Below are 115343 nucleotides of genomic sequence, written 5' to 3'. Positions count from 1 at the left end.
CCTTTCCGTGTTCTGTATCTGCGGGAAAGGAGACCAGCGGGTGTCCTGGATCAACTGCTCGATATAGCCGCTCTCTAATATGGCGTCGATGTTGATGTTTTCAACCCTTCGGCAAATTTCCTGAACGATGGGCTGATGAGCGATCCCCTCGATATAAGTAACGTAAATATCCGTCTGTGTCCGTTGGCCTACTACAAAATGCTTGAGCCGCAGGTTGGGGTCTTTTAGCCGCGACCGGATTAGCGCTGAATTAACGCAAAGCGTCTCTGCAAAGCCGTCGCGCGGCCCACGTACGACAGACTCCGTTTTGGGCTCTTCCACCCCACGTCGATCCCATCCCCTGGTGTTGTTTAAAAACACCTTGTTCTGTCCATCCAGAACAAGCACGGCATTTCCAGAGAGGATGTTGCGAATCGCCTGCCGCAGTCGGTCTGTAGATTCCAGCTCATTGACAGCCGGTTTTTCGTAGGTGACACTCGTGGAAGCCATAAACCGTATGATATACTCACTGACCACACCTCGGTCCACCATGCCATCTATGAATAGCAGAGCGGCCTCTGTGCCGTTTTTCATAGTAAACCTCCGTACCACCAAGTCATCGCTTTTGCCGAGCTGTTTCTCCAGCAGGGCGAGGTTTTCTTCCAGACTGGAGGAGAGGATCGTATCAGGGACGCTTTCCATGCTTTTATTGGCATGTTGTGTAAGGGCAGCATTCCGCAAACTTGCTTTTCGCTTTTCCCACGCTTTCCAAAACTGGCTCAACGCTCTCCCCCCTGTACCGTCAGATGTGGTTAGTGTGCCCAAAAATGGATAGAACACTCTCCTTTTCATTCTGATGGAACAGGTAAAACGTCCGTTGAACAACAAAAAAAAACCGCCTTTACGACAAGGCGGACCATTTCAGGATATAGCGAATCGCTAGAAAAAGCAGATACATCTGAATGATGAAAAAAACCGGAACAGGGATCGTAAAAGAGAGGTGCTTGGTCTTGTGGCGGAAAAAGAGCATACCCGCCCAGGTCCCTGCTGCCCCTCCCAATGCAGCGACGAGCAGGAGCCCGGATTCGGGTATGCGAAGCCTTCCCTGCTTGGCGCAGCGCTTGTCGTTTGCCGTCACCATGAAGGCGTACACATTGACAAGAATGATGCCCGCAAGCAGCCAGAGCAGCTGCTGGCTCCACCAGCCGTACCCGATCATGAGCCAGGTACACGCCAGCAGAGCATTGCGAACCCTTTTATACGTTTCCAAATGATGCTGGTTGTTCATCTTTATTCTCCTTTTGCCCGAAAAGCGCGATTGGCAACAATGAACCGGCGAATGAGAAGACCTGCAGCAAACAGAACCGCCAGCACCAGAAGGCCATATAAACCGTAGGAGCGGATTAATGTGATGATCCCTTCTACATTGCGTCCAAAAATGTATCCAATCGCATAAAACGCAGCCGTCCATAATAAGCCGATCGGGTACGACAAAATCGCATAGCGTCGGAAGGTCATTCCGCTCATTGCGACGATATACGGAACCACGTGCCGAACCACAGGAAACAAATAGCTGAAGCAAAGAGCCAGCGTGCCGTACTTCTCCAGCAAAGCAGTAGAGCGCTGGACCGTATGCCTCATCTTTTCCGTTTTGGACAACCACTTCAGGATCGGTTTGCCAAAGAATTTTCCGAGCAGAAATCCGATCGTCAATCCCGAAGCTACTCCGATATAGCCTGCCAAAAAGGCGTAGACCGGGTCCAGCAGTTTAATTGAAGCCAGAAATCCCCCCGTGGCCACCACCAATTCGTCTGGAATGGGCAATCCGACGATCCCCAGCCAGAGCAAAAAGAAGATGGCAATATAGCCGTATTGCTCGATTATCGACATCAACAGGTTGATTTCCATGGCGCAAAAAATCCCCTATCCTCGCCGCTTGGCTCTGTTTCGTTTAGGCCGTCGGCGCTATTTCCAATTTCATATCCCTTTTACCTATACGGATGCACAGCCCCAAAAGTTACTTGTACTATTTTGCAATCTAAACAAGGCTTTTATCAATACAAATCATTTATTGAACAAGAAATGATCTACCGAATGGACAAAAGCTCGTCTTGCTTGACCACCGTATAGGAATTATCCTGACCTTCCTGATAGGGATAATACACAACCAATACATGCGAACCTTCTACAAGCTCACCAGATTCCTCCCATTTCCCAATGTCGAAGGAAACAAGAGCAGGCAGGGTGTGCTTGAAATACTCCTTCTCCGTTGCGGTATGTCGGGCGAAATCTTCGCGCAGCTGCTCGCGTTTTTCCGCGACGACCTGATAGAGCGCTTGCAGGTCCGATTTTTCCAGTACGTCATCCCACCAGAGTTTTCGCGGGCGATGCTTTTGATTCCGCAGGTAATCGTATTTCATCAGGCTGAGAATGTGCTGCATCTGCTCTGTCCCGCGAGTCTCCAGAAACAGGCGCAAACGGAGAAACAAATCCTCCAACTGATGACCGATCCGGCTCCACCCTTTTTCTTCCCAAAAATCTCCAAACTCCTGAAAGAAATCAAAAGGTGTGGCAAAGGTGCGGGTCACAAGCCATTCCAGCGTGTTGTCCATACGATGCGCATTCCAGTACTTCTCCAGAATATCCTCTGCCCGCTTGATCCGCTGCATGTCGCCAAAAGAGAGTACATTGTTCCCGAGAATTTCGTACGGAGCCTGGTCCATGTAAATATAGCCGTGATTGGCTGCCCGCGCTCTGACGCCAGTACCGCGCAGCATCTTCAGAAAACCGAGCTGAAGCTCTTCCGGCCGAAGCGCGAACACATCGTTGAACGTCTTGCGAAACGAATCGTAGTCCTCTTCGGGGAGTCCTGCAATCAAATCAAGATGCTGGTCAATTTTTTTGGAATTCTTGATTTTGGTAACGGTATTGGCCAGGCGATCAAAGCGTTGAATCCGCTGTACGAGGCGGTTCGTCTCGTCATTGGTCGACTGGACGCCGATTTCAAACCGGAAAATTCCCGGAGGCGCATTTTCAATCAGGAAGTCGAGAACGTCGGCACGCAGAATGTCGGCCGTGATCTCGAACTGAAACACGGTTCCATTGTGATTGTCAATCAGGAACTGAAAGATCTCCAATGCGTACTTCTTGTTGATGTTAAACGTCCGGTCGACGAATTTAATCGTTTTGACCCCGTGGGAAATAAGCCTCAATAAATCAGCCTTCACTCGCTCAAGGCCAAAATAGCGGACCCCGTCTTCAATGGAGGACAGGCAGTACTGGCACTTGAACGGACAGCCACGCGACGCCTCGAAATAAACGACCCGATTGTTCAGCTCGTCCAGATCCTCTTCAAATGGGGAAGGGATGGAATCCAAGTTCTCAATTTGTGCACGCGGAGCGCTAAACCTGACGTGCTCTCCGTCGCGATAGGCGATGCCCGCGACGTCCTTTAAGCGAGGAGGCTCTCCTGTACGAAACGATTCATCATAGGCTTGCATCAATTCAAGAAACGTCTGCTCGCCTTCCCCCAGCACGATCACATCGAATTCCGGGTGCTGCCTAAGCCAGTGGTCGGCATCATAGCTTACTTCCGGACCTCCGACGATGACGGGCAGGTCGGGACGGATTTTCTTCAAGTTGGCGATCACGTCGATCGTCTCGCGGATATTCCAGATGTAACAGGAAAAAGCGGCAATATCCGGCTGCCGCTTGTAGATGTCACCGACGACATTCAGGGTTACATCGTTTATCGTGTATTCGGCCAATTCAATATCGGGAAATGTCGGCTTTGTATAGCTGCGCAAATAACGCAAGGCCAGTGAAGAGTGTATGAACTTGGCGTTAAGTGTAGACAATAAAATTTTCATCTGTACGTGTACTCCTCTTGGACAAATCTCCCCCTGTCTTTCGCACAGGGGACAGGCACTTTTTGCCTTCTGTAACAGTATCACAAGCCATGCCCGGCAGCAAATGCAGATACTGGTCCTACCCTTTTTTGGTCAGCTCCCGGATGACATGTCCAAGCTCCGGCACGATCAAACGATTCATCGCCAAGCGGACTGCTCCTGTAGAACCTGGCGTAGAAAAAATGGCCTTTCCCTGTTTGACTCCTGCGACCGCTCTGCTGAGAATGGCTGCCGAGCCGATGTCCTCCGTGTAGCTCAACATGCGGAACAACTCGCCGAAGCCCGGAATCTCCTTTTCCAAAAGACCCGAAACGGCTTCAAATGTATTGTCCCGAGGAGAGATGCCTGTCCCGCCATTTAGCAAAATCGCTTGAACCGCCGGATCGGCCACTCCTTCTTCGATGGCTGCGATCACCTGTGCAGGCTCGTCCTTTACGATGCGATATTGCAAAGTAAGATGGCCAGCCTCCTGCAACAGCTCCATCATCAATTGGCCGCTCTTGTCCGTCTCTTCGGTCCTTGTATCTGAAACGGTAATCACCATGCAGCCCACTTGCTTCGGGGCATTTGCCTTATGCTCCTTCGTGCTCATATGATTTCATCCTCTCTGGAAACGGCATAGGAAAAACCGTCCCGCCCCCCGTCTTTTATCTGAAGCCATGATACCATTTTCATGGCAGGCCTATCCAGTCACGTGCAATACCGTTCGATTACATGTTTCACTCCCTGCTGGATCGGGATTGTTTTATAATGAGGCGATAGAAGGTTGACATTGCTTTCATCGAGGTGGGTACTCACATGCCAAATCGCCCTTTCTTTTCCTTTCACTTTCACAAGCATTCCAAGACACCGCTTAACGTTCAACTGTTCGAACAGTTGCAAACAGCCATCTTGCGCGGCGCCTTTCTCCAGGGAGACCAGCTGATTTCGCTTCGCGAGATGAAGGCGATCACCGGCTGTTCTTTGGAAACGGTGAAAAAAGCGTACGATTTGCTGGTCCAACATGAATGGGTAGAAGCCCTGCACGGAAAGGGGTATTTCCTCACCGCAAAAGCCAGGGAAATGCGACGCAGCGACCGGCTCCCTCTCGCTGATATTCCGTTCTTCTCATTGGCTGATTCTACACCCCCGCCAGGCGACGACTTGCTGCGCCGACTGCGCTCTTCCTTTGCGGATAGCGTAAACGTGCTGACTGAACAGGCAGGGCAAAAGAAACTCCGAAGAATACAGGCTGCAGACGCCTATTGCGTACATTTGAACAGCCGGGGAATACCTGCCGCACCTGAGCGTCTGCTATTGTTTAACCGCAGTACAAGTGCATTTACCTTCGTTGTTCAGCAGCTTATGCAGAAAACAGATATCGTCTTTGTGGAAGAATACCATTACCCTGTATTTTCCTCTTTGCTGAAACACTGCGGCATCACCGCAAAAGCGATCCCGCTAGACAGGGAAGGCATAGATATAGAAGCTTTGGAAGCCGCAACGAAAACAGCTCCTCCCGGGTGGCTTTTGATCAATCCGCATCACCATTTTCCTACCGGGATCAGCTATTCTCGCAAGCGGAAAGAATATTTGCTTGACTGGGCGGAAAGAAATCGCGTGACGCTTTTGGAAAACGACCATCACGGAGATTTGTGGTTTCGCAGACCAAGTCGCACGCTTTACCAGCTTGCAGTGGAAACAGGACGCTCAGTCCCCGTCTATACGCTTCATTCCTTTTCCAAAACGCTTGGGCGCGACCTTCAACTAGGGGCGCTCGTGCTTCCAAGCCAGCTTACGGAGGAGGAGCGTGAGCGTTTGCGGCAGCTCGTTTCCCTTACAGGTGCAGAGCCATCCTTGCTCATTTTGGAGGCGGCCGTTTCCCTCCTGAACGATCCGTGGTTTGCCGAAGTTTATCTGGCGGAAAGACGCTCTCTCTTTTTTGCCAGATGGCAATGCCTGCTTCAGGAACAGCCGCAAGCACTGCCGGCACATGCCCGCCTGCTGCCGATAAAAGGCGGACTCAATACGTGGATCGAGTGGGGGACGCCCAGTCCGCACGCTGCCGCACAGGAAGAACGGGTAATTGCTCACCTGCGCGAGGAGGGACTTGAACTTGCGGCAGGAAAGTCCTTTCGCCTTCCCGACGAACCAGAGGGACTCATCCGGCGGCCAGCCGTTCGCTTTCCGTTAGCTCCGCTGGACAAGCGCGAGCTGACGTATTGGCTGCAGCGCCTGGGAGCCATGCTCCTTCGTTAAAAATCCATCTTCACCTCTTGCACTTCGTCTATTATACTTACATTGGTTCCTGACATACTAAGCGAAAGCCTTTTGCCCAATCAAACGGAGAGAACCGAGGATGATCGCGAATGATACGGAAAATTGTAGAGAAGCTCCACCTTGATCCCCCGAAAACCCTTGTCCTTGGTTTTGCCCTTATCATTCTGCTTGGTGCCTTTCTGCTCACGCTGCCTGTCGCGACGATCGACGGGGCGGGACTTTCCTGGCTGGATGCCTTGTTTACCTCTACGTCCGCCACATGCGTAACAGGATTGGTCGTCGTGGATACAGGCACGACATTTACTTTGTTCGGGCAGCTCGTGATCTTGAGCTTGATCCAGGTCGGCGGGCTCGGCTTCATGACCATCGCCACTTTTTTTGCTCTGATCATGCGCAAGCGAATTTCTTTGCGCGAGCGCCTTCTCCTGCAGGAATCCTTAAACCAGGTTTCGATTGAAGGGATTGTGCGCCTGGCAAAGCTGATCATTATTTTTACAGCTATCACCGAGGTTATCGGCGGATTGCTGCTGGCCCTGCGCTTTTCTTTTGACATGCCGGTCGGCAGAGCCTTTTACTACGGCTTTTTTCATGCCATCTCCAATTTTAACAACGCCGGCTTCGACTTGATGGGCGACTTCTCCAGCCTGACACGCTATGTATCGGACCCTGTTGTGACGTTGGTCGTCTGCGCCATGATCATTCTGGGCGGGATCGGCTTCATCGTCGTCAGCGAAGTGTTTGAATACCGTCAGACAAAGCGATTGTCGCTCCATACAAAAGTTGTTTTGTACACGACTGCCTGTCTGATCCTGATCGGTACCGGACTGATTTTTATACTGGAATACAACAATCCGAAGACGCTTCAGCCGCTTTCGCCATTGGGGAAGGTGCTCGGCTCCCTGTATCAGTCCGTCACGGCACGTACGGCAGGCTCAAACACGTTGAGCATCGGAGATATGCGGCAGTCTTCCCTGTTTCTCATCATCCTGTTGATGTTTATCGGGGCCTCTCCAGGGTCTACGGGAGGCGGTATCAAGACGACGACCTTCGCTACCCTGATCGGAGCCGTCATCGCCCAGATCAAAGGGAAGGAAGATGTGATTTTTTTCCGCCAGAGATTGCTGCCCCATGTCATCTATAAATCGCTGACTGTAACCGTCATCGGGATGCTTGTCGTCATCGTCGTAACGATGATCCTCACCATTACCGAAGCGGGTGCCGAATTTTTGATGATCCTGTTCGAGGTGACCTCCGCATTTGCCACAACGGGGCTTTCGATGGGACTTACCCCGCTGCTGACCCCGATCGGCAAGATCCTGATCATCCTGACCATGTTTGCAGGCAGGCTAGGCCCCCTTACCATCGCCTTTGCACTAGCCCAGCGAAAGCAAAAGGAATACTACCGCTATCCAAAAGGAAAAATCATGATTGGATAGCGAATAAAACAGCCCCGTCACTTCAGCCCAGAGGCCGAATGGACGGGGTTGTCGTTTTTCGCGCCAATAAATAGCCGGCAAGCAACAGGGCAAGGCTCCACGCTCCACTCACATAGAGCGGATCGATACCGGTCACAGGCAGCAGCAGCCAGCTCCAGACCAGTGCGAAAATCGGCGCGCCCCAAATCGCGACTGCTCCATAGCGCTCATGTACCGGCGTCAACTGAAACAGGAAGAAAAGCACGGGGAAAAATACCGTGACCCCTCTGAGCGTCATCGCCAGGAAGGCCCAATGAAGAATGAGTGCATGCTCATCCAGACAGACAAATGCGTAAGCCATCAAAATTACAACGATGATCAACAATCGTGAGAGGGCCAGATTTTTTTTGTCTGAGCGAAAGCGGTCCGTATATTTCTGGATGACATCCCGATTGAGAATCGTTGCGATGCTGAGTGTCAATGCGGCGCCTGTCATCACCACAGAAAGCAGGATAACGGCATATGCCCCACCGGCCAGCCATGTCGGGGAATGGAGCAGAAAGAACTGGGGAACGGCCTCGCGCGGTGAAAGCTGCGGATGCGTGTCATGCATATACATCCCGATCCATGCACTCACCAGACCGATCAAAATGATGACAACTCCCGCTGTCACGGCGCCTGTCCGGGCATCTGCGGCACTGCGGCTCGCGAAAATGGGCTGAAGATACGCCTGCGTAGAAAAAATGCCGACGATCATTGCTGCACCCTGCGCCCAGCCTATGCCTGCTTCCGGCACAGTCAGAGTGAAACGCCCTTCGCCCCACCAACGGATGTAGCTGTCTCCGCTCACTTGCCACCACAGCCAAGCGCCAGTCCCGACCAGCAGCAGTACAAGCATGGCTGTTTTTAACGTCCCGACGATGCTCGCTCCCATGAAACCGCCAGCCAGCACGTAAGCAAAAATTAAAAAGGACGGGATCAACGCCATAACAACCAACGGCCCTTTCCAGAAAACAGTGACGAACGGAAGGGCAGCCAGCAATTGTGCGATCACCTGGATAAACATGCCCAAGGATAAAAACAAGCTGGCTCCCAGTTGCGAGCGGCGACCGTATTGCCCTCCGACCAGCTCTGGCAGCGTCTCCACCCTCATCCGAATAAAGCGATTGGCAAACAGCCCAAGCAGCATGACCGCAACCCCGCCGCCCAGCGTAAACCAGATCGAAGCCAAGCCGTACTGAAAGGCAAGCTCTCCCGTTCCGACGATAGAGGTGCCGCCGACGAATCCACCTACCAGGGCTCCGGCAACCATCCCGGCTGACAAGGAGCCCCCTGCATTGCTAAAATCGCTGCTGCGCCGTACAGCTCGCTTCGCCACAACACCGGCAACGACTGTACACATCAAGACCGCAAGAAAACTGAGCAGAAATCCGATCGAGGACACGCTGTTCTCCCCTCTAATGCTGCTTTGTTGGGCCGCCACGGCAACACGTGGCGACATCTGTCAAAAGATTGAGTTAATGACTTTAGTATATTACAAGAATGAGTTCATTCACAATAAGGGTTTACCCTTCCAGTGATATGAGCCATAAAAAAGACCCTGCTTGCTGTCGGCACAACGACCTTTGCAAACAGGATCCCGTGTATTCTCTTTACTTGGAAACGGCGGAGCCGGAGAGTGCTTCGCACACCAGTCGGCCCATTTCTTTTGTTCCAATCGCTTTGCTTCTGTCTGCGGCGATGTCTCCGGTACGGTGTCCCGCTTCCAGTACGGACCAGACAGCACGCTCTACATCATCTGCCGCTTTGTCCATCCCAAAGGAGAGCCGGAGCATCATCGCTGCGGACAGGATCGTCGCCAACGGATTGGCGATTCCTTGTCCGGCGATGTCAGGCGCCGAACCGTGAACCGGTTCGTACAGGCCAAAGCTTCCCTCAGCGAGGCTTGCCGATGCCAGCATACCGATCGAACCGGTCAGCATGGCCGCCTGATCGCTCAAAATGTCCCCAAACATATTTTCTGTCACGATGACATCAAACTGCTTCGGAGCCCGGACCAACTGCATGGCGCACGCGTCTACCAGCATATGGGAGAGCTCGACGTCCGGATAATCGGCCGCTACCCGCTCTGTTACCTTCCGCCAGAGACGGGAGCTTTCGAGAACATTCGCCTTGTCTACCGAGACGAGGCGTTTTTGGCGCTTGCGGGCCACATCAAACGCGACGCGGACGATACGCTCGACCTCCGCCTCGTGATAGATGCATTGGTCTTCTGCCACTTCGCCGTTCGGTCCGTCGTAGCGTTTTTTCTCTCCGAAATAGATGCCGCCTGTCAGCTCCCGGACGACGATCAGATCGACGCCAGATACGACCTCCGGCTTGAGCGAGGACGCCTCTACCATCGAGGAATGCATGGTCGCCGGCCGAATATTCGCAAACAAGCCCAGCTCTTTGCGAATGCCGAGAAGCCCCGCTTCCGGACGAAGATGGCCGGGATTTTGATCCCATTTGGGACCGCCCACGGCACCCAGCATAACCGCATCCGCTTCTTTTGAGATCGCGATGGTTTCTGCTGGCAGCGGTGTTCCATCTGTGTCGATGGCGATACCGCCGATGCGTCCGTATTTGTAGTCAAATGTTACTCCTTCACGTTCTGCCACCAAAGAGAGAACCTTGACCGCTTCCTCCATGATTTCCGGTCCGATTCCGTCTCCGGGCAGGACTGCGATGCGATAGTTTTTTTTCATCTTCATCCCGCTTTTCTTTCAGTATCGTCTCATGCAAGTATGGTTGATCTCTTCCACGTATCGTTTTTCTTCTATTTATATATGGTTTCATGCAGCCGATTCATATCCGGCATCATATACAACCGAATCGTTTTACCGGCTGCGTTCGGTTTCCTATCATTTTTACCGTCTGCCGTACGCTTTGGTCTCTTCCACTCTATCCTTTTTACCGTTCGTCACACGCTCAGCTCGTCGCTGCTACCAGGGCCTCTCCGCGACGCTCCAGAATCTTGTTGATGGCCCGCACATAAGCAATTGCGCTCGCTTCCAGAACGTCCGTGCTTACGCCACGGCCGGTTACCGTAAGATCGCCCTGCTGCAAGCGGACAAACACTTCTCCGAGGGCATCCTGGCCTTGTGTTACCGAGAGAATTTTGTAATCGGTCAGACTGACCTCTTCACCCGTCGCCCGATCAATTGCCTTGTAAATGGAATCAACAGAACCGTTTCCGCATGCAGCCTCCTCGCATGTCGAACCATCTGCCCGCACCAGTCTTACGCTCGCGGTCGGTACGGAGAGGTTGCCGTAGGAAAGCTGTACGGACTCGAGGCGGTACATTTCCGTCCCGCGGACCATTTTTCCGTCAACCAGAGCCAGAATGTCATCGTCGCTGATCTCTTTCTTCTTGTCGCACAATTCCTTGAAGGAAGCAAAAGCCGCGTCGATCTCTTCCTGCTCCAGATGGTAGCCAAGCTCCACCAGCTTTTCTTTGAAAGCATGGCGGCCGGAGTGTTTGCCCAGCACCAGCTTGTTGGATTTGAAGCCGACGGATTCCGGACGAATAATTTCGTAGGTGGTCGCCTCTTTGAGCACGCCGTCCTGGTGAATTCCCGATTCGTGGGCAAACGCATTCGCCCCCACGACCGCCTTGTTCCCAGGCACGATCATCCCGGTCAAACGGCTGACCAGCTGACTGGTCCGGGCGATTTCCTTCAGATTCAGCTTGGTCGTCGCCTCGTAGAAATCCTTGCGAGTCTCAAGGGCGAGAGCCACTTCCTCCAACGCTGCGTTGCCTGCGCGCTCTCCGATACCGTTGATGGTTCCTTCCACTTGGGTCGCGCCCGCTTCCACTGCGGCGAGGCTGTTTGCCACCGCCATGCCCAAATCGTCATGGCAGTGACAGCTCAGGCGGATTCCTTCCACTCCGGGAACGCGCTGGCGCAGCTCGCGGAAGATGTTTCCGTACTGGTACGGTGTCATGTAACCGACTGTATCCGGGATGTTGACTGTGGTCGCGCCTGCTTTGATCACAGCTTCTACCACTTCGGCCAGAAAATCGATCTCGGTGCGGGCAGCATCCTCGGCGGAGAACTGCACTTCCGTAAAGTATTTCTTGGCGTATGTGACTGCTTCCACCGCTTTTTCCAGCACCTGCTCCTTGGACATGCGCAGCTTGTGCTCGCGGTGAATCGGCGATGTCGCCAAAAAGACGTGGAGGCAGGCGTTTTGCGCATGGCGCAGCGCTTCGTATGCCTTATCCATATCGCCCTTGACCGCGCGGGCCAGGCTGACGATGGTGGAATTTTTCACGCGCTTTGCCACTTCGGCCACGGACTTTTGGTCGCCCGGGGAGGCAGCGGCAAAACCCGCTTCAATTCTCGTAACGCCCAGCTTCTCTAGTTGTAGGGCGATCTCCACCTTCTCGTTCGTGCTGATGTTGACGCCCGGAGACTGCTCCCCGTCGCGCAGTGTTGTATCAAAAATCTCAATGGTCCGCATGAACTTTCCACCTCCACAAAGTTGTTTTGTGTTCTTTCTTATTTATTCAACCAGGACATCATGCCGCGCAGCTTCGCACCCACTTGCTCGATGCCATGTTCTGCTTCCAGGCGGCGGCGAGCATTGAAGCCAGGGCGGTTCGCCTGGTTTTCCAAGATCCAGTTGCGAGCGAATGTGCCATCTTGAATTTCAGCGAGCACTTTTTTCATCTCTTTGCGAGTTTCGTCCGTGATGATGCGACGGCCCGTGCTGTAATCGCCGTATTCAGCCGTGTCACTGATCGAGTAGCGCATGCGGGCGAGTCCGCCTTCGTACATCAGGTCAACGATCAGCTTCAGCTCATGCAGACATTCGAAGTAGGCAATTTCCGGCTCGTATCCAGCCTCAACCAGCGTATCGAAGCCCGCTTTTACCAGCTCGCTCACGCCGCCGCACAATACAGCCTGCTCACCGAACAGATCTGTTTCAGTCTCTTCGCGGAAGGACGTTTCGATGACGCCCGCCCGGGTGCAGCCGATGCCGCTTGCGTACGCCAGTGCTGTTTCCTTCGCTTTGCCGGAAGCATCCTGGTATACCGCGATCAGACCTGGAACGCCGAAGCCCTCTTGATACACGCGGCGCACGAGATGGCCCGGGCTCTTTGGAGCAACCATGATCACGTCAACGTCTGCTGGAGGCACGATTTGCCCGAAGTGGATGTTGAAGCCGTGGGAGAAGCAAAGCGTCGCGCCCGCTTTCAGATTGCCTGCGATCTCGTCGCGGTATACTTGCGCCTGACGCTCATCCGGCATGAGGATTTGCACCACATCTGCACGGCTGGCCGCTTCCGCTACCGATACGACTTCAAAGCCGTCTTTTGCCGCTTGGTCCCAGGATTTCCCTTCACGAAGACCGACAATGACTTTATAACCGCTGTCGCGCAGGTTTTGTGCTTGCGCGTGGCCTTGGCTGCCGTATCCGATAATTGCTACCGTTTTTCCTCTCAGTGCCTCTTTGTTTACGTCTGCTTCATAGTACATAGTTACCATGTGTATAGCCTCCCTAAAAAAGTTTAGTTGTTATCATTATTCTGAATATGCTGGTTTATACGTTGGCCGGTACAGGCACAACACTGCGTGCCATTGCCATGGAACCGGTACGCGTCAGCTCAATGATACCGTAGGTTTGCAAAAGAACGAGCAAGGCGTCGATTTTTTCTGTATCCCCTGTTACCTGGACGATCAGCGAATTTGGACCTACATCGACGATTGCGGCCCGGAACGGCTCGACAATTCCGTTCAATTCGGCCAACTGGCTCGGGTTGGCACTTACTTTGATCAGTGCCAGCTCCCTGGATACAAAGCTGTTTGCGCTGAGGTTCGTAACATTGATCACATCAATCAATTTATAGAGCTGCTTCATTAATTGATCGATTTTTTGCTCGTCTCCCCCGGTGGTGATGATCATCCGGGACAGCCCCGCCTCTTCGCTTCCGCCGACAGTGATGCTGTCGATATTGAAGCCGCGCTGGCCAAACAGATTGGCGACACGCGTCAGCACGCCGGGTTGGTCATTGACGAGTACGGCAATCGTATGTCGCTGCATCTAGTCGTCCCCCAATACCATTTGATCTAATGTGTTGCCGGCAGCAACCATCGGATAGACGTTTTCTTCCTGGGCCACGCGGAAATCCACAACGACTGGACCGTCATGCCGGAGTGCTTCGGCCCAGACAGCTTCTGCCTCCTCTGGCGTCGATGCCCGCAAGCCCTTTACTCCGTAAGCCTCTGCCAATTTGACAAAGTCCGGGCTGCAGGTCAGATCGATCTGGCTGTAGCGGTTGTCGTAGAACAGCTCCTGCCACTGGCGAACCATTCCGAGACACTGGTTGTTGATGATGGCGACCTTGACCGGTACGCGATACTGGGCGAGAATTGCCAGCTCCTGGTTGGTCATCTGGAAGCCGCCATCCCCTACCACCGCGATAACTGTTCGCTCTGGATGTGCAATCTGCGCGCCGATCGCGGCCGGGAAGCCGAAGCCCATCGTGCCGAGACCGCCCGAGGAGATGAAGGAGCGGGTATGCTTGAACTTGTAGTACTGTGCCGTCCACATCTGATGCTGTCCGACGTCTGTCGTGACAATCGCTTCTCCATTCGTGGAGCGGTACAGCAGTTCAATCACCGCTTGCGGCTTCAAGACCTCGCCATCCTTTTTGTAGCTGTACGGCTTTTCTGCCTGCCACTTGTGCAGCTGCGCAATCCACTCCTCGGAGTCGCACCGGGAGATGAGCGGCAGCGCCTTTTGCAAGGTGCTCTTCACATCTCCGGTCACCTTTACGGCTGTGGAGACGTTTTTGCCAAGCTCCGCCGGATCGATGTCCACGTGGACGATGCGGGCTTTCGGAGCAAACTCCTTCGTCCGCCCCATCGTGATCCGGTCGTCGAAGCGGGCACCGAGCCCGATGACACAGTCAGCGTTGAGCAGCGCCTGATTGGCTGTGTAGGAGCCGTGCATTCCCGGCATTCCCAGAGACAGCTCGTGTACCCCTGGAAATCCGCCCAGCCCCATGAAGGTGTTGATGACCGGAATCCGCGCCGCTTCGGCGAAAGCGCGCAGCTCCTGATCGGCTCCGGCGGAAATGATCCCGCCGCCTGCCATGATTACGGGCCGCTTCGCCTTTGAAATCGCCTGAACGAAAGCCTCGACATCCTCGTCGCTCGGCACTACCTCGGCTTGATAGCCGCGAATTTCCACCTTTTCCGGATAGAAGAACGGCGCCTTGGCATTGCTGACGTCTTTCGGAATGTCGATCAGGACCGGTCCCGGGCGCCCTGTCGTTGCGATATGGAACGCTTCTTTGACGACTCGCGGAATGTCGCGGACGTCACGCACAAAGTAGCTGTGCTTCGTGATCGGGATCGTAATGCCCGTGATGTTGGCTTCCTGGAACGCATCCGTGCCGATCAGTTGCTGAGCCACGTTGCCTGTGATGCAAACGAGCGGAACGGAGTCCATCTGCGCCGTGGCAATCCCGGTTACGAGATTGGTAGCCCCCGGCCCGGATGTGGCGATGACCACGCCCGGCTTTCCTGTCGCCCGTGCATAGCCGTCGGCTGCGTGAATCGCGCCTTGCTCGTGCCGGGTCAGGATGTGCTTGAAGTAGCTGCCGTACAAAGAATCGTAAATCGGCAGGACCGCACCGCCCGGATAGCCAAAAATGTACTCCACTTGCTCCAGGATCAGGCTGCGCAGAAGCGTCTCCGCCCCTGTCACCTCCTCACCGAACTTGACCGGCGGCATGCCGTTCTTTCCTTGTAATTCGGCTGTTTGTACACTCATGTTTCTCTCCTCCTCCCACGGTCTCTTCATGTATTGAAAAAACCTATTGGCTAATAGAAAAACCCTTTCGCCCCGACACGGTTTTGTATGCCATGTCTGTTTGGGGCGAAAGGGTTCGCGGTACCACCCAACTTCATCGGCGCCTCACGGTCAGCCGATCTCAGCCAGTCGATTGAAGACTGCGACACGGTAACGGGTGTCAATCGGCCCTACCTACTAGCCGCTATGGCGGCAGCGACTTTCAGTAAGGCGGCTCGAAGGCGAGCAATGCTCTGCATTCTTTGCCCAGTTCTCATCATCCTGGGCTCTCTGTAAAAGAAGTGGCAGGCACCATCCTTGTCATAGCCGGTTTGAATCAATATTTTCAATATTTCATTGTTGTCTGAAAATAAAGTGTTATGTCTGATTATAGCCACGCGTCTAGGGGGTGTCAACGAGATAAAAAACATTTTGCCGGACTTTTGTCCGAACGAATGTTCAGTCAAAAACGGCTTCGCCGTGCGGTTTTTTCGTGTAAGCGGATTCACATTCTTTTCAAAAAATTTGCGCTGCCGCTGCATTTTCTCCGGCCCAGAGCCCCCTCCATCCTGCTTTCCGTCGAAAAACGAGTCAGGAGATTCCGATCCCTGCCCAGCAAAAAAGCCCGGGCTTTCCCGGACTTTCGGCATGGTCTCTCTTTACGCTTTCAGCCCATTTTTCTCCGCCATCCCTCTGATCAGCACCTTGGCTACCTCGGGTCGGGAAAATTCGGCTGGAGGCATCACTCCGTTGCGAAGCAGCTCCCTTACCTTTGTACCGGACAGCTTTACATGCTGCTTGCTGTCATGCGGGCAGGTCTTGCCTGTCGCCATTCCTTGGCATGCCTTGCAGTAGAAGCTGTGTTCAAAAAAGAGCAGTTGAATCCCCAGCTCCCCAGGCAAAAACTCGGAGAAAATGTGCTGTGCATCATAGGTTCCATAGTAATCTCCGACTCCGGCATGATCCCGCCCTACGATGAAATGGGTGCAGCCGTAATTTTTCCGCACCAAAGCATGAAACACCGCCTCTCTCGGCCCGGCATATCTCATCGCTGCCGGAAAAGAGGCCAAAAACACCCTGTCCCGCGGATAGTAATGCTCAAGCAGCACCTGATAGCTCTCCATCCGGACGACAGCCGGCACGTCGTCCGCCTTCGTTTCCCCCATCAGCGGATTCAGAAACAAGCCGTCGACGATTTCCAAAGCGGTCTTTTGGATGTACTCATGGGCCCGGTGGACCGGATTGCGTGTCTGAAACCCGACGACAGTCTTCCAGCCCTTTTCCTTGAATGCTTCCCTCGTCTCCGCCGGCGTGTAGTAGGTATCGGCAAACAGTGCGGGAATGGGTCTTTTCAGGACGTCGATCGGACCGCCAATGTACAGATCGGGCTTCTCAAACAGCTTTTTTACTCCGGGATGCTCCAGATCGTTTGTACGGAATACATGCAAGGCTTCTCGTCTTTTATCAGGCTTGTATTTGCTGTTAACCGTCAGCACTGCGTACACCGTACCATCTTCCCCCGCCAGCAGCACTTCGTCCCCGATCCCGACATCCCGCACAGTTCTCTCATCCACGGCGAGGGTGACCGGAATCGACCAGACCGTGCCATTTTGCAAACGCATCGATTCGACAACAGACTCGTAATCCGCTTCTTCGAGAAAGCCGGTAAGCGGCGAAAACGCTCCGATGGCAATACAATCGATGTCTGACAGCGTCCAGCGATCCACCGTTATGACCTTGCGGCTTCCTTTCTGCGGCAACCTTTTTTCCGGCGATACGAGTCGATTGATCAAAATGCCACCGTGGGGCAGGCTGCACTGTTTCATCATCCTCATCTCCCATTGCTTATTTATGCAGTCCGCATTCTGTTTTCGAAAAACCGCTCCACCTGCCAGCACGGGGGTCCTCTCCCGGCATTACAGGCCGGGTGCAAACACTGCATCCAATACTCGGATAGTGGCGATCATGCAGAGGGTTGTAGACGACATCGTGGGACCGGATGTACGTCCAGACGTCTTCCTGAGTCCAATCCGCCAACGGGTTCAGCTTGACCAACTGAAATTTTTCATCCCACTCCACCTTTTTCGCATTTGCCCGCGTAGGGGCCTGCTCCCGCCGAATTCCTGTAATCCATGCGCTATATGTGGAAAGAATTTCTCGCAGCGGCTCTACCTTCCGAAGCTTGCAGCAGAGATTCGGTTCCCTTTCCCAGAGCTTGTCGCCGTATCTCTCCGCCTGTTCTTCCAGAGTGAGCGCTGGCAGCTTTTGAATGAATGAGATGCCATAACGCTCTTGCAAGCGATCCCTCGTCGACAGCGTTTCCGGAAAGTGTTTGCCTGTGTCGAGATAAAAGATTGGCGTTTTCGGGGCCAGCTTGTGCAGCATGTCGATCAAGACGACGTCTTCCGCACCGAAGCTGGATGCCAGGACAATCTCTGTCCCAAACTGTTCGATTCCCCATGCGAGCACATCCTGGGGGTGCTTGGTTTCCAGGCGGTAAGCTGTCACATTCAGCTCCGCGTCCGAAAACCTGCGTTGATGGGTCATGCGTTTACTCTCCCTTCCTGCTAGGCTTACCTCACATCATATGAGGAAAGCAGGCGGGTGGATATTCGTCCCGGCAAACAATTGCCCACCGGCAGCCAGTGAATTCTCCCGGTCAGTGATCGACTTTCCCGGAGAGCAAAAAAGCGCCGCCGGATTTTTTCATCCAGACGGCGCTCTTGAATTTACTTGTCAGAGTTTTCGTTTTCGTAGGGAGCAAAGAAGCTGACCACCGGCATTGTGGCTGGTGTTGCCAGTGATGTTGTGGCTTGCGCTGCCGCTTGCCCCTCAGACTGGCTGCTGTCAGATACGGTGCTTTTTCCCAGGAACGAGGATGGCGGCACCACGTATGTTCCTTTATTTTCGCTCTCCTTGGCAAAGGCTCCTGTCGTCAGCATCGCCGAGCTCGCTACTGCCAGAAGGCCCAACATCATCCATTTGTTCTTTTTCATCTGTTCTAACACTCCTATCCAGGATTTTCTTTCACGCTCTCATCGTAACGCATCTGCATGGAGGCCAGAAACGGACGGGAGATGGGTTTTATTTCCTCCCGGAGACGGATGCATCGGCAGGTTTCAAGCCTGAGTTCCCCCGGTGAGGCATACCATCCTTTCCAAGACCATTGCACCAGTACCAAATTCTCATTTTTTCCCAATTCCATGTACAAAGAAGAAAAAAATGGTACGATGCTGTTGTTCTGATTTTTTTCCTAGGAGGATTATGCATGAAGAAAGTGATCGGCATATGGCTTACGGCCATTCTCTTGATTGCCGCTCTCACCGCTTGTTCGCAAAACGCCAAACCGGCTGATGAGAAGGCCCCCCAAAAAACCGAGGAGGCTTCATCGGATACGAAAACATCCGATACATCCTCATCTGAAGCAAATAAAGCTCCCGGAGAAGCCGTCCCCTTTGAAGTGGTTGGACAGTCCTCTGAAGACGCTCCGACCGATCAGGGTCAGACCGAGGTGCGTCTCGGGGGGAATGTTACCGTCGAAGAGAAGGAACTCGTCATCAAAGGGACCAGCAATCTGCTGCCTGGGGCCATCGTGGAGGCGGAGGTTACCTCAAAGGGCTACAACATGTGGGGATACAAGGCAAAGACAGAAGTTAACGGGGACGGCAGCTTTGAGATGACTGTAAAAAAGCCGGATGTCAAAAATACGATGGATGTGGAGCTTTCCTTTGATCCCTACGACCAAAGCGATCGCCTCAAGAAAGTCTATGGAGATAGCGGGGAGAAGCTGGCCGGACCATTCGTCTACCAGTCCAGCAATTTTGCCGAGATGGCATACTACGCTGCTGCTTACGCTCATGTGGCCCATGATGCCCCACTCAAAACGGCCGTCGCATTTGAGACTCCGAAGTGGGATAGACCTTCCGATTACGGGGACCCGACCGTCTGGTTCAAACCAACTGTGACCAAGGATGAAAAATACCTCTACGTCTCGGTAAAAAGCAACCTGTTGGAAGGGGCAACTGTCAAAGGGGATGTCGATATTCCCGGGCACATTCATTACGGATACACGGACTCTACGCGTGTCAAGCCCGATGGCTCGTTTACCTTGCAAATCGCCCATCCCAAAAAGGTCAAGGAGTATTATTTCCTGATTCGCTATGAGCCTGAAGAGGTGACGTGGCCAACCTTGAAGGAAGCCTACGGAACAAAAGGCGAAAAGCTGAAGGGTGAACTGGTCAAAGTGAAAGACAAAGATGACAAGACGATCAATATCGTAGAGATGAAAATCAAAATTACCGAGTAGAGCCTGACTTTCAGTCGAAAAATGCGTGTAAAAAAGAAACTGCCGGTTCGCTTCACTTTCGCAAGCAACTCGGCGGTTTCTTTTTGTCTTAGCGAGCGGCATATGAGCAGACAGTCATATTTTCGGCGTCCGAATCGCTGCTATTTGGCGTCTGTCTCGCTGCTTGTGACATCCATCTGTTATTTTTTAAGCGCGACTCGCTGCTTTTCGGAGACCATGAGTTCACTTGCAGCTTTTCAAAAGTCCCACCGCAGCTTTTTAAAAGTCCACTCGCAGCGCTTCCCTTTATTTCTTCTGAGCAGCCTCAGGCTTCTTCGGTGTTCCTTCCAGAAGCAAATCCTGCATCGCTTTGCGCTTCTCCTTCGTTAGCCCCAGCGCTTTCTCCAGGTATTCGTCATAGGAGCCGTAAGACTTCTTGATTTCGTCGAGAGCAGTCTGGAGGTACTCCTTGCGCACATCCAGCAAGCCTTGAGAAATCTCCATGCTGTATGGATCGAGCGCGTCCTTGAACATGTCGACCGCGATCTTGTTTGCCCCTTCGCGGTATGTATTGCTTTGCTGAGCAGGAGTCATCCATTACGGTCTCTTCCGGTACGTCCAGGGTTAACTTTGGCTGCAAAAAGCTTTTTGGAGATTTTTCCGTCTCAGGGCTCATCCATCTTTCACTACTCGGTTCTCGAGCAAACAGGCGAAGGCATTCTCGGCTACGACGATTTTGGGCCGTACTCGATGCGAGACGTTCGCGCCGAAGTATGGCGACTGCCCTCTGTTCTTACTGCCGTTCGCGAAAAGCAGACGACTGTCTCCTTGTCTGATTCGCTGCACCAGTATCCTTCTCGTTATGTACAGGGGTTGAACCCTTTGCTGATCGTGCCGATCTGCTCGTCGTCAACCGTCATTGGTTTTGCCGGATTATGCAGGCATGCAGGCGGTCCTTCTTCGATTTCCCAAAACCTGGTCCATTATGCATCAAATCCGCTGTCAGGAAGCTAAAGGCGCATAACCGCTCGCAGGCCGTGGCCAAAGCGATGGGCCGGGGGCTGATTTGCTAACTCGATAAAAATAAAAAAACCGGTCAACCCCGAAGGGACGACCGGTTTTATTGTCTTACGCGTTCAGTTTGCTTTTTGCAACTGTTGCCAGCTCGTTGAATGCCAGTTTGTCATTCACAGCCAGATCAGCAAGCATTTTGCGGTTTACTTCAACGCCAGCCACTTTCAGGCCATGCATCAGACGGCTGTAGGACAGACCGTTGAGGCGAGCTTGCGCGTTGATACGAGTGATCCACAGTTTGCGGAAATCACGTTTTTTCTGACGACGGTCGCGATACGCGTACATCAGGGATTTCATTACCTGTGCGTTCGCGGATTTAAACAGGCGATGCTTGGAACCGAAGTATCCTTTCGCCAGCTTCAGGATTTTCTTATGACGACGGCGTGATACAATGCCACCTTTTACTCTTGGCATACTAAATTCCTCCTGATATTCCAGCACGGCGGCCTGATTGACTAGCGGCCGGGGCGAAAGCCAGACTGAAAGCTGGCCGGCTTACCCAACCTCCACAAGGCGCTTAGGGAGCACATGCTGATCATAGTGTTTGTTGGTTCGAGAATACGGTTTACAGATACGTAACCAGCTGTTCGATGCGTTTTTGGTCGCCTTTGGACACCAGAGCGCCTTTGCGCAGGTGGCGCTTCGCTTTGGTGGATTTGTTGGCAAACAAGTGGCTGGTGTAAGCGTGGTCGCGCTTCAGTTGGCCGGAACCAGTCTTTTTGAAACGCTTCGCAGCGCCTTTATGAGTTTTCATTTTCGGCATGGTGGTAATCCTCCTGTCCTAAACTGCTGTTTCGAGGCGGTGTGGCCTCGGCTTTTACTTTTCCGCTTTCGGCGCCAAAATCATGATCATGCTGCGGCCTTCAATTTTAGGCTTGCGCTCTGGAGCTGCAAGATCTTCACAAAGGGTGGCAACACGTTCCAAGACTTGCTGTCCGATCTCGGAGTGAGTGATTTCACGTCCACGGAAACGAATCGAGCACTTCACCTTGTGCTGTTCTTCCAAAAACTTGCGGACGTTGCGAAGCTTCGTTTGAAAATCGTGTTCCTCGATGTTGGAAGAGAAACGCACTTCCTTCAACTCGATGATCTTCTGGTTGCGACGCGCTTCCTTTTCCTTCTTTGCCTGTTCGTACTTGAACTTGCCGTAGTCCATGATACGGCAAACCGGCGGCTTGGCTGTCGGAGCTACGTTCACCAGATCGAGATCAGCTTCCTGCGCGATACGCAGCGCTTCTCTGATGGGCACGACTCCCAACTGGCTCCCGTCCGATCCAATTAAACGGACTTCACGGGCGCGAATCGCTTCGTTCACTAACAGTTGATCCTTGCTAATACTTGCCACCTCCGTCTTTTTCGAGAAGGAACAAAAATGTGCGAACGCTAATGCGCCCGCACATATCTCACCTAGCAAATACAACAGATTCACAGATTGCTTTGCGAGTGACCTGTCAACAGTCAAAATGACGTCGAACCAGGTGAGAAGCTGGGCGCTCCTGCTTTTTCTCGAAGGTATAAGTGTTTATACTCATATAATCATACTGGGTGAAGCAAGTCTTGTCAAGGGGGACTTCACTTTCACTATCCACCGATATGGGACATCTCTACCTTGGATCGTTTGGCGATCCCCGGCGTATTCTTGAGACGCTCCTCGGAATAGCGGTCATCCCGGCGAAGCCAGATCGAGCTGATCAGCTCCCGGATTTCCCCGTCGCTCTTCCCTTCCCGCAGCGGCTCGCGCAAATCCTCGCCGGACGAGGCAAACAGACAGTTGTACATTTTGCCCTCCGCCGACAAGCGGGCACGCGTACAAGTGGAGCAAAACGCCTGGGTGACCGAAGAGATCAAGCCGATCTCCCCCTCCTCGCCGACATAGCGGTACCTCGATGCGACTTCTCCGTAATAATTGGGATCAGCGGCTTCCAAAGGCATCTCGCTGTGAATCATGCTGACGATCTCCCTGGATGGCACCACCTGATCCAGCCTCCAGCCGTTGCTGTTGCCGACATCCATGAACTCGATAAAACGCAGGATGTGCTTTTTCTCCCGGAAATACCGGGCCATCGGCAGGATATCCTGGTCGTTGACTCCGCGCTGCACGACCATATTGATTTTCACGCCAAGTCCCGCTTCAGACGCAGCCTCTATTCCTTCGAGTATCTGCTCCACGCGGTACCCTCGGCCGTTTATCTTGCTAAAGCGCTCGTCATCGAGAGAATCCAGACTCACTGTCACTCTGTCGAGTCCCGCCTGCTTCAGCTCCTTGGCGTGCTTGGCCAGCAGCGAGCCATTGGTGGTCATCGCAATATCCTTGACCCCCTCTACCCCGCGAATCATCCTGATCAAGTCCGCCAGATTCCTGCGCATCAATGGCTCTCCGCCTGTAATGCGGATTTTCTCGACACCGAGCGAAGTAAAAATGGCGGTCAACCGTGTAATTTCCTCAAACGTAAGCAGCTTGTGCTGCGGCAAGAACGGATAGTCCGGGCCAAATATTTCAGCAGGCATGCAGTATTGGCAGCGAAAATTACATTTGTCTGTCACAGATATGCGCAAATCGCGGAGAGGACGTTTTCGTGAATCAAACACTTGCTTTTCCATCGCTGACCACTCCCCATTCGCCATCATTACCCTGCTTGCTTACGTGGGTGACAGATGGGACGATATATATATGATACTGCCAGAATCGCGGCAATTGTAGCCCCCTAAACGCTCAACTTCTTGAACAAATTGCGGAGAACGGATGATTTCCAAAAGCTGTGCGCCCTCTTCGCTCCGGTAGAACGATCCGCTCATCAGCAGATCATAGCGCTCTTCGGCGACCGGAATAAAATCGAGTCCCATCGCTTTGGCCGCCGAATAAATGCCCAGTCCGACATCAGCAGTGCCACCGGCGACCGCGGCGGCGACACTTAAATGGGAGACTGCCTCACGGGAATAGCCGTAAATGTCCGCTTGATCAATCCGCTCTTGCTTGAGCAAATAATCTAGCAGCAGCCTCGTTCCCGCACCCCTTTGGCGGTTGATGTACGTGACGCCGGGTCTTACCAGGTCGCGAACCGTAGCAATCCCCAGCGGATTTCCCGGTTTGACGATCCAGCCTTGCTGACGGTAGACCAGCTGGATGAGCACCACGTCCTTGCCGGGCAAATATTTTTCCACAAACGGCTGATTGTAGGTGCCTGTCGCTTCATCGAACAAGTGGATACCTGCGATATGGGCTTCCCCTTTTTGAATGGCCAGAATCCCTCCCATACTGCCGAGATGGGAGGAGACGAGGAACCGATCCGGATGGGCCAGGCGAAGCAAGGTATGGAGCACGTCCATGGACAAATCATGGCTTCCGGTAGCTACGATCGTGTTATGAATCTGCTCGAGCGGCCGATACAGCTCGATTTCCGCCGTCTCTCCCTGCTCGTATCCGAGATGGCCGGGGGAGATTCGCAAGAGCCCGTCGGCCCGTACCATCGACATGGTGACTCCCGCCGCGCGGGTCAATGGATTGGCGATGTACCTGCCGTCGATACAGCCGACCGTCATGCGGATAAAGTCTTCCGCTCCCATGACGGAAACGATGCGTCGCCCGATTGTCGCTTTAATCTTCTGACGCTCGTTCTCCATCACTCCATAATACCGATGAATGAGCGAACGGGCAAACCATTCCAGATTCAAGTAGGCGGAAACGGGATATCCCGGCAGCCCGATCACGGGTTTTCCTTCCACAATCCCGACTACCACCGGCTTTCCCGGACGGGTCGCTACTCCATGTGTCAGCACTTCCCCCAGCTCTTCCACGACATGGACGGTAAAATCCTCCCGGCCCGCTGACGAACCGGCATTCAACAGCACCAGGTCCGCATCCTGCACGGCCGATTTGACCGCTTCCCTGATCAATCCGCAGTCGTCCGGAACGATGCTGTGAATGACCGGCTCCGCCCCCCACTCCTCCAAATAAGCGGCAAAAACGGCTCCGTTAAATTCGATGATCTCCCCTTCGGCTACCTGCTCGGAAGGAGGGATCAGCTCCGATCCGGTCGGAATGATGACAACTCTCGGCTTCTTGTAGACCGGAATCGTGACATTGCCGCCCGCGAGCAATGCTCCCAGATCGACTGGCCGCAGCTTGTGGTGGGCCGGCACAATGACCTCGCCGATCACAACGTCTTCGCCGATCGGACGGATATGCTGCCAGGGTGCGACCGACTCCAAAATCTCGATCGTCTCCTCGTCCACCTGATGCACATATTCGATCATGATGACGGCGTCGAATCCGTCGGGAATCGGGTCTCCGGTATCTACTTCTACGTAGTCCTCCCCGCGCTTCAGCCTGACGGGATGCTGCTCGTCTGCCCCAAATGTCTTCTCAGCCCTTACGGCGATGCCGTCCATCGCAGATGCATGGTAATTGGGCATGGAAACCTTGGCGTAAATCGGCTCGGCGGTAACCCGGCCAAGTGCTTTTGCCGTCGGAATGTACTCGATCTGCGGCGCGAAGCGGACTTTTTTCGCAATCTTCTCTTGTGCTTCCCGAAGCGGGGTGTCTTCCAGGTAGATTTTCCGCATACTTCTCCTCCTGCGAACGTTTCAGCGTTGGTTTGATCCCTGCGCTTTCGCCCTTCTATGACTTGCTTTTTTTGCTTCAGCTCTTGAAAAGATGTACTTTGACAGACTCGCCTTCTACGATTCCTTCTTTATTTGCCGCAATCTCCACGATCCCTTCGCTTTCGACCAGCGTGGAAATCAGGCCCGACTTTCCAAAGACGGGCACAGCCCACAAGCCGTCCTCTCGCTCCTCCAGCTTGACTCGAATGTAATCCGTCCGCCCAACCGCGGAAGGGACGTTTCTCGCTATTTTTGCCGACAGGCGCAGGTCCGTCTGAGCCGGGCGAAGCCCCTGGAGTCTCTCCAGTATGGGGACAGCGAAGAGTTGAAACATAATCATCGCCGATACCGGATGACCGGGCAAGCCCATCACCGGTTTTTCTCCCGCTTTTGACAGAATTGTCGGCTTGCCGGGCTTGGTCGCGACACCGTGAACCAGAACGCCGGGATCACCGAGAGACTGCATCACCTGTACGGTGTAGTCCCTCGTCCCGACGGAGCTGCCGCCCGACAAAATGAGAAAATCCACTTTATGAAACAATTCGCTTGCCCGTTTGGCAAAGGTATCGTAATCATCTTTGACGATTCCCCCGTACAGGACCGTTGCTCCGCATTGCCGGGCTGCCGCTCCGATGGTGACGCTGTTGATGTCCCTTACTTCTCCCGGGGCAAGCACCTTTTTTTCCGAAGGAACGATCTCGTCTCCGGTGGACAATATGCCGACGATTGGCCGAGGGTGTACACGCACCGATGTCCTTCCGATCGCAGACAGGACGCCAAGATCCTGTGGACGGAGCCGATGCCCGCAAGCCATGACCAGCTCTCCTCGCTCCACGTCGTCGCCGGCCCGGACGATATTTTCGCCTGGAGCAACTTGCCGGAAGACATTCAACATCTCCCCAACCTCTTCGACATGCTCGATCATGACGACGCTGTCAGCCCCGGCAGGGATCATCCCTCCTGTCGGAATTGCCTGAGCCTGTCCTTCATGCAGGGCAGTATCCGCTGCCATGCCCATCTCGATCCGGCCTGTTATGTCCAGGAACGCCGGCAATGAATCCGAGGCCCCAAACGTATCTTTGGCGCAAACAGCAAAACCGTCTACCGTCGAGCGGGAAAAGTGCGGCACCTGCTCATCAGAGATGACGTCTTCGGCAAGCACCATCCCGCACACTTCGATCAGGGGAAGCTCGACGGGAGGCCGGCAGGGCTGGAATTGCTCGTTGATGATGCGCAGCGTCTCGGACACGGTTTTTACATGGAAGAATTTCATGTCTGCCTCCCTTTGGAATAATCGTTTAGCTTGATCACAGGATCGACTATAATTACAAGAAAAAGGAGAAAATTCCGATATGATCGTAAAGGTATTCGCCAATTTCCGCGAAATTTGTCAGGCAAAAACGGTAGAAGTCCCTACAGACAACGGCAATCGGGTCATCGATATCCTCGAGACGCTGATCAGGATGTTTCCTGCGTTGGAAGAGGAGGTCTTCACACCGGAGCGAACACTCAAACCATTTGTCCACGTCTTTATCAACGGGCGCAATGTCATTCATGCAGACGGGCTGGAGACACGCGTGCAGGAGGATGACCAGTTTGCGCTGTTCCCTCCGGTAGCAGGAGGCTGAAATGGCTGAGCAAACCGTGGAGCTGCGCGGCATCCCTCTCTCTCACCTGATCACCTATCTCGCCGAGTGCGGCGGAGTGCCGCTCGGCGATACGCTGCCGATCACAGTCCGAGGCGAACGTTGGCAAGCTGAATTGTTGCGGGAGGAAACCATACCGATTACCTCCCGCTTTGAGGTGCAAGCCGTGTTTATCCGCTTTCAGGCTGACGATCAGGGAACGCTCGACCGACTGTGGGAACGCTTTCGGATCAAGGTTCTCCGGGTTGGCGGTTGACAGGCCGGAAACAGCCGGCGAGAAAGAAAGATAGCCAGAAAAAGGTGGATGCCAGGCTCCACCTTTTCTTGCTTGCTAGGAAATGCCCAGCTCTTTCAGTTTTGCTTCAGGCACAACGCCGTCCACCCAGCCGCGCACCTGGTAGTATTCGTCCAGCATGACGTCCATGCGGCTTACATGGCCGGCACTGTTCCCTGTTCCCGGCTCTTCCGTAAAGCGTTTGGGCAGGTGGTCGTCCTCCCGTTTATTGAATCCGGCCAGGTTGTTGTAATGGCGCTCCAGATTGTAGATGCGCTCGCCGATTTTCATGACGTCGTCCGCGCTTACTTGAACGCCGGTCATCGTCGCGTACTGCTCAGCGTAGTTCTCCGCATTTTCCGAGAACGAGGAGAATTTGCAAATGTTCATCGAGTCGGAGAAGGCCAATAGGTCCTGGAATACCTTCAGCAGCTCTCCCTTGCCTTCCGGCTTCAGGCGGTCTGTCGGCATCGGGATACCGGCAATTTCGCTGGCAACCGTGTACCCGCGCAGGTGACAAGCCCCCCTGTTGCTGGTCGCGTAGCCGAGTCCAATCCCCTGGATGCCGCGCGGATCATACGCCGGAATGGCCTGACCCTTGACGCACATCGCCAGGTTTTCGTCGCCGAAGTGCTTCGCCGCTCGGGCGGTTCCTTCTGCGAGCACATCGCCGATCCCTTTCCGGAAGACGAGCATTTCCGTCAGCTCGATCATCCGGTCTGCATCGCCCCAGTCGATTCTCTCTTCCGTCAGCCCCTTCTCGTACGCTTCCATCATACAGGACAGCGTATTCCCCAGCTCAATCGTGTCCATGCCGTGCTCGTTGCACAGATTGATCAAAAAGGAAATCGGCGCCGCGTCGCTTACTCCGCAGTTGGCGCCAAGCGCCCAGCCGGACTCGTACTCGAAGCTCTCGACGCGGGTTTTGTACTTGCCTTCCTTTACTTCGACTTCCTTTTTGCAGGCTACCGGACAGGCATGGCAGGTATTGTCCGCCACGAGCAGCGTAGCGTTGACCGTCTCGCCGCTGTGCCCCTCTGCTCCGTCCCAGTGCGAATATTTGGAATTCATCGTCGGAAGTGCGCCTACTTCATTGATGATACTGGTCAAAACGTTCGTGCCGTATACAGAGAGACCGCCCTTTTTCGGAGCCGTCAGACCGCCTTCCATGATCGCTTTGAGCGCCTTCTGGTTTGCTTTCTTGTACTCCTCATCCTGTGCAGGCTGCGGCATGTTTCCTTTTTGGGGCGCCTTGATGACGATCGCCTTCAAATTCTTGCTGCCGGCTACCGCCCCTGTGCCCCCACGCCCTGCCGCTCGGTCGTTTTCGTTCATGAACCCCGCAAAGCGAACCAGATTCTCTCCCGCTTGTCCGATGCAGATCACACTCAGGTCTTCCTTGCCGTAGCGCTCTTGCATCGCCTTTACTGTAGCGCGGGTCCCCTTTCCCCACAAGTCGCTTGCATCGCGCAGCTCTCCCTGTCCGTTCTCGATGTACAGGTAGACTGGTTTGTCGCTTTTGCCTTTGAAAATGACGTTGTCGATGCCCGCCCACTTCAGCCGCGCAGCCGACCATCCGCCCATGTGGGAATCCGTCACCGTACCTGTCAACGGAGACTTGGTCACCATACAGAGACGGCCGCTCATCGCCGAGCGCGATCCGGTCACCGGTCCGGTCATCACACAAAGGATGTTCTCGGCAGAAAACGGTTCCACCTGCGGACCGTTGTCATACACGTATTTCACTCCAAGCCCGCGTCCACCGATGTACTTCCTCGCCAGCTCCTCGTCGATCTGGCGATAATCCACGGCACCGGAAGAGAGGTCGACCAGGATCTCGCGGTTTTTGAAACCTCCCAGGTTCATCGCATGCTTCCCCCTTTTTTTCCATATGGTTGAATCTGAACGTTATCCTCTCTAAGTTCGACTATCGAGCAGGATTTCCTTCCTATAATACTGCGGCGGATCGGCAAAATTACCAATTTTTCGATTATTTTTTCGACTGATGTATTGCCAAGCGAACCATTCCTCAAGTATGTTTGTTTTAAACAAAACGGAACCAAACTGCTACCAACAAAACCAAACAAAACCAAATTAACGTGCTGGGAAGGGGGATTCTGGTGGATCGGGCGTATCTCACTCCGGAAGAGGTCGCTGCAGTATTAAAGCTGTCCAAGTACACCGTTTACGAGATGATCAAGCGCAAGGAATTGCCGGCTTCCAAAATCGGACGAGCCCTGCGCATTCTCCGAACTGATCTCGACCATTTCATGCGCGCTCACAAATCGTCAGAGGAGGAGCTTCCGGCTCTCCATGACCGCTCCGCCGTTTTGCGAAGAGGTCACCCGCTGCAGGAGATTTACTTTGCCGGCAGCCATGACTTGTCGCTCGACCTGCTCACCCGTATGATCGCCAGACGCGGGGTAACGCTGTTCCCTGTCTATTCCGGGAGTATGGACGGATTGATCGAGCTGTACAAAGGCCGCGTGGACATCGCCGGCTGTCACCTGCTGGACCAGACGACCGGCGAGTATAACCTCCCCTATATCCGCTCTCTGCTGCCAAACGAGGAGGTGGCCGTCGTCAATCTCGTCACCCGTTGGCAAGGGTTTATCGTGCCTCTGGGCAATCCGCGGATGATCACCAGCTGGGAGGAGTTTCTCTCGGGCCGTCACCGCATCGTCAACCGTCAGCGAGGCTCAGGCACTCGGGTGCTGCTCGACTTCAAGCTGCGCCAGCTCGGCCGCTCCGCCGATCGCGTACCCGGCTACTACCGGGAAATGAACACACACTACGAGCTTGCTTCCGCTGTCCTGCGGGGAGACGCGGACACTGCACTGGGAATCGAAAGTGCCGCCCGCGGGCTTGGACTAGACTTTTTCCCTGTGCAGGAAGAGCGGTACGATCTCGTATTGCCTACGAGACTGCTCGATCAGGAGCGATTCCGCATCATGCTCGAGGTGCTGCGCGACCCGGGCTTTAAACAAATGGTCGTCGCCATGGGAGGCTACGGGATGTCCTCAACCGGAAAAATAATTGACAGAATGTAAAAATGATTTCAACAATAGGGAGATGATTAGATTGAAGCGTCTTTATGTCTCTTTCTTCGCTGCCGTTCTTTCTTTGCTTCTCGCCGCCTGCTCGCAGGAGCCATCGGCAGCAACGCAAAGCTCGCAGCAGCCTCCGGCAGGAAATCAGCAGCAGGCCACCGCTGCGGAGCCGCGGCAACCGGCAGCTCCCGAATCGAAGCCGTCGGAATCGTCCGCCAAGGAGATCGTTTTGGCCACGACGACCAGCACGCAAGATTCCGGCCTGTTGGATGTGATGCTGCCCGCCTTTGAGCAAAAGAGCGGCATCAAGGTAAAGGTCGTCGCCGTCGGAACCGGACAGGCGATCAAGCTGGGCGAGGACGGCAATGCCGACGTGCTCCTCGTGCACTCCCGAAAGGCGGAGGACGAATTCGTATCCAAAGGATTCGGAACAGACGCCTATGACGTCATGTACAACCAGTTCTACATCGTAGGTCCCGCTGATGATCCGGCCGGCGCAAAAACAGCGAAAACCGCAGCAGAAGCGTTTGCCCTCATCGCGGAAAAGAAGGCTCCATTCATCTCTCGCGGTGATGATTCGGGAACGGACAAGAAGGAGAAAAGCATCTGGAAGGAAGCGAAGCTCACTCCCGAGGGCGACTGGTACCTCTCCTCTGGTCAAGGAATGGGGGCAACCCTGCAAATGGCGGATGAGAAAAATGCCTACACGCTCACAGATGAGGCCACCTATCTCTCCCGCAAGCTGAATTTGCAGGTCGTCATGCAGGGAGATCAGTCTTTGCTGAATCCATACGGCATTATCAAAGTAAAATCGACTTCCAAACCGGATGAAGCGATGCAATTTATCCAGTTTTTCACCGGCGAGGAGGGGCAAAAAATAATCGGCGAGTTCGGGAAAGACAAATACGGAAAAGGGCTGTTCGTCCCTTCTGCCAAGAAACGATAGGGGCTCTGCTTCATGCTCATGACCCCTGAAGTATGGGAGGTTGTCTGGCTCTCCCTCAAAGTGACAACGACTGCAATATTGCTCGGCTCTTTGATCGGCATTCCGCTCGGCGCCTGTCTCGGTCTTTATTCTTTCCCGGGAAAACGGCTGGTTATCGTATTGATTTACACTTGTATGGGTCTTCCCCCGGTGTTGGTCGGGGTCATCGTCTATTTATTGCTCTCCCGATACGGGCCGCTCGGTTCGCTCGGCCTTTTGTTCACTCCGGAGGCGATGATGCTTGCCCAGGTCGTCTTGGTCACTCCGATCCTGGCTGGATTAAGCCTGTCTGCCGTCCAGGCAAAGGAGAGGGCCTATTGGGAAACCGCGAAAAGTCTCGGTGCCAGCCCTCTGCAGCTCGTCTTTACCATCGTCAAGGAAGCGCGCAAAGGCATCTGGGCTGGCGTAGCAGCCGCATACGGCAGAGCGATTTCCGAAGTTGGCGCCGTCATGCTCGTGGGCGGTAATATCGAGCACCATACACGGGTTATGACCACAGCGATCATACTCGAAACGAGAATGGGCAACTTCACGGCAGGACTGCAAATGGGATTGGTCCTTTTGCTGATCAGCTTTTTGTTCAACAGCTTCTTGGTTATCGGCGTGCTGAACCAATTAAAAACCGGGCGGAGATGACAGGATGAACAAGCTCAAGCTCAGCGACCTGGAAGTCGCCTACAGAGGAAAGACCGTATTGCGTGTAGACAAAGCCGTATTTGAACATAGGAAAATCTACGGCATCGTCGGTCCCAGCGGTTCGGGCAAAAGCACCTTGCTGCGTGCGATGACGCTGTTGGAGCAGCCGGCTGCAGGCAGGATGGATGTGTTTGGCACGGTTGTTGACCTTTCTTCGCTCACCCACGCAAAAGGCTTGCCACTGCAGCGGCGGATCGGTTACGTCCCGCAAAAGCCAACCATGTTTGACTCCACCGTCTTTGACAATGTAGCACTGGGGCTGCGTTATCGCGGAACAGATCGGACGGCGATCCGTTCGCTCGTCACGGAAGCGCTGGAACTGGTCGAGCTGGGGCATACGGCCAAGCAGCGTGCGCATACCCTATCGGGCGGAGAGGCGCAGCGGATCGCCCTGGCAAGGGTGCTGGTATACCAGCCTGATCTGCTCTTTCTCGATGAACCGACTGCAAACCTCGACCCTTATCACATCGCCATTTTCGAGCGAGTGCTGAAAGCGATCCAACAGACGCGGGACATCACGATCCTGATCGTGACTCACAATTTGCAGCAGGCAAGGCGGTTGACCGACGAATGCTTGTTTATCCACAAGGGACGGATCGTTGAAAACGGAAGTACGGAGGCGTTTTTTACCCGGCCGAAAAGTCCCGAGCTGCAGGACTTCCTCTGCGGCCGGATGATTTACTAAAAAAGGGGGCCTGGATAATGAATCCGGATTGGATGCAGCGCTATTCCAGACAGATGCTGTTTGCCCCGATCGGCAGTGCGGGACAAAATATGCTGCAACAGAAAAAAGCGGCAGTCGTCGGGATGGGAGCACTGGGAACCGTTCTCGCCAATCACTTGGCGAGAGCCGGCGTCGGATACCTGCGGCTGATCGACAGGGATTTTGTGGAGGAAAGCAACCTCCAGCGGCAAATGCTCTACGATGAAGCGGATGCCAGGCAGCATCTGCCAAAAGCGGTCGCCGCAACTGCCAAGCTGAGGCGCATCAACGCTGACATTGCTGTCGAAGGAATCGTCGCAGACATCAGCCCGGTCAATGCGGAAGCCCTGCTAACCGATGTGGATGTCATTCTCGACGGGACAGATAACTTTCAGATTCGTTATCTGATCAACGACGTAGCCGTAAAGCATTCGATTCCCTGGGTTTACGGCGGCGTTGTAAGCGCGCGCGGAATGTTCTCTGTTATCCGCCCCGGCATCACTCCCTGCTTTCGCTGTCTATTTCCTACCGCTCCCGCAGGACGGGGAGAAACATGCGATACAGTCGGCGTGATCGGCCCTATTGTTCACATTGTCGCATCCTACCAGGCGACGGAAGCGCTCAAACTGCTCATCGGAGCGGATGACATGCTGAATCCCCATCTGGAACAGCTAGACATCTGGGAAAACGACTTCATGCAGATGAATGTCGCAAATGGCCGAAATCCTGCATGCCCCGCCTGTGTCGGGCGAAGCTTCAGCAGTCTCGAGTGGCAAGAAGGGGCTGAGGAGTTTGCCGCGCTGTGCGGCAGAGATACGGTCCAAATCAGCCCGCAGCGCCCCCTCTCTGTCAATCTCGACCGAATGGCCGAGCGCTTTCGCGTCCTCGGACGAGTCGAAGCCAATCCGTTTTTGCTCCGCTTTCATGTGGAAGGCTGCACGCTCGTCTTTTTCCAGGACGGACGCGTGCTCATCCAGGGTACAGATGACATCGCAGCTGCCCGGAGACTGTACGCCAAGTACGTAGGACATTAACGGACAGTCGGGAGCAAAAAAGCCCTGGTCTGCAGATCATTCCAAGAGGGGGTCCGGATCGCTCGTCGCCCGAGTTCGCTATCCCGAGTTTGCAGTCCCGGGTTCGCTTTATGAAAAGAGGTGCTGTCCCGGCTCTTGCGGACAGCACCTTTTTCATTTCCGATTTCAAACGGACAGCTTGTTTGTTTCTCCCCTGTACTGACCCAAGCGGTCTGTCAGGTTTACTTCATTTCGCTAATCTCGGCTTTAATCTTGTCGAGGAAGGCATCTACGCTCATGCCGCCCTCGTCGCCTACGCCGCGCTTGCGGACGGACAGCGTCCCTTGAGCGACTTCGTTTTCACCGATAACCAGCATGTAAGGCACTTTTTGCACCTGTGCCTCGCGGATTTTGTACCCGATTTTTTCATTGCGGGCATCAAGCTCCACGCGAATGCCGGCTTGCTCCATTTTTTCCTTGACCTTTTGCGCGTATTCCACATGCACTTCATTGATCGTCATCAGGCGAACCTGAACCGGAGCGAGCCAGACCGGGAATGCGCCAGCATAGTGCTCGATCAGGATACCGATAAAGCGCTCCATCGAACCGTACATGGCGCGGTGCAATACGACCGGACGATGCTTCTCGTTGTCTTGGCCGACATATGACAGGTCAAACTTCTCAGGCATTTGGAAGTCGAGCTGGATCGTACCGCACTGATGGCGGCGTTTCAGCGCGTCCGTAATCTGGAAGTCGATCTTCGGTCCGTAGAACGCACCGTCTCCTTCCTTGATTTCGTACGGCAATCCCGCTTCTTCCAACACGTTTCTCAAGGATGTTTCGGCAATCTCCCACAGCTCATCGGAACCCATCGAATCCTCAGGACGAGTGGAAAGAGCTACGCTGTACTCAAATCCGAACACTTTGTAGATCGAGTCGATCAAACGGATCATGCTCTTGATCTCTCCCTCGATCTGGTCCGGACGAACAAATACGTGGGCATCGTCCTGACAGAAGGTCCGTACCCGAAGCATCCCGTTCAGTGCGCCGGAATACTCGTGGCGGTGCACCTGACCGAATTCGGAGTAGCGAATCGGCAGATCGCGGTAGGAGTGCATTTTGTTTTTATAGATCAGCATGTGGCCGGGACAGTTCATCGGCTTCAATGCATAAGTGGTATTGTCTACCTCGGAGAAGTACATATTCTCGTGGTAATGATCCCAGTGGCCCGACTGCAGCCAGAGGCGCTGGTTCATAATAAACGGAGAGCGCACTTCCGTGTAGTGGGCCAGCTGCTGCATGCGGCGGGAGAATTGCTCCAGCTCGTTGCGGACAGTGAAGCCGTTCGGCAGATAAAACGGCATGCCTGGCGCTTCTTCGGAAAACATGAACAGCTCCAATTCCTTGCCCAGCTTGCGGTGGTCGCGTTTTTTCGCTTCTTCGATAAAGTGCAGATATTCATCCAGCTCCGCCTTCTTCGGCCAAGCCGTGCCGTATACGCGCTGGAGAACCTGGTTATCCGAATTTCCGCGCCAGTACGCCCCAGCCACACTCATCAGCTTGAATGCTTTGATGAAACCGGTGGACGGCAAGTGCGGTCCGCGGCACAGGTCGAAGAATTCACCCTGCTCGTAGATGGTGATAGTGGCATCTTCCGGAAGGTCGCGAATCAACTCCAGCTTCAGGTGATCGTTAATTTCCTTGAAGATCGCGACTGCTTCGTCACGGCTTACTTCTTTGCGGCGGATCGGCAAGTCTTCCTTGATGATCTTTTCCATTTCCGCCTCGATTTTTGGCAGATCATCCGGGGTGAGTGCCACCGGGATATCCATGTCGTAATAAAATCCGTCTTCGATCACCGGACCGATGCCCAGCTTTACCTCTTTCCCGTACAGGCGTTTAATCGCCTGAGCGAGCAAGTGGGCCGTGCTGTGACGATACACTTCCACACCATCCGCGGAATCAAGCGTAACGATCTCAACGGCCGCATCCTCCTCGATCGGTGTGTAAAGATCGACTACCTTGCCGTTTACTTTACCGGCAACCGCCTTTTTCTTCAGACTGGAGCTGATCGAACCGGCGATCTCTTCGACAGTGACGCCTGCGTCATACGGACGAACGGCGCCGTCAGGGAATGTAACGTTGATTTGTGCCACGATCCATACTTCCTTTCTCCATCGTATTTGCTTTGTTTAGGGAAAATAAAAAAGCACTCATCCCTGAAGGGACGAGTGCTTGTAACCCGCGGTACCACCCTACTGGCCTGTAGACATGCCCTGCCCATAAACGGGTCAAAAGCAGGTCGATTCCAGACCTCTCGAAAACGTAACGGTTTGAACCGGCTCGCCGATACTGTGAGCAAGAAGCTCTTTCCCGGCGGCTACTCGAAGGGGGTAGATCGATACGTGTACGCAGCGGGCTTCCAGCCTGTGTCCCGCCTCTCTGGAGCAACATGGGTATCGTCCATGTCCTTCTCATTGTATTTTCCGTGTTAGGTTGTTTTTCGTATTATAAAGGAGTTGGTTTGTTTACGTCAAGTACACGTCTGCCGGACAGACACAGGGAACACGAATGGCAGGTGATCAGCCGGTTTTCAAAAATGCTGCGAACGGTCTGTGTCAATGCGGGCCTGTCCTGCGCCATGTGAAAAACGATACGTTCCGGCGCAATCGCTACCAGAGCGCTCACCAGATAATCCTCTTCCCGGCATTTCTGTTCATCCGTAAACATGACGGCGTCCAGATGGTCCAGCCAGATTCGGTCTCCGTGTTTATCATAGAGATGGAAAGGTTTGTCCACACTAGGAACAACGTGAACGACTTCCTGCTTGGCTTCCTGATCGGCGATAAAAAAGCGCAGCAGGTCAACGAACTCCTGATACTGCCTGTCTTCGAGATAATCGTCAAGGCCGGTTTCGATCAGCTCAAACAACTCATTCCAATGCTCCTGCAGACGGAAGCGGACAAACCCGAGTACGTTCAATTCGCGCTCGTCCTCCAGGTAGTCCCGCACTTTCCGGTATATCCTTGCTTTCCGGGTAGTCGCTTGCAGAAGATCGGCTTCTTCTTCCCCTTCTGCAAAAAGCCGCTGGACGAACGGAATAACGTAAGGCCACTCATCTTCAAGCTGCTCGGACTCGATCAGGTCGCCGGCTATTTCCTCCATGACCTCCGGTTCCTTGACCCGAATGACCCACTCGGCTACAGCCAGCGAGATAAATGCACGTGCCCATTCTATCGTCTCCGCATCGTATTCTTCCATACACCAGCTTTGAAAGCGAAACATCCTGAAATCGCCCTGATCGCGTTCTTCATATGTAATGCGCACCGGATCGGTGTTGACCCGCTCCTTCATCTCATCGATGATCGAGCGAAAAGCATCACAATGCGCAGGGACATTTTCAAAATATAAGGCGTACGTTTGCATCGTCCATCTCCCCAATCCGCAATGTAGTTACAGTATATGTCCTGCTTGAGGCGATATACTTTTAAACGGATGGAAACAGAGGGAAGGTTGCACATCGAAGACAGCGGTCGCTTTTCAAAGCAAGAAAAAACAACCCTACCTCTTGGCAGGGTTGCGCTGCGAATAATTATTCAAAGCCGATCTCCTCATACACTTCAGGGTCCCAATAAATAACCGATTGCTCCAAGGGAACGTTCATCTCGCGTGCTCCGTTGGGCTTTCCGTTGAAGTAGATAATTTCCGTAATGGCCAAACGATCGCCTCGTATGTCGATTTCTCCCTTAAATTCAAGAGTGGTTCCATTTGGTGCAAAAAAGATGACTTTCCCCGATCCCAGTGTTTTCATTGGGTACCTCCCGTTGTATGGTCTGTACCCTTATAGTAGTCAACAATCTTTCCCAACGTCAACAATTCCTAGAGACTTTTTACCCAATTGTCGAATCTGAAGCTCCTTTTTTTCTGCTTCGCCCCTGTCTGTTGTCGGTCGACTGAGACAGACTGCTGTAGGCTTCCGCTGTCAAAGTTCCCTCGGCATCAGCCGCGACCTGCGTCTCCTCGCTCACTCCGTAATGCTCCTGTCTGTACGTGGGAGAGGAAAAAATTTGGCTTGCATTCGCTGGTCGCTGCAGTGTTGGGCTCGGGTAGGACACGCCTGAGATGGCGGAGGTCTGCTGCGAAGCAGGGCCCTCGGGCTCAACCGCGTTCGTAATCACCGTCCCGTTATGAGGCGAAGGCATAGCCGCGGGAGGCGGTGTCATTTGCTGCCCCGCACCCTGGCTCCCTTCGGACGCCGGTTGGTAGCCGCGCAGCAATTGCGCATTGGCGGTCGGCTGCATCGTCAGGAATGGATAGTATCCCTTTCGCTGCATATAGCCCCACATTTCGTAAGCCTGGTTGGCGCAGTTGACAGCACTCTGCAGCAGCATGTTTCGGAGCTGTGGATGGGCAGCCTCAAGCGCTGCCGCCATTTTGCATGTTGCCCCTGACTTGTGCAGGCCCAGCATTGCCGAAGAAACATCCCGATCGTCCATCTGATTGGGATGAACATTCGGCTGTTGTGTTTGCGGATACGTTTGCGGGTACATTTGCGGCATTTGACCGGACTGCATGGTGCCCATGACTGCATGTGCCGCCGCTATCGCTGAAGCAGGACGGTATGGCAGCGCCTCTCCCGCACCCAGCCCGTGGACGGTATGGACCATGCTGTTGTACTCATTTTGCATGAATTGCAGCTGATGGCCAAGCAGGTGACTCAGTTCAGGGTCGCGAACATAAGGAGCATACAGCTGGGCCGTATTGATCGCATTGACCGCCTCATTCAAAACTTCGTGCAGCTCCATCACTTCATGTGCTCCGTACGCGTGAGGTTGCATGTGACCAATTCCTCCTTTTCACAAATCCCTAACAGTATGTCCTTTTCTGTTGGCAAATAGAAGCAAGTTTCTTTCTGCATTTTCCATGTTTTTCTGTAACTCTTTTCGCCGACCAACGTAATACGAGACATATACCTTTGTACAAGACATATATAGAACTACAGAAACGATTTCGTTTCCTGTATAATGAAACGATAATCAAGGACTTGAGGAGACGCTCATGTTTGAACAAATTACACAAGTTTTCATGCAATATGGAGTCTGGGGGCTATTTGGACTTTCTTTTTTGGACTCGTTTATCGTACCCGTTCCTCCCTTTTTCTTGCAGATCGCGATGAGCCTGATCGATCCAGCCGCTGCCCTGCGCTATGCCACGGTCGCGTTTACCGGCTCTATCCTTGGCGCTCCGATCGGATACATACTGGGCAAGTGGCTCGGCAAACCGATCTTGAGAAAGATCCTGCCGGAAAAGTGGACAAAGCTGGCTACCGAACAGTTCGACAAAAACGGAGATGCCGCCGTATTGATTGGTTCCTTTACTCCCATCCCTTTCAAGGTGTTCACCATTTTAAGCGGCGTCTTTAACTATTCGCTGACGAAGCTTATGCTGTTTGCCATTCTCGGTCGGGGTATCAAATTTTATCTCATCGGAATATTGTTTCACCTCTATGGAAAACACGCCAAAGTATTGCTCGACGAATACCTGGAAATTGCCGTGCTGGGCATCGGTGCGGTTGTCGCTATCGCCTGGCTGGTATGGAATAAACGCAGAAAAAAAACCGCTTGATTGTCTGCTGAAAAGTGTTTGCCTTTGAACCAAAAACGCTCCGGAAAGTGCGCTGTCCCTCTTCCTGGACGCGTTTTTTTGTTTGCGGCCCCAAATACCTCGTCTCTTTCGCAATATTTCATGGACATTCACCTAATATGTACCTCCCCATATATTGTAATTGTGAGTTTTTTGGAGGAGGTGAAGCGATGGCCGTAATCAAGGTAAACTCCAGAGATGTCGACATGTTGGCTCGTCTGATCCGTGCCGAAGCCGAGGGAGAAGGGGAACTGGGCATGCTGATGGTCGGAAACGTCGGTGTGAACCGCATTCTTGCCAATTGTCTTGATTTTAGAAATATACGAACGATGCGGGACATGGTGTTTCAGTCACCCGGAGGTTATGAAGCTGTACAAAAACCTTACTTCTATCAGCGCGCCAGGGATAAGGAGCGCCGCCTGGCAAGACGAGTCGTAAATGGAGAGCGCACGCATCCCGCCTCAAACGCATTGTGGTTTTTTCGACCCAGCGGCAACTGTCCGGCGCAATGGTATAACCAGCGAAATTCGGGACGTTACAAGGCCCACTGCTTCTTCGTCCCTTCCCCCAGGGATTGCCCCCGTGTTTTCTGATTGTACTTGATGGTGCTTGCAAGTCCAGAAAAGGAGAGAGTTCATCATGAGTCAACAAATGCCTTACAATCCTTATGTCACCTACCCCTATACGGACATGTATCCTTCTTCATCCTTTCCGTACCAGATGGGCCAGCAGCCGGTTCAACCGGGACAACAGCAAGCTGTCCCCATGCAGCCAAGCGGAAGTCTGATTCCCGGAACGCCTCTGGCTCCCGGTCAGGTCGTTGAAGAATCCTACATTGAGAACATCCTTCGCCTGAACCGCGGAAAGGTGATTACGGTTTACCAAACCTTTGAGAACAATACCCAGTGGAATGCGAAAATTTTCCGCGGTGTTCTGGAAACGGCAGGGAGAGATCACATTATCCTCAGCGACCCGGAATCGGGAAAACGGTTTCTGCTGCTGATGGTAAACACTGACTATATCACCGCAGACGAGCATTTGAACTACATTCCTCCGGCACTGCCTTCAGGTATCCGCTAAAAACAAAAAACCTCATCGCTTGCAGATGGGGTTTTTGTCTGTTCAGATATACGGATTACACAACCTGCGGATCGCTTGAATCGGCTTTGGCAAAATACGCTTGCTTCTCATCCTGCCAAAACAAGCCGCTCGGCAAAGAGCTTTTTTGCCTCATGCGAATCGCCAGCAGATTGACCATGCGATTGATCTCGGCGTGGGCCCACTCGTCCATCGTAAATTTGACAGCGTATTCATAGATCGTTTCATTCCAATTGCTGTTGCGAACGACATGTCCGTACATTTTCAATTGCCGAGAAAATACCTCTGTTTCAAATTCAAGCACCAACTGATCATTTACCGGCAATTTCAAATCAGAGAGAAAGCGAAGGCCGCCACCTCCTATGTCTTCGATCAAAACATCTGCGCTCCCCACCTTCATCGTCTTTCCTTTTACCATGACGATTGTCATGCGCGAACAGAGCGGGGGAACCAGCTGCAGTCGAAAGTAGTCTCTTCGTTGCCAATTGATGACGCCATTCACCGTTTTCACCTCATGTTAAGGAATATGGTCCTGTTTCTTTGGGATCACCGTTTAGCGAGTGACTTTGGCGAAATAAACGCAAAAATGGAAAAAAACGCCGCGAACACGGCGCTTATGATATTTTCCGCAAAACCTTCCTTATTCTTTTTTCTGCTCCGGGTAGTTCATTTCCTTCTTGGTAATGGGAGAATTTTCCCATAAATGATTTTGATCAAACTTGATCGTGTCTTTGCGCATAAAGCGGAACAGGAGGTCTACCACCCACCAGACCAAGACCATGAAGATGAAAAATATGAGAACAGCTCCCCACACGGAATACCTACCCCCTCCCCTTTTACTGCCACTATATGAAGAGAAGGTAGAATTGATTCGACCTAAAAACCGGTCGTACAGCGTGGCTTGCAAGGGACGGCAAACAACCGGTCTATCACCTCTACGTATTCGGGCCGCGACAAATGGGCCAGCCCGTACTGGTATAAGCTGTGAAAGCGGACTGCCCCCATGACAAGCGAAGAAAAATCGGAGATATCGAGTGATACTTCCGCGTCGGCTTGTGCGGGCGTTTCCGGAAGTAGCCCGGGCAACCCGTCGCGAAAGCAGATGGTATAACCCTTTTCATTATCCGGCAGAAAGCTGTCGCGAATATGAAAGGTAAGCGTGCAGCTTTCCCTTCCCATACGGTGATCCGCCATTTGACGAAAATAACCCGCTACATCAATCATTCGATACATCAGCCCGACACCGGACGCATGGCTTTCATGATAGTAGAAGGGGATCAGACGGTCAGAGCCGTTTCCCGGATCGGCGAGCAGAAAGTGAAAATCTTCTTCCTGGGTATAAAAGATGCAGCGCCTGACCTGGTCGGCTTGGCTGCGCAAAAAGGCGAGAAGTCCACGCATGGCCTCCGGCGTTTCACAGATAAACTCCTTGACGTGCAAATCGTGGATGCTGGCATTTTCCTGGCTGACCTGTTTAAACTGCAGGACCAGATAGCCGCTTAGCTGTCCATCCTTTCGGCAGCCAAAGGCGATATGCTCCGGCCGATCCAGAAAGGCATCCAGCTCGCGTGCCGTCTTTTCGATCATCCCGTGGGTTTTCGCGGCATAGCGGTTGTAGCTCCCCAGGATATCAGCGCGGTCCTCCTTGGACAGAGCAATGACGTCCTGCTTGCTCCCGGCAGGCAGGTCCAGAGGAGAAACCCGGTATTCATTCATTTTGGTTCCGGCTCCGAAGCCCATCTGTTTGTAAAAATCGACTCGGAACGGATAAAGGGAGACGAGACTGACGCCACGATCACGGTATGCCCGCAAAAAATGGAGCAGCATCGATTTGGCTATTTTCTCCTTTTTGTGCAGCAGGTCAACAGCGACGGTACCGATCCCTCCGGTGAGCAGCCGTTTTCCATGAACATTCATGTGAAAATCGAACCATTTCATCACACCGACCATCCGGTTGTCGCGAAAACAGCCGACAAAGGAAACCCCCGGATCCTCCTGCATGCTTTCGCGAATCCGATTGATCCAGCGTTCCTTCATATCCGGCACTTGCATTTCCTGTCTCGGATATGCCATTCCGACTATTCTGACGAATCCCTCCGCTTCGGAAGGCTTCAATACGCGGATTTCTTCCACCGGCATCATCCCCCGCTTCCCTTTTTTCAGTTGCGATACATCTGATAAAAAATATTTTACTGAATGCTTCCATCTTCTGGCAAGAAAAAAGAGACAATCGGGCTTTGTATCGCCCGCTCTCGAACCGCTGCCACTCTCACAATGCTCGCTATTGGAGCAGCCGAATGGATAAAAGGGCATCCCGGTAGACAAACCGGGGCCCCTTCATGTTGCCGTGCAGCCTGTTTTTATGATGTGCCGGCCAGTTTTCTGATCGCCTTGAACACTGTCTGATAGTAGCTTTTCTCATGAGCGACCAGGTCTGCCATCCCCACCTCTTGGCTTACTCCAGAGACGCTTCCGTCTTCGTCGCAGACGAATCCGCTCGCTCGAACCGAAGAAATCTCGCCGTTCAACAATCTCATCAGCTCATCAAGCCGAATCCAGAGCAAGCCGGTCAGCTCCTCCTGCTGGATCTGGTACGCTTCCAAGGGCTGGTCGGATTCATATCCGTACACGTGGCAAATCTCCCTGTCGACAATGCCCGGCTCACCGGAAACATCCCGTATGACTCCAATATGCTGCAAGCTCTCATACGAGACAGCCAGTCCCAGCTCTTCCTCCAGCTCACGCACGCCGTCCCTCGGCCCTTCACCGGCAAGCAGATGGCCCGCCGAAGTGATATCCAGCTTGTTTGGCGAGGTGTCCTTCTGAGGATGGCGTTTTTGAAATAGCAGGTAGACCCGCTCTTTCTCCCGGCGGTATATCCAACAGTGAAACGTCTGATGCCACAGTCCGAGCCGATGCACTTCACTGCGCGCTTCCGTACCGATCCATTGCCCTTTGTCATCAAAAATATCCAGCGTTTCTTCCTTCACTTTGTTCACCTCAATCGAACAATTTGCTTCCTGCGTTGCAATCCCGGCAAGCTTCCCAAAACCGGCTGCAAATGCAAATCTGTGTCATCGCTCCGACGTTCTCAACTACTGCGCGGCCCGGGCTTCGATCCGTTCGGACTTGACATTTTCATCCTGCGTGATGTGCCTCTGGCTGACAATCTATCGGGCCGGAACACGCATATAGAGCGGTTTATTCTTTTCCATGCAAGGCCTCCAAGGCTTCCTGGACCACGAGTCCGGTATCAAAGCCGATCAGTCTCGCCTCTTTTCCATCCAGCGCATTCGCCAGCTCATCGAGCAGCAGGTGCATGCGATCCTGATCCGGCACCTGGACTTCTTCCAGCGGCTGGCCCATCCCCCCTGCCAGCAGCGTGCTCCAGTTTTTCACAGACAGCGTCCCTTTTGTACCGTAGACCGTATAAGCCAAATGCTCCTCATGAGCGATGCCTGCGAGGCCATTAATCGTGACGGGCGTTCCGTCCGGGAGACGAAGCAGCGCGGAAATACCCGTTTCACATAGCTCCTGGTTTTCCGGGTAGTCCACATCAGAGCGAACTACTTCGCAGCGGCCCAAGAGTGCATAGGTCAGGTGGAGAAAGTGCGGCAGCACTTCGCGGACAAAGCCGCCCTGCTCCCGGCCGGAAAGCCATGCTGTCTGCTGCCAAGGACGCGGCCACTGATGGAAATGAGTGACGATGTCCACCCTGCGCACGCTTCCGATCTCCGCCAGTCTCCGCTTCAGCTCGGGAAAAATCGGACGATAGAAGAGCGGAAAATTCATGGCGTGGATAACACCAGCCTCAGTTGCCGCCCGCAGCATCTCTTTTCCTTCCTGAACCGAGTTCGCCAAGGGCTTTTCGCACAGCAAATGCTTCCCTGCGGCAAGCACGTCCAAGCCAATCGGATGGTGAAATTTAGGTGGAACTGCTATGTAAACAAGATCGAGCTCCGCTTCACGGAGCAATAGCCGATGGTCTGTATGCCAAGCTGCGATGCCGAAGCGGTCTGCCACTTCTCGGGCACGCTGCGAAGCGGCATCACAAACTGCCGCCACCGTGAAGCGTTCATGGGTATTCATTGCGTGCATAAGACGCTCCCCCATCACTCCGGAACCAATGATTCCAACTGAGTAGCGTTCCTTCATAAAAAAATCCCTCTTTTCCGACTTTTTGTTCTCTGGCACAAGGCAGGCGGGACTTCCAACGTGCCAGTTATTTCCAATCCTCCCTATTGCATGTTTGCTGCACTCGGATTTCTCGCTTTTTTCGCATACACAAAAAATACAGATGCGTTTGCGCAGTCATGCGCTTTGACCGCCTTCCCTGCCGATGTGCTCCGGCAAATGTCTTTATCGTACCGTTAGCGGCCTTTGGAGCGCTTCGCGAAAATTGCTCTTCTCTCCGGTCAATTTCTGCGTAGTCCTCACTTCATGATACAACAAAAAAGGGCCCTTTCGCCTGATGATTCCGGCGAGGGGCCCTTTGACCGTTTTACGCCACCTTGGATGTGGCTTCACGGATGTATTCTTTTGCTTTTGCCTGGTCAAACTGCCCTTCCCAGCGGGAGATAACGACAGCGGCAAGAGAGTTGCCGACAACGTTGACCACTGTGCGAGCCATGTCCAGCAGACGGTCGATTCCCGCGATGAAGGCAAGACCTTCAAGGGGAATGCCGACAGAGCCAAGGGTCGCAAGCAGTACGACGAAGGATACTCCAGGCACGCCCGCAATCCCCTTCGAGGTGACCATCAATACCAGCATCAGTGTAATTTGCGCACTGATCGGCATGTGAATGCCATACATCTGCGCGATAAACAAAGCCGCCAGCGCCTGATAGAGCGTGGAGCCGTCCAGGTTGAACGAGTAGCCCGTCGGAATGACGAATGACGTGATGGCTTTCGGACAGCCAAGGCGCTCCATCTTTTCCATGATCTTCGGAAGCACCGACTCCGAACTGGCCGTAGAATAGGCCAGAAGAAGCTCGTCCTTCAAGATCTTGATAATGGAAAAGATCGAAATCCCGCTCATGCGTGCAATGACACCGAGAACGACCACAATGAAGAACAGCATCGTCAGGTGTACCAAAATGACCAGCTTCCCGAGCGGAACAAGGGACGACAGACCGAATTTGGAAACGGTTACGCCAATCAATGCGAAAACACCGAACGGCGCGAACTTCATGATTGTGTTGACGACCCAGAACATGGCGTCCGCCACACCCTGGAAGAATCGAAGAACAGGTTGACCCTTTTCTCCGGCAGCGGCAACCCCGAGTCCAAACAGGACGGAGAAGAAGATAATCGCCAGCATATCGCCTTTGACAATCGATTCGAATACGTTTTTCGGCACGATATTGACGAAGGTATCAACAAAGCTGTGGCTTTGCGTCGATTCAGCCGTCTCCACATATTGGTGGATATCGGTTTTGGCAAGATTCGTCATGTCAACCCCGACACCGGGATGGAACAGGTTCGCTGCAACAAGACCGACAATAATCGCAATCGTGGTAACGATTTCAAAATACAATATCGTTTTTCCGCCGATCTTCCCCAGCTTTTTGATGTCTCCCACACCAGCAACCCCGACGATCAACGTGGAGATGACGATCGGAACGACGATCATTTTAATCAGCCGGATAAAGATGTCGCCAATCGGCTGCAGGTAGCTCGCCACCGCAGGATTGCCGTAAAAGATAGCACCTACCAGAATACCAAGGAATAGACCGATTACAATTTGAATGGCTAACCCGAATCGTTTCATCCTGACACCTCGCTGTCCTTTCGTAATTGTGTATATATCAGTACAAAATCGACAAGGAATTGTCGAAATTTGTCGAAGTAACAATATTATAGTAGCAGACACGGGTTTTTTTTCTCAATGTAAAGAAATTCCTTTTTGCACTTTCGACACTGCTTTCTGGTATCTTTTGGATGGTACTGAAAATTACATGGTTGATCTATATATTTTTCGCTAGGTTATCATAGCATAACTTTGACAAAATCCGCGTTTTTTGTATTCTTATTTATTTTCTATAATTTCATTATGATTAAACTCTACTGAATATTTTTGAACTAACTTCTTCCTGGAAAACGCAAAAAACCGGAGCGGTCTCCCCTCCGGTTTGGTTCCTATCTATCGAAAACAATTGTATACAGCACATTCCTGTTACATTTTTCGGCAACGGTGACTGCTACATCTCTTATCCGTACAGGCGGATGGCGTCGCGAATTCTCCCATTGGTCTGTTCGAGCAGCTGCAGCGCCTCTTCCCTGTTCGATCCGGTCAGCTTCATCAAAATGGCGGCTTTCGCGTCTCCGTTGGCCAGCTCGGCCAGCCGTCCGGCTTCCTCGTATGTGACACCCGTGACCTCCATCACGATTCGCTTGACCCTCTCCCGCAGCTTTTGATTGGTCGCCTGGACGTTGACCATCAGGTTGCCGTATACTTTCCCGAGCCGAATCATCGTTGCTGTCGTCAGCATGTTCAGTACCAGCTTTTGCGCTGAGCCTGCCTTGAGCCGGGTAGACCCGGTTACGACCTCCGGCCCGACAACAACATTGATGGAGACATCGACTCCGCCATCGATCAGCGCTGTCTCATTGCAGGACAGCGAAATCGTCCTCGCTCCGATCGTCTGTGCTGCCCGGAGCGCTCCGATCACATAAGGCGTACGGCCGCTGGCGGCTATGCCCACAACAACATCTTTTCCTGTCACGTTGTATTTGTGAATGTCTTCCTCGCCGAGCTCCTCGGAGTCTTCCGCTCCTTCTACCGCCCTGATCATCGCCGAAGGTCCTCCGGCGATAACCCCCTGGATCAGCTCGGGGTCCGTACCGAATGTGGGCGGACACTCCGACGCGTCCAGGATGCCCAGACGGCCGCTCGTCCCGGCGCCAAAGTAAAACAGGCGTCCCCCGTTTTGCAGCGAATCGACGATGATCTCAACTGCGTCCGCCACTTGATCGAGGACGTCCTCAACCGCGTAGGGCACCTTTTTGTCCTCGTCGTTCATCACCTGCAAAATTTCGCGCACAGGCAGTTGATCCAGGTCCCTCGTCCTTTCGTTTTTTCCTTCTGTCACAAGTTCTTTCAAGTTCTCCAGCATCCCGTTCGCTCCTCCCCTGCTCTCCTATTTGCGTCTTTTACTCCAGATGGCATGAGACCCAATGCCCTTCTTCCTTTTGTCTGAGCAGCGGGATTTCGCTTCTGCACACATCCATGCAGGATCGGCAGCGCGGGTGAAACGTGCATCCGGCTGGCGGATTGGACGGACTGGGCAAGTCTCCCTCCAGGATGATGCGCTGCAGCTCCCTTTTCGGATCGGGAACCGGCACAGCGGACAGCAGTGCCTGGGTATACGGGTGAGTAGGATTCCGGTACAAGGACTCCTTGTCAGCCACTTCCACCACTCTGCCCAAATACATGACCGCCACACGGTCCGATATATGCCGAACAACGCTCAAATCGTGGGAAATAAACAAATAGGTCAACTGAAATTCCTTTTGCAAATCCTGCATCAGATTGAGGATTTGCGCCTGAATGGACACGTCGAGAGCGGATACCGGCTCGTCGGCGACAATCAGTTTTGGCCGCAGGATCAAAGCCCGGGCAATCCCGATCCGCTGCCTTTGCCCGCCGGAAAATTCATGCGGGAAGCGGCTGAGATGCTGCTTGGACAAGCCGACGATCTCGATGATTTCTTCTACCCGTTTTTGCCGCTCCTGGGCCGTTCCGATTCCGTGGACGATCAGCGGGTCTTCCAAAATCCGCCCGACTGTCTTGCGCGGGTTGAGCGAGGCAAACGGGTCCTGGAACACCAGCTGCATATCGCGGCGCACCCCTCTGAGGTCAGCCGGGCTCAGCTTGCAAATATCCCGTCCCTCGAAAAAAACCTCCCCCGCGGTCGGTTCGATCAGCCGGAGTATGCATCGTCCGGTCGTTGATTTGCCGCATCCCGACTCTCCGACAATACTGACCGTCTCGCCGGGATAGATCGTCAAGTCAACGCCGTCGACCGCGCGGACCACTTTTTCTTGTCCGAAAAAGCCTTTTTTGCTGACAAAATGCTTCGTCAGCGATTTGATTTCCAAGAGCGGCTTCGTCATCGCTCATCCCCCTCCTGATACAGCCAGCATCGGCACTTTTGACCGCCCTCGACAGGAAGAAGCTGCGGGTTTTGTTCCCGGCAAATGTCCATCACGTGGGAACAGCGCGGAGCGAAACGGCAGCCCGCCGGCATCTCGTGCAGCAGCGGCACCGAGCCCGGAATCGCCTCCAGCCGCTCCGCATCCACACTGACGCTCGGCATGGAATTCAACAGCCCTTTTGTATAGGGGTGCTTCGGCTCCTCGAACAGCTTCGTAACTTCCGCTTCCTCCACGATTTGTCCGGCGTACATGACGATGACCCGATGGCACATCTCGGCTACGACGCCCAGGTCGTGGGTAATCAACACAATCGAAGTATGGTTTTCCGCCCTCACCTTTTTCATCAGCTCAAGGATTTGCGCCTGGATGGTTACATCGAGCGCTGTCGTCGGTTCATCGGCGATCAACAGCTTGGGCGAGCAAGCCATCGCCATCGCAATCATCACCCGCTGCCGCATCCCTCCGGACAACTGGTGCGGGTACTCGCCGACGATCTCTTCCGCGCGGGGAATCCCGACTTCCCTGAGCAACTGGACCGCTCTCTCCTTTGCTGCTTGCTTGGAGAGTCCGAGATGGCGCCGGAGCGGCTCGCCGATCTGTTTTCCGATCGTCTGGAGCGGATTGAGCGACGTCATCGGCTCCTGGAAGATCATCGCGATCTCGTTGCCGCGGATCTTTTGCATTTCCTTTTCTGACAGCGTCAAAAGCTCCTTCCCTTCAAAGCGTATGCTTCCGGTCATTTCTGCATTTTTGCCCAAAAGGCGCATGATCGACAGACTGGTGACGCTTTTTCCGCAGCCGGATTCCCCGACGATTCCCACGGTTTCTCCGGCTTGGACAGTCAGACTGACACCGTCGATGATCGTCAGGCTCTTACCCGATTGGGCAAAGGATGTACGTAATTGATCGATGTGTAGCATGGCAGCCATTGTTCTTCCTCCTTTTGCTCAGGATGAGCCTGCCGTCCCGATTAGGGAAAACAGCTGATTGCAGACAGAGCGCCTCCACGGACCGATCAGGCTGCTGACAGTCGGATGGACCCGGTTTGTCAGGATGATCAGCGTCGCGCCTCTGGCCGGATCACGCCAGATCGATGTTCCGGTAAATCCCGTGTGGCCAAAGGCTTGGCTGGAGAGGACATCGCCGCCTGTGCAGCCTGCAGCCATCTGCTCCAGCGTGCCCCCCGTCGCGGATGCTTCCCACCCCAGCGCTCTCATCGGTGCAAGCTCACCCGTATGGGAGCGGACTGCCGTGGCTCGCAGGACGGGATCGATCCGCACGGGCGACTCGTTTGAAGTCCAGATGCGCATGTACCGTTCCGTATCCGCGCTGGTGGAAAACAGCCCGGCGTGGCCGCTGACGCCGTCGAGGCCGTGATATGCGTTGCAGTCATGCACCGATCCCCGGATGATTCCTCTCCGCCAGTCAAAGCAAGCCAGACGCTCCGACAGCTCACGGGCGGACGGCAGTCCGAGCGCTTCCTCCTGGATCAACTGCTGCCTTGCCATGTCCTGCTCATATGCATTGCCGTTCTCCGTCGGTGCGATTGCGCTCACATCCAGGCCGTCATGCTGCAAGGGCAGATAGCAGGTACGGGTCATCCCGCTCGGTTGAAAGATAAGCCGCTGGGCCAATTGATCTAGCGGCTCATCCCATGCCCGCTCCAGGATAAAGCCAAGCAGCATGAAGCCAAGATCGCTGTAGACGACCTGTTTGCCGGGCGTCCCCGTCATCGCCTCAGCCGCGATCAGCCGCAGGTACTCCTTGACGCCGCGGGCATAGAGGAAAAAGGGGCGCCAAGCGGGGAGGCCGGAAGTATGGGTCAATAGATGCAGCAGCGTGATCTTGCGTTTCGTTGTTGCATCCGTCCCCTCTTCCAGCTCCGGGAGATGGCGGGTGACGGAATCTGTCAGCGACAGCCTGCCTTCCTGTACGCTGAGAAGAACGAGCGGCAGCGCAACCATCACCTTCGTCAGCGAAGCCATGTCATACATGGTGTTGGCATCGACCTCGATGCCGTCTTTTTTCCCGTCTCCGTGCTTGGATGAATCTGCGGGGCTTGCAGAGCTTGTCATGTTCGGCTCTTCTACCGAGCCGAATGCCTGCTCCTGCTCGTCCTGTGCACCCTCTGTCTTCCCGACCGCTACGGTTATGGCAGGAAGACCGTCTCTGGCAAGAGTGGCTATTCCCCCCGGGAAAATCCCTTGGCTGATGCCCGACTCCAGATTTTGTTTCAAACGCTCTCGCAAGGCAGATTCGAGCTGATCGTGACTCATCTTCGTCCCTCCGTTACTTGCCGCGGTGGCGCGGGTCGAGAATATCGCGCACAGCGTCCCCAAACATATTGCAGGAAAGGATGGTGATCGTCATTGCCACGCACGGCCAGATGATCATTCCCGGCGCCAGCTCCATATAGCGGCGCGCTTCCGAGATCATTCCGCCCCACGAAGGGTCTGGCGGCTGAATGCCGAGACCGAGAAAGCTGAGCGCCGATTCTGTCAAAATCGCACCCGAGATAGCGAGGGATGCCTGGACCAGCAGCGGTGCCGTTACATTCGGGAAAATTTCCAGAAACAAAATGCGCGGCGTACTGGCGCCGATAGCCCTTGCGCTTTCCACGTACTCCTGATTTTTGATCGATAGGACTGCTCCCCGGACCGTTCGCGTAAAGATCGGAATATTGACAATTCCGATCGCCAAAATGGTATTGAAGGCCCCTGGCCCAAGCGCGGCCACGATCGCCAAAGCAAGCAAAATTTCCGGAAAAGCAAACAGCACGTCCATTACACGCATCACCAATCCGTCAATCCAGCGGCCAAAGTAACCGGCGATCAATCCAAACAGCGTGCCAAAAGCGACGCTGACCAGCACCGAGGAAATTCCCACCATCAGCGAGACTCTGGCTCCGTAGATGATCCGGCTCATAATGTCTCTGCCGAATTGATCCGTGCCGAGAATAAATTCGCCGGAGCTGCCCTCCATGCGATGATCCTGAAACATCTGCGTCGGATCGTATGGAGACAATACGGGAGCGAAGGCAGCGGCCAGAGCGAGCAGCAGCAGGACGATCAGACAGACGACTGCTGTTTTGTTCTCAAAAAAGCGTCTTCGAAATGTGCGCATGTCGCATTCCCCTTGTCAATACTTGATTCGCGGATCAATCCAGGTGTAAATCAGGTCGATGATCAGATTAACCAAGACGAACACCAAAGCGACGAACAGGACGCCTCCCTGTACGACAGGATAATCCCGCTGGTAAATGCCATCCAGGACATACTGCCCCAGTCCCGGTATGGAAAACAGCTGTTCGACAATGACCGACCCGCCCAATAGGTAGCCGATCTGCATACCGGCAATCGTAACGATAGGGATGGAGGAATTTCGCAGCGCATGCCCCATTACCACGGTCCATTGACTGTTTCCTTTGGCACGAGCGGTGCGGATGAAATCTTTGTCCATCGTTTCCATAAAGGCGGAACGGGTCATCCGCATCACGCCGGCAGCGACGACGATTCCCATCGTAACCGCCGGGAGGATAAACACTTTGAATGCCTCTGCCGGATCATCCCAAAAGTGGACCACATCGATCGGCGGAAACCAGTTGAAATACAGCGACAGGCCGAGCAGCAAAAGCGTACCGATGGCAAAGTTGGGAACCGAAATCCCGAGCAAGGTCAAAATGCGAATCACCTTGTCCGTTTTGGAGTGAGAGCGAATCGCCGACAGGATGCCGAACGGAATGGCCAGGGTCCAGCCGATCACAACCGCCATAATCGTCAATTGCAGCGTAATCAAGAACCGCTTGAGAATCTGCGGCAAAATTTCTTCGCCGGTGTGCACTGAAACACCGAAATCCCCTTGCAAAAGTCCGCCGGCCCAGTGCAGGTACTGGCTTATGAGCGGTTTATCCAGCCCCATCTCCGCTCGCAGGACGGCGACTGCCTCCGGGGTCGCTTCCGTCCCGAGCATGATCGACGCCGGATCGCCCGGAACGAGATGGAGGATCGTAAAAACGAGGATCGAAATGCCGACAAGGATGGGAATCAAGCTAATGATTCGTTTGATCAGGTAACTTCCCATAGATACCCCTCCACAAAAGAAGAAATCGGAGAGATCGTCTCCCCGACTCCCTCCCTATCTCACTTACTTCTTCACCGATGCTCTCACCAACGCGGTGGATTCGCCCGCTGCCGTCGGCGAAAAATCGACGTTGTCGCGGACCGCGTAAAAGTTTTTCGGAGAAGCCAGGAACAGGTTTGGTGCGTCTTCTACCAGCAGCTTTTGCGCTTCGTCATACAATTTCTTGCGTTCTTGCACATCGACCGTCTCCAGCGCCTTTTGAACGAGCTCATCGTATTTCGGGTTGGAGTAATTCCAGACGTTCGCCGATCCTGTAGTCGAGAAGAAGTAGCGCATCGAACGGTCGGAGTCCACGCCGGATGTATTGCGGCCGACCATCATGTTCATATCTTTGGATTTCCAGGTGTCGATGTAGTTGCCCCACTCCAGTTGGTTGATTTTCGCGTTGATGCCAATCGCTTTTAAGTGCTGCTGAATGATTTGCGCCGACTCAACCATGTCCGGGTAAGTAGAAGCTGTTTCAATGATCGTGTCAAAGCCGTTTGGATACCCCGCTTCTGCAAGCAGCCGCTTTGCCTTTTCCACATTCGGCGTGTAGCTTGGATAGCTGGACGGATCAAGCGCCCAGCTGGTCAGTGCCGGTGCGATCGGCCCGGTCACGGATGCCTCGCCCTTCCATACGGTTTGCACGATTTGATTGCGGTCTACGGCATAACTGATGGCCTGACGGACACGCGGATCGTCAAAAGGCTTTTTCTTCACGTTGATACCGAGATAGCTGTACTCCAGAGACTGGTAGCTCTTGATCTGGATGCCCGGCTTGCCCTCGAGAAGCTTCGCCGAATCCGCCGATACAGCGCTGATGTCGATTTTGCCGGCGCGAATGGCAGCCATGCGCTCTGCCTCATCCTTCATGATCTGAAACTTGATCGCGTCTACCTTTGGCAATTCCTTGTTAAAGTAGTCCGGGTTTTTCTTCAGCAGGACATACTGTCCAGGCTCGCTTTTTTCCAGGATGAACGGTCCGGTGCCATTGGCTTCCTTCGTCAGATCAGTCGATCCCTTCGGAACGATGGAAGCCGAGGACGCGGACGCATTGGTCAGGAAAGCCGCATCAGGGGTTTTCAGCTTGAAGACGACTGTTGCAGGGTCCGGCACCTCGATCGTATCGACACTGGCGAAGTACGATTTGGCGATCGAACCGGTGTCCGGATTCAAAATGCGCTCAAAGGTGTACTTTACGTCCTCCGCGGTCATCTCTTGTCCGTTGTGGAACTTGACACCCTTTCTCAGATGGAAGGTAATGCTCTTTCCGTCGGGAGCCGTTTCCCATGATTCCGCCAGCCCCGGGACGAGATCGAGATTGGCGTCCAGCTTGGTCAGGCTGTCATAAACCAATGAGTAAACGCGTGCACTGGAGGCCGCAGGCACCTTGTGCGGATCGTACCCGACCGGCTCCTGATCGACCGCGACGATCAATTCCGATTTTCCTTCAGTCTGGGATGCTCCCTCGGACCTCGGCTTGGAATCGCCTGCAGGTGCGCTCCCGCCTCCCGAACAGGCTGAAAGCATAAGGGACAGCGACAGGAAAAAACTTGCCAACACTCTCTTTTTCACGTTTTTTACCCCCTGAGTTTCGGTTAATACAAACAGATATTGCCTAATGGGACTGCCCGTTTCGCGCCGGTTACCGACGGTACATTGCTCGGGCGGCCCATCAAGGTTTCATGTCCCAATACAGCGAAGGCGATTGCTTCCTTGGCATCGTCCGGCACCCCGTACGCCTGCGCTGTCGTCAGCGCGATACCATCGGGCAGTTCGTCCCGGAGCATGCGAAGCAGCGTCTTGTTATGCGCTCCTCCTCCAGACACGATCACCTCGTGAACCCGGGCATGGGGAAACACAAAATGGCGGTACGCATCCGCGATAGAAGCTGCCGTCAGCGCCGTTGCGGTAGCTGCGATATCCTCTGCGGAGAGGCCGAGCGCCCTTGCATCACTGCACAACCGGGCAGCAAATGCTTTGCCGTACACTTCCCGCCCGGTGCTTTTGGGCGGTGCGAGCCGGTAATAGGGGTCAGACAACAAGCCCGAGAGCAGCTCGGAAGACACTGTTCCGCCTGCCGCCATCGCTCCGCTCTCGTCATAGCGAAGTTTTCCGTCCGTCAGGAGCTGGATGATCTCGTCGATCACCATGTTCCCCGGACCGATATCAAAAGCTGTCACTTCCTGAATAGCCGCTCCGGCAGGAAGTACCGTCACATTGGCAATCCCCCCGATATTTTGCAGCAAGCGGCCTTTTTCCGAATGGCGGAAGAGCACATAATCGGCATAGGGGACGAGCGGAGCGCCCACCCCTCCGGCTGCCAGATCCCTCGCCCGAAAATTCCCCACTACAGGGATTCCGGTACGCTCTGCCAAGGTCGACAGCTCGCCGATCTGCAGGGAAGCGCGGACATTTGTCATCCCCTCCGGCCCGGGAAAGGGCACAGGCCTGTCGATATGCCAGACGGTTTGCCCATGGACGCAGACTGCATCAATCGCCTCCGGGGAAAGATCCGCCTTTTTCAGAAGCTCGCGAACAGCATGGGCGTACCATTCCGCAAGTCCGTAGTGTACCGCCGTCAATTTGTCCAGACGGGCTGTATCAACGCTGCACAAGCTCTTTACCCATTCGCGAAGCTCGTCGGAATACGGCAAATAATGAAATTTCTGCAGACGCACACTCTCGATTTCTTCCCGGTCGTCCGTCAGAATCTCCACGAGCGCCGCATCGACTCCATCCAGCGAAGTCCCTGACATCAATCCGATCAACGCATGCTTCTTCCTGCTCCGATAGTCTTGCAGCCTGGGAGTTTGATTCATGATCTCACCTACTCTCACCCTGCTTATCTTTACGAAATTGCCTCTCTAACGAATGTTTGGAATAGTCAATCCTGTTATCGCTTTCATTATATGAAATAAAATTACCACGGTCAATTGAAATAGAGTAAATAATATTTCAAGAAAAAGAGTGGAGTTTCCGGTCTTGCTGTATATCCTATCAAGAGAACTGTCTATGAATGGAGGGCATACGCTTGATTCCTTCTTCAAAGTGGAGCCTGCACAAATTTTTTGACAGGCATCCGGTCATTCGAGGCTATCTGCCTGCTACGGCTTTGTACCAACCGGCGCTGCTTGATTCCTTTCTTCAGAAGTACGATACGGTCTACATCAAACCGAGTTCAACACATATGGGAAAAGGCATTATGAAGGTATGGAAAACCGACAGCGGATATGCATGGGTCAAGGAGCGCGGACAGACCGTCACCGCCTCGACACTGGGGGAACTGAAACCAATCGTCAATCAGAGCGTGGGCAATAGAAAGCACATTATTCAAAAGGGGATTCCGCTGGCCGAGGTAAATGGACGGCCGTTTGACATCCGGGTAATGATGCTGCGCAATGGGGCAGGGAAGTGGCAATACGCCGGCATGCTGGCAAAGGTCGCCGGCCCTGACAGTGTCATTACCAATGTCGCCCGGGGCGGCGGCTATGTCACCACGGTGCCCAAAGCACTGCGACAATCCCAGGCGGTAAAAAGCGAGCAGGTGAACACTGTCACACGCGAGCTTATCCGATTGAGTCACCATGTATGCTCCCACTTTAACAAATACAAGCATTCGTCTCAAATAGGGATTGATTGGGCAGTAGACAAAAAAGGCGGGCTCTCCATTATCGAAGTGAATTTCGATTTTCCTTCTCACGGCCTGTTTGCGAAGCTGCCTGACAAGACGTATTACCGTTTGATCAAGCGTTTGCGCTCTCAGTATTTGGCCAGACGTGCACGCCTGAAAAAAAGAAAGCCGGCCTCTCGATAAAAGAGAGACCAGCTCGGCAATGACGATAGCGCTATTGGCCCGTCTTGCTTTCTCATCGTTTTTCTACCGTTATCCTTGCGCCGCTTTTGCCTCGATTTCGGTCAAAGGCGATGTGCACTGCGGGCACCGGGTCGCCTTGATCGGAATGGAAGAGATGCAGAACGGGCATTCTTTCGTAGTCACAGGCGGTTTTTCCGGTTCGTTCTTTTTGCGGAAACGATTCACCTGCTTCACGACAATAAAGATGGAGAACGCGATAATCAGAAAGTCGATGACGGTATTGAGAAACAAGCCGTAATTGATCGTGGCAACCCCCGCATCTTTGGCTTCTTTCAGAGTCGCAAAGTCTCTGCTGTCCAAACTGATGAACAAGTTGGAAAAATCCACTTTGCCAAGCAGCAAACCTACTGCCGGCATGATGATGTCGTTAACCAAGGATGTTACGATCTTGCCAAAAGCAGCTCCGATCACAACCCCGACTGCCAGATCAACGACGTTCCCCTTTAAAGCAAACTCTTTAAACTCTTTCAGCATCGGCCTCACCTTTCCATGTGCATTCACACGCAGTGTACTTATCTTCTATCAGAAAACATTTTGCAAAAAGTGTTCGACGAACCGCTCATGGTCAACTTCCAGGCAAACGTCGACATTGGCGGCGGCAGCCGGATGCTTCCGCCTGTCGCCAATGGTTCGCGCATCCGACAGTCCGCCGGATGTATCCACTGAGACATGCATCGGAACGGCAGTCACAAAGGTCGGATCAATGACGACCCCGACAGCCAGCGGGTCGTGAAGCCCGCATCCCCGGACATTCCCTACCTGCGCGTAGGCATTCATGTAAAATTCGCACATGTCGGCAAACAAGCGGGAAACATCCGTCCCCTTTTCGCGCCACAAGGCCAGATGCTCCCTGGTCAAAAGCGTCTGCATCGTCACATCGAGGCCGACCATCGTCACCGGAATGCCGGACTGAAAGACCAGCTCTGCCGCCTCCGGGTCCGCACAAATATTTGCCTCCGCCACCGGCGTCCGATTACCCGGCACTGTCACGGCTCCGCCCATCACGACGACCCGCTCCACCAGCGCAGTCATTTCCGGCTCGTCCCTGATCGCCTTGGCGAGGTTTGTCATGCTGCCCACGGTAACGATCGTCAGCTTGCCAGGGTGTCTCCTCGCCTGTTCGATCATGAATGCCGATGCCTCTTGCTTCTGTACAGGCGTTTGCGGCGGCGGAAGCTCGATGTTACCCAAGCCGTTTTCTCCGTGAAACAGCTTGGCTTTTTCCTTCAGCTCGCGGAACAGCGGCCGCTTGGCTCCCGCATAGACCGGTATCTGGCTGTATCCCAAAAGCTCCAGAATTTGCACGGTATTTCGCGTCGCTTCCTCCACCGTAATGTTTCCAAAGGTCGTGGTGATTCCCAAAACCTCCAGCGCCGGTGAATGAACGGCGTAGGAAATGGCGAGAGCGTCGTCGATTCCTGTATCTACATCAAGTATTATTTTTTTCATTGCTTGTCCCCCGTCCCCATGACTTCCATAGCACGTTTGACGACTGGCTCCGTCTGAATATCGAGGCACACCTCCGTGTCAATCCCGACACGCGGAATCGCCCGGAGATCTGCTATCAGGGCGCCGCGGGAAAGCGTGCTCTGGCAGTCGACGGAGATCTTCAGTGTCTGCCTCTCTGCTATTTCCGGATGGATCGCTGCCATCATTGCCGCACATGCATCCAGACTGTTTCCCCCATCCATCCGCATATGTAGCGCATAGGTCGCATCGAGCGGAACGAGGAGGAGCGGCAGCTTGGAAGCAAGGACGAGCGCGGCAGCCTCCGGATCGGCATGCATGTTCGCTTCGGCAATCGGGGTGACATTTCCCGGTACGCGGATTGCGCCTCCCTTTACAATAACGGCCGCAAACTTTTTCGCCAGTTCCTTGTCCATTTGGAGGGCCTTGGCCAATTCTGTCAGGGGACCGAGTGTGACCAGGATCAGCTCTCCTCTATGCAGGTCTGCCTGCCGGACAATCAGCTCCGCCCCTTGGTCCGCTTGCGCCAGCAACAGGCCGCTCTGTCCTGCCGACTCCAGCACTTGTCTTGTCTGATTCATCGCCTCTGTTTGACTGGGCCCGCCAAAGACAATGCCCGTCAGCTCTATGTCAGGTGAACCTAAAGCGAGCCGCAGCGCCGGAATATGGTCTGTTCCCTCTCCCGTCACCAGCAGCATCTTTTTCTCTGTGTGCATGCTTTCACCTCGATTTCTACTCGCTCCTAATCCTAATCGAATCTGAAAAAACCGTCAATTGAATGCCATCACTCATTGCTGCCAGAAGTATGCACTAAGCCGAAGAAGCGCGAGGCATGCACGGAATCGAAGCGCTTGCAGGCCGACTGCTCTTCCACGCTTGCAACTTGACAATCAATCTTTTACACTAATCCATAGTTTCAAAAAAAGGAGTTTGCCCTCTACATGTCCCTGAAAATAGCCAGCCCACAACAAGAATTGCTCGTTTGCTTGCAGCAGCAGCTTGTCGAAATATTGCTCCGGCATAAAAAGAAGCCCTACCTGCCGGTCTGGGGCGAACTCTATTCAATTTTGAGAGAATTTGTCAAAATATCCAGAAAATCCAGCCAGAATCTTTTGCTCTATTCGATTTCGCCGACTGGCTCGCTCCATTTTATACATGAGACAGGCTTGTTCCGCGTAGATATTCCTGACCCCGGCCTGACAATTTCTCTCTCTACCGACGAATTGATTGAGGCATTGATCGCCGGACGCTTTTTTCCCGCGCTGCCTCCAATCGACACAGCCTCCCCGTTACCGGAGTAGCATCCGAGACAGTGGGAGATTTTTTTATCTCAACCTTGTATAAACGAAAAAATCCTGGCTTTCGCCAGGCAATTGAGGGTAGTACTGAATTATTCACGTGAATAACATAGCTTCATTATAGTTCTTTATTCCTGATTATGCTATGCGAATTTATAGGAAATATCACCTAGATCATCCAGTGAAAGCGTAAAAAAATAGAGCGGCTCTCCTGCACAGTTTCGAGCCGCTGCTGCAAAGTTACGAACTCCCCAAGTTCGCTTATACAGATTGTACTATGTAATTTGAATATCGAAAAGTGTCGTCTTTTGAATTTACGATAGAAAATGGCAAATGTGCGAAGTGTTAGGAAAAAAGTTCAGCAAACAAAGGAGCCATTCACCTTGCAGAATCACAGTATTCACGCATGCTGAACCAAATCCGCTTCCTCTGATTTTCTTAATCATTTGTAATCCATTACCTGCTTGAGATGCTATTTTTATAGCGGTGCTGCAAACAAAATTCGCCATTCACCATATTTTTTAAGCTAAGAAAGGCTTTCGGCATTCTCTCCGTGAGTCGCCGGCATTTCTGCCAGGCAGGGAGCTTCCATCGCATCTGGCTTTTGCCATGCTCCGCTTAATGTCTGTACGATGAAAATAGAGGGTGCCATGCGTCATGAAGTCCTTGTTAACGCTGGACAGCCCTCTCTTTTGAATGCTTGTTTGCTTACCGGTGAGTGCCAAATAAAATGCAGAGGTAGACGTACTGGCTGATACTCACCTCGGGAAAGAAGAAAGCCAGATTGCTTTTTCCGGGAGTCTGTCTGACCGAATACCGCAGCTTGCTGTTTCGCAGCGATTGGGCCATCCGGTACGCCTCGCTCCAGGTCGCATGGAAGGAAATATTTTTTGCCATTCCTGTCAAACACCTCATCTTGATAGTGCTCATCTCATGAACATAGCATGTCCAAAAATTGGCTGAAAGATTTATTTGAAATGACCCTTGGTTCGAGCTTTAGGGGAGAAGATGAACAAGGAGAAAAACGCAGGCGGTTCGGTGGGACACTTGCGGGTGAGTTGGACTGTCCGACTGCATTCCAAGATTCAATCGGTACTTTAACGTCTTGGCGATGCCGGACGGGACTACATAACGCTCAGGCGGCTGCTGGATACCCTTTCAGGGGGTGAAAGACAGCGCATAAAAGAGGCTGTTCCCCAAGCAATTGTTGACGCTTGGAGAACAGCCTCTGGCAAATGTTCATTTCGCGGACGGTTTTGGCCGCACCTTGCTCGTCGGCATCGCTTCCAGGGGATCGTCCGGCCAGTAATGCTTGGGGTAGCGCCCTTTTAAATCTTTTTTCACATCAAAATAGGCATTCTGCCAAAAGCTTGCCAAGTCTCTGGTCACCTGGACCGGCCGATGTGCCGGAGACAGGAGGTGCAGCGTCAGCGGAACACGCCCGTAGCAGATGCGAGGGGTTTGCATCAACCCGAACATTTCCTGCAGCCGGACAGAGAGGACCGGCGCATCCGGGTCGCTGTAATCAACCGGAATCCGTGAGCCGCTGGGCACGCCGATATGCGTAGGCGCTTCTTTGTCGAGCTCTCTTCTCTGCTCCCACGAGATCATTCCAAGCAGGATATCTGCGAGGGAGAGGCGCTGCAGATCCGCACCTTTTTTCATCCCGTGCAAATGGGGGCCCAGCCAGTCGGGAAGCGTTTCCCTTAGCGCCTCGTCCGATACATCCGGCCACTTTCCTTGCCCTTGACTTTGCCCCTGTTCCTGCCGGTGCATGAATTGCAGACGCTGCTGCAACTGCCGGGCTTGTTTCGTCCAGGGCAACAGCTCCAATCCTTCCGATGAGATACCGGAGAGAAGCGCATACAATATATCTTCCGGGTCGGTCTCTAGCAAAGGGGCTTCCTGAATCACAATGGCTCCCAGGCGCTTGCGGACTCGCGCCCTCACGCTTTGCTGGCCTGCCTCCCAATAGACGAGGGCCTCGTTTTCCATCTGGTCAGCAAAATACTTTTCCAGCTGCTCCGCGTCAATCGGCGCTGCCAAGTAAATCGTGCTTTCACTTCCCTGGTCATCCAATTCGGCTGCCACCAGATAAGGGGCGTTCGCGAGAGACTGTATTTTCGTAAAAACCGCACCTCTCCCGTTTTGCAGCAGAAAACGGCCATTTTCCCTGCGCTGGGCGATCCGGTCCGGAAAGGCATACGCAAGCAGCAGTCCGCACGCTGCCGTGTCTGAAGCCTCCTGCTGTATGCCAAACGAATGTTTCCAATGCTCCGCTTCGGCCCATACGCTTCGGCAGAGCGAGCGATTGAGAGATATTCCCGCATATTCCTCCACCTGATCTGACCCTGCATCCTGAACAAAACGCAGCGCTTCAACCCGTGTCCGGATATCGACATCCTCGCCTGCCCGCAAGCCACGAAGCACATCCCGCTCGCCGAGCAAAGCGGCCAGCTCGCAAGCCAGCCCGCCCAGACCAAGCGGGATTGCGACGAGGATCATATGGGCCAGTCTTGGAGGCAATCCCGTTTCCGCCATTCTTTTGCCGTGCGGGGTCACCGCCCCCGACTCATCGAGTGCCCCCAATCTGGCAAGAAGCTGGCGGGCCTGCCTGAATGCCGCAGCGGGAGGAATATCCAGCCACGAGAGCTCAGACGGATCGGCTACGCCCCAGACTGCCAATTCCAGCGCAAGCGCCGTCAGATCCGCCTCCTTGATTTCCGGCGTCCGTGCCGCTTCCAATTGCCGTTCCTCTTCCTTTGTCCACAAGCGGTAACAGGTGCCCGGTCCAAGCCTGCCCGCACGTCCCCGACGCTGATCCGCCGACGCCCTCGCCACCCGTACGGTCTCGAGTTTGGTCAGTCCGGTGCGCGGCGAAAAGCGCGGGACTCGCATCAGTCCGCTGTCGATGACCGTCCTGACACCTTCCACCGTCAGACTGGTCTCCGCAATCGACGTAGCCAGCACGATTTTCCGCTCACCAGGCGGGCACGGCGCAATCGCCCGATCCTGTGCCGCCGAGGGCATATTTCCGTACAACGGTTCTATTCGAATACGCTTGCCTGCGTTCTCCTGTCCGCCCAGCTCCAGCTCTTTCAGCCTGGCTTCCACTCTGCGAATCTCTCCTGCTCCCGGCAGGAACGTCAGGATATCCCCTTCTTCCTGCTTTAGCGCATGCTGGATGGTATGAACCACTTTTTGTTCGAGCGGCCCTTCCCAGCGGGTATCCAAATAATGGGTTTCCACAGGAAAAGAACGCCCCTCGCTCCTCAGGATCGGAGCACCGTCCAGCAAGGCGGACACAGGCTCTGCCTCCAGCGTTGCGGACATGACCAATATCCGCAGGTCATCCCGCAGCAACTCACGGGACTGAAGGCAAAGGGCTAGGCCCAGATCGGCCTGAAGACTTCGTTCATGATACTCGTCAAAAATGACCATCCCCACGTCTTCCAAGGCCGGATCAGACTGCAGCATGCGTGTCAGTATCCCTTCGGTAATGACTTCGATCCGCGTTTTCGGGCCTACGCGGCTATCCATCCTGACCCGATACCCCACTGTCTCCCCCACTCGTTCTCCCCGGGAAGCTGCCATGTACCGGGCAGCCATGCGGGCGGCAAGCCGGCGAGGCTCCAGCATCAAAATCCGGCGTCCTGCGAGCCAGGGCTCGTCGAGAAACGCCAGCGGCACACGCGTGGTTTTCCCTGCACCGGGTGAAGCGATCAGCACCGCGCTGGCATGAGAGCGAAATGTCTCCAGCAAGCTGGGCATGATCGAGTCGATCGGCAGTGTCTTCATCTCATCACCTCATCCGATTGCGAACAAACCTTCTCTCTTCTTTACACTTCAACATAAGCATCTACCGGAGCGTCCGCCAAAAACGGACTCTTTTCACCCAGACAATACAGATGCAGCTCGTGCATGGCGCGGGTGCAAGCCGTGTAAAAGAGCTTTCTCTCCCTTTCCCGGCCGTATTGCGCCCGGGAAGCATTGTAAATGATAACGCCGTCAAATTCTACCCCTTTGGCGAGGTAGGCCGGGATGATGTGAAAGCCTTCTTCAAAAGAGACGGTTTCTTTGTCAATCAGCCGAACCGGTACCTTTTCGCGCAGCGCTTCATACGCTTCCCGGCTCTCCTTAGCCGTTTTGCAGATGACGGCAATAGTGCGATGACCTGCTGCCGTCATTTCGCCAATCCGGGCTGCGACTTTTTCTGCCAAATCCTGCTGATCCGACACCCTCGTCAGTGTCGGCTTTTTCCCGTCGCGGTTAAACGGTTCGATCGCATGGTCGCCGCGAAGCATGGCACTGGTAAACTGGACGATGGGCCTCGTAGAGCGATAGCTCCGGGTCAGGATGATTTTCTCGGTATGTTCCTCGCCGTACAGTGTCGCAAGCCCGGCAAAATCCTGGCCGCTCGTCGAATGGGCATAGATCGCCTGATTCAAATCACCCAGCACAGTCAATTTGGCATGGGGAAACAGCCGTTTCATAAAGGCAAACTGGAACGGGGAGTAGTCCTGGGCTTCATCGACGAACACATGCCGAACTGCTGTATTCGTTTGAAAGCCTTCCACCCTTTCCTTCAAATATAAAAAGGGAGTGGCGTCTTCCCAGAACAGATTCCCGCCATCCAGGCACGCCATAGTCTGCGAGCAAATCTCCGGCCAGTGCCCGGGAAGCTCCAGAGAGCCTGTGAGCGATTGCACGAGCTGCGGATCTTCAAACAACTGCCGGTACAGCGCCGCAAGATCGATGAAGCGCAGCTGCTTGACTTCCCTGCGAAGCGGGGCAAAATGCTCCTGCACGACCTTCACTGCGAGCAGCTCCCGTTCCCGGTCAAAATCGTTGAACGTCTCTCCCGAAAACTGTTTCTTGCCTCTCAGCTCTTGGTACACCCGCTGATAATCATCGCGATCCAATAGCTCAATGGCTTCATCCACCCAGGCACGGTTTATTTCCTTTTTCCCGAGCCGTTTCAGCTCACTTAAGAGCCATTCCGCCAGCAGCCTCATCCGGTTAGGGATGCGCAGTGAAGAATCCATCTCGTAAAATCGCTCTTTGATCGCGTCCGCGGAAATCAGCGTACGCCCGCGGAATTTCACGTCCCGGAAGCACATTCCTACATTTCGGAGCGATTCGACGTATGCATCGATCACCCGGAGCCATTCACCGCCAGCCTTGTAGCGGATTCCCTCCGCACGGGCGTTGTATCCGGGTTCGTTCATTGCCGTGTAGATGTACTCCATCTGGGAGAACGGATCTTCTACCGTGAACCAATCGCCGAGTCTGTGTTCCACGTATTCCTGAAAGGTGGTCTGCTGCATGTTTTCCTCGCCCAGCTCGGGCAGAACGGTAGAAATGTAGCTGTTAAACATCGGGTTCGGGGAAAACAGGACGATCTGCTCGGACCGGAGCGTTCCCCGATAGCGGTAGAGCAGATATGCGACGCGCTGCAGCGCTGCAGACGTCTTCCCGCTTCCGGCTGCTCCCTGGACGATCAGGAGCCGTTTGCTTGTGTTGCGGATAATTTTGTTCTGCTCCTTCTGGATGGTGGCGACGATGCTTTTCATCTGACCGTCGGCCTGTTTGCCCAGCACCTCCTGCAACAGCTCGTCGCCAATCGTCACGCCGGTGTCGAACATCGAGCAAAGCACGCCGTCGCGGATGATATATTGCCGCTTCAGCTCCATGGTGCCGCTGATCAGACCGCTTGGCGTTTCGTATTGCGCCGGGCCTGGGGAATAGTCGTAGTACAGGCTGGAAACAGGGGCACGCCAATCGTACACGAGAAACTCCACTTCATTTTCATCGAGAAGCGAGCCGATCCCGAGGTAAATCCTTTCCGCAGTCTTCTCCCCGTCTTCGCGGAAATCAATGCGGCCAAAGTACGGAGATTTTTGCAAACGAACCAGCGTTTTCAACTGATTGCTCGCATGCAGGTGCAGCCGCTCCCGCTCGGAGAGAACCTCAGCCTGCTGCTTGATGCTGGCATACGTCTCGACTGCTTCGATAGCATCGTCGAAGTTGACGGTCACATCCTCCCAAAAGTTCTTGCGGATGTGGACAATATCTTCCTTTACATCGCTTACATGCTGTTCAAGAGATTCAATGCGCCGGGAGATCACGCCTACAACCTGCTCCACCCGCTTCTGTTCTTCCTGTCGGTCCTCTGCTTCTTTTCGATCCTCCTGCCCTTTGACCTGATCTTCCAGTCTTCCTTGATCTTCGTGTCTGCTCTGGTCCGACATGCTCATGCGCGTTCCCCTTTCCTGCTCCTTTTTTCTTTGCCAAGATGGGTTTGACAAAAGGGATTCCATGTGATAAGATATTATTGGGATAATATTTTGTTGTTCTGATATCGAGGTGCAATCACTCCTCATTGTAACACAGGAGTGCTATGATTTCAATTTCCCACTTTTACTTGAAACGACCAAAACGGAGACGCAACGTGCGGCTCCGTTTTTTTATGCCCATATAAGCTGCCCCCAAGCTGGGCTTATCCATACATGATTTTCAACACGTCTCGCTCTTTTGTCCCAAAAATGATTGCGGTCCCGGTCCATTTTCCCCGCCATCCGTTACCATGTAGTGCTCCTCTTTCATATCGAACGTTTTGGGATTGAAAAGTTGATCCCACTCCATCCACATCATGAACCCTCCTGCATGCTTTGGTCCTTTACAGAATGGACAGAAGCGGTTTTTTTACAGATACCTCCGACTGCCGATCGGGGAGGAGAGTCAATTTGATCTTTCCCCTGTACAGCTTGTTTTGTCCGCCTTCTATGTACCCTGCCAGCGTAATCCCTTTGTCTTCCCCGGCAGGAGTAGAGCTGTCGCCGCTCGGAGGCAATTGACTCTCGCCGGCATAGTGAAAAGAAATGCTGCTCTCACCAGTCTTGTCTCTGATGTCGATGACAGCTTGAAAGGATGTCCCCGGCTCCAGCTTGGGAACGCTGATCACCCCGTCAAAAAAGCGAAGCTCTGCTCCCTCCACCACGCCTCCACTCTTGTTTTGGATTGTCAGCTCGATGTGATTCTGGAAACCGAAAACCCATTGGTACAGTACGATTGCCAAAAACCCTGCCAAAACGATCCAGAGCGACATTCGGATGAGCCTCATGTGTGCTTCTCCTCTGTTCTGCTCGCATTTTCGCAAGTAACGCCCGCAGCCTCCAGCAGCACCTTCCCCATCCGTGCCGCTTCTATCAGGCAAAGCTCGAATTCAACCTCTCCCGATACATGTGAAACTAGCTGAATAATGTCGGGACAATCGTGGTTGCAGATTAAAAACTGCTCCCATTTTGCCTCGGAGCGCGGTACCTTTTGCGCGTGAAATCCGCTTTTGAAGCCGCCTAACGTCATCCTTATCTCCTCGCGATTCTGCTAATTTTGAATCAGGTCAATCGCATTTCGCCCCTCGTCTAACAGGTTTGAAAAAATGCCGCCATTCGCCACCGGAGTTCTCCTGCTGTTCCTAGCCGAAAAACAAGTCGAGAACATCCCGGGGAAGCGACGCATCCTTGCGGTAAAACTCGCTGTAGCCGCAGCCGTTGCAGCTCACCACATCGAAGCGCTGGTACTGCATATTCAGCACCCGTGACAGCGTCCCTCCCGTCGCGGACATTTCCGTGACCGTTGCGGATGTACCCCCGCATTTGGGGCAGCCGGATTGCCTGTCGTCCTTGTTGTAGTGGCTATTCCCCGTTTTCCGGGTACAACTGCATTGAAGATTATGGTCGAGCCATTCATTGCAAATGTGACATTGCTGCCGCATCGGACTTTCTCCTCCCGTCTTTCCTCTATGTGATTGACGTTTCAAAAAGCAAACCGTTTCTTCTGTCCAAAGACATTTCCGTCTGCACACCCCTCACCGGCAGGAATACATTGTCAAGGTAAACGCCTAATGGAGGAATGCGCATGTTTCCCATGTACCCCTATTACTCCTTCCGTACCGAATGCGAGACCAAGCCGATTGCATTTCCGCCTCAGCACCAGGAGCGTCAGCCTGGTCTGGAGTATTTGATGGTTCCCTTGCCGATAGCCGAAAACCCGGGCTACATCGGATCAGGCAAACTGCGGGACAAGGTAGCCGTCATTACCGGAGGAGACAGCGGTATCGGACGGGCCGTTGCCATCGCCTTTGCCAAAGAGGGTGCGGATGTTGTCATTGCCTATCTTTACGAGCACGAGGATGCGGCCGAAACAAAACGGCGTGTCGAGGAGCTTGGCAGACGTTGTCTGTCCATCGCGGGAGACCTGCGTCACCCGGGGACTTCCCGTGATGTCATCGGCCAGACCATCGAAACATTCAGCCGGCTTGACATCCTTGTCAATAACTGCGCTGTTCAGTATCCGCAAAATAGCATTCTCGACATCTCCGACGAGCAATTGGACAACACGTTCCGCACCAATCTTTTCTCTTTCTTTTACATGACGAAGGCAGCCCTGCCTTGCATGAAGCGTGGAAGTGCGATCATCAATACGACCTCGGTCACTGCCTATGAAGGTCAAAAGGAGCTGATCGATTACTCCTCGACCAAAGGTGCGATCGTGTCGTTTACCCGCTCCCTCTCGTTGTCATTGGTCAGTGAAGGCATCCGGGTAAACGCCGTTGCCCCCGGTCCGATCTGGACACCGCTGATTCCCTCCAGCTTTTCGGCAGAACAAGTCATGTCCTTTGGCCTGGACACTCCGATGAAACGGGCCGGCCAGCCGTTTGAACTGGCGCCGGCTTACGTCTATCTTGCTTCCGACGATTCCAGCTACGTCAGCGGCCAAGTCCTCCACGTAAACGGAGGGACGATCACTTCATCGTAAGAGAAAAAGTCTTTTGCTCCCACCGCTTTTTCGAACCTGCCCGAATCGAAGGATAAACGGGCAGGTTTTTATGTTTGACGATAGTGAATAAGCTGAAAAGAAAGAAAGTGACACGATACATTTCCAAGTTTGCCAAGCTATGCTATTTTAATTTAGTTGATTTTTATCTGTTATATATAAAATTCGTTCTCAAAAGGGGAAATCATGCATGTCAGACACCATGAAAAACCGCAGAGGATTTTCGGTCCGCTCAAAGCTGATTCTATCCTTCGCCCTCCTTCTCATCATACCAAGCCTGGCTATCGGCGGATTTTCCTTTCAAAGCGCCAAGCAAAACATGGAGCAGGAGGTTCTCCGCGGTGCCCAAAAGGACGTGGAGCTGCTCAGTCTCCTCATCCACGATACCATCTCCCCCAAAATAAGTGATGTGGATTATTTCTCTGCGCACATCAACAAGCAGGATTTTGCGGGAGACGACAGTCCTCTGGTCAGAAGCCGGTTGGATCAGTACCACAGCCTCCATCCTGAATTAGTGAGCGTCTATGTGGGAACGGACAGCGGCTCCATGATTCAGTCCCCCCGCAAAAAACTGCCGGACGGCTACGATCCGCGCACAAGACCTTGGTATCAGCAAGCAATGGCCCAAAAAGGAAAAGCGGTGATCACCGCTCCCTACATCGCTGCTACTACGGGCGATATGGTTGTGACGATTACACAAAGTCTGCGGGACGGCTCAGGTGTGGTGGCCGTTGATCTGGATCTCGACAATTTGAAAAAGCTCACCTCCGAGATTCGCATCGGAGATGAAGGCTATGCGACTCTAATCGATCAAACGGGGAAATACATCGTCCATCCGACGGAAAAAAGCGGTTCGGAAGCGGACAATTCCTGGGTCACAGCGCTGCAAAAGCAAGCGACAGGATTCTTCAGTACAACTATCGAAGGACAAGCTGCAGACATCTTGTTTGCAACCAATTCTCTTACAGGCTGGAAGATCGCAGGAATTATGTATACCCATGAGATCGAGCAAGCAGTTCAGCCGATCTGGTACCGTACCCTGCTCGTCATGGCCCTCTCGATCGCGCTGGGAGCCATCCTCGTCTATGCGATTATCCGATCGATCACGATTCCTTTGAACAAGATGATGCAGGTCGCCGAAAAAATCAGCCAGGGGGACCTGACGGAGAATGTACACATTCAGACTCGGGATGAATTCGGCCGGCTCGGACAGACGATCCAACATATGCAGGATACTCTGCGCGAGCTTTTGCAGGAGGTAGCGAGCAGCTCCGAACAAGTAGCCGCGGCGGCGGAGCAACTGACGGCAAGTGCCGGTCAGACGAGCGGTGCGACGGAGCAAATTTCCCTGACCATGCAGGATGTCGCATCCGGGGTAGACAAGCAGGCGCAAAGCGTTGAACAGGCGTCCGCCACCATTGCCCGTTTGTCAGAGCGCGTTCATCTGGTCTCAGAGAACACGGAGCGGGTCTCTTCGCTTACTGCAGAAGCTTCGGAGCAGGCTTGCAGCGGGGAAGCGGTTATCCAGGATGCGGAGCAGAAGATGAATGACATTCATTCTGCCGTTCGCAATTTGGCAGACGTCATCCAAGGGCTCGGCGATCGCTCCCAGGAGATCGGTAGCATTCTCGATGTCATCACCGGAATTGCCGAGCAGACCAACCTGCTGGCTCTCAACGCCGCCATTGAAGCCGCGAGGGCAGGAGAACAAGGACGAGGTTTTGCTGTCGTGGCAGATGAAGTACGGAAGCTGGCAGAGCAGTCGGCCCAATCAGCCACCCAAATCTCCCGCTTGATCGCCGCCGTCATGGATGAGACGAGTCAAGCTCTGCAGTCCATGGCCCAAACAACGTCAGGTGTAGAAGAAGGGCTAGCCGCTGTCAGCAAGGCGGGGCGTTCCTTTGCCCACATCGAACAATCCGTCCAGACCGTCGATCAAAGCATGCAGGAAGTAACCGGCGCCATGCAGCAAATAGCCGACGCGGCCGAGCAATTGGTGTCTGCCATGAAAACGATCACCAGCTCGGCGGAAATAGCCGCTTCCCGTACGCAAGAAGCCTCGGCTGCTTCCGAAGAGCAGCTCGCTTCGATCGAGGAGATTGCCTCCTCCGCTACGTCCTTGTCTCAGATGGCAGACCGTCTGCAGACTCTCGTCGGACGGTTCAAGCTGTAGCGAAACACAACAAGCTCATGCATACCAACAAAAGAAAGGGATATCTCCACTGGTGGGGATGTCCCTTTTTTCTCAAACGCTTACGGCTTAGCCGAAATCCACGGACTGATGAGCCAATTCAATTGCGTTAAGCTTACCTTTTTCGACAATCAATCGTTCCTGGCTCGATTACTCTTGCGGTTCCCCTTGAATCACATAGTCAGCTCCTGCTCCACGGAGCAGGGCGGAGACACCATCAGGATGGTAAGGCAGCAAACGATCCGCCTCAGCCAGATCCACCCATTTGACTTCCAAAATCTCAGAATCGTAAGGAATCGTCTCAGGGCGCTGAAGAATTTCGCCGCGAAACGTAATAAAGTGGACGTGCTCATCTCCGATATACGCTTCATTGACGGCAACGATTCTGGACACGTTCACCTCGTAACCGGTCTCTTCCCGCGCTTCACGGATGGCGGCTTCCCGCAAAGTCTCCCCTGCCTCTACTGCTCCTCCCGGCAGACTCCAGCTTCCTCGTTTATTGAAGACCAAGAGCACCTGATTTTTTTGTTCGTCAAATAACAGCGTATATGCGACATCTACTCTCTTCAATGATTAGCCCTCCGGTATATGATAGAAATGTTGGCTTTCGGTCTTTGGCATGGTCCTGGCGAGGCTTTTTTGATTAGCCGCTTCATGTGCTACTCCTGGAACTTGGCCGGCTTTTCCACATAGCTTTCCAGAATGTATCCGCAGCTCGTACAAATGATATGGATCACAGCAGAATTGGTAGAAAAGATTTTGTTCATGGGGGCTATGGAGGCATACCCGCTTTGCTTTCCCTTTCCCCATTCCGTTGCATAGCATTTGGGGCATGGTGTGGCCGTCGTTTCCATCTCAATCATCCTCCTTTTTATGTTGGGGCGACCTTCACTGGAAATGGTTTACACGAGATAAGCATAGCATAGATTGGGTCGGCCCTGCCCCTTTCTCGAACAATAATCGGATTTTCGCTAACTTTCCCCAAAAAGCACAGGCAATCTATTATAATAGAAGAAATGGAAAAAGGAGGGTATATTCTTTGAAAAAGGGAATCATCTTTCTTCTTTTACTAGTCTTGGCGTTCTCGATTCTTCCGGCTTCATTTGCCCATCCGGGCAGAACGGATGCGAATGGAGGCCACACCTGTCGAACCAACTGTGAAAAGTGGGGACTCCGATACGGAGAGTATCATTACCACAATAGCGGAGGGTCGAGCTCAAGCTCATCTGGCAAGAGCAGCCCACCATCTCCAAAGTCGACCCCGAAGCCTGCTCCGCAACAGTCATCAGCACCTGCCCCTGTCATCATACCAATCATCGCCGTCAAATCAGCAATGGTTTACATTCAACCTGTTCAGCATGATGATTATATGATCGGTCAGGTAGAGTACGGAACTATAGCCCAGGATCATGGGACGGTTGAAGGATGGATTACTTATCATTTTGCCGACGGACGCATCGGTTACATTCCGAAAACCGTCATCACCCAGTACGAATCGATTCAGCCGAAGAATGTTACCGTGCAAGTGGACAAGGCTTACGTCTTTGCCATTCCTTCTGCCTCTGGAAGCGCCAACGGGTCGCTGACGAAAAACACTACGGTGCAGGCGTTGGGGAAAAGCGGGGAATGGTATTATATTTCGACAACGGATAGTCAAGGAAACGCGATAAAAGGATTTCTCTCCGGTACCGTAGCTTGGTAACGCGCTAGAGCGTCCTGCTTGGGACACCTTGATAAGCCGCGGACACAAACCCGCGTTTTCCCCGGCTCAACAGGTGTCCCATCCCCCTTTGCATCCTCTGCTTTCCTTGCTCTCACAAAATTTGCTCTTTTCCCTTTTTCAATTGGCTCCTTGGGCCGTGATCAGCCGTCTTCCTTACATATTGCTGCAAATGTAAAAGGAGGGACAGCCCTACAGCTCCCCCTAAGTCCGATGCTTTACAACGCTTTACACTTACGAACACTCAATCCTTATACGGATCAAACTCATCCGCACCCGCCATGCAAACACCGATGGGCTTCAATACATGCAAAACCTCTACCGTCTCCTCATGGGCCCGCAGTACCTCGGACAGCTTTTTGTATACGAACGGACTCTCATCCGTTCCCGCTCCGCGAAGCTCCACGCCAAACTCGCTGATCGCCCGCTTCATCTGCTCCACGGTAATTTTGCCGCCGCTGCGCTTGCGCGTTTTCCAATTCATCCTGCCGGCCGCCTCGGTACGGCTCATGATTCTACCTGCTCCGTGCACTGTGCTGTAAAAGGCCTCCTTGTTTTCCTGTGTATCCTTTCCTTTCACGATGACGGACAAATCACCCATGCTGCCCCCGATAAAGCCAAGCTGACCCGGCGCTGATGGCGTCGCCCCTTTTCTGACGACCACGTACTCTTTGCCGTCATGCATTTCCTTCCAGGCGAAATTGTGATGGTTATGAACCTCGAAAGTTGTTTCCGCACCGAGAATGCCTAAAACCTGATCGATCACATAGTCACGGCCTGCATACGCGTATTTGCCCGCAAGCGTCATCGCCTTGAAATACATCTCGCCCAGCTCGCTGTCCAAATCGAGCAGCGTCGGCGGCTGATCCATGCTCTCGCCCGGTGCCTTGTCCGAAAACTTTCGCCCATTCGCCAGATTCAAAAATCCGCTGGCGGTCTTGTGTCCAAACCCGCGACTGCCGAAATGGTTGGCGATCCACACCATTCCCGTCGCTTCCTCCACGAACAGATCGACGAAATGGTTCCCGCTTCCCACGGTACCGAGCTGGCTTTTGGCCAAAGCCTTCAGGGAGTCGTGCTCGTGTTTGCCGATCTGCTTGTACACGTACCAATCTTCCTCTTCGAATAGATCGTGATCGACCTTCTCGTTGTTGACCCGCCCGATTCCAAAGGAAATGGTTTTGGCGATCTCATCCATGATTTGCGGGATTTTCGTCTTGATTTCCTCATAGCGGAGGTCGGTACGGACGGCCTTGTTTCCGCAGGCGATGTCGTACCCGACGCCGGAAGGAGAGATTTGTCCGTCGTAGACGACAACGCCTCCGACAGGCTGCGAGTACCCTTTGTGGTGGTCCGCCATGAGCAATACTTGGACGACATTGCCGTATTTGGAGCAGGTCACGGCCTGCGATACCGCATTTTCAAGTGGGGTCCCCCACACTCTTACATTGTCAATGGTTTGGTACATGATTTCGTTTTTCTCCTTTTTTCTTTACTTATCATTTATGAATTGTCTGTTTTGGGATAGTATCCAGTATTATACAACAGTTTCTTTTCTTTTTCTTGGTGGCAAAGTCTGGGCTTGTTCTCTTTACTGACAATCCCTGTCAGTGAAGCCCCGTTATAATCATAACTAAGACTGCTAGGAACAGACCGATAATCGAATCATCCAGATAAGGAGATATATGCTATGAACGATAGATTCCAACCGATTTTCGAACCTTTTGTTCTTCCTTGCGGCGTAGAGCTGAAGAACCGGATCAGCATGGCACCGATGACCATTTCCGCCGCCAACGCGGATGGCTCCGTTTCCGACGATGATTTGAGCTACTACAGCCGCCGTTCTCGCGGAGTCGGCATGGTGATCACTGCATCCACGACTGTCAGCGCTCAAGGCGGGTTCCCCGGTTCAGCAGCAGCCGATCGCGATGAAATGATTCCCGGACTAGCCCGGCTTGCTTCCACGATCAAGGAGCACGGCCCCAAAGCCATTCTGCAAATTGTCCACGGTGGCCGGCAGTGCCCTGCCTCCAATGGCGATGTCGTCAGCGCAAGCGCTGTCCCCATGGAAAAAGAAGGGGCCGTAGTCCCGCGCGAATTGCGCGAGGAAGAGATTGTCGAGATCATCCGCACCTTCGGAGAAGCGACGAGACGGGCGATCGAGGCAGGATTTGACGGAGTGGAAATCCACGGGGCGAACGGCTTTCTGATTCAACAGTTCTTTTCGCCGCATTCCAACAGGCGCAAGGACCGCTGGGGCGGAACGCTGGAAAAGCGAATGGCGTTTCCGCTGGCGGTCGTAGACGAAGTCCATCGGGTCGTCCGCCAGTACGCCAAAGAGCCTTTCATCATCGGATACCGGCTCTCCCCCGAGGAAGCGGAAACACCCGGTATTACAATGGCGGACACATTGCCCTTTGCCGAGGCTCTGGCTGCAAAGCCGCTCGATTACCTGCACATTTCTCTCAACGATTTCTGGTCAGTCCCCAGGCGCGGGATCGACGATGACCGTCCGCGCATCCAGATCATCCATGAGCGTGTCGGCCATCTGGTTCCCGTCATGGGTGTAGGTGCCATTCGCACCGCACAGGATGCCGTTCGTGCTTTGCAAACAGGAATACCGCTGATTGCCCTTGGCCGAGAACTGATCATGGAGCCGGACTGGATCGAAAAAATCGCCGATGGACGAGAAGACGAGATCAAGACGACGATTGCCAAGGATGATCAGGCCAGGTTGGCCATACCTGATTCCCTCTGGAGAATGATCGCCGGTGTACCCGGTTGGTTTCCGGTGGAATGAGCGGCGTTCGCATTTTTCCGCAATACCATTACAAGGGATCAGAGGCCAATCTCTGATCCCTCCGCTTTTTCAAACACATACAGGCGTCCATTGGCGATTGTCCGCAGCGCCGGACCTCTAAAGCCTCTGTTCACCAGCTCTTTTCGCATGAACAGCATGAAAGCTGCGTGACCGACGATCAGCACATCTTCCCCGCCCTTTAAGAGGGTATCGTCCAAAAGCGTTGAAATCCGCGCTTGCACAGCTTTTTTTCCCTCAAGCTGGGACGGATGATTCAACAGCCACGCCACGCGGAGTATGAAAGCCCAGCACCAGAAGGGCATTTTGGCTTCCCCGCGAAAAACCGGGTAGATCGGTATCTCTCTCAATGCTGCCGTCCGGATATTCTCCCCGTCGTAGATGGTCTCGGCCGTTTTGACTGCTCGCGGCAGATCGCTGGCGTAGCATCTCGTCCAGGAAATTCCCCCCAAGTCTACTTCCCCCGTCTTGACATCGGCCTCGTCGTATTCCGCAAACCATTGCATCACTTCCTTCTGGCTCAGCAACGCCATTCCCGGATTATCTTTTTTCACTTTAAAATGCCTTACCAATCCAATCTTCACTGCTCGTCTCCCCTCCAAAACCCAAAAACGGAGGGAGATGAGCCTCTGCCCCCGCATCTATCCAATTTTTGGTATACTCAACTATGTACAACTGTTACGACGCTTCGCGTTATATCCGATCAAAAACGCAACCCATGGAAGGGTGAATTCTGTGAGCAATAAAATCATTCTCGCTGGCGGCTCCGGCTTTTTGGGGAACGCGTTCGCTTCCTTTCTATCAGAAAAAGGCTATGAAGCTGTCATCCTCTCACGCAGTGCCTCCGGAAACAATCCGCATGCCAGGTACGTTGCCTGGGACGGGGCTGCAGTCGGCGAATGGGCGGCCGAGCTCGAGGGCAGCCGAGCTGTTGTCAATTTTGCCGGAAAAAGCGTCAATTGTATCTACACCAAGAAAAATAAAGCGGAAATTATCCAGTCCAGACTTTCCTCTGTCAAAGCACTGACAGATGCGATACTGGCATGCAAAAATCCGCCTCCCGTATTTGTCCAGGCGGGCTCCCTTGCGATTTTTGGAGATACCCGCCAGCTTTGCGACGAAGAAGCTCCACACGGGGAAGGCTTTTCCGTGGAGGTTTGCAAACGGTGGGAGGAGGCCTTCTTTGCGGTGGAGCTTCCAAAAACGAGAAAAGTTTTGCTGCGGATCGGCTTCGCCTTGGGGAAAAACGGGGGCGCCCTAGAGCCGCTCATGAACCTCGTAACATACAACCTCGGCGGCACCGTCGGCTCGGGCGACCAATACATTAGCTGGCTGCACGTCGATGATCTGAACGAGATGATTTTCGCCGCGATCCAAAACGAACAGCTGCAGGGAACCTACAACGCAACCGGCCCCACCCCTGTGACCAACCGCGAATTCATGCAGACATTGCGGAAGGTCATGAACAAGGGATGGGCTCCTCCTGCTCCGGCCCCATTGGTATGGCTCGGTGCCTACCTGGTCATGAGAACAGAGCCCAGCCTTGCCTTGACCGGGAGGAATTGCGTCCCCAAAAAGCTGCTCGATGCGGGATTTTCATTCAGGTTTACCGATTTGGAAGAGGCATTGCGGGATATTATCGAGACGAACGAACATGGCGCTTTCTCCTTTTTCCGCTGATCGTGCGGCACGAGACGCTATCGTTTGCCCCCTGTCCATGCAGCAGGCGAGTCAGTATTTTGAAGAGAGAGAGCTGCTATTTTTGCGGAAAACAAGCTGCTATTTTTTGATGCATTCAAATCACCATTTTTGCAGCTTCCGCCTGGTTGCATCGGATTTACGGTTCCTGCTGGACATGCAGCAAATTTCCGATGGAGAACCTGTCGTATGTCTTTGCGTTGTCCTTTGATGTCCAGCTTACAACCGCATATGACGTTTCAAACATGCGCCGAATCGCCTCCTCATCCAATCCTCTCGCATCGAAGATGACGGATTGTTCCGAGATCGCAAAAGGCTCCGAGCCAACATTGTTTTGTTCAAATGAACTCGTGGAAATCACCCGCGACTGGTCGAACTGTTTGATTACTGTCGACAGATACGGAAGCTCGATCTTTCTGTCCGTTGCACTTTTCGAGTCATCGATCCGTACGCTGACCTCAAGTTTTCTGAGGTCTTTTTTGTTGGCTTCCGGGACAGATGCCGCATCCTGCTCTTCTTTCGATAAATGGCTTACTGTTACTTTTATCGTTGCTTTCGGATTCTCTTTGCCCAGGCCGAAAACAAACATGACCATGACAGCAGCGACGCCGAGCAAGAAAATGACTGTTTTTCTGATACGCTTCACTTCCCTGTCAAAGATTCTTCTTCCGATAGTATTCTTCACAGGTTCTCCGGCTTCCCTGATCAAAAATTGAGAGAGCGGCTCGCATAAGTTAGAAGATATAAACATAGAATGATAGCAGCAAGTTTCCTTTAAGGATATAGCACCCGACATGCGTTCTTCTTGGCACACCCTGCTCCTGTTATTCACTGTTCCTGACAAACATCGCTTTTATAAATCTAGCTAGAACAGGATGCTTTGCTACCTTTTAAGCGGACAAACGATAGACACAAAAAGTATACATACGAAGCAGATGCTCCCAAAAGATAGAACTTGAAAGAAAATGGCACAAATCTTCCCGTCACTATCAGAAACAGAATCCCTGTAGCGGCTACACCTGCGATTACATAAAGCAGGCTTTCTATGAAAAAACGCTTGACAGGCTTCGTATTGCCGATAGGCTTCAACAACCAGTCAATCGCAATAGCCATGGGAATTCCCAGGAAAAGTACCCTTGGGAAAGTAAACATCGCCAGCGGCAACACCATGAACCGATCTTGAAAATAGAAAAGTGCGGCTCCAAAAACAAACAGAAAGCTGGCCGGAATGCTTGCGATAAAATGCTGCGCCATATGTGTGCCTCCGTGATCAAGAAATGGCTTTTTTTCCTTGCTCCTAGCATTTCACCAATCCTTCAAGCAGCATGTGGTCCGATCTCCCCATACAGCGCCGCAACGTGTGCCGGGAGAGGCACACGTCTGAAAATGGCAAAAAGCTTCAAAGGAACCTCAAAAGGGTGGTCAGGAGTTGAATTGATTATAACAAAAGGTGGAAATAGAGTTAACTTTCGCAAAGAAAAAACCTCACCGAGAAGTGAGGTCGAAAAACGGATTCTCTTCTTTAAAAACTCGCTTTGTTCAATGGAAAAAAACCTATTTCCAGACCCGGCCAAGCTTTAGACACTCCTGAAAATATCCGCAAACAGACACCGGGCTCATGATCATCTGGTAGCAAAGCACAAATGCAACAAAGCCCCAGCGGTTCCGTCTGATCTTCAGATCCAGAGTGCGAAAGACGTATTTCTGGTAGCGGTACAAAATCATATTTTGCAAAAGCGCCAACGGCAGGACGAGGAGGGTAATCGGTCCGACAATCCAGTAGTGCCCAAAGAAGGCCGCGACCAAGCCGGGAAGCCAGCAAAACGTGTACACGAAATCGAGATAGGGCATGAGCAGGTTGTAGCCGGTCAAGAACCGGGCAAACATAATCGGCTGCTGCCACGGCTTTATCACTTTCAACGCCTCGATCATTCCTCTGGCCCAACGGCTGCGCTGTCTGAAAAAGTGCTTGAAGGTGGTGGGAACATCGGTAAAAGCCACGGCCAGCGGTTCAAAGAAGACTCTTTGGTTGGTGCCAAGCAAACGCCAGGTCAACACAATATCTTCTCCGATCGCATCCGGCCACCCGCCGATATTTCGGATCGCATCCGTTTCGTAGAGGGAAAAGGCCCCCTGTGCTACAAGCGTCCCTTGGTATAAACCTTGTAATCTTTTGATGCTGGCAATACCCAAAAAGTAATCCCATTCCTGGATTTTTGAAAGGAAATTGTCGCGGCTGTTGCGAACGAGCACCGCTCCGGCCACAGCACTGACATCTGCGGGCGCAGACAGCATGCGGGCAACGATATAGCGGATCGCTTGGGGATGCAGAAGCGTATCGGCGTCTAGTGTCACGACATACCGGGTCGTCACCAAAGGAAGGGCCCGGTTCAGCGCGTGATGCTTTCCGGCTCTGGTCTCTTCAACAACCAGAATGTCCAAGCCGAGCTGCTTGCCGAGCTCTTTCGCTACTTCAGCCGTTCGGTCGATGGAGCCGTTGTCTACTACGATGACGTCTATCTTGCCCTCGTGGTCTTGTTTGGCGATCTGGTTGAGCGTTTCTCCGATCCCTTTTTCCTCGTTCCGGCAGGCGATCACAATCGTAATGTCTTCTTTCGGAGCGAGCGTCTTGAAGGTCGGTTGACGATCCACAAGCAGACTGGCAATCATAAATGCATTCATATATCCCGGTATGTAAGAGATGCCCGCAATCACGGCAATGGCGACGAACGAAGGTATGTACTGCTCCAGATCATGGACCCATGGCAAAGACAGGACAATTGAAAGGGTCATCCAGGAAACGGCAATCAATTGACTGATCCAAAATTTCATCTTTACCGAAATATATCTGGAGGAGGCCGCACGATTTAATGGTTGTTTGGGGCAATTCATGTTGGACTGCAAAGCTAGGACCCCCTGCCACGGAAACCCCACAGGCTCCCGTGATGTTTGACTAAGATTGTGAAAGGCAGCACACATAACCAGCATACCTCATGGCATTGCAAGGGCTACATGATAGCCTTTTGGAAATGCAACCAAAGAATAGCAACCACGTTGGCTGCTGTGGCCAAAGTGTCCGGAAGCAAAAAAGCCGCCTCAGGGCGGAGGCGAATGCTGGCGTCTTTCATAATCGATTGGATACCGATTCACAAAACTCAATGAAACATTCTATCACGATCTGTCGTACTATGAAAGAATATAACTTTTACAAGCAAATCCATTGATCATCAGAAGGAGGTTATCCATTGTGAGTTTGCCGTCACAATTGGTTGTCATCCGCGGATTTCCTTTTGACGGGGGATCAACCTTTCGGCTTCTGCAATCCAGCACCTTATTGGGAAGAAAAGATGGGTCATGGGAACCGGATATCGCATTTGACAACGTCTACGTCTCTCGAAAACAGGCATCGATTTCCTTTGAAAACGATCACTACTATATTATGGATTTGGACAGCAAGCATGGAACAGAAGTCAATGGGCAGCGGCTGATGCCCTTTGTGCCGACGATTCTCGCAGCCTCCGACAGCATTTCATTTGCAAGGGGGATGGTTGCTCTTGTTTTTTCTCCGGTAAATCTGGAAGAGACATTGGACTTTAAACCCTTGTTCCTGCAAGGCAGTACCCCTCTGGAGGAGGACCCTGTGAGACAGATCATTTGGATTCATGGCCGCAGCTTTCACTTTTCCGAAAAGGAATACAGATGTCTGGAGCTTTTGTTGCGCAAGGAACGGCAATTTGTCGGCAAAGACGAAATCATTCGCTATGTATGGCCGGAGCGGCCGGCAGACCCGTTGCTTCCCTCCGTCAGCTCGGAGGAAATCAATTCTCTTCTCTACCGAATCCGCAAAAAAACGAATCACGCCGTCACTATTGAAAATATCAGAGGCAAAGGTTACATATTGAAGCTGTTGCCGCCACAACAGACAGAATCGCAGGCGCCAGCCCATTCCCGTTGCTAAATAGCTGCTGCTTGACATCATCAAAGGACCGGTGCACTTCACCGGTCCTTGCTTGTTGACGTTCGAGTCTTTCCCTTGCCCGACAATTGTGCTTTACGACGCATTCTTCAACACCTGCTGAAAGATACGCTTGACCTTCTTCGTGACGACACTGCTCCCTCCGCGTCCTTTCACATCTTCGACCATCATGGACAACAGCAGCTCCGGAGCATCGGCATCAAATCCGACAAACCATCCGTTTTCTTGGCCGTCCGCGTCTTTGCTCTGTTTCAATTCTGCCGTCCCGGTCTTGCCGGCGATGGATTTCCCCGGAATATATGCGCCGTGTCCCACTCCATCGGGGCTGCTGACCGCTTGAATGAGGTCTTTTCTCAATAGCGCCGCTGTCTCGGGAGTCATGGCTTGCTCCTTCCAGATGCCCGGCTCTTTTGTCTTGCCATCTTCCAGCAGCAGGGGGCGAGGGATATTGCCTTCGTTCACGAGTGCCGAATAAACCAATGCGACGTGAAGCGTGGTCATCTTTACTTCCCCCTGCCCGTAGCCGGTATCCGCAAGCAGAATTTCGTTCTGGATGCCGCTGTTCGAAAGCTGCGACTTGCTAAACGGATAGGGAATGGGCAATGCTTCGCCTATTCCGAACTTGGCGCTCTCTTTTTCAAATGCTTCGGCACCGATCTGCAGTGCTGCCTGCGCGAAGTATATGTTGTCCGAATAAATGAGAGACTTCAGCAGATTGACGGATTTCGCCGCATGGACGCGCGTGACGAAATAGTTGCCCCACGAACCGTCTTTGGCCCACGTCAGCCCGGAGATTTGTTTCTCTTCGCCGGGATCAATGGCATTTATATCCAGACCGATCGCAGCCGTGACGACTTTAAATGAGGAGCCGGGCGAATACCCCTTTGAAAACCGGTTCAAAAAAGGATTCCGGGGATCGTTCTGCCACTGCTCGTATTGACGGCTGGACAATCCGCGTATGAACGCATTCGGATCGTATGACGGGCTGCTCGACAAAGCAAGAATTTCGCCCGTCTTCGGCTGAATAGCCGCGACAGATGCCGACTCCTGCTTTACCTCGTCGTAGATGGCCTGCTGCAGGCTTGCATCGATGGTCAGCATGATCGTTTCCCCCGGAACAGCCTTCGTTTCGGCAATCACCGCTTTTTGCTTGCCTTTTTCATCGGCAACGGCGATAACCGCTCCGTTTTTTCCTCTCAATCGGTCTTCGAATACTTGTTCCAAGCCGGCTTTTCCGATTTGATCGCCGATGCGATAGCCTCGATCCTTGTGCCGCTTCAGTTCCTCGGCACTCATCTCGCCTATATATCCGGTCAGGTGCGCTGCAGCCTCGCCATACGGATAGACACGCAGTTTTTTATCCTGGAAACTCACCCAAGGGACATTTCTGTATTCCGCTGCGGTTTCTTCCCCCACAAACGCGATGGGAACAAATAAATCAGGCTTGACCCAGGAAGCGCTCAGCTTTTTGTCGATCTCCTCCACGCTGATGCCCAGCTTCTCAGCCAGTTCCGCTTTATTCTTTTCCGCGGACTCCCCCAGCTTCCCCGGAATGATGCCAAGCTGCAGAGCTGCTCCGTTTAGCGCCAAGCCGTTTCCGTGTCTGTCCAGTATCTCGCCGCGCTCCGCTTTAATGGTCTGCACCCGCACCTTATCTCCCTTTTCCATTTGCGGGAAAATAAGCGAGGGCTCCCACTCGATCAGCCACTTTGTTTCCTTGTCGAGCTCGGTCTTTTTGAGCTTTAGTTGATGGTCGAAATCCAGCGGACCGGCAACCGTGTCCATTTTGACGTGATAAGGGACGGTCATTTCCGCTTTTTCCGCCTCGTCTTTGCCAGCGGGCTGCTGCTCCACGGAGATCTTCTCGATCGAAAGGTTCTTTGCTTCGATCCCGTCATAGATTTTCTCGTAGCGCTGCGCGAATTGTTCGGCAGTCATCCCGGCTTTTGCCTCGGGCGTCAATTGTTCGTACATCTCTGAAAAATGCTGCTGCCAGTCGGAAAGATACGCCTGCGCGACATCCTCGGGGTTTTCTTCCTGCTTGCTGCATCCAACCAGAGCCAAGATGAAGAAGAAGGCAGCCATCGTCCATACCTGTTTTTTCACTGTCCATTCACCCTGCTTTATTGAATGATGATAGCATTCCTTTCCTGATCGCTCAGAAGAGGGCCGACATTGGCCGGCCGGTCTACTGGCCGTACATGCGCTCCTCCTTCGTCGCGACAGCTACATCATAGGTCAGGGCGCATTCCCGATCAATAGATGAACAATGATAACAAAATGATAATGGGAAAACGAAAAAACGCTTGAGGCCACTTCAGAACCCCAAGCGTTTTGCGTCACGTTCATCAAACCATGATTTTGCAAATATCATTTGTAAATTCAACCGGATCTTCAACTGGCAGGCCTTCGATCAAAAGGGCTTGATTGTACAAGAGAGCCGTATACAGATTCAGCTTCTCCTTGTCTTTTTCATAGGCGTCTTTCAACGATTGGAACACGTCATGCTGAACGTTGATTTCCAGCACTTTGTCCGCCTTCACATTGGGGTTGTTCGGCATGGCGTTCAAGATTTTTTCCATTTCGATCGTCACTTCCCCTTCTGTCGACAAACAGACAGGGTGACTCTTCAATCTCTTGGATGCTTTTACTTTTTTCACTTTGCCCGCCAACAGGCTGGTCATATAGTCGAACAGTTCTTTGTTCTCGCTGTTCTCGGCTTCGTCGGCGCTTTGGCTATCATCCGCTTCGATGCCCAGGTCGCCGCTCGATACGGAACGGAATTCCTTGTCTTTATACTTTTGCAGCATCTTGATGGCGAACTCGTCGATGTCGTCGGTGAAATACAAAATTTCATAGCCTTTTTCGGCCACCAGCTCTGTTTGCGGGAGCTTTTCAAGCCGTTCATTCGATTCCCCGGAGGCGTAGTAGATGTATTTCTGTTCTTCCGGCATTCTCGCCACATATTCATCGAGCGTAACCAGCTTTTTCTCCTTGGACGAATAGAACATGAGCAAATCTTGCAGGACATCCTTATGGCTTCCAAAATCGCTGTAAACGCCGAATTTCAATTGTCTGCCGAACGATTTATAGAATTGCTCGTACTTTTCTCTTTCATTTTTCAGCAGACTTTGCAGCTGGCTTTTGATTTTGCTGGCGATGTTTTTCGCGATCAGCTTCAACTGCCGGTCATGCTGCAGCATCTCCCTGGAAATATTGAGAGACAAGCTTTCCGAATCTACCATTCCTTTGACAAAGCTGAAATGGTCCGGGAGCAGATCAGCGCATTTGTTCATGATCAATACGCCATTGGCATACAGTTCGAGGCCTTTTTCATATTCTCTGGTGTAATAGTCGAAAGGAATGCTCTCCGGGATAAACAGGATGGCCTGATAGGACACCGCGCCATCCGCGTTGATATGGACATGCGCGAGCGGCTTGTCGAAGCCGTAATGCTTTTCCGCGTAGAAGTTCTCGTAGTCTTCATCCGTCAGCTCGCTCTTGTTTTTTCTCCAGATCGGAACCATGCTGTTGATCCGCTGTTCTTCCTGGTACTCCTCGTACTCGTTGTCGCTGCCTTCCTTCAGTCTTCTTCCGGTCACATCCATCTTGATCGGATAACGGATAAAGTCGGAGTATTTTTTGATGATCGCCCGCAGGCGGTACTCCTCCAAAAACTCGTCGAAGCTCTCTTCCTCCGTGTTTTCTTTGATCTTCAGGATGACGTCTGTACCGACCGTTTCCTTTTCGCACGGCTCAATCGTATAGCCGTCCGCTCCGGAAGACTCCCACTTGTATGCGCCGTCGCCGTTCAGCGCTTTGCTGATCACCGTCACGACATCCGCCACCATAAATGCGGAATAAAAGCCGACGCCGAATTGGCCGATGATCGCATGGCCGTCTTTCGTTTCGTTCTCTTTTTTGAACGCCAAAGAGCCGCTCTTGGCGATGACGCCGAGGTGATTTTCCAGCTCTTCCTTCGTCATGCCGATACCGGTATCACGGATGGTCAAGGTTCTGTTTTTCTTGTCGGCAATGACCTTGATATAGTAGCTGTCTTTGTCAAAGACCAGGCTCTCGTCAGTCAGCGCTTTGTAGTAAATCTTGTCGATCGCGTCACTCGCGTTGGAAATCAGCTCGCGCAAAAAAATCTCTTTTTGCGTGTAAATGGAATTGATCATCATTTCCAAGAGCCGCTTGGATTCCGCCTGAAATTGCTTCTTTTCCATTGGACATTCTCCCTTCCCCGGAAACTTGGTTCATCGATGTAGCGATCGCGATAGCGAATCTTTTTTAGCACTCTTTGGCCTTGAGTGCTATCCACTATTTTTTATAGCAATACTCCCTTTTTGTGTCAACGAGGTTTAGTGACAGAACGCTCGTATCACGCCTATCAATCCAAATCCAGTCTTGGCGGCCGGTCCTGCAGCTTGCCTATCGAACAGCCGGATCCGCTATCGGCACATAGCCGGTCTTTTCCACCAGCCACTGTCCTTGGGGCGACAGGATCCACTCGATCAGCCTGGATACGTTCGGATTGTCTCTGCCCGCTGTCACAGCGTAGAACTCGGCAGTCAACGGATACTCCTTGCTGCTGATCGTGCTTTTCTCCGGCTTTACTCCGTCCACCTCAAGCAGGCGAATATTGCCGTTGCTTGCCATCTCGGTCGCGAAATAGAGGAATGAATAGCCGATGGCGTTCTTGTAGTTCCGGTAGTTCGCCGTCTGCTCGATAATTCTCCCCATCCCTTGGACCACATCCTCCTGGGGAGGGGTCATCAGCTCCTTGTCTCCCATGAACCTCTGCAGCATGCTTTGGCTTCCGCTGTTCTCCGGCCGCTGGAAGGCGCGAATCGCTTCATTGGGGCCGCCGACCTCCTTCCAGTTGGTGATCTTTCCCGAGTAAATATCCTGGATTTGCCCGGTCGTCAGCCCTTTCACGGGATTTTCCGCGTTGACGAAAAAGACGAAGGCTTCCCGACCAATCGGCGTGAGCTTCAGCTCTTTGCCTTTCCTTTTGGCTTCCTCCAATTGCGATTCGGAGGGAGCAAAGGCAAAGATGACATCTGCGTTGCCTACGATCAAATTTTCGTATGCCTGCGGAGTCTTGCTGACCATCACTTCGCCATCGTACAGATCGTACTGCTTCTCTGGATAAACCGCCTGCACAAAGGCGGCATATAAAGGATAAAACGCTGTCGCTCCGTCAATTCTGGGCAGCCCGGATTCCAGCTTGAGGGTCGAGGGCTCCTCCAGCTTTGCCGCTTTCGTATATGGCTGAAACGGGCGGTACTGCTCCAAATCTACATCCTGCTCGCCAACGGTTTCGATACTGTTATGGTAGGCGTAGTTGATCTCATAGACTGCCACGGCCAAGAGACACAGGCCAAAACAGACCGCCAGCGATCGATAAAGGATACGCGGCTTGATTGGAGTGAACATTCGCAAAATAACGAACAGAATGAGCACAGCCGTTACTACTGCCGAAAGCGGCGTATAAAATTTTACTCCGCCTTGCAGCGTTGTAAACAACATCGCCATGAAACCGAAAAACAGCAGGCCAGCGATGATCACGATGCAGCCAATGATTTTCCCGATAAGATTGTACATGTCTGCCCCCTTGCTCTTTTCTCTACTGCCCATTATAAGCGAATGTAAAAGAATGGCAAAAGGAACAAATCAAAAACCCCTGGTTTCCCAAGGGCTTTTGATTGTCCAGCTTACCCAACCGGATTCAAGCTCTCATTCGTCACATCAAGCAGGACGGCGTTGATGCCGTTGAGGAAAGCCATGGCACTCGCCTTGATGATATCCGTGTCCATGGCCCGTCCGGAGTACGTTTTGCCTTGATGATCGATGCGAATATTGACGCGCCCGATCGCTTCTTTCCCTCTGGACAAGCTGTTGATTTTGTAATCCTTCAATTCCACGTCCAGTCCCACCAACGATTTGATGACACTGTACAAAGCATCGATCGGTCCGTCGCCGACCGCGCTGTCTGTAAATTCCTCGTTGCCCTTTTTCAGCTTGACAGTGGCCGTCGGATACTGGTCATTGGTCATCACCTGGAAGGATACCAGCTCATACAGTTGACCGCAGCTTTGCTGCTGAAGTGCGCGGTGATTGGTGACCAGGTAGTAGACGTCGTGGTCGTACACTTCTTTTTTCGAATCGGCCAAGGCGAGGAATTTTTCAAACAGCGCCTCAAAGTCAGCCGCATCGCCTGTGTCAAAGCCCATTCTTTCCACCGCATTTTTAAACGCATGGCGGCCGGAGCGGGCCGTCAAAATCAGTTCCATGCTCTCCGCCCCTACGTCTTCCGGCGAAATGATTTCATACACCTGTTTATCCTTCAGCAAACCGTCCTGGTGGATGCCGGAGGAGTGAGCAAAGGCATTTTCCCCGGTAATCGCTTTGTTCACCTGTACATCCAGTCCAGTCAGGTACGTGAGCAGCTTGGATGTTCGCAGCAGCTCTGTCGTTTTGATATTGGTGGAGCAATTGTAGTAATTCTCCCGGACCCTGAGTCCCATCACGACTTCCTCAAGTGATGTATTCCCGGCTCGTTCACCCAAACCGTTAATGGTCACTTCGACCTTTTCCGCCCCGTTTTTCACGGCAGCAAGTGTATTCGCCGTAGCCATCCCCAGGTCGTTATGGCAATGGACGCTCAGGATGACGTCCTCATTGAGATTTTTCAACCGTTCGTTGATCTTGCGGATCAGCTCGCCGAATTCCTCCGGGACCGCATATCCAACCGTATCCGGCACGTTGATGATGGTAGCGCCTGCTTTGACGACGGCTTCAATCGTTTTCCACAAATATTCGAAATCCGACCGGGATGCGTCCTCTGTCGAGTACTGCACGCGCGGAAGCAGCGTTTTGGCGTATTTCACCGCGTCGACCCCCATCTGCAGAACGGCGTCCTTGGAGCGGTTAAATTTCTTGTCCACATGGATGTTCGAGGTACCCAGCACGATGTGGATGAACGGGTCCTGCGCAAGCTTGATGCTATGGTACACGGCGTCGATATCGCTTTTGACCGCGCGCGCCAGTGCCGTAATCGAGACGGCGTCCCCTACGCTTTTGGCAATTTCCTGAACCGCTTGAAAATCCCCTTGCGACGAGGCGGGAAAACCGGCTTCAATCATATCTACCTGCAGTCGTTTCAACTGCTGTGCGAACTCGACTTTTTGGTGGACATTCAGTTTGGCGCCCGGCACTTGTTCTCCGTCGCGCAAAGTGGTATCCAATACGATAATGTTTCTTGTCATCTGTGCTTCCTCCCCAGTACTCCTTGTTTTCTGTATATCAAGCGGGGGCGGCTAAACCCGGACTTTAACCAACAAAAAAACCCCGTCTCTACGTATAGAGACGAGGTTGACCCCGCGGTACCACTCTACTTCATTTCCTGTGAAATGAGCTCATTCGATGGCCATCACCATCTATCCTTGTAACGGTGGAACTCCGGCTTACCCTACATTGTCAGGCAGCAGTTCATAGACGAGTTCGAAATGAATGATACTGCCGCTTCGCACCGACCAACGGCTCTCTGAAAGATCTTTTCATTTCTACTACTTCTACTCATAACCATTTGCTTGTTAAATTATTGGAAATTGTATTACATTCGTAAAGTTGTGTCAACAGGCAAATCTTTTTTATGCTTGGGGTATCTTGCTCATATCCCTGTACAGCATATTCCACCGATGGCCGTCCAAACGGTGAAACCGATCCCGTACATCCATCCCAAATCCTTGTCGCGATGGAGGCGTCTCTTTTTAAGACGCCGCTACACTCTTAGTGCAATCTCTAGTTTCTCCTGATAAAAGGTTGTAAAAATTCCGTATTATGGCTTATCCTAAACCTAATCTGGAAGGAGAGGACGTGCAAACCGGTAATGGTGCGTACAGAACCAATCATTGCAGTGAATGATGTGAAGGCCAGTTCGCAGTGGTATCAATCGCTGCTCGCTTGCCAAAATAGCCACTCCAACAGCATATTTGATCAGCTTGTTGATACGGATGGAACCATCCTGCTTTGCCTGCATCATTGGGGTGATCATGGGCATCCGTCGTTACTGAGTCCGGATCATGGAAAGCCTGGAAACGGGCTGTTGCTCTTTTTCTCGTGGGTTGACGATTTCGACCGTGCATGAGAAAGAGCTCAATCGCTTGGAACAAAGATTGAGGAAGAGCCCCATCTTAATCCGTTTGCCGGACACACTGAATTCACCTTGCGCGATTTAGACGGATATCATATCACAATTTGCTCTGTACCGGTTTGAGGTACGGCAGCACTCCCGACTCTCTCCTTTCGTTGGAAGGCGGCCTTTCAACTGCAGTAGCAAATGATAAACGCCACTACGGCAAAAAGAGAACCGATCAGAAACACCTTCTGAAAGGCCGATGCCCAGCCCCTCTTTGGAACCAACGAAAACACCGGCAATTCAGCCGGTGTAAGGAAGCGTATTTATCCTTCTCAATCCTCCCTGTTTTGCAGGGGAATGAGTTTCCGTGCCCTTTCGTTTCTCAGCCAAATCGCTCCCCAAGCCAACACCGCGAGATAGACCGGAAACAGGACATGGCTGAAAAGAGGAGCATCCATGCGAATGTGTGTAGCGATGGCCCCCCCGAAATAGCCGGTCAGCAGGACCGCGCCCAAAAAAGCTGTACGAGGAATCGCGTAAAGAATCGTGGAGATGAGTCCGAGTGTACCAATCACAGCAAGATGATGCTGGGCGTATCCGAGCTGCAGTGTTCCTTCCACTACGGGAGCTGGTTGAATAAATTTGAAAATACTGTCGAAGAGCATAAACAAAATGACAAGTCCGCTCATGATTCGCGCCGTCCACAGCCGGCTTTTTGAAATGCTGTTCATCCTGTCATTTCTCCTTTCCTCATTTTCCACTTTCGGGCGTTTTTACGATCAAGCTTCATTTCCATTCGTAATACCTTCCTTACCGCTTTGCTCTGACTTCTCCCATCCTCCCTTTCCCAGCAACCAGGATCGTGCCTCTTGTATACGTAAATAGTAGCAAAACAAATCATTCCTGGTTTCTTATGGATTGCTGTCATACGCTAGATGCCAACTCCATTCAAAGAAAATACCACGTCCGCTGACGTGGCTTGAATGTGTTTGTAAGCTCCAGCATGTCGGCAGGATCAATCCTGTACTCCTACACTGACCATACACCGAATACAAGCGGCAAGTTAACCCTCAATCTCCCAGGCCGGATTCCAGACTACCTCCCACAAATGGCCGTCCGGGTCCAGGAAGTGCCCGGAGTATCCGCCCCAAAAGGCTTCATGCGCCGGGTCTGTTATCACGGCCCCGGCCTTTTCGGCGAGTTCCATGATCTTGTCCACTTCTTCTTTGCTGCCGACATTGTGACCGATCGTAAATTCGGTTGAGCTTGGCGATGCCAAAGGAACCTTCGCCTCATGGGCGATGTCCTTCCGCTGCCAGATAGCGAGCTTGAGCCCGGCTTGCAGGTCAAAAAAGGCAACGGCGCCGTGTTCAAATTCTGTACCGATGATCCCCTGTGTCTGCAAACCGAGTCCGTCGCGATAGAATGTCAGCGATCTTTCCAGATCGTCTACCCCCAATGTAAGAACGGAAATTCGCGGTTTCATCATCTTGAACAGTCCTCCCAGAGCTGATTTTTTTATTCACTTTTCACATATGATCGCCGATTGCCACCCTTTTTTATAGTAAAAAACGGACACGTTTCTTTGCTTTTTTCCTGTTTGAAAACCTGGTTGGGAGTCAATCCATAATAACGTTTAAACTGATTGATCAAGTGCGCCTGATCGTAATAACCGTATTTTACAGCTACGTCAGCGAAATGGGACTGTGATCCATTATTCAGCTCTCGCAGCAAGCTCTGAAAGCGGATGATGCCTGAAAGCTCTTTTGGGCAGACCCCCAGCTCTTTTTGAAAGGCTCGTCTTATATTCCGGTCACTGTATCCGAGCAAGTCAGCCAAAGAGCTCATCGAAACCATTCCGCGACTGGCGTTCATGTATTGCAGACTCGTTTGCAGCGGATCGTCGGAATCAGCTGCCTGTGCATGCAAACATTTCAGCAAATACGAATCGAGCAGTTCGCGCTGCACGGCAGGTGTTTGAAAAGGAAGATACATTCGCATGTGAATTCACTTCCTTTTGATCATGGATTCATCGACGCCGGGATTGTATGTGCGGCAATGCTCATAATTCAGCAGTATCGAGGGATACCGATTTTTGTCTTCTCTGAGCCCGGTACTGCCCCGGCGTCAATCCCGTCCATTTTTTAAATGCAGCTTGAAATGCGCTTGGCTCTGTATAATGCAGCAAGTAGGCAATCTGACTGATGGAATACTCGTGCTTGTTTAAATAAACCAACGCGATTTCCTTGCGAACGCGAGCCGACAACTCATTATAAGACGTACTCTCTTCCTTTAGCTTCGCTTGCAGTGATCGCGTACTCATCTGAAACGATGCTGCTGTCTCCTGCAAAGTCGGAAGAGACGCAGGCATGCACGCCATCATCCATTGGAAGACACGGTCCGAAAATTCCCTTCCTCTGAGCAGCTTCTCTCTGACTTCTTCTGCGATCGGTTCAAAAGCTCTCCGCAATCGCGGATCTGAATACAGGATCGGATATTGCAGAACCTCCTTGCTCATGCGCAGCCCATTTTCCCGCCCGTCAAAGCGCGGCTCTACGCCGAATATGGACAAGTACGGGCCGGCGTCCGCAGGAGCTGCATGGGCAAATTGCAGCTCCTTTATCGCAATGGACCGGTTGCTCATGCGGGCAATCAAATGATACAAGGAGCTGACCATATCCTCCACGCACTGGCGGGACATCGGCGTTGGGGTTGTCTTGTAAAACCGGAGGATCGCATCGTCTCCCTGCTCCTCCCAATCCAGATTATACCCGCTGCAAAGAATCACGTTGTACCTTTGATAAGCCTTCAGCGCATCGACGATTCTATCGGAGTGCATCATGACATAGCCGAGAATGCCCATATCGGCGATATCCGTAAGCTCTCCCTGATGCAGGCCGAAATAGTCGTCCTGCGTAAACCGGGCGGCTTCGTTCATCAACCGCACCAGCTCGCTCTCGTCTATGCGGGCGTCCACATCCTGCAGCTTCGCCATGTCAAAAGAAACGTGACGGCAAAACTGCCCGAAATCGAACCCTTTTTGCGCGATGGTCTTCATGATCGGGTACACCATGGAAATGGCAAATCCCTGGTCATCCATCAACGTCCAAGCCTCCCTTTTGCGCAAAACAACAACATTTATGCGCTTTGCATCATTTATGTGTCCGAAATTCATCCGTTATACTGAATACAGTCCTTCTTTCCATCCTATCACAATGAATGAATCGCATCGGAAGGCTACGGTTTTTGCTCCCGCCCGGCAGTGTGTGCAAACCGCGGAGGCAGCCATTTTTTTCATAATACGCACAAAGGGGGATACAGAAAGTTGAATATTCTCGTAATCAACGGACATCCCGATCCGGAAAGCTTTTGCTCTGCCTTGTCCCATGCTTATATGGAAGGGGCCTCCAGCACATCGGCACAAATTCGGACCATCGACTTGAGCCAAATTGAGTTTGATCCGAATTTGAAGTATGGGTACCGGAAAAGAACCGAGCTTGAAAGCGACTTGCAGGAAGCGCAGGAATTGATCCGCTGGGCCAACCATCTCGTCATTGTCTACCCGACTTGGTGGGGAACGATGCCTGCCATCCTGAAGGGATTTTTTGACCGCGTCTTTTTGCCCGGGTTCGCGTATAAATACCGAACAGATTCTCCATTATGGGATAAGCTCTTGACCGGAAAAACGGCGCGTTTGATCGTCACTATGGATACGCCTGCCTGGTACAATCGCTTGATCTACAGACAAGCCGGGCATCTCGTGATGAAACGAAACATCTTGCATTTTTGCGGGATCAAGCCAGTGCGTGTGACCGAAATCAGCCAGGTGAACTCTTCATCGGAGAAGCAGCGGGCCAAATGGCTGGAGAAAGCAAGGCAGCTAGGCTCCAAACTGGCGTAACGCCGACGGATACTGTCATTCACTGGCGATTCGCAGCAACTTCCCGCTCTCATATTTGTAAGTTGCCGACTCCGTACGGACGGACTCGCTGTCCATTGCAGCTTGGACTTTGATTGTATGCGGACCGCTCTCCGTGTTTGCGATGGCAGAGCTCAAGGAAAAATGGGGTACCTGCAGCACCGCCTTGACCGATTCGCTCTTCTCAAGCACGCTGCCCCTCCAGCGGTATATGTTTACATCCGGCCAGTGAAGGTGCAAGCCTTCAAACTGATTGACCAGTTCATCCGCTCCGTCTCCGTCCAGGTCTGCAAGACGCGGGTTCCCCCAATCCTCAAAGGCGAACCATTTGTCTTGGGAACTATCATAGTAAAAATAACCCATCCTGGCCGGTCCGTTTGCAGCTAATGCCGCTGCACCCTGCAGCACGTAATTTGAGCCCGCAGCGGCATGGTTTTTCTCCAACAAGACCACGGAAGCCTTTTTCTTTTGAATGGCGTCTTCAATCAGACTGGCAGAAAAACATTCCCGATAGCCGAACGTCTCTCCTTTATGTTCAAGAAGCGCAACAGCCTGGTAATCGGAACCGCAAGAGGCAACCGGATTTGTTTCTTTAAACACTTGCAAAAATGCCGGGCTTCCCGCTACGTTTCCGAATGGAATGGTTCCGGCATGCTCCCATGTCTGGGCAGGCTTTGCATTTTCGAGTTCTGTAAGCTCAACCGCTTGGAACAAGAGTGCAGCCTGTTCAGGGAACGAATACGCAGCGATGCCTTCTGCTTCCGGCTCCAAACGTGCTTGCAAGCCATAGCCTTCTGAGCGAACCGTTTTTTCAAGGCCATCCCTGTCGACCCGTAAGGTTGGTTCGGATTCCATTGGGTTGCCGCAAGCACTTGCAGCTACTACTAGCAAAATCATCACTGTGCAGAGATGAATCCGTATGTTACCCATCAGCTTTTTCTGCTCCTCGTACAAATTTCAACTAAATAGACGGCTGATCCCATGAAAAGTTTCCTTCTGGCCTGCCATGAGGTCCGTTCAGTAAAAAACCACGTCTTCCACAACGTGGTTACATTTATTTCGTGAAAACCCAGAAGGTACTTGCTCTATATCGAAGAATTATATTCGAAATGGCTACCAGCCACACGAATTATGATGAAGGAGAGGAACGGATGGAAAAGTTGATCGAGGAGTACCGCCAAGACCATGAGCTGCTGCGAGAAGCCGTTGAAGGATTGTCTGAGGAGGAGTTGCGGTTCCAACCTGCACCGGACAAATGGAGCATCCACCAGATTCTTATTCATGTTGCAGATGCCGAAATCTTGGCGACACATCGGCTGAGAAAAGTCTTGGCGGAGGAAGAACCGCTTCTCCTGTCATTTGATCAGGAAGCCTGGACGGATAACCTCGGATATGATCGGTTGGACCGCAAGCAGCATATGCTCCTGTTCCAAATGCTGCGGGCCAGCATGCTGCCGCTTCTCGAAAATCTGACTCCCGAGCAGCTTGAGCGGGTCGGGCAATATCCCGATGGAGTGCGGTACACGTTCAAAGAGCTGCTGGAATTGCGCGTCCAGCATGTCCATGACCACCTCTCCCAGATTGAGCGGGTAAAGCAGGCATTTCGGGAGCATAGGCTATAAGGAGGACCCTCCTTCGCCCGACCTAACAACAATCTACTTGGGCCGGAACGTTAGCACATGGCCTGTTTCCTGTGTGTCCGCGATGGATGTGGCATGGTACACTCCCTCAACCCATGCACCAAACTGATCGTCGTACCAAGGGCTTTTTACATGTCCCGACTGACCGGGACCGACTACATGATACCCCTTTGTCAAATCATTCGTATCGACGACAAACCGCCAGGATGCCCCGTGGTTGATGAGGCCCGTCTTTTGATTGTAGCTGGCGGCCTGGACAGTTACGGCGCTCCCCCCTGCCGGGATCGGTTTTGCCCAGTTAAAGAGGTAGTTCAGTCCGGTCACGCTGGACAAGGGGTGAAGAAAAGACATTTGATGAGCCTCGCCCCACTTCCATTTCTCGCTGTTTGTTCCGTGGGCAGCTTCGATTTCCGCAATGGCTTCCTGCAAAGCAGCGTGAAGCACCTTGGAAAGCCCTCCCTTCTCCTGTACCCAAGGACCCGGCTTGCCGGTGTGGGCTCTGCGGATCAGATCGTCGACGATTTGCCTCTTTCCTTCAAACAAGTCATTCATGCTGTCCGGTATTTGCTCCTTGAACAGGACATTCGCCACTTGTCGCATCCACGTATGAAATACGAGAGGCGCAGCCAAATCTTTGTCGTCGACGAAATTCCATGTTTCCAGCACAGCGAGAACAGCCTTTTCTTTCTCCGTGAGCGGCTCCTTTTTCACATGCTCCAAAAAGATCGGCACGAATTCATCAGCCTGCAGGTTTGCTTGATCCATTTGCAGCTTTTGCATGTCCTCCACGGTCAGCTTTTCCTTTGCCTGCAGCACCTGCTGTATTCTCATTTGACGATACGGCTGTGCCCAGACATTGCTGATGTGGTACGGATAGCTGTCATCCGTGACTTTGTAATTCGCGCTGGAGATGAAGCCCTGCTTTGGATTCACAGTCTTGGGGAGCTGGTCGTACGGGATGTACCCCGTCCACTCGTATTCATCTGTCCACCCGGGAACAGGGACGAGGCTGTTGCCCTTTTTGCGGATGGGAATTTTCCCGTTTGCCTTGTAGGCGATGGTCCCATCCTGTGCGGCAAATACAAAATTTTGCGTCGGCGTGTGGAAGTCTTCCAGCGCCTTTTCAAACTCGTTCCAGTTTTTCGCTTTATTCATCCGCAAAACCGCTTCCAGCTCCCGGGATGGCTCCAGCGCCGTCCACTTCAACGAGAAAACGGTATCTTTGCCGCTATCTTCGGCGAACTCCGAAATAACAGGCCCATGTCTCGTAATGGTGACCTGATACGGGATCGTCTCTTTGTCCTTCACCCGGATCGGCTCATCGATGACCTGTGCTTCCTCCCATTTCCCCATGTAGAGAAACTGGCTCGGCTGCTCCGGATTTCTTTTTTCGATATACAAATCCTGTACATCCGGTCCCGTATTCGTCACTCCCCAGGCCACATGCTCGTTATGGCCCAGAATAATCCCCGGGACTCCCGCAAAAATAACACCGCTCACATTTACCGAAGGAGCCTTCAGATGGGTCTGGTACCAAATGGATGGCGTCGCCAGGGACAGGTGCGGATCATCCGCCAACAGCGGCTTGCCCGACGCGCTTTTTTTGCCGCTAACCACCCAGTTGTTGCTCCCATTGAATTCAGGGGGAATGATCGCTTTGGCAAAGCTTTTCTCGACATCTACTTTTCCATCCCCGATGGGCGGAATGATCGGAGGCCCCGCTTTTTCCTCGTTCGGGAACAGATCGTACGCCTTCTCTTTCGGAAAATGGTTCAGGAGGTAATAGCGAAACGCTTGCCCTTCCCAATGCCCGCCCAGATCATAGGCCATGTATTTTCCGATGGTCAGCGAGTCGAGCGGCGTCCATTCCTTTGGCTCATAGCCCAGAAGTGCAAATTCGATGGGCAAGGCTCCCTTTGCCTTCGCCTCGCTGATGTAGGCATTCACCCCGTCTGCATACCATTGCAGGATATCCTTGGCTTCCTGCGAGTAGACCTCATGGGAGAGCTTTGCCGCTCTGCGCAATCCGAGCGTCCGGAAGTATTTATCGCGGTCCACAGCCTTCTCGCCAATGACTTCGCTGAGCTCGCCGGATGCTTGCCTTCTGCTCAAGTCCATTTGAAACAGGCGGTCCTGTGCCGTAACATATCCTTGGGCCATGAATAAATCATGCTCGTTGCTGGCGTAAATATGCGGGACGCCATGCTCATCTCTTGCGACCGTTACCGATTCTGCAAGCCCCGCCACGGAAAGCTCGCCTTCGATCTGCGGCAGCGACCTTGCTATGTATGCGTTTGCGATTCCAAATAAAACAGCGCTGATTACAAGCAAAACAACCACTGCGGCAACAACAATCTTGACCGCTTTTTTCCTTCTGCTCACCTTCTGTTTTTGAAGCACAGCTTCCATTGAACTCGCCCCCCCTTTTGTACAAGGTAAAAAATGAATGACTATTCAGTGAATTTTCTTTAGTATACCACAAAACAGCCCAATAGAAAAAAATTCCAACCCCCCCGAAACCTATCCCCGGATTTCCCGACGATCTTGAGTCGTTCCTGCATGCAAGCTGTTGCCCGTGCACTGGCATTTCGCGGATGCCCGTATCGATTTGAACGTTCCGGGCGTAACTGTAGTTGGGCATTGGCTGTCTTGTCCACAAAAAGGTTGACCGCCCTGTTGCTGCTTCCTGTATGTTGAACTGGTGCCAACTTTGATTTCACGGGCGAGAACGACTGCTCCCGTCCGTCCATTTCTTATTTTTTTCGGTAACCGTCACATTTTGATGTGGCTCCTTCGTTGTTTAGGATGAAAGGGGGTGAGCGGTTTGGATGAAGCTGAACTACAGGGGATCATCGCTGACGTATTGAAGGGTGATACCGAGAAGTTCGAGAAGATTATGCACCTCTACCAAAAATCGATTTTTCTCTATTGCTATCACATGCTGGGCCATCATTCCGAAGCCGAGGACAGCGGCCAGGAAGTATTTTTGAAGGCATATCGCTATTTGGAGAAATACAGGCCCGAGATTCCGTTTGGCGCCTGGCTGTACAAGATTGCCTACCATCAGTGCATCGATGTGATTCGCAAGCGAAAACTGGCGAAATATCTCCCCTTCTTTTATCGGGACGAGAAAGAAAACAAACACGTGGATCAGCAAATCGAAGCCCATTATTTCGACGAGTCCGTGCATAAGGCGATGTCGAAATTGTCGGTGGAAGAGCGGAACCTGTTGATTTTGCGCTGTGTAGAGGAAAAGAGCTATCAGGAAATCAGCCTCATTCTGAATCAAAGCAGCGCCACTCTTCGAAAAAAATACGAACGTTCGGCTGCGAAATTCCGCAAGTACTATGCCCAAGGAAAGGAAGTGGGACCAAATGAGATCGGACAGGGATCAGGATTTGAGAGAACTTTTTCATGACCCACGAATTCCCGATGTAGACTTGACGGGAAAAGTGATGGGGAAATTGTACGCCGAACAAAAAACAAAGGAGCGATTTTTCGTGAAATACAAAGTGGGTTTATTGGTAGCGGCAGGAATGGTTTTGACAGTCTCTTCGGCTTTTGCAGCAGTCAACTATCACTCTTTGAAAAACAAGCAGGGAAATGTGGTATATGAGAAAAAAACATTGGAAGAATCAGGCTATACTCGTCCTTCCAAAGATGAACAAATCCGCTCGCTGAAAAGCGGCGGATACGCCGACGAAGTGTTGCAAGAAGGCACGGCCGGTCTCTTTTATGTCGTTTCGGACATTCCGGATATGAAAATTTACACCGAAAGCAAGGGCATTTCCTTTACGGATGTGTCTAAGCTCCGAGACAAAATGAAGGATCAATCCGTCAAGATTTTAGACAGCCTGGAAGGCAAATACAAGTTTGAAAGTGCAAGAGTCGACTTTGAGCCTATGACTTATGTGAATCCTCTCAGCCCGGAAGAAGAGGCAGCCATTGCGAAAAAGCTGAAGAGGCAGGCCGAGGAGTCCAAAAAAGAGTTTGCCATGATGCCGGTGGCGCTGTCGAAGGACTACTGGAGAATCCTCAGCATCTACAACAACCAAGGAAAAGACATCCGGGTTACGATGTCCAAAACAAGCAGCAAAGAGACGGTTATCGTTCACAAAGAGTGGGACCTGAAGGAAGAAAAGCTAATGGTAAAAGGGGTAGAAATGATCTTCACGGATTTTGGCACGGGGAAAAATATTCAATGGGTGTACGACGTGCCAAACACGAACCAGACGATCCGCTACCATATCGAAACATCCAATCCGGTGACCAAAGAAGAGTTGGTCAAGATCGCTGAGTCGTACCTGGATTAATTTGCGTGGCGGGTTATCCAAGGAAACGATTTACGTACTCTAGCTGATCGTTTCAGATGATCACCAAGTAGACAGAAGTCTTTCTAGACACAGGTTTGACAAGCTGGCAGAATCGCGTAATGCAGAATCGTCAAAGCGCCCCTTGCTTCTTCCAAAGCCAGGGGCGCTTTAATATATACAGTCCAATCAAGAGACATCCAACACGACTTTCCCTCGTCCATGACCTTTCTCCACCTCTCGATGAGCATCGGCCGCTTGTTCCAGCGGAAACGTTTTTCTCATGAACACCTGCAGTTGTCCTTCGGCATACAGCTCGACAATCGCGGCTAAACGGGCGCCGGAGCGCTCCCGGAAAATGACGACAATGAACGATGCCCTCTTTCAGGCTGCGGGCTTTACGTCCAATTTCGTTTGCCGGGTAGTTCTAATCGTCTTGCACGTCTTTACCTCCTCGCTAAAAGGTTGTTGGGGAGCCGTATCCCTCTGCCACCGATAAAGCAAAATCGATGAACCCCGAAACCACCCCATCCTCTCATACGTATTCTCTTGCAAGATGACAAATATTCCAAAATTATCGAGGTGCAGTCAATCATGGAATCTATTTCTATCGTTCCCTACCGCCCCGAACTGGCCGCAGCCGTCGCTGACATGTGGAACGCCAGCCGGGATAGCTGGGGGGGCGGAAACTCGATTACAACGGCGGAACAAATCCTGCAAGAAGAAGCAAGCTCTGATTCTCTTGCCGTTTACCTGGCGATGGATGGCGATAAGGTCGTTGGCTACTGCAGCCTGGCCGAGTACCGGGAAGATACGGGTGCCCTCTATATCCCGCTGCTCAATGTGCGTCCTGACTACCAAGGAAAAAAAGTGGGACGCATGCTGCTTGCACGCGTGCTGGAGCAAACGATCCAGCTCGGCTGGCCCCGACTTGATCTCTACACGTGGGCAGGAAACACGAAGGCTGTACCCCTGTATAAAAAATTCGGCTTTTTCTGGGAAGACCGGGACGATACCACTCATCTCATGAACATGATCCCCACTGTGCTAAGGACAGAGGCAATCGCCCCCTATTTTGAGGAGCTCGACTGGTATCAGGACTCCACCCGGGAGATTGTCGTTGAACCCGACGGGAGAAAGGAAAACGGCTTTGACTATTTCACCTACTCCTGGGCAAAAGGCGAAAAGAGCCTGCGCGTGGAGTTTGAACGGCTCGGCCGCGGCATGCGCCTCATCGAAACAGAAGACTATCTCCTGTCTGCGGAGGTTGAAGGACCGAGGCTGGTCTTTGGCCGGGAGTACCAGATTCACTACCGGATCGTCAACAAATCGGGCAAGCCGCTGCAGATTTCCTTGAAGGGAGCACCCAACGAAAACATCCGCTTTGATTATCAGCAGGAGCTTGCAGTTACCGGGGAAACGACACTGTCGGCAAGCTTTTTTGTCGGCGGGATCACCGAAGAACAAAGCGTCTGGCGTACGCATCCCCATGTCTGTACGCACATCCTGATCAACGGCAAGGCCGCACTGTTTCAGGTGGGAATTCTCCCCAAGTTTCCCGCTTCCCTTTCCCTGCAAGTGCCCGGGCTCACCTATCCGGGGCGGACAGCACAGTTTTATTTGGATGTGGAGAACAGCTTTGAAGAAGAGGCAGAGTTTTCCTTCGAACTGCCCTCCTGTTCCTTTCTCCGCATCAATCAGCAGCGCCATACACTCCGGCTGCAAGGCAAAGAACGCGTCTCTCTCCCGCTTGAAGCCGACCTCTATGAGCACGGCTTTTACGAGGCCGATGTGCAGGTAGAGGCGAAGCTCGCGGATGGCGGCTCTGTCTCTTTTTCCAAAAAAATCGGTGCCGCCTTTACAGGACCGGGCGCCATGCTGTCAGGGGAAACGGAACAGACGTGGCAGGTACACCACGGCCTCCACGCGCTCTACTTCAACAAGGAAGACAACGAGATCACCGTTGTCAGCGGCACTGGCGGAGAGCCAACCTATCTCACCTATCCGAAGATCGGCAAGCCGTATTCCAGCGAGTTTTCCAAAAAACGTCCCGAGAAGGTCGAATGTATCGTGGAAAAAGGAGCGATCGGCTTTTGCGCTGCTTACCGCTCCGGCTCATTCCCTCAAATTGCGTTGATCGGAAAGACGCTCCTCTTCGGAGACGGCACGGTTGTTCACGAATTGGAACTGACCAATCTCTCCGCAGACAGGCTGGGTACGGAGCTGTGGCTCAGCCAAGGCTTTGCCCATCCTATTTTCCGCCCGATCCTTCCGTATCAAGGCCGCTATGTCCAGACACCGGCATCGTACGGGAGCGACATGGACTATTGGGACGGCGAGCTGATCAGTGAGAACTGGCTGTTTTCAAGAAACGATATCCCCTGGGGCATGTGCTGGCCCGAAGAATACCGTATCGATCTTCAAGGCTGGCATATGTCTCTGGAAACCAGTCTCGGCATACTGGAGCCGCATGGCAAAAGGACATTTGGCCCCTTCTACATCACCTGCGGGAGCTTTACGGATTGGAAGGAATTCCGTGCGTTTGCACGAAAAGAAGCATTGCCGGCGGACTTGTCCCTGACCGATCATCTGGAGCTGGTTGTGAGCGAGCACAATCCTTTTACTGATAGCGATAAATTTGAAGTACAGGTAAAAGAGTACAAGCAGCAGTATCTCGATGGAGAACTGACTGCTTCGCTGGAGAGCATGCCAGATAGCGGACAAGCGCAGCGCTTTGCGGAGGATGAGGAAAAGACGGAATCCGGCTACTCCTTTGCCGCACCAGAAAAATCCTGTGAGCTCGTCCGCATAGACGGGCGGTTTGCGACACATGAGACTCATTTGCGCAGTGTTGTGTTTCCGGTTGGGCCAGGAAAGGTTTTACTGGAGACGGCAGAAGAAAAAGGGCAGCAAGTCTATATCGCCGACAATGGCCCGCTGCGGATCAAGGCAGCTCCCGAGTTCTCGCCGTCACTCTTCTCGCTTTCCAGCCACGGCCAGGAATGGCTGGCTACCTCCTTCCCGGAGCGCGGGCCCAAATCATGGTGGAATCCGTGGACCGGCGGGATTGGCAATATCATCGCGGAGCTGAACTCGTTTTCCCTGATCAAGGAGGAGCGGACGGCCTCCTTTGTCCATCTGGTTGATAACAGGCAGAATGTCTGGCAGGGCATCAAGCTGAGCTACGATGTGCAGAAGCAGGAAAAGTATCGCGGTCTGACATGTCATCAGTATTACCTGCTTCTGCCGGGTGTCCCTGTCCTCTGCCATACCGTAGAGATCGTTCAGAATACCGGAACGTATTTTGCCGGCAAGGAATGGTCGACAGAGATCTTTTTGCGGACAGAGGATACAGACGAAGAGATTTGGCTGAAAACCGCAGGAGCAAATGGCGAGGAACTGTGCTACAAGCTGGGGCAGGGTGAACTGTCCGTTGCCGAAATCTCCGATTATATCGTCGGCTCCGCTTCGCGCAACGACCAGATGCACATTGTCACCGACCTGGATACGGCAGATGTGAGCCTCTACGCCAACAAGGAAGTGGCCGTCGCCTCGGTCGTGCGCGAACTCAACCTGCCGAGCGGCAACACTGCCTTTACCCCGCCCGTCTTTTTCGTGTTTGCAGACAAGAAGATCCCGTCCGATTCCCTGTCTGCATTGCGGGCAATCCGGTTTTCCGAGCAAGGGAGGACACGCGATGAAAATCATTGATGCCCATATGCATTTGTCCCATATCGAGGAGTTCAAGCGGACTGCGGCAGAAAAGTCGGGGGTTGATTACTCTGTCGCCGGCATCCTGCAGGAATACGCGGAAAATGGAGTGGTACTGGGGATCGGCATGGGGCTTACGGAGACAAAACAGGACGGCTTCCCCGATGCGGAGGCTGCCACTCCAATGGGTCTTGATTTGACAGAAGAACTCCCGCCGCAGCTCGTGTACTGCCTGGGAATCAATCCTTTCAAGCTGGATCAAGCTGCCGTGGCCAGGCTGGAAGCAGACCTGCAAAAGCCAAACGCGGTCGGACTCAAAATCTATCTGGGCTACTATCCTTTCTACGCCTACGATAGCGTCTATGACCCGGTCTACGAGCTGGCGGCCAAGCATCAGGTGCCTGTCGTCTTCCACACCGGCGATACGTATTCGGAGCGAGGGCTGTTGAAGTACTCCCATCCGCTTACGTTGGACGAGGTGGCGGTGAAGCATCGGGAGGTTACCTTTATGATGGCCCATTTCGGCGATCCGTGGGTGCTGGATGGGGCGGAAGTCGTTTACAAAAACCGCAACATGTTCGCTGATCTCTCCGGCTTGATGGTAGGAGATGCCGCCAATTGCGCCCGGCTGAAGGACTCCCCGCTCTTTTTCGCCCATTTGCGCCATGCGATCACGTACTGTGACCACTATGACAAGTTTTTGTTTGGAACCGACTGGCCCCTTGCTCCGGTGAAGCCGTACATTCAGTTCGTCCAGGAGCTGATTCCGGCCGAATATCACGAGGATGTGTTTTACAAGACGGCTCTAAAGGTGTTTCCGAAGATCAAAGCGTTGGTTGAGTAGACTTTGGGACGCTTGCTGTCACATAAGAAATCCCATGTCGATTCGCGTTTAACCTGCGAAGGAACATGGGATTTTTCTTGTTCTTGAAAACTCCTTCATTCTTTCTTTTACCCTCCCCCTTTTCAATCGTAATAACCTTTTTCAAAAACAATTACGGTCTCCACCGGATTCTCTGGCTCATATATGCCAAATTCAGCATAAACCCCGAACCCGTACTTATGTGAGATGAAACCCGCCTCTATTTCCAAGTCGCTATCATATTGCCTGACGAACTCCATTGCCTCTTTCAATGAGCAATCCAGGAGATTCTTTCCATGAAACAGAACAGACGCCGGCGGAAAAAATTCGATCGCATTGCAAATCTCAGGCTCCTTGTAGTAGACAAAGCAGATGCGATAATCATCTTCTTTCTCGTGCAGCCGTCGGTATTTTCGCGGATTAAAATTCAATGCTTTTTGAACTTCTGCCGGTGTCATCCCAAGTCGCAAAACGCCTGCACCCACATAAGGATCGATCACAAATTCCGTAATGCCGGGATACTCGCTGTCATTTTTGGGACGATCCTCTTTGGGAACATTTCTCGGAGGCTCTGGATCCGGAATGTTGTACTTTTTTATGATCTTTTCCTTTATATCATCGGGAAGCAAAGCCCTCTCCTCCTTGAGAAAAATCATATTCGACTCAAACCATCCATCTGCTCACCTATACAGTTTCCGCAGCGGTAACGAGCAATGGAACTTTTTCGAGCCACTCTCTCAAACTTTAGCACAAATTGCCAACGGTCTATATCGCCTCTCAATCACACATAAGTTCCAATTCGATCCTTTCAACGCTTCCCCTTCCATACAGATACATTTTTCTTTGTCCGCATAACAGAAAAAACGGCATCTCTGCCGTTTCTGTATGGGTAGATGAATTTGCAAGACGGACCTCACCCTCGCTGCACACGATGCATAAAGTCCTCCGCCGTCATGACATGAGCGGTCGACACATTGAGCAGAGCGAGCGTGACGCGGTGCACTTCCTCTGCCGGGACCTGGCCAAACCCAGTATCGGGATAGTCATACGTTCCGGTCGCATCGGAGAGAAAGGCGACGCGATACCCCAGGTACATCGCATCGCGGGCGGCGGAATGGCAGCAGTTTTCCGTCGTTACCCCGGTTATGGCTACCGTCTCGATCCCCTTGCTCCTCAAAATGATGTCCAGATCCGTACCGAAAAACGCGCTGTAGCGGTGCTTTTTAATCACCGGCTCACGGGGCTGCGGCGCCACCTCCGGATAAATTTCCGCACCCGGTCTGCCATCTATGAGACAGGCCCCTTCAGCGATCGGCGGATAGATTTCGCCAAACATGCCAAGGTCTGACCCATCCTCGCGATGAACATGCGCCGTATAGATCACCGACATTCCTGTTTCCCGGGCAAACGCAAGAAGGCGATGCAAGGTGGGCAGGATGCGGCGCCCCATCGGCGTCTCAAGCGGCGCACCTTGTGCGATAAAATCATTTTGCATATCTACGACGAGAATAGCCGTCTTTTTTGGATCAATCTGTTCAATCCGCATACCCATGGCAGTCGCCTCCCGATCTTTTGTCCAGCGCTTTTGAAGCATTCGCTCGGTAGCACCAGCTTGCCAGCCTAATGGAATCATTCTATCAGAGGTGCAGCCGCTTGAGTGTAATCCGGTTAACACCTTATCTGATTTTTCTGTATATTCATATAAGTATTCGCATTGACTCAATCGTATTGTGAGCGAATGGGTCTTTTGAAATATGAGCTAATAATCTATTGGTGCTATACTAAAGGGAAATTTAGCATAATCTAGCGTTTATCGTGAATTTTGAAAAAACAAGGAGAAACCAAAGGATGTCACACAGGGTATATGTATACAATGTCAGCACCCCTTCCGAAGCGCAGGACACCGACAGGATGATGCTGGAATGGGGCTATGAAATGCCTCTTTTATTGCAGCCGCTCCTGGTCGACGGCGGATTTGTTGCCGGCAACAATTACAACAATCACACAGAGCCCGATAATGCCGGCCTGTATTATGCTGCCCAACCGGGTATCGAAAACTTGAAGCGCTTTTACGATTTTCTCGAAAAACAGGAAATGCTGATCACAAACAAAGAAGCCTTTGTTGAAGCCAAAAACAATCTCTTCACTTACCTCGACAAACTGAAACTCCCGTATTTCCACCTGGATGCCTGGGACGTATTCAACATGGACGACACCCCGCATGCCGAACAGGCCGAAGTCTGGCTGGCCAATATTGCCCATAACAATGAGATCATCAAAAAGGCAATGGAAAACGACGACATCTCGCTGCTGAACGATTCCGACTTGATGGACGTGAGCCCCGGCTTTGCGTCGTTTGCCGAGCTGCTCAATTACGAACATTACCAATACGGCTGGGGCCACATCTGGCAGCCTTTTGAAGAAGAGCCGGAAGTGGAGATATATGAGGAAAATGGCTTGTGGGGCCTGAAAGACAAGGATGGAAAGGTATTGCTTCATCCGCAATTTGACGAGTTTTACGGTTTTGGTCCCGAGGATCTTGCCGTGGTCTCGCAGGGCGGCAAATTCGGCTACGTGCATAAATCAGGCAGGATCGCCATCCCCTTGGTCTGGGAGGACGCATACGATTTTGAATACGGCACCACATCGGCTATTGTCAAACGAAATGGTCAATTCGGCCTGATCGACCCCAACGGCAACACAGTCGTCCCCGCACAATATGAAGCATTGGAATCCCTGGACTACAGCGGACATTTCACGGCAAAAAAAGACGGGAATTGGGGAGTCGTGGACCAGAGCGGCTCCATCGCCATCAATTTTGAATATGACGAAGCTTTCGAGAACGGGCACGGATTTTACCATACAGCAGTAAAAGGCCGTAAAAACAAGAAAATATTCAATGATCATTTTGTCTATATCGGTGAATTTCCGTTGTCAGCAGTGGAATCCATCGGCGAGGGCTTCTCCTCGTAAAACCGCACAAGAATGCCAACCACAGCACCTTATACAAAAAGGACGGCACCATTTGCGCATCCGGCTTCGAGAAGATAAACAGGCAAGCCAGCTTTCCCAATATGCTTGTACTGCGAAAAGGGAAAAAGTATGGCGCTCTCGGTTTGCGGCAGGAAAGCCTTCTGCTCCCCTATGAATTTGATGCGCTGATTGATATGAACGCCTATATCGATTCTCGGCCGAGCAATTTGGTACTGGCCCAAAAGGACGGGCAAAAAGGCGTGTTTGACGGTGATCCCGATCGCCCGACATGGTTATTTCCATTGGAAGATTACCAAAGCATCCTTTGGCTGTACGAAAACGCTTTTGCCCTGAAGCGAAACGGGTTGTGGTGCATCGCCTATTCGCCTGAAAACCGGTTCGGCGGATTCGAATTCGATCTTGTGGTACGAAAAGCGCCTGTTAGCGGTTTCGCTTATGCTTTTAAGGGACCTGACGTGTTTGTGGCAGACGAGTCCGGGGTGTCGATGGCTGATAAAACTCTGGTTCTGCAGGATGCCGAGGATATCGATTACAACTATTATTTTGATGCCAACGTGCGCAATCGCCTGCTAACCTATGCAGAAGCGGCCATCGCCGATGATGGCGAAGCAGATGAACACACATCGGCGGAGGATTTGTATGATCTTGCCCTGGCTGCCTGTGACGCGGGCGATTATGAGAAAGCCATCCAGTACGATACCATAGCCGCTGAAAAGGGCTATGCCCCCTCCATGAACAATCTTGCTCACATGTATTACAGCGTAGAGGGCTATCTCGATGACGACAAGGCCTTTTTCTGGTACGAAAAGGGCGCTGAGGCAGGCAATGCGTATGCCATGAACGGTCTGGGCATTTGCTATCAAAACGGAGTAGGGACAGCACCCGATATGGAAAAAGCGTTGTATTGGCTCGGCAAAGCTGCGGACAACGGCCTTGCGCTTGCCCACACCAACATGGGCTCCTTGTATTATGAAGGACATCTGGTGCCGCAAGATATCGACAAGGCGCTCTGGCATTACCAGCAGGCGGAGCAATTGGGCTCGCCGCAAAACGGCTGGCTTGGCTACTTGCACGACCTGAAAGGGGAGTATGAAAAGGCCTTCGGTTATTACCAGAAGGATTATGCAGAGGGCAGCGACGTGGGAGCCTATAACCTGGGGATTTGTTTCAGTCAAGGACTGGGCACAAGCAAGGATGTTGCTGCGGCCATCACCTATTTTCATGCCGCTCTGGATAGAGAATATCTACATGCCCATATTGAATTGGCTAGAATATACCGCAACGAAGATGACTTTACGGATGAATTGCTGGCAAGACACCATATCGCGGAGGCCGAAAAGGCTGGCCTGGAAATCCCTGACGATCTCCATTCTTAACCCGGCCAACATCCCATGCACGCGCCTCTTCCGGCTCTACGTTGCGGCGCTGCATGGCGGCGGTGTTTATTTTCTTAAAAACCGCCGACGAATCTGTCGCAGTGGCCGTTCTCGGAAAAAGTATGGAACTACCACATACAAATCCCATGTCTCTTCGTGTTCACTATATGAAGACATATGGGATTTTTCATGCCATGCCGCAGCAGCCCCGGGAAAGAACAAAAAACGCTCGGAATTCCAAGCGCTTGAGATTATTTTGATGGAGTATTGGTTGAAGCCCGGATGTGTCCATGAACGTGATTACTTCCCGGCATCCATTTCTTTCGGAATGTCTTCGCGGACCAGGCTGGCAGCCGCCAATCCAATGCCGGGAACGAGTGCAAGCAGGATAAATGTCTCCGCGAAGCTGCCCGTTTTCATAAATGAAATGGATAAAATCGGCCCCAGGCTTGTTCCCGCAAACAGGACAAAGGTATAAACGGAGACCGCAATGCCGCGCGATTTGCCTGCCAGCAGACCAACGAGAGAAATCAGCGAAGGAACAGCCAACGAGATTCCGCTGACAAAAATGAGCGACATCCCGATCAATAGCGGCAAATTGTCTGTCATTCCCAAGGGAGCCATCCCCGCAACAGCCAGCAACAGAGCGAAGCGCAATACGATGCGGACTCCGAATCTTTTCGCCAGTTTTCCAGCGAGCGGGGAAATCAGCATGCCGTAAACACCGATCGCCCGGACGTACAGGATTTCCTGACTGGCAAGCCCAAAATCAGGCCCGCTCAGGTAATTTCCCAGCACGGTATACATGCTCACAAAAGACATCAACAATACCAGAGCCACAAGGTAGCACAATACAAGATTTTTTTGCCTGAACAGTCTTCCGATATGCTGAAACGGCTCCAAAATATTGGCATGAGGATGCTGAATTTCTCCCTTCGGCAGAAGCCACTGAACGAGTATCGCGGTAGCGGCGTAAACTGCTGCCAGGGTATAAAATACGGCGTTCCACCCGTATGCCTGACTGATCAAACCGCTGGCCACCTGTCCGACGATTCCGGCAACCAGAAATCCTGTGCTGATAAACCCGATTGTCGTCACCCTTTTGTCTGCCGGAAACATCTCTACAGCGTAGGCCATAGCAACCGGGGAAAATGTGGCCGCAGCGGCCCCTTGCAGCCCTCGAAGAACAAGCACCCATGAAAAACGATCCACTGTCCCGAGCAGCAAAGAAATCAGCGACAATACAACAAGCCCGACAAAGATGATTGGCTTTCGTCCGTATTTATCGGACAGCGCACCGTAAATCAGGCAGCCAATCGCAAAACCGATTGAAAAAACGCTTCCTGTTGCGGCGGCTTGTGTAAGGGTAGCGCCAAACTGTTCTGCAAACAGGGAAACAAGCGGAATCGTCACATAGAGACTTGACATAACAACCATCCCGGACCAGCATAATACGGCCGTCATCAAGGAATAATTGCGCATGGTGCACCTCTTTTTCGTTTTTTCGATTTTGAAACTGATGCATGAATATAGTTAGATAATCTAATCATTAGCAGAAAAAAATTTATCTTCCCACTCCCAGCCTTCTTTCTATAGCAGCATTCAACCTAAGCAGCAGCTTTTCCAATACTCTGCGCTCCTCCGGCTCCAGCTCGCTGACGAGCGAAGAGCATGCCGACCAAAAGGTGGGAAGAACACCTTCGACCAACTCCCGTCCCTCGGGTGTAATGCTGACATGAATCATACGCCGATCCAAAGAGCTTTGCTCCCGTGCTATCCAATTGCGCTTTTCCAGCCAATCCAATAAAGCTGTCACAGAGGCGCGACGGATTCCAAGCCGCTCCGCGATTGCGGAGGGAGTGATCAGTTCCCTTCCATCGTGAAGCGTCAGCAGCAACAGCAAATCGAATTTGCTCTCGGTAATGTTAAAGGGCGCCAATTCCAGGTCCATCACATCTAAAACGTTGTCCCCGAGCCACATCAACAGCAGCCCCAGATGTGCCGAATGCCGGTCCGTGCTGCTGGAAGCAGTTTTGTCCATCAGCTCCAAATATGGCGTAACGCCTAACTTGGGCAAGGACTGATCCGCTAAATGGTCATGACTGTTTTTCCTGACCATGACTCCACCTCTATAATTAGATTATCTAACTATATGGTAATATAACTTGTTGTACACAGATTTGCAAGCCTTTGTTTTATCTTTTCTAGTCTTCCAAAGCCACCTTTGCCCATGGGAAGAACCCCCGCTTTTCTTTAGCTCCAAAAAGATTGATAAATAAATAAACGCAGCATACATCCGGCTGCGTTTAAGATAGAAATGGCAGGATATAGCGGGATCGATACACCGCTCTCTACCAGGTCAGTGCAGAGCCTTCCCTTAACGGTTCGTTCTACCTGATCATTAGTGATTAATCAATAACTATTGCAGAGACCCATTTCTTCCCTGCAGCAAACGAACCGTTCTCCCGATACCCTCTTCAAAAGCTGTCGCCCGAATCGGACCGATCAAGCTCTCGTATTTTTCTCCACTCAAGACTAGCGGCTCTTCTGTTAAATAGAGCATCTCGATTACCTCCTTCATCACCGGTACGAACATCCCAAGCAATGCCAGCCCTCCTCTGCCGAGAGGTATAACCGGTTTGGAGCTTCCGCTTGCCTGCCTGGCGATTCGCACGATCTCCTTTCCCGAAATCAGGCCTGCCCCCGGTATATTCCAATTCTCCCCATAGGCTTCTTCCTTGGCGGCCAGCTCCGCGATCATGAATGCCGCGTCCGGCAAGTAAACGTACTCCCGGGGAACACGCATGTTTCCGATGAAAAAAGCCATCCTGCCAGCCGCAATTGCTTCGAGCGTAGAGCCCAGATAGGAAGCCTCGTTCGCGGTGGGACCATAATAATCCGGCAAACGGACGATCATTACCCTGGCCCGCTTCCACCGGCTGTCGAACAGCATTTGCTCATACGCAAGCCTTGTCTTCCCTTTTCTCGTATGAGGCTGCTTCGGATGATCCTCGGTCACCCGCTCCATCTGTCTTCTGCCATAGGGATAAATGCCATCGATGGCGACTACCTTCAAGCTTAGCTGGCCCGCTGCCTCCATCACCGATTCGCCGAGAGGAAGCAGCTTGCTCTCCATCTCGTGATACGGCACATTCGCACAATGAAACAGGACATCCGCACCTTCCGCAGCCCTGACGATGTCATACGGACGAAAAGCATCCCCTGCCGCAAGCGTGAGATTCTCCGGATTGCCGAGTCTGTCCCTCAGCCGCTCCAGCTTCTGCAAAGATCTTCCGAAAGCCACCGTACGAATGCCCCGTTTCACTAGCTCTTCCGTTATCGCAGCGCCTGTACCGCCAGTTGCTCCTACAACAATCGCTTTTTCCAATGGGATCACCTCATTTGCTTTTGTTATCGATTAATCACTAACTATCGGACTAGCTAAATTGATCATCAGCAAGCTATTCGATTTCGTTATTTGTAATTGATCAATCACTAACTTAAAGACAATGTATCACGTTGTAATTGATCAGTCAATCACGACTTTCGCAAAATCTTTCCCCCCCTTCAAAATTCCTTCAATTCGGGCATGTTCAGCGCTGTCGAGATGTTGCACAGCATCCCTCGTGCCAGGAACAGCATTGTTCGTTCTTCCGGATTTGGAATGCCGGCAGCACGGAAGGCTTCCAATACGATGCGGCGAACCTCCCCGAATCCATTTCGCATCGCTTCGCGGATCGAGTCTTCTTGAATCGTCTGCGCCTGCATCTGAAGCAGTATTTCATTCCGGTACGCATTCAAAATTTCATCATAAGCCTGGATCAGGTCTGTCTCCAGATGCTCCGGCGACGCAGACCCCACGACCTTGCGGAAGGAATCGATCACCCGCATCCAGGATACCTCCAATGCTGCAAGCAGCAACGCTTCTTTGGTCGAGAAAAAGCGAAAAATGTACGGCTGCGATATTTCGGCTCGTTTCGCGACTTGTGCTGTCGTTGCCCTGTAGTATCCAATCTCTGCAAATACCTCGATGGCTGCAGATATGATCTCCGTCCTGCGATTCACTGAGGTCGTCTCTGATTTCGACATCGGATTTCTCCTCACTTTTTACTGGTTAGTGATTCATCAATTAGTTCCCTATTATATACCAGGATTCGCTATGAAACAATTCAGCAATGACCGATTCTTCATCAATTTGCGCCTATAGTAGCGCTGCTGGCGCCGGTTGTTGCCACGGTCACAGCGGTTTAATCAAATGGAATGACCGTCCTCGCAAAGGGTTACGGTCTGTTTTTCACCGTATTCCAAAGCACACCGCCTTCAAAGGGAGTCTACTGAGCAAGGATTCGTGTCATCGCACGCCTCCTTCCCTGCGCCAATGACGAACTCGCGGTCTTTGGCCAGTTCATGAGTATTCAGAACCTCTCCATTTAATCGTGAGTTGTTACAAGCCGACGTTTTTTGTCGACAACAAAAACTGTAAATCAAGCAATATGCGTTGTACGATTAAATTGCCCGTTGTAAAGTATCTGTCTTATCCGTTGATGGAACGCCGTGTGCGATGAAAGTCGCCCGCACGGTGTATGCTCGAACGAAACCCTCACAAAGAGAAGGGGATAAGTCGAGAATAGCAATCGACCTCCTGTCGTTCAAGATCATAATGGAGTCCTGGAAGTAACTTATATAAATCAATACGCCGAGGGGACTTTAGGTCCAACTTACTCTGCTTTTTTGGACCCCGACGGAGATGAACTTACATTTACAGCCGAATCGGATGATCCATCAGTCTCTGTTACTGCTTATCCAACCAATTTATCTGCGAGATTTCCAAAACAAACAGTAGGAAGCACGATAACGATTACCGTTACAGCTCACGACGGTAAAGGCGGCACAGTATCCAGCAAGTGGCTTATCATTTGTAGATAACTTCCCTCCATCAACGGCCCTCGGGTTATTCCGAGGGTTTTTTATCGCTTTTTCGGGAAGCTCCCATCGTACTTTCTATAATTACCGTTTGTTACATGCTTGACCAATAACCAAACCCATTATGTAGGTCCTTTTATTCACCCTGTCATGAGTCTATTTTTCATTCCCGGAATATACTGCTGCTGAGAACTGGGAAGGAGTGTAAGAAAAATGGCTTATCCAGTCCAAGGACCTTCTTCACCGCCGCCTGGAACGATCCCTCCAAAACCTGCTGTTTCCTATATTGTTGATTGTTTATATGCGTTCACTTTTGTGTGGCTTATCAATGGGATAGGTTTTGGTTTTATCCAACGCGAGTAGAGTACGGCGAATTTTCCGGTTATAGATGGAATGGATTTGCTTGGGTGTTTTACGGAATCGATCCCAGATTTATTGATGCAGCTTCATGCCCACCAACCCCTCCCCCTTAGTAAGAGGCAGGGGTTACTTCATTTGCCGCCTCACACGGACCTGGCAAGACGAAAACCGAGGTCATCAATGCGAAACGTAGGGTGACTGCGGCGTCGGCATGTCGCTCCGCAGCCTCTAGCCTCTTCTGCCCAACTGCCACCGCGGAAAATTCTGTAGGAACCGTATACATTCTCATCATAGAGATCCCAGCACCATTCCCACACGTTTCCGATCATATCATAGAGCCCCCACGCATTTGGCGCCTTACTTCCTACCTCGCGAGCCATGCCGCCAGAATTTCCACGATACCATGCGATCTTATCAAGCTCTCCATACCGATACCCGGCAGCTCCTGCCTTGCATGCGTACTGCCATTCCGCTTCTGTGGGAAGACGATAACCATCCGCCTCCCAGTTGCAGACGACACTCCCACCATCATCACTTATCGAGTAACATTCCTGCAGGCCCGATAGCTGAGAAAGCAAATTGCAAAATAATACCGCATCATTCCAGGAGACCTCTACAACGGGAGTCTGAGGCGAGTCATTAGCTCCGGCTGTCTCTTGCATAATCGAGAAATATAGCTCATGCGTCACGGGAACCGCTGCGAGCAAAAACGAATTCACTTTTACCGTCCATGTCGTTTTCTTGCGATCATCTCTTAATTGAATATGACCCCGAGGAATTTTCACCATCGGATACTCAGCATGACTATGTCGCATGATTGACTGACACCCCCCTTCCGCCCGCTCTGTCTTCTACTTCAGCCTGCTTAATTTCTCAATCGCTTGTTCTTCTGTCGGCAGGAAAAAGATATCCTTTCCGTTGTTGGATTCATAGATGAAATCCTTTAAGCTCTTGCTTGAATACACAGAGAAATCTCCGACGATGGCAAGCTTCACGCGGTAATTGATGAACTTCTGCAGGATTTCGCCCGCCAGGCGTGTTTTCAAATCGAAAAAGCTTTCGCTTACCAGAGACTTGTTTAGAATGATGCGATCGCAGCCTGTCTCGTAATGAACAGTTGCAATAAGATCCAATGCCGACTGCACATCCTCTATAACGATCTCGCTGCTGCTCACAATGGCAACATCCGCCCCGCCTGCTTCGATTTTCGCTATTTTCATATATCTCCTCCTCGTTTTGCTTTGACTGCTTATTCCTTGGCAAGCCTTCTCACGTATTCCTCACAAATGTATCGGTTGTCTTCGCCATTTACGGTCGGAATGCCCGCCACTCGAAAGAAGCTGAGACCTACTACCATCGCCAGCAGTCCATACGCTGCGCTTTTGGGATCTTCTACAGACATATGTCCCGTTCTGTTGCCGTAATCAAAAATCTTGGCAATGCCATGAAGATCATTTGAATAGCTCTCGGATACGACTTCCTGCAAATTGCGATCCAGCGCGGCTTTTGAAAAAAACTGCAAAAAAAGCTTGGCTTTGTCTTCATATGGGATATACATTTTTTCAATGCCATCCAACTGAGAAACATTCATGCTTTTCCCTTCGTCATCACGGTAAGTCGGGAGGATATGCTTCAGAGTAACGTCAATCATTTCCTTGGCTGTCATCGTGCTTTCCATTTCTGCTTCAATTTTCAGACCAAAATACACCAGAAATGCTTTAAAGGCTTCAATCGTCAGCGTATCCTTGTTCTTGAAATAATAGGTGACCACCCCTTTTGAGCAGCCGGCATACTCCGCGACCTTTTCCAAAGTCATGCCATCAATCCCGTGCTTGCTAATGCAGGTGAGCGTGGCGTTGATGACCTCTGCTCGACGCTTTGGTTCCATTCCTACTTTGGGCATTGTTTCACTTCACCTTACTCTTTTTTATACCGAACGGTCAGAATAAAAAGAGTGTACTCGATGATGGGGATTATTGTCAAATGGGGACGTTCATATGATGAGAAGATATGCATGGGACGTACTCTGCCTTGCCTGCTTGAGCGCGTTTTCACACAAAAAACCACGCTCATCTGGGCGTGGTTGCGTCTTAAAGCGGCTAGCTTCACCATTTCACCGTTCCATCGCTTACCTGCTTAACTTCTTCACCGCCTCACTGCACCAACTGCAATAAAAATGGCGAAGCCTCTCCTGAATAAGTAAGCGTAAGCATATGCATGGCTCTTGTGCAGGCGATATACAGCAAGCTTCGGTCCATGTCTGTCTTGTAGTTTTCCGCATCGACAAAGGGCACGAGCACTTGATCAAACTCAAGGCCTTTGGCCAAATGTGACGACGTGACAATGACCCCCTCACGGAATTGATCGCTGCCAAAATCCAGTAGATGGACGGCTTCCCCACTACTCGCGATCTCTTGATACAGCTTTTCCGCCTGGCTTTGCGACTTGCAGACGATGCCCAAAGT

At 52.4% G+C, this 115343-nt stretch carries 110 protein-coding genes and 2 other annotated features (2 of these 112 cut by a window edge); of the genes, 31 read left to right on the top strand and 79 right to left on the bottom strand.

The features are described from left to right. The 5 genes from NST37_RS07695 to NST37_RS07675 form a co-directional block, all read right to left on the bottom strand. Nucleotides 1–762, bottom strand: the start of a protein-coding gene (locus tag NST37_RS07695; protein ID WP_327956576.1) for a spore germination protein. The gene continues 771 nt to the left of window position 1, outside the view; only the first 762 of its 1533 coding nucleotides appear in the window; the start codon lies at nt 760–762; its stop codon lies beyond the left edge, outside the window. A 118-nt stretch (nt 763–880) separates the two neighbouring features. After that, nucleotides 881–1267, bottom strand: a complete 387-nt coding sequence (locus tag NST37_RS07690) for a DUF1294 domain-containing protein (RefSeq protein WP_024984397.1) — start codon at nt 1265–1267, stop codon at nt 881–883. Between the two features lie 2 nt (nt 1268–1269). Further along, entirely contained in the window at nt 1270–1887 is a 618-nt protein-coding gene (locus tag NST37_RS07685) for a DedA family protein (protein ID WP_003387800.1), read from the bottom strand. 179 nt (nt 1888–2066) lie between these two features. Beyond that, nucleotides 2067–3848, bottom strand: a complete 1782-nt coding sequence (locus tag NST37_RS07680) for a B12-binding domain-containing radical SAM protein (RefSeq protein ID WP_311067663.1) — start codon at nt 3846–3848, stop codon at nt 2067–2069. A gap of 118 nt (nt 3849–3966) precedes the next feature. After that, nucleotides 3967–4479: a molybdenum cofactor biosynthesis protein B gene (locus tag NST37_RS07675; protein WP_003387803.1), complete on the bottom strand. Its 513-nt coding sequence runs from the start codon at nt 4477–4479 to the stop codon at nt 3967–3969. A 206-nt stretch (nt 4480–4685) separates the two neighbouring features. Between NST37_RS07675 and NST37_RS07670 the strand changes: the two genes are divergently transcribed. Together NST37_RS07670 and NST37_RS07665 are read left to right on the top strand one after the other, a co-directional pair. Further along, the gene (locus NST37_RS07670) at nt 4686–6125 is read left to right on the top strand and encodes a PLP-dependent aminotransferase family protein (RefSeq protein WP_339186525.1); all 1440 of its coding nucleotides are present in this window, start codon (nt 4686–4688) and stop codon (nt 6123–6125) included. Between the two features lie 110 nt (nt 6126–6235). Then, complete coding sequence (locus tag NST37_RS07665; RefSeq protein ID WP_003387806.1) at nt 6236–7582, top strand: TrkH family potassium uptake protein; 1347 nt, start codon at nt 6236–6238, stop codon at nt 7580–7582. A gap of 22 nt (nt 7583–7604) precedes the next feature. Here NST37_RS07665 and NST37_RS07660 read toward each other — a convergent pair whose 3' ends face one another. The 10 genes from NST37_RS07660 to NST37_RS07615 all read right to left on the bottom strand — a co-directional run bounded on the left by NST37_RS07660 (nt 7605) and on the right by NST37_RS07615 (nt 18402). Beyond that, on the bottom strand, nt 7605–9005 hold the full coding sequence (locus NST37_RS07660) for a Na+/proline symporter (RefSeq protein WP_003387807.1): 1401 nt from the start codon (nt 9003–9005) through the stop codon (nt 7605–7607). Between the two features lie 208 nt (nt 9006–9213). Continuing rightward, a complete protein-coding gene (leuB, locus tag NST37_RS07655; protein ID WP_024984402.1) occupies nt 9214–10308 on the bottom strand; it encodes a 3-isopropylmalate dehydrogenase in 1095 nt (364 codons plus the stop codon). 223 nt (nt 10309–10531) lie between these two features. Then, nucleotides 10532–12067, bottom strand: a complete 1536-nt coding sequence (locus tag NST37_RS07650; protein ID WP_003387809.1) for a 2-isopropylmalate synthase — start codon at nt 12065–12067, stop codon at nt 10532–10534. 38 nt (nt 12068–12105) lie between these two features. Further along, nucleotides 12106–13095 carry a ketol-acid reductoisomerase gene (ilvC, locus tag NST37_RS07645; protein WP_003387810.1) on the bottom strand — a complete coding sequence of 330 codons (990 nt, stop codon included), beginning with the start codon at nt 13093–13095 and terminating at the stop codon, nt 12106–12108. A gap of 55 nt (nt 13096–13150) precedes the next feature. Continuing rightward, nucleotides 13151–13651, bottom strand: a complete 501-nt coding sequence (gene ilvN / locus NST37_RS07640; protein WP_003387811.1) for an acetolactate synthase small subunit — start codon at nt 13649–13651, stop codon at nt 13151–13153. After that, nucleotides 13652–15388 (bottom strand): biosynthetic-type acetolactate synthase large subunit, encoded by a 1737-nt coding sequence (ilvB, locus tag NST37_RS07635; RefSeq protein WP_003387812.1) that lies wholly within the window; start codon nt 15386–15388, stop codon nt 13652–13654. A gap of 209 nt (nt 15389–15597) precedes the next feature. After that, nucleotides 15598–16056 carry a hypothetical protein gene (locus tag NST37_RS07630; protein ID WP_003387813.1) on the bottom strand — a complete coding sequence of 153 codons (459 nt, stop codon included), beginning with the start codon at nt 16054–16056 and terminating at the stop codon, nt 15598–15600. A 9-nt stretch (nt 16057–16065) separates the two neighbouring features. Next, on the bottom strand, nt 16066–17232 hold the full coding sequence (gene sat, locus NST37_RS07625; RefSeq protein ID WP_003387815.1) for a sulfate adenylyltransferase: 1167 nt from the start codon (nt 17230–17232) through the stop codon (nt 16066–16068). A gap of 19 nt (nt 17233–17251) precedes the next feature. Beyond that, nucleotides 17252–17953 (bottom strand): phosphoadenylyl-sulfate reductase, encoded by a 702-nt coding sequence (locus NST37_RS07620; protein ID WP_003387816.1) that lies wholly within the window; start codon nt 17951–17953, stop codon nt 17252–17254. A gap of 182 nt (nt 17954–18135) precedes the next feature. Beyond that, entirely contained in the window at nt 18136–18402 is a 267-nt protein-coding gene (locus NST37_RS07615) for a hypothetical protein (RefSeq protein WP_003387817.1), read from the bottom strand. 272 nt (nt 18403–18674) lie between these two features. On the opposite strand from NST37_RS07615, the gene NST37_RS07610 reads away from it, so the two are divergent. After that, complete coding sequence (locus NST37_RS07610) at nt 18675–19712, top strand: hypothetical protein (RefSeq protein ID WP_024984403.1); 1038 nt, start codon at nt 18675–18677, stop codon at nt 19710–19712. 285 nt (nt 19713–19997) lie between these two features. On the opposite strand, the gene NST37_RS07605 is transcribed toward NST37_RS07610, so the two are convergent. Then, nucleotides 19998–20285, bottom strand: a complete 288-nt coding sequence (locus NST37_RS07605; protein ID WP_003387819.1) for a tyrosine-protein phosphatase — start codon at nt 20283–20285, stop codon at nt 19998–20000. Between the two features lie 36 nt (nt 20286–20321). Between NST37_RS07605 and NST37_RS07600 the strand changes: the two genes are divergently transcribed. Then, the gene (locus tag NST37_RS07600) at nt 20322–20705 is read left to right on the top strand and encodes a hypothetical protein (protein ID WP_024984404.1); all 384 of its coding nucleotides are present in this window, start codon (nt 20322–20324) and stop codon (nt 20703–20705) included. 114 nt (nt 20706–20819) lie between these two features. Here NST37_RS07600 and rplT read toward each other — a convergent pair whose 3' ends face one another. From rplT to glp, 6 genes are all read right to left on the bottom strand, one after another. Next, nucleotides 20820–21179, bottom strand: coding sequence for a 50S ribosomal protein L20 (gene rplT / locus NST37_RS07595; protein ID WP_003387821.1), 360 nt, complete (start codon nt 21177–21179; stop codon nt 20820–20822). Between the two features lie 151 nt (nt 21180–21330). Further along, a complete protein-coding gene (gene rpmI, locus NST37_RS07590) occupies nt 21331–21528 on the bottom strand; it encodes a 50S ribosomal protein L35 (RefSeq protein ID WP_003387823.1) in 198 nt (65 codons plus the stop codon). A gap of 54 nt (nt 21529–21582) precedes the next feature. Next, nucleotides 21583–22086, bottom strand: a complete 504-nt coding sequence (gene infC, locus NST37_RS07585; protein ID WP_031932304.1) for a translation initiation factor IF-3 — start codon at nt 22084–22086, stop codon at nt 21583–21585. A 41-nt stretch (nt 22087–22127) separates the two neighbouring features. After that, nucleotides 22128–22273, bottom strand: a sequence feature (ribosomal protein L20 leader region). Nucleotides 22274–22346: 73 nt separating this feature from the next. Beyond that, nucleotides 22347–23366: a GTP 3',8-cyclase MoaA gene (moaA, locus tag NST37_RS07580; protein ID WP_003387825.1), complete on the bottom strand. Its 1020-nt coding sequence runs from the start codon at nt 23364–23366 to the stop codon at nt 22347–22349. 39 nt (nt 23367–23405) lie between these two features. Continuing rightward, nucleotides 23406–25328, bottom strand: a complete 1923-nt coding sequence (locus NST37_RS07575) for a molybdopterin biosynthesis protein (protein ID WP_031932303.1) — start codon at nt 25326–25328, stop codon at nt 23406–23408. 76 nt (nt 25329–25404) lie between these two features. Next, on the bottom strand, nt 25405–26640 hold the full coding sequence (gene glp, locus NST37_RS07570; protein WP_171506405.1) for a gephyrin-like molybdotransferase Glp: 1236 nt from the start codon (nt 26638–26640) through the stop codon (nt 25405–25407). 79 nt (nt 26641–26719) lie between these two features. Between glp and NST37_RS07565 the strand changes: the two genes are divergently transcribed. Further along, on the top strand, nt 26720–26995 hold the full coding sequence (locus NST37_RS07565; protein ID WP_003387828.1) for a ubiquitin-like small modifier protein 1: 276 nt from the start codon (nt 26720–26722) through the stop codon (nt 26993–26995). A gap of 1 nt (nt 26996) precedes the next feature. Continuing rightward, on the top strand, nt 26997–27269 hold the full coding sequence (locus tag NST37_RS07560) for a hypothetical protein (protein WP_003387829.1): 273 nt from the start codon (nt 26997–26999) through the stop codon (nt 27267–27269). Between the two features lie 75 nt (nt 27270–27344). Here NST37_RS07560 and NST37_RS07555 read toward each other — a convergent pair whose 3' ends face one another. Then, nucleotides 27345–29153 carry an aldehyde ferredoxin oxidoreductase family protein gene (locus tag NST37_RS07555; protein ID WP_003387830.1) on the bottom strand — a complete coding sequence of 603 codons (1809 nt, stop codon included), beginning with the start codon at nt 29151–29153 and terminating at the stop codon, nt 27345–27347. A gap of 254 nt (nt 29154–29407) precedes the next feature. Here NST37_RS07555 and NST37_RS07550 point away from each other — a divergent pair, with 254 nt between their 5' ends. From NST37_RS07550 to NST37_RS07530, 5 genes are read left to right on the top strand one after another with little or no spacing between them, the layout of a single operon-like run. Next, nucleotides 29408–30337 (top strand): helix-turn-helix transcriptional regulator, encoded by a 930-nt coding sequence (locus tag NST37_RS07550; protein WP_339186523.1) that lies wholly within the window; start codon nt 29408–29410, stop codon nt 30335–30337. A 31-nt stretch (nt 30338–30368) separates the two neighbouring features. Then, nucleotides 30369–31283, top strand: a complete 915-nt coding sequence (locus tag NST37_RS07545; protein ID WP_171506404.1) for an extracellular solute-binding protein — start codon at nt 30369–30371, stop codon at nt 31281–31283. A 12-nt stretch (nt 31284–31295) separates the two neighbouring features. Then, nucleotides 31296–31958 (top strand): ABC transporter permease, encoded by a 663-nt coding sequence (locus NST37_RS07540; protein WP_003387833.1) that lies wholly within the window; start codon nt 31296–31298, stop codon nt 31956–31958. A gap of 4 nt (nt 31959–31962) precedes the next feature. Beyond that, entirely contained in the window at nt 31963–32703 is a 741-nt protein-coding gene (locus NST37_RS07535; RefSeq protein ID WP_003387834.1) for an ATP-binding cassette domain-containing protein, read from the top strand. A gap of 17 nt (nt 32704–32720) precedes the next feature. Further along, entirely contained in the window at nt 32721–33755 is a 1035-nt protein-coding gene (locus tag NST37_RS07530; protein ID WP_003387836.1) for a ThiF family adenylyltransferase, read from the top strand. Nucleotides 33756–33976: 221 nt separating this feature from the next. On the opposite strand, the gene thrS is transcribed toward NST37_RS07530, so the two are convergent. The 4 genes from thrS to NST37_RS07510 form a co-directional block, all read right to left on the bottom strand. Beyond that, a complete protein-coding gene (gene thrS / locus NST37_RS07525; RefSeq protein WP_003387837.1) occupies nt 33977–35890 on the bottom strand; it encodes a threonine--tRNA ligase in 1914 nt (637 codons plus the stop codon). Between the two features lie 352 nt (nt 35891–36242). Beyond that, nucleotides 36243–37160 carry a putative sporulation protein YtxC gene (locus NST37_RS07520; protein WP_039071393.1) on the bottom strand — a complete coding sequence of 306 codons (918 nt, stop codon included), beginning with the start codon at nt 37158–37160 and terminating at the stop codon, nt 36243–36245. Nucleotides 37161–37326: 166 nt separating this feature from the next. After that, nucleotides 37327–37545, bottom strand: coding sequence for a hypothetical protein (locus NST37_RS07515; RefSeq protein WP_003387841.1), 219 nt, complete (start codon nt 37543–37545; stop codon nt 37327–37329). Between the two features lie 79 nt (nt 37546–37624). Continuing rightward, complete coding sequence (locus NST37_RS07510) at nt 37625–38572, bottom strand: spore coat protein (protein ID WP_339186522.1); 948 nt, start codon at nt 38570–38572, stop codon at nt 37625–37627. A 220-nt stretch (nt 38573–38792) separates the two neighbouring features. On the opposite strand from NST37_RS07510, the gene NST37_RS07505 reads away from it, so the two are divergent. From NST37_RS07505 to gerQ, 3 genes are all read left to right on the top strand, one after another. After that, entirely contained in the window at nt 38793–39359 is a 567-nt protein-coding gene (locus tag NST37_RS07505) for a VTT domain-containing protein (protein ID WP_003387844.1), read from the top strand. A 188-nt stretch (nt 39360–39547) separates the two neighbouring features. Continuing rightward, nucleotides 39548–39970 (top strand): cell wall hydrolase, encoded by a 423-nt coding sequence (locus NST37_RS07500; protein ID WP_003387845.1) that lies wholly within the window; start codon nt 39548–39550, stop codon nt 39968–39970. Nucleotides 39971–40016: 46 nt separating this feature from the next. Further along, nucleotides 40017–40457 (top strand): spore coat protein GerQ, encoded by a 441-nt coding sequence (gene gerQ, locus NST37_RS07495; protein ID WP_003387846.1) that lies wholly within the window; start codon nt 40017–40019, stop codon nt 40455–40457. A 55-nt stretch (nt 40458–40512) separates the two neighbouring features. Here the strand turns inward: gerQ and NST37_RS07490 are convergent, their stop codons facing one another. From NST37_RS07490 to NST37_RS07425, 14 genes are all read right to left on the bottom strand, one after another. Further along, on the bottom strand, nt 40513–40977 hold the full coding sequence (locus tag NST37_RS07490) for a PilZ domain-containing protein (protein ID WP_338461970.1): 465 nt from the start codon (nt 40975–40977) through the stop codon (nt 40513–40515). 138 nt (nt 40978–41115) lie between these two features. Further along, nucleotides 41116–41289, bottom strand: a complete 174-nt coding sequence (locus NST37_RS07485; RefSeq protein ID WP_155807990.1) for a hypothetical protein — start codon at nt 41287–41289, stop codon at nt 41116–41118. 62 nt (nt 41290–41351) lie between these two features. Next, complete coding sequence (locus NST37_RS07480; protein WP_339186520.1) at nt 41352–42617, bottom strand: GNAT family N-acetyltransferase; 1266 nt, start codon at nt 42615–42617, stop codon at nt 41352–41354. A gap of 218 nt (nt 42618–42835) precedes the next feature. Further along, nucleotides 42836–43465, bottom strand: coding sequence for an NUDIX domain-containing protein (locus NST37_RS07475; RefSeq protein ID WP_031932297.1), 630 nt, complete (start codon nt 43463–43465; stop codon nt 42836–42838). A 211-nt stretch (nt 43466–43676) separates the two neighbouring features. Beyond that, the gene (locus NST37_RS07470) at nt 43677–44630 is read right to left on the bottom strand and encodes a Gfo/Idh/MocA family oxidoreductase (RefSeq protein WP_003387850.1); all 954 of its coding nucleotides are present in this window, start codon (nt 44628–44630) and stop codon (nt 43677–43679) included. 346 nt (nt 44631–44976) lie between these two features. After that, the gene (locus NST37_RS07465) at nt 44977–46245 is read right to left on the bottom strand and encodes a cation:dicarboxylase symporter family transporter (RefSeq protein WP_003387851.1); all 1269 of its coding nucleotides are present in this window, start codon (nt 46243–46245) and stop codon (nt 44977–44979) included. Between the two features lie 439 nt (nt 46246–46684). Further along, entirely contained in the window at nt 46685–47590 is a 906-nt protein-coding gene (gene murQ, locus NST37_RS07460) for an N-acetylmuramic acid 6-phosphate etherase (protein WP_003387852.1), read from the bottom strand. 37 nt (nt 47591–47627) lie between these two features. Next, on the bottom strand, nt 47628–48590 hold the full coding sequence (locus NST37_RS07455; protein WP_003387853.1) for a dipeptide ABC transporter ATP-binding protein: 963 nt from the start codon (nt 48588–48590) through the stop codon (nt 47628–47630). Continuing rightward, entirely contained in the window at nt 48587–49561 is a 975-nt protein-coding gene (locus NST37_RS07450; RefSeq protein ID WP_003387854.1) for an ABC transporter ATP-binding protein, read from the bottom strand. Before NST37_RS07450 ends, NST37_RS07455 begins: the two co-directional genes overlap by 4 nt. Nucleotides 49562–49579: 18 nt before the next feature. Beyond that, nucleotides 49580–50908, bottom strand: coding sequence for a serine hydrolase domain-containing protein (locus tag NST37_RS07445; RefSeq protein WP_172920930.1), 1329 nt, complete (start codon nt 50906–50908; stop codon nt 49580–49582). Between the two features lie 13 nt (nt 50909–50921). Next, nucleotides 50922–51755 (bottom strand): ABC transporter permease, encoded by an 834-nt coding sequence (locus NST37_RS07440; protein WP_003387856.1) that lies wholly within the window; start codon nt 51753–51755, stop codon nt 50922–50924. Nucleotides 51756–51770: 15 nt separating this feature from the next. After that, nucleotides 51771–52712, bottom strand: coding sequence for an ABC transporter permease (locus NST37_RS07435; protein WP_003387857.1), 942 nt, complete (start codon nt 52710–52712; stop codon nt 51771–51773). Nucleotides 52713–52775: 63 nt separating this feature from the next. After that, nucleotides 52776–54329: an ABC transporter substrate-binding protein gene (locus tag NST37_RS07430; RefSeq protein ID WP_327956534.1), complete on the bottom strand. Its 1554-nt coding sequence runs from the start codon at nt 54327–54329 to the stop codon at nt 52776–52778. Nucleotides 54330–54352: 23 nt separating this feature from the next. Next, a complete protein-coding gene (locus NST37_RS07425) occupies nt 54353–55576 on the bottom strand; it encodes an anhydro-N-acetylmuramic acid kinase (RefSeq protein WP_339186517.1) in 1224 nt (407 codons plus the stop codon). Between the two features lie 212 nt (nt 55577–55788). Here NST37_RS07425 and NST37_RS07420 point away from each other — a divergent pair, with 212 nt between their 5' ends. Next, nucleotides 55789–56571, top strand: coding sequence for a YheC/YheD family protein (locus NST37_RS07420; RefSeq protein WP_031932292.1), 783 nt, complete (start codon nt 55789–55791; stop codon nt 56569–56571). Nucleotides 56572–56640: 69 nt separating this feature from the next. Here NST37_RS07420 and mscL read toward each other — a convergent pair whose 3' ends face one another. Genes mscL through NST37_RS07405 form a run of 3 tightly spaced genes read right to left on the bottom strand, consistent with a single transcriptional unit; the run spans nt 56641 to nt 58814 of the window. Further along, nucleotides 56641–57105, bottom strand: a complete 465-nt coding sequence (mscL, locus tag NST37_RS07415; RefSeq protein WP_003387862.1) for a large conductance mechanosensitive channel protein MscL — start codon at nt 57103–57105, stop codon at nt 56641–56643. A gap of 48 nt (nt 57106–57153) precedes the next feature. Further along, nucleotides 57154–58080 carry a nucleoside hydrolase gene (locus tag NST37_RS07410; protein ID WP_003387863.1) on the bottom strand — a complete coding sequence of 309 codons (927 nt, stop codon included), beginning with the start codon at nt 58078–58080 and terminating at the stop codon, nt 57154–57156. Then, a complete protein-coding gene (locus NST37_RS07405) occupies nt 58077–58814 on the bottom strand; it encodes a nucleoside hydrolase (protein ID WP_039071112.1) in 738 nt (245 codons plus the stop codon). Before NST37_RS07405 ends, NST37_RS07410 begins: the two co-directional genes overlap by 4 nt. 225 nt (nt 58815–59039) lie before the next feature. Between NST37_RS07405 and NST37_RS07400 the strand changes: the two genes are divergently transcribed. Then, on the top strand, nt 59040–59399 hold the full coding sequence (locus NST37_RS07400) for a hypothetical protein (RefSeq protein ID WP_003387865.1): 360 nt from the start codon (nt 59040–59042) through the stop codon (nt 59397–59399). Nucleotides 59400–60104: 705 nt separating this feature from the next. Here the strand turns inward: NST37_RS07400 and NST37_RS07395 are convergent. The 7 genes from NST37_RS07395 to NST37_RS07365 form a co-directional block, all read right to left on the bottom strand. Further along, on the bottom strand, nt 60105–60293 hold the full coding sequence (locus NST37_RS07395) for a hypothetical protein (RefSeq protein WP_024984421.1): 189 nt from the start codon (nt 60291–60293) through the stop codon (nt 60105–60107). 342 nt (nt 60294–60635) lie between these two features. After that, nucleotides 60636–63194, bottom strand: coding sequence for an ATP-dependent helicase HrpB (gene hrpB / locus NST37_RS07390; RefSeq protein ID WP_031932289.1), 2559 nt, complete (start codon nt 63192–63194; stop codon nt 60636–60638). A 41-nt stretch (nt 63195–63235) separates the two neighbouring features. Further along, entirely contained in the window at nt 63236–65653 is a 2418-nt protein-coding gene (gene helD, locus NST37_RS07385) for an RNA polymerase recycling motor HelD (RefSeq protein ID WP_339186515.1), read from the bottom strand. Nucleotides 65654–65912: 259 nt separating this feature from the next. Continuing rightward, complete coding sequence (locus NST37_RS07380) at nt 65913–66050, bottom strand: hypothetical protein (protein ID WP_339167601.1); 138 nt, start codon at nt 66048–66050, stop codon at nt 65913–65915. 25 nt (nt 66051–66075) lie between these two features. Further along, nucleotides 66076–66519, bottom strand: coding sequence for a hypothetical protein (locus NST37_RS07375; RefSeq protein WP_003387870.1), 444 nt, complete (start codon nt 66517–66519; stop codon nt 66076–66078). After that, a complete protein-coding gene (locus NST37_RS07370) occupies nt 66516–66761 on the bottom strand; it encodes a hypothetical protein (RefSeq protein WP_003387871.1) in 246 nt (81 codons plus the stop codon). The genes NST37_RS07375 and NST37_RS07370 overlap by 4 nt, the downstream gene beginning before the upstream one ends. A 112-nt stretch (nt 66762–66873) precedes the next feature. Beyond that, the gene (locus NST37_RS07365; protein ID WP_003387872.1) at nt 66874–67173 is read right to left on the bottom strand and encodes a zinc ribbon domain-containing protein; all 300 of its coding nucleotides are present in this window, start codon (nt 67171–67173) and stop codon (nt 66874–66876) included. A 143-nt stretch (nt 67174–67316) separates the two neighbouring features. Between NST37_RS07365 and NST37_RS07360 the strand changes: the two genes are divergently transcribed. Then, nucleotides 67317–68216 (top strand): SDR family oxidoreductase, encoded by a 900-nt coding sequence (locus NST37_RS07360; RefSeq protein ID WP_339186513.1) that lies wholly within the window; start codon nt 67317–67319, stop codon nt 68214–68216. A gap of 208 nt (nt 68217–68424) precedes the next feature. Further along, nucleotides 68425–70407, top strand: coding sequence for a methyl-accepting chemotaxis protein (locus NST37_RS07355; protein ID WP_003387874.1), 1983 nt, complete (start codon nt 68425–68427; stop codon nt 70405–70407). A gap of 168 nt (nt 70408–70575) precedes the next feature. Here NST37_RS07355 and NST37_RS07350 read toward each other — a convergent pair whose 3' ends face one another. Continuing rightward, entirely contained in the window at nt 70576–70995 is a 420-nt protein-coding gene (locus tag NST37_RS07350; protein ID WP_003387875.1) for an NUDIX hydrolase, read from the bottom strand. Between the two features lie 89 nt (nt 70996–71084). Next, the gene (locus tag NST37_RS07345) at nt 71085–71279 is read right to left on the bottom strand and encodes a hypothetical protein (RefSeq protein WP_003387876.1); all 195 of its coding nucleotides are present in this window, start codon (nt 71277–71279) and stop codon (nt 71085–71087) included. A gap of 185 nt (nt 71280–71464) precedes the next feature. Between NST37_RS07345 and NST37_RS07340 the strand changes: the two genes are divergently transcribed. Next, nucleotides 71465–72127: a YHYH domain-containing protein gene (locus NST37_RS07340; RefSeq protein ID WP_024984427.1), complete on the top strand. Its 663-nt coding sequence runs from the start codon at nt 71465–71467 to the stop codon at nt 72125–72127. Nucleotides 72128–72389: 262 nt separating this feature from the next. Here the strand turns inward: NST37_RS07340 and NST37_RS07335 are convergent, their stop codons facing one another. Continuing rightward, nucleotides 72390–73613: an RtcB family protein gene (locus tag NST37_RS07335; protein ID WP_327926891.1), complete on the bottom strand. Its 1224-nt coding sequence runs from the start codon at nt 73611–73613 to the stop codon at nt 72390–72392. Between the two features lie 222 nt (nt 73614–73835). Here NST37_RS07335 and NST37_RS07330 point away from each other — a divergent pair, with 222 nt between their 5' ends. Next, nucleotides 73836–74945, top strand: a complete 1110-nt coding sequence (locus NST37_RS07330; RefSeq protein WP_031932283.1) for an NADH-dependent flavin oxidoreductase — start codon at nt 73836–73838, stop codon at nt 74943–74945. 38 nt (nt 74946–74983) lie between these two features. Here the strand turns inward: NST37_RS07330 and NST37_RS07325 are convergent, their stop codons facing one another. Further along, a complete protein-coding gene (locus NST37_RS07325; RefSeq protein WP_024984430.1) occupies nt 74984–75547 on the bottom strand; it encodes a histidine phosphatase family protein in 564 nt (187 codons plus the stop codon). Between the two features lie 151 nt (nt 75548–75698). Between NST37_RS07325 and NST37_RS07320 the strand changes: the two genes are divergently transcribed. Beyond that, nucleotides 75699–76643 carry a TIGR01777 family oxidoreductase gene (locus NST37_RS07320; RefSeq protein ID WP_031932281.1) on the top strand — a complete coding sequence of 315 codons (945 nt, stop codon included), beginning with the start codon at nt 75699–75701 and terminating at the stop codon, nt 76641–76643. A gap of 157 nt (nt 76644–76800) precedes the next feature. Here the strand turns inward: NST37_RS07320 and NST37_RS07315 are convergent, their stop codons facing one another. The 3 genes from NST37_RS07315 to NST37_RS07305 all read right to left on the bottom strand — a co-directional run bounded on the left by NST37_RS07315 (nt 76801) and on the right by NST37_RS07305 (nt 79553). Further along, complete coding sequence (locus NST37_RS07315; RefSeq protein WP_024984432.1) at nt 76801–77346, bottom strand: hypothetical protein; 546 nt, start codon at nt 77344–77346, stop codon at nt 76801–76803. A gap of 176 nt (nt 77347–77522) precedes the next feature. Beyond that, on the bottom strand, nt 77523–77915 hold the full coding sequence (locus tag NST37_RS07310; protein WP_122958101.1) for a hypothetical protein: 393 nt from the start codon (nt 77913–77915) through the stop codon (nt 77523–77525). 300 nt (nt 77916–78215) lie between these two features. Beyond that, nucleotides 78216–79553, bottom strand: coding sequence for a glycosyltransferase family 2 protein (locus NST37_RS07305; protein ID WP_171506641.1), 1338 nt, complete (start codon nt 79551–79553; stop codon nt 78216–78218). 355 nt (nt 79554–79908) lie between these two features. Here NST37_RS07305 and NST37_RS07300 point away from each other — a divergent pair, with 355 nt between their 5' ends. Further along, the gene (locus NST37_RS07300) at nt 79909–80619 is read left to right on the top strand and encodes an FHA domain-containing protein (protein ID WP_003387887.1); all 711 of its coding nucleotides are present in this window, start codon (nt 79909–79911) and stop codon (nt 80617–80619) included. 93 nt (nt 80620–80712) lie between these two features. Here the strand turns inward: NST37_RS07300 and NST37_RS07295 are convergent, their stop codons facing one another. The 4 genes from NST37_RS07295 to NST37_RS07280 all read right to left on the bottom strand — a co-directional run bounded on the left by NST37_RS07295 (nt 80713) and on the right by NST37_RS07280 (nt 87911). Further along, nucleotides 80713–82722 (bottom strand): penicillin-binding transpeptidase domain-containing protein, encoded by a 2010-nt coding sequence (locus NST37_RS07295; protein ID WP_339186771.1) that lies wholly within the window; start codon nt 82720–82722, stop codon nt 80713–80715. A gap of 263 nt (nt 82723–82985) precedes the next feature. Further along, nucleotides 82986–84866: a molecular chaperone HtpG gene (gene htpG / locus NST37_RS07290; protein WP_003387888.1), complete on the bottom strand. Its 1881-nt coding sequence runs from the start codon at nt 84864–84866 to the stop codon at nt 82986–82988. A gap of 205 nt (nt 84867–85071) precedes the next feature. Then, nucleotides 85072–86247: a substrate-binding domain-containing protein gene (locus NST37_RS07285; protein ID WP_339186508.1), complete on the bottom strand. Its 1176-nt coding sequence runs from the start codon at nt 86245–86247 to the stop codon at nt 85072–85074. 110 nt (nt 86248–86357) lie between these two features. Beyond that, complete coding sequence (locus tag NST37_RS07280) at nt 86358–87911, bottom strand: 2-isopropylmalate synthase (protein WP_171506638.1); 1554 nt, start codon at nt 87909–87911, stop codon at nt 86358–86360. 93 nt (nt 87912–88004) lie between these two features. After that, nucleotides 88005–88234, bottom strand: a binding site (T-box leader). A gap of 300 nt (nt 88235–88534) precedes the next feature. Here NST37_RS07280 and NST37_RS07275 point away from each other — a divergent pair. Continuing rightward, nucleotides 88535–88792, top strand: a complete 258-nt coding sequence (locus tag NST37_RS07275) for a hypothetical protein (RefSeq protein WP_339186506.1) — start codon at nt 88535–88537, stop codon at nt 88790–88792. Nucleotides 88793–89115: 323 nt separating this feature from the next. On the opposite strand, the gene NST37_RS07270 is transcribed toward NST37_RS07275, so the two are convergent. The 4 genes from NST37_RS07270 to NST37_RS07255 form a co-directional block, all read right to left on the bottom strand. Then, the gene (locus NST37_RS07270) at nt 89116–89514 is read right to left on the bottom strand and encodes a DoxX family protein (protein WP_003387896.1); all 399 of its coding nucleotides are present in this window, start codon (nt 89512–89514) and stop codon (nt 89116–89118) included. Nucleotides 89515–89846: 332 nt separating this feature from the next. After that, the gene (locus tag NST37_RS07265; RefSeq protein WP_024984441.1) at nt 89847–90269 is read right to left on the bottom strand and encodes a VOC family protein; all 423 of its coding nucleotides are present in this window, start codon (nt 90267–90269) and stop codon (nt 89847–89849) included. 32 nt (nt 90270–90301) lie between these two features. After that, entirely contained in the window at nt 90302–90784 is a 483-nt protein-coding gene (locus NST37_RS07260) for a helix-turn-helix transcriptional regulator (protein ID WP_339186505.1), read from the bottom strand. A gap of 61 nt (nt 90785–90845) precedes the next feature. Next, nucleotides 90846–91883, bottom strand: coding sequence for an AraC family transcriptional regulator (locus NST37_RS07255; RefSeq protein ID WP_039071117.1), 1038 nt, complete (start codon nt 91881–91883; stop codon nt 90846–90848). Between the two features lie 225 nt (nt 91884–92108). Here NST37_RS07255 and NST37_RS07250 point away from each other — a divergent pair, with 225 nt between their 5' ends. Continuing rightward, entirely contained in the window at nt 92109–92684 is a 576-nt protein-coding gene (locus NST37_RS07250; protein ID WP_243013949.1) for an NAD(P)H-dependent oxidoreductase, read from the top strand. A 15-nt stretch (nt 92685–92699) separates the two neighbouring features. Here the strand turns inward: NST37_RS07250 and NST37_RS07245 are convergent, their stop codons facing one another. Beyond that, entirely contained in the window at nt 92700–93632 is a 933-nt protein-coding gene (locus tag NST37_RS07245; protein WP_243013947.1) for a hypothetical protein, read from the bottom strand. A gap of 221 nt (nt 93633–93853) precedes the next feature. On the opposite strand from NST37_RS07245, the gene NST37_RS07240 reads away from it, so the two are divergent. Then, nucleotides 93854–94324, top strand: coding sequence for a DinB family protein (locus tag NST37_RS07240; protein WP_039071101.1), 471 nt, complete (start codon nt 93854–93856; stop codon nt 94322–94324). 33 nt (nt 94325–94357) lie between these two features. Here NST37_RS07240 and NST37_RS07235 read toward each other — a convergent pair whose 3' ends face one another. Continuing rightward, the gene (locus NST37_RS07235; protein ID WP_327956541.1) at nt 94358–96751 is read right to left on the bottom strand and encodes a penicillin acylase family protein; all 2394 of its coding nucleotides are present in this window, start codon (nt 96749–96751) and stop codon (nt 94358–94360) included. A gap of 406 nt (nt 96752–97157) precedes the next feature. Here NST37_RS07235 and NST37_RS07230 point away from each other — a divergent pair, with 406 nt between their 5' ends. Beyond that, a complete protein-coding gene (locus tag NST37_RS07230) occupies nt 97158–97760 on the top strand; it encodes a sigma-70 family RNA polymerase sigma factor (protein WP_227277557.1) in 603 nt (200 codons plus the stop codon). 82 nt (nt 97761–97842) lie between these two features. Then, the gene (locus NST37_RS07225) at nt 97843–98655 is read left to right on the top strand and encodes a hypothetical protein (protein WP_155807992.1); all 813 of its coding nucleotides are present in this window, start codon (nt 97843–97845) and stop codon (nt 98653–98655) included. 186 nt (nt 98656–98841) lie between these two features. Here NST37_RS07225 and NST37_RS07220 read toward each other — a convergent pair whose 3' ends face one another. Beyond that, nucleotides 98842–99012, bottom strand: a complete 171-nt coding sequence (locus NST37_RS07220) for a zinc-binding dehydrogenase (RefSeq protein ID WP_227277577.1) — start codon at nt 99010–99012, stop codon at nt 98842–98844. 234 nt (nt 99013–99246) lie between these two features. On the opposite strand from NST37_RS07220, the gene NST37_RS07215 reads away from it, so the two are divergent. Both NST37_RS07215 and NST37_RS07210 read left to right on the top strand, forming a co-directional pair. Beyond that, nucleotides 99247–102363 (top strand): GNAT family N-acetyltransferase, encoded by a 3117-nt coding sequence (locus NST37_RS07215; protein ID WP_339186501.1) that lies wholly within the window; start codon nt 99247–99249, stop codon nt 102361–102363. After that, nucleotides 102350–103207, top strand: coding sequence for an amidohydrolase family protein (locus tag NST37_RS07210; RefSeq protein ID WP_003387913.1), 858 nt, complete (start codon nt 102350–102352; stop codon nt 103205–103207). The genes NST37_RS07215 and NST37_RS07210 overlap by 14 nt, the downstream gene beginning before the upstream one ends. A gap of 122 nt (nt 103208–103329) precedes the next feature. Here the strand turns inward: NST37_RS07210 and NST37_RS07205 are convergent, their stop codons facing one another. Together NST37_RS07205 and NST37_RS07200 are read right to left on the bottom strand one after the other, a co-directional pair. After that, nucleotides 103330–103854, bottom strand: a complete 525-nt coding sequence (locus NST37_RS07205; RefSeq protein WP_051925441.1) for a hypothetical protein — start codon at nt 103852–103854, stop codon at nt 103330–103332. A gap of 284 nt (nt 103855–104138) precedes the next feature. Beyond that, on the bottom strand, nt 104139–104777 hold the full coding sequence (locus NST37_RS07200) for an isochorismatase family cysteine hydrolase (RefSeq protein WP_003387916.1): 639 nt from the start codon (nt 104775–104777) through the stop codon (nt 104139–104141). 296 nt (nt 104778–105073) lie between these two features. Here NST37_RS07200 and NST37_RS07195 point away from each other — a divergent pair, with 296 nt between their 5' ends. Beyond that, nucleotides 105074–106198, top strand: a complete 1125-nt coding sequence (locus NST37_RS07195; RefSeq protein ID WP_243013940.1) for a WG repeat-containing protein — start codon at nt 105074–105076, stop codon at nt 106196–106198. 101 nt (nt 106199–106299) lie between these two features. After that, on the top strand, nt 106300–107595 hold the full coding sequence (locus tag NST37_RS07190; RefSeq protein ID WP_243013938.1) for a tetratricopeptide repeat protein: 1296 nt from the start codon (nt 106300–106302) through the stop codon (nt 107593–107595). 300 nt (nt 107596–107895) lie between these two features. On the opposite strand, the gene NST37_RS07185 is transcribed toward NST37_RS07190, so the two are convergent. The 8 genes from NST37_RS07185 to NST37_RS07150 all read right to left on the bottom strand — a co-directional run. Next, on the bottom strand, nt 107896–109077 hold the full coding sequence (locus NST37_RS07185; RefSeq protein ID WP_243013935.1) for an MFS transporter: 1182 nt from the start codon (nt 109075–109077) through the stop codon (nt 107896–107898). 82 nt (nt 109078–109159) lie between these two features. After that, nucleotides 109160–109714, bottom strand: a complete 555-nt coding sequence (locus tag NST37_RS07180) for a MarR family transcriptional regulator (RefSeq protein WP_024984453.1) — start codon at nt 109712–109714, stop codon at nt 109160–109162. 300 nt (nt 109715–110014) lie between these two features. After that, nucleotides 110015–110983, bottom strand: a complete 969-nt coding sequence (locus tag NST37_RS07175; protein ID WP_003387920.1) for an NAD-dependent epimerase/dehydratase family protein — start codon at nt 110981–110983, stop codon at nt 110015–110017. 179 nt (nt 110984–111162) lie between these two features. Then, nucleotides 111163–111684, bottom strand: a complete 522-nt coding sequence (locus tag NST37_RS07170) for a TetR/AcrR family transcriptional regulator (RefSeq protein ID WP_003387921.1) — start codon at nt 111682–111684, stop codon at nt 111163–111165. Nucleotides 111685–113021: 1337 nt separating this feature from the next. After that, nucleotides 113022–113693: an SUMF1/EgtB/PvdO family nonheme iron enzyme gene (locus tag NST37_RS07165; RefSeq protein ID WP_024984454.1), complete on the bottom strand. Its 672-nt coding sequence runs from the start codon at nt 113691–113693 to the stop codon at nt 113022–113024. A 36-nt stretch (nt 113694–113729) separates the two neighbouring features. Further along, nucleotides 113730–114098: a DUF4180 domain-containing protein gene (locus NST37_RS07160; RefSeq protein WP_003387923.1), complete on the bottom strand. Its 369-nt coding sequence runs from the start codon at nt 114096–114098 to the stop codon at nt 113730–113732. A gap of 29 nt (nt 114099–114127) precedes the next feature. Next, the gene (locus tag NST37_RS07155; RefSeq protein ID WP_327956551.1) at nt 114128–114781 is read right to left on the bottom strand and encodes a TetR family transcriptional regulator; all 654 of its coding nucleotides are present in this window, start codon (nt 114779–114781) and stop codon (nt 114128–114130) included. Between the two features lie 250 nt (nt 114782–115031). Beyond that, nucleotides 115032–115343 carry the end of a UvrD-helicase domain-containing protein gene (locus NST37_RS07150; RefSeq protein ID WP_327957009.1) on the bottom strand. The gene runs 1758 nt beyond the window's last position, so 312 of the gene's 2070 nt are visible here — the last part of the coding sequence; its start codon lies beyond the right edge, outside the window; it ends in the stop codon at nt 115032–115034.

It is taken from the genome of Brevibacillus sp. FSL K6-6036, assembly GCF_037964015.1.
Taxonomy (GTDB): domain Bacteria; phylum Bacillota; class Bacilli; order Brevibacillales; family Brevibacillaceae; genus Brevibacillus; species Brevibacillus borstelensis.
The sequence above is the reverse complement of the archived record's forward strand: the minus strand, read 5'-3'. Positions and strand labels throughout refer to the sequence as shown.

Coding starts and splice junctions, on each gene's coding strand:
- NST37_RS07690 (WP_024984397.1), bottom strand. CDS start 1,267: ATGAACAACCAGCATCATTTGGAAACGTATAAAAGGGTTCGCAATGCT.
- NST37_RS07685 (WP_003387800.1), bottom strand. CDS start 1,887: ATGGAAATCAACCTGTTGATGTCGATAATCGAGCAATACGGCTATATT.
- NST37_RS07680 (WP_311067663.1), bottom strand. CDS start 3,848: ATGAAAATTTTATTGTCTACACTTAACGCCAAGTTCATACACTCTTCA.
- NST37_RS07675 (WP_003387803.1), bottom strand. CDS start 4,479: ATGAGCACGAAGGAGCATAAGGCAAATGCCCCGAAGCAAGTGGGCTGC.
- NST37_RS07670 (WP_339186525.1), top strand. CDS start 4,686: ATGCCAAATCGCCCTTTCTTTTCCTTTCACTTTCACAAGCATTCCAAG.
- NST37_RS07665 (WP_003387806.1), top strand. CDS start 6,236: ATGATACGGAAAATTGTAGAGAAGCTCCACCTTGATCCCCCGAAAACC.
- leuB (WP_024984402.1), bottom strand. CDS start 10,308: ATGAAAAAAAACTATCGCATCGCAGTCCTGCCCGGAGACGGAATCGGA.
- NST37_RS07650 (WP_003387809.1), bottom strand. CDS start 12,067: ATGCGGACCATTGAGATTTTTGATACAACACTGCGCGACGGGGAGCAG.
- ilvC (WP_003387810.1), bottom strand. CDS start 13,095: ATGGTAACTATGTACTATGAAGCAGACGTAAACAAAGAGGCACTGAGA.
- ilvN (WP_003387811.1), bottom strand. CDS start 13,651: ATGCAGCGACATACGATTGCCGTACTCGTCAATGACCAACCCGGCGTG.
- ilvB (WP_003387812.1), bottom strand. CDS start 15,388: ATGAGTGTACAAACAGCCGAATTACAAGGAAAGAACGGCATGCCGCCG.
- NST37_RS07630 (WP_003387813.1), bottom strand. CDS start 16,056: ATGCCGAAAGTCCGGGAAAGCCCGGGCTTTTTTGCTGGGCAGGGATCG.
- sat (WP_003387815.1), bottom strand. CDS start 17,232: ATGAAACAGTGCAGCCTGCCCCACGGTGGCATTTTGATCAATCGACTC.
- NST37_RS07620 (WP_003387816.1), bottom strand. CDS start 17,953: ATGACCCATCAACGCAGGTTTTCGGACGCGGAGCTGAATGTGACAGCT.
- NST37_RS07615 (WP_003387817.1), bottom strand. CDS start 18,402: ATGAAAAAGAACAAATGGATGATGTTGGGCCTTCTGGCAGTAGCGAGC.
- NST37_RS07610 (WP_024984403.1), top strand. CDS start 18,675: ATGAAGAAAGTGATCGGCATATGGCTTACGGCCATTCTCTTGATTGCC.
- NST37_RS07605 (WP_003387819.1), bottom strand. CDS start 20,285: ATGACTCCTGCTCAGCAAAGCAATACATACCGCGAAGGGGCAAACAAG.
- rplT (WP_003387821.1), bottom strand. CDS start 21,179: ATGCCAAGAGTAAAAGGTGGCATTGTATCACGCCGTCGTCATAAGAAA.
- rpmI (WP_003387823.1), bottom strand. CDS start 21,528: ATGCCGAAAATGAAAACTCATAAAGGCGCTGCGAAGCGTTTCAAAAAG.
- moaA (WP_003387825.1), bottom strand. CDS start 23,366: ATGGAAAAGCAAGTGTTTGATTCACGAAAACGTCCTCTCCGCGATTTG.
- NST37_RS07575 (WP_031932303.1), bottom strand. CDS start 25,328: ATGCGGAAAATCTACCTGGAAGACACCCCGCTTCGGGAAGCACAAGAG.
- glp (WP_171506405.1), bottom strand. CDS start 26,640: ATGAAATTCTTCCATGTAAAAACCGTGTCCGAGACGCTGCGCATCATC.
- NST37_RS07565 (WP_003387828.1), top strand. CDS start 26,720: ATGATCGTAAAGGTATTCGCCAATTTCCGCGAAATTTGTCAGGCAAAA.
- NST37_RS07560 (WP_003387829.1), top strand. CDS start 26,997: ATGGCTGAGCAAACCGTGGAGCTGCGCGGCATCCCTCTCTCTCACCTG.
- NST37_RS07555 (WP_003387830.1), bottom strand. CDS start 29,153: ATGAACCTGGGAGGTTTCAAAAACCGCGAGATCCTGGTCGACCTCTCT.
- NST37_RS07540 (WP_003387833.1), top strand. CDS start 31,296: ATGCTCATGACCCCTGAAGTATGGGAGGTTGTCTGGCTCTCCCTCAAA.
- NST37_RS07535 (WP_003387834.1), top strand. CDS start 31,963: ATGAACAAGCTCAAGCTCAGCGACCTGGAAGTCGCCTACAGAGGAAAG.
- NST37_RS07530 (WP_003387836.1), top strand. CDS start 32,721: ATGAATCCGGATTGGATGCAGCGCTATTCCAGACAGATGCTGTTTGCC.
- NST37_RS07520 (WP_039071393.1), bottom strand. CDS start 37,160: ATGCAAACGTACGCCTTATATTTTGAAAATGTCCCTGCGCATTGTGAT.
- NST37_RS07515 (WP_003387841.1), bottom strand. CDS start 37,545: ATGAAAACACTGGGATCGGGGAAAGTCATCTTTTTTGCACCAAATGGA.
- NST37_RS07510 (WP_339186522.1), bottom strand. CDS start 38,572: ATGCAACCTCACGCGTACGGAGCACATGAAGTGATGGAGCTGCACGAA.
- NST37_RS07505 (WP_003387844.1), top strand. CDS start 38,793: ATGTTTGAACAAATTACACAAGTTTTCATGCAATATGGAGTCTGGGGG.
- NST37_RS07500 (WP_003387845.1), top strand. CDS start 39,548: ATGGCCGTAATCAAGGTAAACTCCAGAGATGTCGACATGTTGGCTCGT.
- gerQ (WP_003387846.1), top strand. CDS start 40,017: ATGAGTCAACAAATGCCTTACAATCCTTATGTCACCTACCCCTATACG.
- NST37_RS07480 (WP_339186520.1), bottom strand. CDS start 42,617: ATGATGCCGGTGGAAGAAATCCGCGTATTGAAGCCTTCCGAAGCGGAG.
- NST37_RS07470 (WP_003387850.1), bottom strand. CDS start 44,630: ATGAAGGAACGCTACTCAGTTGGAATCATTGGTTCCGGAGTGATGGGG.
- NST37_RS07465 (WP_003387851.1), bottom strand. CDS start 46,245: ATGAAACGATTCGGGTTAGCCATTCAAATTGTAATCGGTCTATTCCTT.
- murQ (WP_003387852.1), bottom strand. CDS start 47,590: ATGCTGGAGAACTTGAAAGAACTTGTGACAGAAGGAAAAAACGAAAGG.
- NST37_RS07455 (WP_003387853.1), bottom strand. CDS start 48,590: ATGACGAAGCCGCTCTTGGAAATCAAATCGCTGACGAAGCATTTTGTC.
- NST37_RS07450 (WP_003387854.1), bottom strand. CDS start 49,561: ATGGCTGCCATGCTACACATCGATCAATTACGTACATCCTTTGCCCAA.
- NST37_RS07445 (WP_172920930.1), bottom strand. CDS start 50,908: ATGAGTCACGATCAGCTCGAATCTGCCTTGCGAGAGCGTTTGAAACAA.
- NST37_RS07440 (WP_003387856.1), bottom strand. CDS start 51,755: ATGCGCACATTTCGAAGACGCTTTTTTGAGAACAAAACAGCAGTCGTC.
- NST37_RS07435 (WP_003387857.1), bottom strand. CDS start 52,712: ATGGGAAGTTACCTGATCAAACGAATCATTAGCTTGATTCCCATCCTT.
- NST37_RS07425 (WP_339186517.1), bottom strand. CDS start 55,576: ATGAATCAAACTCCCAGGCTGCAAGACTATCGGAGCAGGAAGAAGCAT.
- mscL (WP_003387862.1), bottom strand. CDS start 57,105: ATGCTGAAAGAGTTTAAAGAGTTTGCTTTAAAGGGGAACGTCGTTGAT.
- NST37_RS07410 (WP_003387863.1), bottom strand. CDS start 58,080: ATGAAAAAAATAATACTTGATGTAGATACAGGAATCGACGACGCTCTC.
- NST37_RS07405 (WP_039071112.1), bottom strand. CDS start 58,814: ATGCACACAGAGAAAAAGATGCTGCTGGTGACGGGAGAGGGAACAGAC.
- NST37_RS07400 (WP_003387865.1), top strand. CDS start 59,040: ATGTCCCTGAAAATAGCCAGCCCACAACAAGAATTGCTCGTTTGCTTG.
- NST37_RS07395 (WP_024984421.1), bottom strand. CDS start 60,293: ATGGCAAAAAATATTTCCTTCCATGCGACCTGGAGCGAGGCGTACCGG.
- hrpB (WP_031932289.1), bottom strand. CDS start 63,194: ATGAAGACACTGCCGATCGACTCGATCATGCCCAGCTTGCTGGAGACA.
- helD (WP_339186515.1), bottom strand. CDS start 65,653: ATGAGCATGTCGGACCAGAGCAGACACGAAGATCAAGGAAGACTGGAA.
- NST37_RS07380 (WP_339167601.1), bottom strand. CDS start 66,050: ATGATGTGGATGGAGTGGGATCAACTTTTCAATCCCAAAACGTTCGAT.
- NST37_RS07375 (WP_003387870.1), bottom strand. CDS start 66,519: ATGAGGCTCATCCGAATGTCGCTCTGGATCGTTTTGGCAGGGTTTTTG.
- NST37_RS07370 (WP_003387871.1), bottom strand. CDS start 66,761: ATGACGTTAGGCGGCTTCAAAAGCGGATTTCACGCGCAAAAGGTACCG.
- NST37_RS07365 (WP_003387872.1), bottom strand. CDS start 67,173: ATGCGGCAGCAATGTCACATTTGCAATGAATGGCTCGACCATAATCTT.
- NST37_RS07360 (WP_339186513.1), top strand. CDS start 67,317: ATGTTTCCCATGTACCCCTATTACTCCTTCCGTACCGAATGCGAGACC.
- NST37_RS07355 (WP_003387874.1), top strand. CDS start 68,425: ATGTCAGACACCATGAAAAACCGCAGAGGATTTTCGGTCCGCTCAAAG.
- NST37_RS07345 (WP_003387876.1), bottom strand. CDS start 71,279: ATGGAAACGACGGCCACACCATGCCCCAAATGCTATGCAACGGAATGG.
- NST37_RS07335 (WP_327926891.1), bottom strand. CDS start 73,613: ATGTACCAAACCATTGACAATGTAAGAGTGTGGGGGACCCCACTTGAA.
- NST37_RS07330 (WP_031932283.1), top strand. CDS start 73,836: ATGAACGATAGATTCCAACCGATTTTCGAACCTTTTGTTCTTCCTTGC.
- NST37_RS07310 (WP_122958101.1), bottom strand. CDS start 77,915: ATGGCGCAGCATTTTATCGCAAGCATTCCGGCCAGCTTTCTGTTTGTT.
- NST37_RS07305 (WP_171506641.1), bottom strand. CDS start 79,553: ATGAATTGCCCCAAACAACCATTAAATCGTGCGGCCTCCTCCAGATAT.
- NST37_RS07295 (WP_339186771.1), bottom strand. CDS start 82,722: ATGGCTGCCTTCTTCTTCATCTTGGCTCTGGTTGGATGCAGCAAGCAG.
- htpG (WP_003387888.1), bottom strand. CDS start 84,866: ATGGAAAAGAAGCAATTTCAGGCGGAATCCAAGCGGCTCTTGGAAATG.
- NST37_RS07285 (WP_339186508.1), bottom strand. CDS start 86,247: ATGTACAATCTTATCGGGAAAATCATTGGCTGCATCGTGATCATCGCT.
- NST37_RS07280 (WP_171506638.1), bottom strand. CDS start 87,911: ATGACAAGAAACATTATCGTATTGGATACCACTTTGCGCGACGGAGAA.
- NST37_RS07275 (WP_339186506.1), top strand. CDS start 88,535: ATGGTGCGTACAGAACCAATCATTGCAGTGAATGATGTGAAGGCCAGT.
- NST37_RS07270 (WP_003387896.1), bottom strand. CDS start 89,514: ATGAACAGCATTTCAAAAAGCCGGCTGTGGACGGCGCGAATCATGAGC.
- NST37_RS07265 (WP_024984441.1), bottom strand. CDS start 90,269: ATGAAACCGCGAATTTCCGTTCTTACATTGGGGGTAGACGATCTGGAA.
- NST37_RS07260 (WP_339186505.1), bottom strand. CDS start 90,784: ATGCGAATGTATCTTCCTTTTCAAACACCTGCCGTGCAGCGCGAACTG.
- NST37_RS07255 (WP_039071117.1), bottom strand. CDS start 91,883: ATGGATGACCAGGGATTTGCCATTTCCATGGTGTACCCGATCATGAAG.
- NST37_RS07245 (WP_243013947.1), bottom strand. CDS start 93,632: ATGGGTAACATACGGATTCATCTCTGCACAGTGATGATTTTGCTAGTA.
- NST37_RS07240 (WP_039071101.1), top strand. CDS start 93,854: ATGGAAAAGTTGATCGAGGAGTACCGCCAAGACCATGAGCTGCTGCGA.
- NST37_RS07235 (WP_327956541.1), bottom strand. CDS start 96,751: ATGGAAGCTGTGCTTCAAAAACAGAAGGTGAGCAGAAGGAAAAAAGCG.
- NST37_RS07215 (WP_339186501.1), top strand. CDS start 99,247: ATGGAATCTATTTCTATCGTTCCCTACCGCCCCGAACTGGCCGCAGCC.
- NST37_RS07210 (WP_003387913.1), top strand. CDS start 102,350: ATGAAAATCATTGATGCCCATATGCATTTGTCCCATATCGAGGAGTTC.
- NST37_RS07200 (WP_003387916.1), bottom strand. CDS start 104,777: ATGGGTATGCGGATTGAACAGATTGATCCAAAAAAGACGGCTATTCTC.
- NST37_RS07195 (WP_243013940.1), top strand. CDS start 105,074: ATGTCACACAGGGTATATGTATACAATGTCAGCACCCCTTCCGAAGCG.
- NST37_RS07190 (WP_243013938.1), top strand. CDS start 106,300: ATGCTTGTACTGCGAAAAGGGAAAAAGTATGGCGCTCTCGGTTTGCGG.
- NST37_RS07185 (WP_243013935.1), bottom strand. CDS start 109,077: ATGCGCAATTATTCCTTGATGACGGCCGTATTATGCTGGTCCGGGATG.
- NST37_RS07180 (WP_024984453.1), bottom strand. CDS start 109,714: ATGGTCAGGAAAAACAGTCATGACCATTTAGCGGATCAGTCCTTGCCC.
- NST37_RS07170 (WP_003387921.1), bottom strand. CDS start 111,684: ATGTCGAAATCAGAGACGACCTCAGTGAATCGCAGGACGGAGATCATA.
- NST37_RS07165 (WP_024984454.1), bottom strand. CDS start 113,693: ATGCGACATAGTCATGCTGAGTATCCGATGGTGAAAATTCCTCGGGGT.
- NST37_RS07160 (WP_003387923.1), bottom strand. CDS start 114,098: ATGAAAATAGCGAAAATCGAAGCAGGCGGGGCGGATGTTGCCATTGTG.
- NST37_RS07155 (WP_327956551.1), bottom strand. CDS start 114,781: ATGCCCAAAGTAGGAATGGAACCAAAGCGTCGAGCAGAGGTCATCAAC.